108 protein-coding genes, 1 tRNA gene and 1 riboswitch are annotated in these 112267 nt (G+C 70.0%); of the genes, 61 read left to right on the top strand and 48 right to left on the bottom strand.

Going from position 1 to position 112267, the window contains the following annotated elements; genetic code table 11:
* Positions 1-17 precede the first annotated feature (17 nt).
* Positions 18-701, top strand: coding sequence for a 2-C-methyl-D-erythritol 4-phosphate cytidylyltransferase (ispD, locus tag ASG73_RS15705; RefSeq protein WP_082567308.1), 684 nt, complete (start codon positions 18-20; stop codon positions 699-701).
* Here ispD and ASG73_RS15700 read toward each other — a convergent pair.
* On the bottom strand, positions 698-1801 hold the full coding sequence (locus ASG73_RS15700) for an NAD(P)-binding domain-containing protein (RefSeq protein WP_055997347.1): 1104 nt from the start codon (positions 1799-1801) through the stop codon (positions 698-700). The genes ispD and ASG73_RS15700 overlap by 4 nt on opposite strands.
* Positions 1802-1822: 21 nt before the next feature.
* Between ASG73_RS15700 and ispF the strand changes: the two genes are divergently transcribed.
* The 3 genes from ispF to ASG73_RS15685 all read left to right on the top strand — a co-directional run bounded on the left by ispF (position 1823) and on the right by ASG73_RS15685 (position 4141).
* Positions 1823-2332, top strand: a complete 510-nt coding sequence (ispF, locus tag ASG73_RS15695) for a 2-C-methyl-D-erythritol 2,4-cyclodiphosphate synthase (protein ID WP_055997344.1) — start codon at positions 1823-1825, stop codon at positions 2330-2332.
* Between the two features lie 75 nt (positions 2333-2407).
* The gene (locus ASG73_RS15690) at positions 2408-3445 is read left to right on the top strand and encodes a hypothetical protein (protein WP_055997343.1); all 1038 of its coding nucleotides are present in this window, start codon (positions 2408-2410) and stop codon (positions 3443-3445) included.
* Positions 3446-3463: 18 nt separating this feature from the next.
* Complete coding sequence (locus tag ASG73_RS15685; protein ID WP_055997340.1) at positions 3464-4141, top strand: hypothetical protein; 678 nt, start codon at positions 3464-3466, stop codon at positions 4139-4141.
* Positions 4142-4170: 29 nt separating this feature from the next.
* Here ASG73_RS15685 and ASG73_RS15680 read toward each other — a convergent pair whose 3' ends face one another.
* Complete coding sequence (locus ASG73_RS15680) at positions 4171-4869, bottom strand: type 1 glutamine amidotransferase (protein ID WP_055997337.1); 699 nt, start codon at positions 4867-4869, stop codon at positions 4171-4173.
* Positions 4866-5192, bottom strand: a complete 327-nt coding sequence (locus tag ASG73_RS15675; protein ID WP_055997334.1) for a hypothetical protein — start codon at positions 5190-5192, stop codon at positions 4866-4868. Before ASG73_RS15675 ends, ASG73_RS15680 begins: the two co-directional genes overlap by 4 nt.
* 153 nt (positions 5193-5345) lie before the next feature.
* On the opposite strand from ASG73_RS15675, the gene ASG73_RS15670 reads away from it, so the two are divergent.
* Positions 5346-6434 (top strand): S-(hydroxymethyl)mycothiol dehydrogenase, encoded by a 1089-nt coding sequence (locus tag ASG73_RS15670; RefSeq protein ID WP_055997679.1) that lies wholly within the window; start codon positions 5346-5348, stop codon positions 6432-6434.
* Positions 6431-7060, top strand: a complete 630-nt coding sequence (locus tag ASG73_RS15665) for an MBL fold metallo-hydrolase (protein WP_055997331.1) — start codon at positions 6431-6433, stop codon at positions 7058-7060. Before ASG73_RS15670 ends, ASG73_RS15665 begins: the two co-directional genes overlap by 4 nt.
* A gap of 6 nt (positions 7061-7066) precedes the next feature.
* On the opposite strand, the gene ASG73_RS15660 is transcribed toward ASG73_RS15665, so the two are convergent.
* On the bottom strand, positions 7067-7528 hold the full coding sequence (locus ASG73_RS15660; protein WP_156466334.1) for a hypothetical protein: 462 nt from the start codon (positions 7526-7528) through the stop codon (positions 7067-7069).
* Positions 7529-7568: 40 nt separating this feature from the next.
* Between ASG73_RS15660 and cysS the strand changes: the two genes are divergently transcribed.
* Together cysS and rlmB are read left to right on the top strand one after the other, a co-directional pair.
* Positions 7569-9002 carry a cysteine--tRNA ligase gene (gene cysS, locus ASG73_RS15655; RefSeq protein WP_055997325.1) on the top strand — a complete coding sequence of 478 codons (1434 nt, stop codon included), beginning with the start codon at positions 7569-7571 and terminating at the stop codon, positions 9000-9002.
* Positions 9002-9952 carry a 23S rRNA (guanosine(2251)-2'-O)-methyltransferase RlmB gene (gene rlmB / locus ASG73_RS15650; protein ID WP_055997322.1) on the top strand — a complete coding sequence of 317 codons (951 nt, stop codon included), beginning with the start codon at positions 9002-9004 and terminating at the stop codon, positions 9950-9952. Before cysS ends, rlmB begins: the two co-directional genes overlap by 1 nt.
* 116 nt (positions 9953-10068) lie before the next feature.
* Here the strand turns inward: rlmB and ASG73_RS15645 are convergent, their stop codons facing one another.
* The 4 genes from ASG73_RS15645 to ASG73_RS15630 are packed head-to-tail and all read right to left on the bottom strand — an operon-like array spanning position 10069 to position 14166.
* A complete protein-coding gene (locus tag ASG73_RS15645) occupies positions 10069-10680 on the bottom strand; it encodes an RDD family protein (protein WP_055997319.1) in 612 nt (203 codons plus the stop codon).
* Positions 10677-11924 carry a DUF4032 domain-containing protein gene (locus ASG73_RS15640; protein WP_055997316.1) on the bottom strand — a complete coding sequence of 416 codons (1248 nt, stop codon included), beginning with the start codon at positions 11922-11924 and terminating at the stop codon, positions 10677-10679. The genes ASG73_RS15645 and ASG73_RS15640 overlap by 4 nt, the downstream gene beginning before the upstream one ends.
* A 50-nt stretch (positions 11925-11974) precedes the next feature.
* Positions 11975-12733 (bottom strand): trehalose-phosphatase, encoded by a 759-nt coding sequence (otsB, locus tag ASG73_RS15635; protein WP_055997312.1) that lies wholly within the window; start codon positions 12731-12733, stop codon positions 11975-11977.
* The gene (locus tag ASG73_RS15630) at positions 12730-14166 is read right to left on the bottom strand and encodes an alpha,alpha-trehalose-phosphate synthase (UDP-forming) (protein ID WP_055997309.1); all 1437 of its coding nucleotides are present in this window, start codon (positions 14164-14166) and stop codon (positions 12730-12732) included. The genes otsB and ASG73_RS15630 overlap by 4 nt, the downstream gene beginning before the upstream one ends.
* Positions 14167-14252: 86 nt before the next feature.
* On the opposite strand from ASG73_RS15630, the gene ASG73_RS15625 reads away from it, so the two are divergent.
* The 6 genes from ASG73_RS15625 to ASG73_RS15600 all read left to right on the top strand — a co-directional run bounded on the left by ASG73_RS15625 (position 14253) and on the right by ASG73_RS15600 (position 20205).
* Positions 14253-14681 carry a CBS domain-containing protein gene (locus tag ASG73_RS15625; RefSeq protein ID WP_055997306.1) on the top strand — a complete coding sequence of 143 codons (429 nt, stop codon included), beginning with the start codon at positions 14253-14255 and terminating at the stop codon, positions 14679-14681.
* 70 nt (positions 14682-14751) lie between these two features.
* Positions 14752-16473: a serine/threonine-protein kinase gene (locus ASG73_RS15620; protein ID WP_082567307.1), complete on the top strand. Its 1722-nt coding sequence runs from the start codon at positions 14752-14754 to the stop codon at positions 16471-16473.
* Entirely contained in the window at positions 16470-18155 is a 1686-nt protein-coding gene (locus ASG73_RS15615; RefSeq protein ID WP_156466333.1) for a threonine/serine ThrE exporter family protein, read from the top strand. Before ASG73_RS15620 ends, ASG73_RS15615 begins: the two co-directional genes overlap by 4 nt.
* 142 nt (positions 18156-18297) lie before the next feature.
* A complete protein-coding gene (locus ASG73_RS15610) occupies positions 18298-19080 on the top strand; it encodes a transglycosylase family protein (protein ID WP_055997298.1) in 783 nt (260 codons plus the stop codon).
* Positions 19081-19335: 255 nt separating this feature from the next.
* Positions 19336-20058, top strand: a complete 723-nt coding sequence (locus ASG73_RS15605; RefSeq protein WP_055997296.1) for a transglycosylase family protein — start codon at positions 19336-19338, stop codon at positions 20056-20058.
* A gap of 74 nt (positions 20059-20132) precedes the next feature.
* A tRNA-Thr gene (locus tag ASG73_RS15600) sits at positions 20133-20205 on the top strand.
* Between the two features lie 20 nt (positions 20206-20225).
* Here ASG73_RS15600 and ASG73_RS15595 read toward each other — a convergent pair.
* Together ASG73_RS15595 and ASG73_RS17660 are read right to left on the bottom strand one after the other, a co-directional pair.
* Complete coding sequence (locus ASG73_RS15595; protein ID WP_268766369.1) at positions 20226-20705, bottom strand: site-specific integrase; 480 nt, start codon at positions 20703-20705, stop codon at positions 20226-20228.
* Positions 20706-21260: 555 nt separating this feature from the next.
* On the bottom strand, positions 21261-23915 hold the full coding sequence (locus ASG73_RS17660; RefSeq protein ID WP_082567328.1) for an AAA family ATPase: 2655 nt from the start codon (positions 23913-23915) through the stop codon (positions 21261-21263).
* Between the two features lie 380 nt (positions 23916-24295).
* Here ASG73_RS17660 and pyrE point away from each other — a divergent pair, with 380 nt between their 5' ends.
* On the top strand, positions 24296-24829 hold the full coding sequence (pyrE, locus tag ASG73_RS18455; protein WP_055997288.1) for an orotate phosphoribosyltransferase: 534 nt from the start codon (positions 24296-24298) through the stop codon (positions 24827-24829).
* A gap of 231 nt (positions 24830-25060) precedes the next feature.
* The gene (locus tag ASG73_RS17995; protein WP_156466331.1) at positions 25061-25321 is read left to right on the top strand and encodes a hypothetical protein; all 261 of its coding nucleotides are present in this window, start codon (positions 25061-25063) and stop codon (positions 25319-25321) included.
* A gap of 305 nt (positions 25322-25626) precedes the next feature.
* On the opposite strand, the gene ASG73_RS15580 is transcribed toward ASG73_RS17995, so the two are convergent.
* The 3 genes from ASG73_RS15580 to ASG73_RS15570 form a co-directional block, all read right to left on the bottom strand.
* Positions 25627-26082: a hypothetical protein gene (locus tag ASG73_RS15580; RefSeq protein ID WP_055997285.1), complete on the bottom strand. Its 456-nt coding sequence runs from the start codon at positions 26080-26082 to the stop codon at positions 25627-25629.
* 396 nt (positions 26083-26478) lie between these two features.
* Positions 26479-27369, bottom strand: coding sequence for a hypothetical protein (locus ASG73_RS17990; protein WP_156466330.1), 891 nt, complete (start codon positions 27367-27369; stop codon positions 26479-26481).
* 345 nt (positions 27370-27714) lie between these two features.
* Positions 27715-28131 carry a transporter substrate-binding domain-containing protein gene (locus ASG73_RS15570; protein WP_055997279.1) on the bottom strand — a complete coding sequence of 139 codons (417 nt, stop codon included), beginning with the start codon at positions 28129-28131 and terminating at the stop codon, positions 27715-27717.
* 70 nt (positions 28132-28201) lie between these two features.
* Between ASG73_RS15570 and ASG73_RS15565 the strand changes: the two genes are divergently transcribed.
* The 3 genes from ASG73_RS15565 to ASG73_RS15555 all read left to right on the top strand — a co-directional run bounded on the left by ASG73_RS15565 (position 28202) and on the right by ASG73_RS15555 (position 30752).
* Positions 28202-29158, top strand: a complete 957-nt coding sequence (locus ASG73_RS15565) for a glucosyl-3-phosphoglycerate synthase (protein WP_055997276.1) — start codon at positions 28202-28204, stop codon at positions 29156-29158.
* Positions 29155-30015 (top strand): dihydropteroate synthase, encoded by an 861-nt coding sequence (gene folP / locus ASG73_RS15560; RefSeq protein ID WP_055997273.1) that lies wholly within the window; start codon positions 29155-29157, stop codon positions 30013-30015. The genes ASG73_RS15565 and folP overlap by 4 nt, the downstream gene beginning before the upstream one ends.
* A gap of 74 nt (positions 30016-30089) precedes the next feature.
* The gene (locus tag ASG73_RS15555) at positions 30090-30752 is read left to right on the top strand and encodes a hypothetical protein (protein ID WP_156466328.1); all 663 of its coding nucleotides are present in this window, start codon (positions 30090-30092) and stop codon (positions 30750-30752) included.
* Between the two features lie 6 nt (positions 30753-30758).
* Here the strand turns inward: ASG73_RS15555 and ASG73_RS15550 are convergent, their stop codons facing one another.
* The 3 genes from ASG73_RS15550 to ASG73_RS15540 all read right to left on the bottom strand — a co-directional run bounded on the left by ASG73_RS15550 (position 30759) and on the right by ASG73_RS15540 (position 32619).
* A complete protein-coding gene (locus ASG73_RS15550) occupies positions 30759-31136 on the bottom strand; it encodes a GntR family transcriptional regulator (protein ID WP_055997267.1) in 378 nt (125 codons plus the stop codon).
* Positions 31133-32059 carry a hypothetical protein gene (locus ASG73_RS15545; RefSeq protein WP_055997264.1) on the bottom strand — a complete coding sequence of 309 codons (927 nt, stop codon included), beginning with the start codon at positions 32057-32059 and terminating at the stop codon, positions 31133-31135. Before ASG73_RS15545 ends, ASG73_RS15550 begins: the two co-directional genes overlap by 4 nt.
* An 83-nt stretch (positions 32060-32142) precedes the next feature.
* Complete coding sequence (locus ASG73_RS15540; protein ID WP_055997262.1) at positions 32143-32619, bottom strand: GNAT family N-acetyltransferase; 477 nt, start codon at positions 32617-32619, stop codon at positions 32143-32145.
* 70 nt (positions 32620-32689) lie between these two features.
* On the opposite strand from ASG73_RS15540, the gene ASG73_RS15535 reads away from it, so the two are divergent.
* The 4 genes from ASG73_RS15535 (at position 32690) to ASG73_RS15520 (ending at position 37274) form a co-directional block, all read left to right on the top strand.
* Positions 32690-34030: an MFS transporter gene (locus ASG73_RS15535; RefSeq protein ID WP_055997259.1), complete on the top strand. Its 1341-nt coding sequence runs from the start codon at positions 32690-32692 to the stop codon at positions 34028-34030.
* A gap of 72 nt (positions 34031-34102) precedes the next feature.
* Positions 34103-34936, top strand: a complete 834-nt coding sequence (locus ASG73_RS15530; RefSeq protein WP_200946881.1) for an esterase/lipase family protein — start codon at positions 34103-34105, stop codon at positions 34934-34936.
* Positions 34926-35858 (top strand): alpha/beta fold hydrolase, encoded by a 933-nt coding sequence (locus ASG73_RS15525; RefSeq protein WP_082567306.1) that lies wholly within the window; start codon positions 34926-34928, stop codon positions 35856-35858. The genes ASG73_RS15530 and ASG73_RS15525 overlap by 11 nt, the downstream gene beginning before the upstream one ends.
* 3 nt (positions 35859-35861) lie before the next feature.
* Entirely contained in the window at positions 35862-37274 is a 1413-nt protein-coding gene (locus ASG73_RS15520; protein WP_055997252.1) for a WS/DGAT/MGAT family O-acyltransferase, read from the top strand.
* Here ASG73_RS15520 and ASG73_RS15515 read toward each other — a convergent pair.
* Positions 37258-38430 carry an acyl-CoA dehydrogenase family protein gene (locus tag ASG73_RS15515; RefSeq protein WP_055997671.1) on the bottom strand — a complete coding sequence of 391 codons (1173 nt, stop codon included), beginning with the start codon at positions 38428-38430 and terminating at the stop codon, positions 37258-37260. The genes ASG73_RS15520 and ASG73_RS15515 overlap by 17 nt on opposite strands.
* A 148-nt stretch (positions 38431-38578) precedes the next feature.
* Here ASG73_RS15515 and ASG73_RS15510 point away from each other — a divergent pair, with 148 nt between their 5' ends.
* Together ASG73_RS15510 and ASG73_RS15505 are read left to right on the top strand one after the other, a co-directional pair.
* Entirely contained in the window at positions 38579-39208 is a 630-nt protein-coding gene (locus tag ASG73_RS15510) for a PepSY domain-containing protein (protein ID WP_055997249.1), read from the top strand.
* 20 nt (positions 39209-39228) lie between these two features.
* On the top strand, positions 39229-40362 hold the full coding sequence (locus tag ASG73_RS15505) for an LCP family protein (protein WP_055997246.1): 1134 nt from the start codon (positions 39229-39231) through the stop codon (positions 40360-40362).
* Here the strand turns inward: ASG73_RS15505 and ASG73_RS15500 are convergent.
* From ASG73_RS15500 to ASG73_RS15470, 7 genes are all read right to left on the bottom strand, one after another.
* Positions 40355-41401: a sulfate/molybdate ABC transporter ATP-binding protein gene (locus ASG73_RS15500; RefSeq protein WP_055997242.1), complete on the bottom strand. Its 1047-nt coding sequence runs from the start codon at positions 41399-41401 to the stop codon at positions 40355-40357. The genes ASG73_RS15505 and ASG73_RS15500 overlap by 8 nt on opposite strands.
* Complete coding sequence (locus tag ASG73_RS15495) at positions 41398-42174, bottom strand: ABC transporter permease (protein ID WP_055997239.1); 777 nt, start codon at positions 42172-42174, stop codon at positions 41398-41400. The genes ASG73_RS15500 and ASG73_RS15495 overlap by 4 nt, the downstream gene beginning before the upstream one ends.
* Positions 42171-42926 carry a molybdate ABC transporter substrate-binding protein gene (gene modA, locus ASG73_RS18195; RefSeq protein ID WP_055997236.1) on the bottom strand — a complete coding sequence of 252 codons (756 nt, stop codon included), beginning with the start codon at positions 42924-42926 and terminating at the stop codon, positions 42171-42173. Before modA ends, ASG73_RS15495 begins: the two co-directional genes overlap by 4 nt.
* The gene (locus tag ASG73_RS18190) at positions 42923-43324 is read right to left on the bottom strand and encodes a TOBE domain-containing protein (RefSeq protein ID WP_055997233.1); all 402 of its coding nucleotides are present in this window, start codon (positions 43322-43324) and stop codon (positions 42923-42925) included. Before ASG73_RS18190 ends, modA begins: the two co-directional genes overlap by 4 nt.
* A 107-nt stretch (positions 43325-43431) precedes the next feature.
* Positions 43432-44241, bottom strand: a complete 810-nt coding sequence (locus ASG73_RS15480) for an SGNH/GDSL hydrolase family protein (RefSeq protein WP_268766366.1) — start codon at positions 44239-44241, stop codon at positions 43432-43434.
* Positions 44238-44915, bottom strand: coding sequence for a uracil-DNA glycosylase (locus ASG73_RS15475; RefSeq protein ID WP_082567305.1), 678 nt, complete (start codon positions 44913-44915; stop codon positions 44238-44240). The genes ASG73_RS15480 and ASG73_RS15475 overlap by 4 nt, the downstream gene beginning before the upstream one ends.
* Positions 44916-44991: 76 nt before the next feature.
* Positions 44992-45225 carry a three-helix bundle dimerization domain-containing protein gene (locus ASG73_RS15470; RefSeq protein WP_055997227.1) on the bottom strand — a complete coding sequence of 78 codons (234 nt, stop codon included), beginning with the start codon at positions 45223-45225 and terminating at the stop codon, positions 44992-44994.
* A 178-nt stretch (positions 45226-45403) separates the two neighbouring features.
* On the opposite strand from ASG73_RS15470, the gene ASG73_RS15465 reads away from it, so the two are divergent.
* Positions 45404-46063: an arsenate-mycothiol transferase ArsC gene (locus tag ASG73_RS15465; RefSeq protein WP_156466325.1), complete on the top strand. Its 660-nt coding sequence runs from the start codon at positions 45404-45406 to the stop codon at positions 46061-46063.
* A 35-nt stretch (positions 46064-46098) separates the two neighbouring features.
* The gene (locus tag ASG73_RS15460; RefSeq protein WP_055997665.1) at positions 46099-47457 is read left to right on the top strand and encodes a pyridoxal phosphate-dependent decarboxylase family protein; all 1359 of its coding nucleotides are present in this window, start codon (positions 46099-46101) and stop codon (positions 47455-47457) included.
* Between the two features lie 74 nt (positions 47458-47531).
* Here the strand turns inward: ASG73_RS15460 and ASG73_RS15455 are convergent, their stop codons facing one another.
* Entirely contained in the window at positions 47532-47846 is a 315-nt protein-coding gene (locus tag ASG73_RS15455) for a hypothetical protein (RefSeq protein ID WP_055997221.1), read from the bottom strand.
* A 234-nt stretch (positions 47847-48080) separates the two neighbouring features.
* On the opposite strand from ASG73_RS15455, the gene ASG73_RS15450 reads away from it, so the two are divergent.
* The 15 genes from ASG73_RS15450 (at position 48081) to ASG73_RS15385 (ending at position 64166) form a co-directional block, all read left to right on the top strand.
* Positions 48081-48371, top strand: coding sequence for a DUF3263 domain-containing protein (locus tag ASG73_RS15450; protein ID WP_055997217.1), 291 nt, complete (start codon positions 48081-48083; stop codon positions 48369-48371).
* 17 nt (positions 48372-48388) lie between these two features.
* The gene (locus tag ASG73_RS18450) at positions 48389-48592 is read left to right on the top strand and encodes a hypothetical protein (RefSeq protein ID WP_055997214.1); all 204 of its coding nucleotides are present in this window, start codon (positions 48389-48391) and stop codon (positions 48590-48592) included.
* A complete protein-coding gene (locus ASG73_RS18445) occupies positions 48544-48687 on the top strand; it encodes a hypothetical protein (protein WP_235499489.1) in 144 nt (47 codons plus the stop codon). The genes ASG73_RS18450 and ASG73_RS18445 overlap by 49 nt, the downstream gene beginning before the upstream one ends.
* A 141-nt stretch (positions 48688-48828) precedes the next feature.
* Complete coding sequence (locus tag ASG73_RS15440; protein ID WP_055997210.1) at positions 48829-49293, top strand: hypothetical protein; 465 nt, start codon at positions 48829-48831, stop codon at positions 49291-49293.
* 184 nt (positions 49294-49477) lie between these two features.
* Complete coding sequence (groL, locus tag ASG73_RS15435; RefSeq protein WP_055997207.1) at positions 49478-51112, top strand: chaperonin GroEL; 1635 nt, start codon at positions 49478-49480, stop codon at positions 51110-51112.
* A gap of 78 nt (positions 51113-51190) precedes the next feature.
* Complete coding sequence (locus tag ASG73_RS15430) at positions 51191-52063, top strand: AAA family ATPase (protein ID WP_055997204.1); 873 nt, start codon at positions 51191-51193, stop codon at positions 52061-52063.
* Positions 52060-53214 (top strand): vWA domain-containing protein, encoded by a 1155-nt coding sequence (locus ASG73_RS15425; protein WP_055997202.1) that lies wholly within the window; start codon positions 52060-52062, stop codon positions 53212-53214. The genes ASG73_RS15430 and ASG73_RS15425 overlap by 4 nt, the downstream gene beginning before the upstream one ends.
* Positions 53207-54337, top strand: coding sequence for an XdhC family protein (locus ASG73_RS15420; RefSeq protein WP_055997199.1), 1131 nt, complete (start codon positions 53207-53209; stop codon positions 54335-54337). The genes ASG73_RS15425 and ASG73_RS15420 overlap by 8 nt, the downstream gene beginning before the upstream one ends.
* A gap of 80 nt (positions 54338-54417) precedes the next feature.
* Complete coding sequence (locus ASG73_RS15415) at positions 54418-54927, top strand: (2Fe-2S)-binding protein (protein ID WP_055997196.1); 510 nt, start codon at positions 54418-54420, stop codon at positions 54925-54927.
* Complete coding sequence (locus tag ASG73_RS15410; protein ID WP_055997193.1) at positions 54924-57458, top strand: xanthine dehydrogenase family protein molybdopterin-binding subunit; 2535 nt, start codon at positions 54924-54926, stop codon at positions 57456-57458. The genes ASG73_RS15415 and ASG73_RS15410 overlap by 4 nt, the downstream gene beginning before the upstream one ends.
* Positions 57455-58315, top strand: a complete 861-nt coding sequence (locus ASG73_RS15405; protein ID WP_055997190.1) for an FAD binding domain-containing protein — start codon at positions 57455-57457, stop codon at positions 58313-58315. The genes ASG73_RS15410 and ASG73_RS15405 overlap by 4 nt, the downstream gene beginning before the upstream one ends.
* A 1-nt stretch (position 58316) precedes the next feature.
* The gene (locus ASG73_RS15400; protein ID WP_055997187.1) at positions 58317-59021 is read left to right on the top strand and encodes an SRPBCC family protein; all 705 of its coding nucleotides are present in this window, start codon (positions 58317-58319) and stop codon (positions 59019-59021) included.
* An 87-nt stretch (positions 59022-59108) separates the two neighbouring features.
* Positions 59109-60764 carry an alkaline phosphatase D family protein gene (locus ASG73_RS15395; RefSeq protein ID WP_055997185.1) on the top strand — a complete coding sequence of 552 codons (1656 nt, stop codon included), beginning with the start codon at positions 59109-59111 and terminating at the stop codon, positions 60762-60764.
* A 127-nt stretch (positions 60765-60891) separates the two neighbouring features.
* On the top strand, positions 60892-61632 hold the full coding sequence (locus ASG73_RS15390; protein WP_055997182.1) for an ABC transporter ATP-binding protein: 741 nt from the start codon (positions 60892-60894) through the stop codon (positions 61630-61632).
* Positions 61632-64166, top strand: a complete 2535-nt coding sequence (locus ASG73_RS15385; RefSeq protein WP_055997179.1) for an ABC transporter permease — start codon at positions 61632-61634, stop codon at positions 64164-64166. Before ASG73_RS15390 ends, ASG73_RS15385 begins: the two co-directional genes overlap by 1 nt.
* 63 nt (positions 64167-64229) lie before the next feature.
* On the opposite strand, the gene ASG73_RS15380 is transcribed toward ASG73_RS15385, so the two are convergent.
* The 5 genes from ASG73_RS15380 to ASG73_RS15360 all read right to left on the bottom strand — a co-directional run bounded on the left by ASG73_RS15380 (position 64230) and on the right by ASG73_RS15360 (position 70372).
* The gene (locus ASG73_RS15380) at positions 64230-64526 is read right to left on the bottom strand and encodes a WXG100 family type VII secretion target (RefSeq protein ID WP_055997176.1); all 297 of its coding nucleotides are present in this window, start codon (positions 64524-64526) and stop codon (positions 64230-64232) included.
* 51 nt (positions 64527-64577) lie between these two features.
* Positions 64578-66527 (bottom strand): DUF2339 domain-containing protein, encoded by a 1950-nt coding sequence (locus tag ASG73_RS15375; protein ID WP_156466324.1) that lies wholly within the window; start codon positions 66525-66527, stop codon positions 64578-64580.
* A gap of 250 nt (positions 66528-66777) precedes the next feature.
* Entirely contained in the window at positions 66778-68061 is a 1284-nt protein-coding gene (locus ASG73_RS15370) for a S1C family serine protease (protein WP_235499480.1), read from the bottom strand.
* 102 nt (positions 68062-68163) lie between these two features.
* Complete coding sequence (locus ASG73_RS15365) at positions 68164-69648, bottom strand: sensor histidine kinase (protein ID WP_055997171.1); 1485 nt, start codon at positions 69646-69648, stop codon at positions 68164-68166.
* Positions 69649-69655: 7 nt separating this feature from the next.
* On the bottom strand, positions 69656-70372 hold the full coding sequence (locus tag ASG73_RS15360) for a response regulator transcription factor (RefSeq protein ID WP_055997168.1): 717 nt from the start codon (positions 70370-70372) through the stop codon (positions 69656-69658).
* A gap of 200 nt (positions 70373-70572) precedes the next feature.
* Here ASG73_RS15360 and ehuB point away from each other — a divergent pair, with 200 nt between their 5' ends.
* The 4 genes from ehuB to ehuA are packed head-to-tail and all read left to right on the top strand — an operon-like array spanning position 70573 to position 73613.
* Positions 70573-71457: an ectoine/hydroxyectoine ABC transporter substrate-binding protein EhuB gene (gene ehuB / locus ASG73_RS15355; RefSeq protein ID WP_200946877.1), complete on the top strand. Its 885-nt coding sequence runs from the start codon at positions 70573-70575 to the stop codon at positions 71455-71457.
* Positions 71454-72152, top strand: coding sequence for an ectoine/hydroxyectoine ABC transporter permease subunit EhuC (gene ehuC, locus ASG73_RS15350; protein WP_055997162.1), 699 nt, complete (start codon positions 71454-71456; stop codon positions 72150-72152). Before ehuB ends, ehuC begins: the two co-directional genes overlap by 4 nt.
* Positions 72152-72817: an amino acid ABC transporter permease gene (locus tag ASG73_RS15345; RefSeq protein ID WP_200946874.1), complete on the top strand. Its 666-nt coding sequence runs from the start codon at positions 72152-72154 to the stop codon at positions 72815-72817. The genes ehuC and ASG73_RS15345 overlap by 1 nt, the downstream gene beginning before the upstream one ends.
* Positions 72807-73613 (top strand): ectoine/hydroxyectoine ABC transporter ATP-binding protein EhuA, encoded by an 807-nt coding sequence (ehuA, locus tag ASG73_RS15340; RefSeq protein WP_235499479.1) that lies wholly within the window; start codon positions 72807-72809, stop codon positions 73611-73613. The genes ASG73_RS15345 and ehuA overlap by 11 nt, the downstream gene beginning before the upstream one ends.
* Positions 73614-73752: 139 nt before the next feature.
* On the opposite strand, the gene ASG73_RS15335 is transcribed toward ehuA, so the two are convergent.
* Together ASG73_RS15335 and ASG73_RS15330 are read right to left on the bottom strand one after the other, a co-directional pair.
* Positions 73753-75387 carry a DNA repair helicase XPB gene (locus tag ASG73_RS15335; protein WP_055997156.1) on the bottom strand — a complete coding sequence of 545 codons (1635 nt, stop codon included), beginning with the start codon at positions 75385-75387 and terminating at the stop codon, positions 73753-73755.
* A gap of 1 nt (position 75388) precedes the next feature.
* Complete coding sequence (locus ASG73_RS15330; RefSeq protein ID WP_055997153.1) at positions 75389-75862, bottom strand: hypothetical protein; 474 nt, start codon at positions 75860-75862, stop codon at positions 75389-75391.
* Between the two features lie 70 nt (positions 75863-75932).
* On the opposite strand from ASG73_RS15330, the gene ASG73_RS15325 reads away from it, so the two are divergent.
* Positions 75933-76871: a hydroxymethylglutaryl-CoA lyase gene (locus ASG73_RS15325; RefSeq protein ID WP_055997150.1), complete on the top strand. Its 939-nt coding sequence runs from the start codon at positions 75933-75935 to the stop codon at positions 76869-76871.
* A 27-nt stretch (positions 76872-76898) separates the two neighbouring features.
* Here the strand turns inward: ASG73_RS15325 and ASG73_RS15320 are convergent, their stop codons facing one another.
* Positions 76899-79100 (bottom strand): helicase-associated domain-containing protein, encoded by a 2202-nt coding sequence (locus ASG73_RS15320; protein ID WP_055997656.1) that lies wholly within the window; start codon positions 79098-79100, stop codon positions 76899-76901.
* 44 nt (positions 79101-79144) lie between these two features.
* Entirely contained in the window at positions 79145-80461 is a 1317-nt protein-coding gene (locus tag ASG73_RS15315; RefSeq protein WP_055997147.1) for an MFS transporter, read from the bottom strand.
* Positions 80462-80525: 64 nt separating this feature from the next.
* On the opposite strand from ASG73_RS15315, the gene ASG73_RS15310 reads away from it, so the two are divergent.
* From ASG73_RS15310 to ASG73_RS15285, 6 genes are all read left to right on the top strand, one after another.
* Positions 80526-81458 carry an aldose 1-epimerase family protein gene (locus ASG73_RS15310; protein WP_055997144.1) on the top strand — a complete coding sequence of 311 codons (933 nt, stop codon included), beginning with the start codon at positions 80526-80528 and terminating at the stop codon, positions 81456-81458.
* 80 nt (positions 81459-81538) lie between these two features.
* Positions 81539-81934, top strand: a complete 396-nt coding sequence (locus ASG73_RS15305) for a cold-shock protein (RefSeq protein ID WP_055997141.1) — start codon at positions 81539-81541, stop codon at positions 81932-81934.
* Position 81935: 1 nt separating this feature from the next.
* Positions 81936-82706, top strand: a complete 771-nt coding sequence (locus tag ASG73_RS15300; RefSeq protein WP_055997138.1) for a DUF3027 domain-containing protein — start codon at positions 81936-81938, stop codon at positions 82704-82706.
* 87 nt (positions 82707-82793) lie between these two features.
* On the top strand, positions 82794-84281 hold the full coding sequence (locus tag ASG73_RS15295; RefSeq protein WP_055997135.1) for an NCS2 family permease: 1488 nt from the start codon (positions 82794-82796) through the stop codon (positions 84279-84281).
* A 164-nt stretch (positions 84282-84445) separates the two neighbouring features.
* Positions 84446-84889 (top strand): MarR family winged helix-turn-helix transcriptional regulator, encoded by a 444-nt coding sequence (locus tag ASG73_RS15290; RefSeq protein WP_235499478.1) that lies wholly within the window; start codon positions 84446-84448, stop codon positions 84887-84889.
* A complete protein-coding gene (locus tag ASG73_RS15285) occupies positions 84886-86169 on the top strand; it encodes an MFS transporter (protein ID WP_055997133.1) in 1284 nt (427 codons plus the stop codon). The genes ASG73_RS15290 and ASG73_RS15285 overlap by 4 nt, the downstream gene beginning before the upstream one ends.
* A 93-nt stretch (positions 86170-86262) precedes the next feature.
* Here ASG73_RS15285 and serC read toward each other — a convergent pair whose 3' ends face one another.
* The 3 genes from serC to ASG73_RS15270 are packed head-to-tail and all read right to left on the bottom strand — an operon-like array spanning position 86263 to position 89350.
* A complete protein-coding gene (serC, locus tag ASG73_RS15280; RefSeq protein ID WP_055997130.1) occupies positions 86263-87381 on the bottom strand; it encodes a phosphoserine transaminase in 1119 nt (372 codons plus the stop codon).
* Complete coding sequence (locus ASG73_RS15275; protein WP_055997127.1) at positions 87381-88217, bottom strand: LppX_LprAFG lipoprotein; 837 nt, start codon at positions 88215-88217, stop codon at positions 87381-87383. Before ASG73_RS15275 ends, serC begins: the two co-directional genes overlap by 1 nt.
* 26 nt (positions 88218-88243) lie before the next feature.
* Positions 88244-89350 (bottom strand): citrate synthase 2, encoded by a 1107-nt coding sequence (locus ASG73_RS15270; RefSeq protein WP_055997124.1) that lies wholly within the window; start codon positions 89348-89350, stop codon positions 88244-88246.
* A 131-nt stretch (positions 89351-89481) separates the two neighbouring features.
* Between ASG73_RS15270 and ASG73_RS15265 the strand changes: the two genes are divergently transcribed.
* Genes ASG73_RS15265 through pdxH form a run of 3 tightly spaced genes read left to right on the top strand, consistent with a single transcriptional unit; the run spans position 89482 to position 94252 of the window.
* Positions 89482-91458 (top strand): acyltransferase family protein, encoded by a 1977-nt coding sequence (locus tag ASG73_RS15265; protein WP_055997121.1) that lies wholly within the window; start codon positions 89482-89484, stop codon positions 91456-91458.
* The gene (locus ASG73_RS15260; protein ID WP_055997118.1) at positions 91455-93500 is read left to right on the top strand and encodes an acyltransferase family protein; all 2046 of its coding nucleotides are present in this window, start codon (positions 91455-91457) and stop codon (positions 93498-93500) included. Before ASG73_RS15265 ends, ASG73_RS15260 begins: the two co-directional genes overlap by 4 nt.
* A 47-nt stretch (positions 93501-93547) precedes the next feature.
* Positions 93548-94252 carry a pyridoxamine 5'-phosphate oxidase gene (pdxH, locus tag ASG73_RS15255; RefSeq protein ID WP_055997115.1) on the top strand — a complete coding sequence of 235 codons (705 nt, stop codon included), beginning with the start codon at positions 93548-93550 and terminating at the stop codon, positions 94250-94252.
* A 31-nt stretch (positions 94253-94283) separates the two neighbouring features.
* Here the strand turns inward: pdxH and ASG73_RS15250 are convergent, their stop codons facing one another.
* From ASG73_RS15250 to ASG73_RS15240, 3 genes are read right to left on the bottom strand one after another with little or no spacing between them, the layout of a single operon-like run.
* Positions 94284-95579, bottom strand: a complete 1296-nt coding sequence (locus ASG73_RS15250) for a hydroxyacid-oxoacid transhydrogenase (RefSeq protein WP_055997112.1) — start codon at positions 95577-95579, stop codon at positions 94284-94286.
* Positions 95579-96319 (bottom strand): SDR family NAD(P)-dependent oxidoreductase, encoded by a 741-nt coding sequence (locus ASG73_RS15245; RefSeq protein WP_055997109.1) that lies wholly within the window; start codon positions 96317-96319, stop codon positions 95579-95581. The genes ASG73_RS15250 and ASG73_RS15245 overlap by 1 nt, the downstream gene beginning before the upstream one ends.
* Entirely contained in the window at positions 96316-97098 is a 783-nt protein-coding gene (locus tag ASG73_RS15240; RefSeq protein ID WP_082567301.1) for a hypothetical protein, read from the bottom strand. The genes ASG73_RS15245 and ASG73_RS15240 overlap by 4 nt, the downstream gene beginning before the upstream one ends.
* Positions 97099-97139: 41 nt before the next feature.
* Between ASG73_RS15240 and ASG73_RS15235 the strand changes: the two genes are divergently transcribed.
* The 3 genes from ASG73_RS15235 (at position 97140) to ASG73_RS15225 (ending at position 100282) form a co-directional block, all read left to right on the top strand.
* Complete coding sequence (locus ASG73_RS15235; protein WP_055997104.1) at positions 97140-98336, top strand: MFS transporter; 1197 nt, start codon at positions 97140-97142, stop codon at positions 98334-98336.
* Positions 98337-98380: 44 nt separating this feature from the next.
* Positions 98381-99094: a metal-dependent transcriptional regulator gene (locus tag ASG73_RS15230; RefSeq protein ID WP_055997102.1), complete on the top strand. Its 714-nt coding sequence runs from the start codon at positions 98381-98383 to the stop codon at positions 99092-99094.
* A gap of 122 nt (positions 99095-99216) precedes the next feature.
* Positions 99217-99386: riboswitch (cyclic di-AMP (ydaO/yuaA leader) on the top strand.
* A gap of 2 nt (positions 99387-99388) precedes the next feature.
* Positions 99389-100282: a C40 family peptidase gene (locus tag ASG73_RS15225; RefSeq protein WP_055997099.1), complete on the top strand. Its 894-nt coding sequence runs from the start codon at positions 99389-99391 to the stop codon at positions 100280-100282.
* Between the two features lie 92 nt (positions 100283-100374).
* Here ASG73_RS15225 and mnhG read toward each other — a convergent pair whose 3' ends face one another.
* The 8 genes from mnhG to ASG73_RS17975 all read right to left on the bottom strand — a co-directional run bounded on the left by mnhG (position 100375) and on the right by ASG73_RS17975 (position 110552).
* Positions 100375-100746, bottom strand: coding sequence for a monovalent cation/H(+) antiporter subunit G (gene mnhG, locus ASG73_RS15220; protein ID WP_055997096.1), 372 nt, complete (start codon positions 100744-100746; stop codon positions 100375-100377).
* Positions 100743-101009, bottom strand: a complete 267-nt coding sequence (locus tag ASG73_RS15215; RefSeq protein WP_055997093.1) for a monovalent cation/H+ antiporter complex subunit F — start codon at positions 101007-101009, stop codon at positions 100743-100745. The genes mnhG and ASG73_RS15215 overlap by 4 nt, the downstream gene beginning before the upstream one ends.
* Positions 101006-101614: a Na+/H+ antiporter subunit E gene (locus tag ASG73_RS15210; protein WP_055997091.1), complete on the bottom strand. Its 609-nt coding sequence runs from the start codon at positions 101612-101614 to the stop codon at positions 101006-101008. Before ASG73_RS15210 ends, ASG73_RS15215 begins: the two co-directional genes overlap by 4 nt.
* The gene (locus ASG73_RS15205) at positions 101614-103245 is read right to left on the bottom strand and encodes a Na+/H+ antiporter subunit D (protein WP_200946872.1); all 1632 of its coding nucleotides are present in this window, start codon (positions 103243-103245) and stop codon (positions 101614-101616) included. Before ASG73_RS15205 ends, ASG73_RS15210 begins: the two co-directional genes overlap by 1 nt.
* On the bottom strand, positions 103242-103685 hold the full coding sequence (locus ASG73_RS15200; protein ID WP_055997087.1) for a Na(+)/H(+) antiporter subunit C: 444 nt from the start codon (positions 103683-103685) through the stop codon (positions 103242-103244). Before ASG73_RS15200 ends, ASG73_RS15205 begins: the two co-directional genes overlap by 4 nt.
* A complete protein-coding gene (locus ASG73_RS15195) occupies positions 103682-106501 on the bottom strand; it encodes a Na+/H+ antiporter subunit A (RefSeq protein ID WP_055997084.1) in 2820 nt (939 codons plus the stop codon). The genes ASG73_RS15200 and ASG73_RS15195 overlap by 4 nt, the downstream gene beginning before the upstream one ends.
* A gap of 2520 nt (positions 106502-109021) precedes the next feature.
* The gene (locus ASG73_RS17980; protein WP_156466322.1) at positions 109022-109438 is read right to left on the bottom strand and encodes a hypothetical protein; all 417 of its coding nucleotides are present in this window, start codon (positions 109436-109438) and stop codon (positions 109022-109024) included.
* On the bottom strand, positions 109425-110552 hold the full coding sequence (locus ASG73_RS17975; protein ID WP_156466321.1) for a hypothetical protein: 1128 nt from the start codon (positions 110550-110552) through the stop codon (positions 109425-109427). Before ASG73_RS17975 ends, ASG73_RS17980 begins: the two co-directional genes overlap by 14 nt.
* Positions 110553-110960: 408 nt before the next feature.
* On the opposite strand from ASG73_RS17975, the gene ASG73_RS15175 reads away from it, so the two are divergent.
* Together ASG73_RS15175 and ASG73_RS15170 are read left to right on the top strand one after the other, a co-directional pair.
* Positions 110961-111236: a hypothetical protein gene (locus ASG73_RS15175; RefSeq protein ID WP_055997075.1), complete on the top strand. Its 276-nt coding sequence runs from the start codon at positions 110961-110963 to the stop codon at positions 111234-111236.
* Between the two features lie 11 nt (positions 111237-111247).
* Positions 111248-111586: a hypothetical protein gene (locus ASG73_RS15170; protein WP_055997072.1), complete on the top strand. Its 339-nt coding sequence runs from the start codon at positions 111248-111250 to the stop codon at positions 111584-111586.
* Positions 111587-112267: the final 681 nt, after the last annotated feature.

The raw sequence follows: 112267 nt of genomic DNA, 5'->3' as shown, positions 1-112267 counted from the left end.
CCCACACCGATCACGGTGTGGGCGTCGTCGTCGTCGCTGCCGGGTCAGGCACGCGACTGGGAGCGGACCGCCCCAAGGCCTTCGTCGAGCTGGCGGGCGTGACGATCCTCGAGCACGCGCTGCGCGGGGTGCTCGCCTCTCGCCCCGGTGAGGTGGTCGTGGTCGTCCCGCAGGCATTCGTCGACGAGGCGCGCTCGATCGTGGCGTGCCTCGACCTGGCGGATGCCCGCGCCGAGGTCGTGCCGGGAGGCGCCGAGCGCTCTGAGTCGGTCTCGGCAGGTCTGGCCGTGCTGTCCGACCACGTCGACCGGGTCCTCGTCCACGACGCGGCCCGGTGCCTGACACCGGTCGGGGTCTTCGAGCGGGTGCTCGCGGCACTGGCTGCCGGAGCGGTCGGAGCCGTCCCCGGGGTCGCGGTCATCGACACCGTCAAGGTCATCGATGCGGGTGGGCTCATCGTCGACACCCCGCTTCGGGAGTCGCTGCGTGCCGTGCAGACCCCGCAGGGCTTTGTCCGGGGCATCCTCACGGCTGCGCACGCGGCCGGCGCCGCGGCCACCGACGACGCAGCGCTCGTCGAGGCCCTCGGGCACGACGTGCTCGTCGTCGAGGGCGATCACCGGGCGCTCAAGGTGACGACGCCGGACGACCTGGCCCGCGCCGAGCGTCTCCTGACTGACCGCTGGTCTGCATTGCCCTAGGGCAATGCAGGTTCAGGGGTCCGTGCGGCCAGGTGGTGGCGCACGGCGAGGGCCGCAGCGCGGCCGGCCCGGTTGCCGCCGATCGTGCTCGCCGAGGGGCCGTAGCCCACGAGCTGCACCCGAGGGTCGACGGCGCTGGTGACGGAGGTCTGCACATCGCGAGTGCCGGGCAGGAGCGCGATCCCGCCCTCGGGGCTGCGCAGCCCCAGCGGCGCGAGATGCCGCACGGCCGGACGAAACCCGGTCGCCCAGAGGATCGCGTCGGCCCGCTCGATGCTGCCGTCGGCCCAGCGCACGCCGTCTGCCTCGATCCGCTCGAACATCGGGCGCCGCCGGCCGTAGACGCCGGTGCGCGCGGCGGCCATCTCCTGCGGTCGCAGGTGCAGGCCGGTGACCGAGACGACGCTGGCGGGGGGCCTCCCTTCGCGCACCCGACGCTCGACGAGCTCGATGGCCTCCCGGCCGGAGAAGTCCTTGTTCCACACCGGTGGTCGGCGTGTGACCCAGGTGACCTCGGCGATGGGCGCGATCTCCCCGATGAGCTGGACGGCGGACGCGCCGCCGCCGACGACCACGACGCGCTTGCCACGGAAATGCTCTGCTCCCGGGTAGGCGACCGTGTGCCACTGCTCCCCGGCGAAGTCGCGCTGGCCGCGGTAGGTCGGGACGAAGGGGTGGGTCCACGTGCCCGTGGCGTTGACCAGCGTGCGGGTGGTCCAGCGGCGATCACCCGAGCGCACGACGAGCAGCCCGCCCTCGTCGCGCACCGAGTCCACGCGCACCGGACGCAGGACCGGCAGGTCGTGGGTCTCCTCGTAGTCGTCGAACCAGCGAGCGATGACCTGGCTGGCACGATCGCCCGACCCACCGGGCGCTGGAGCATCGGGCAGGTCAGCGACACCGTGGACGTCGGCCATCGTCAGCGAGTCCCACCGGTGCTGCCACGCCCCGCCAGCGCGCTCGTTGGCGTCCAGCACGAGGTGCCCGATCCCGAGGCGCCGCAGGTGGAAGGACGCAGAGAGCCCTGCCTGCCCGGCGCCGATGACGATCGAGTCGAGGGGGTCCACGGTGGGTGCAACGCCAGCGTGCTCGGAGTCCATCCCGGCTGGGAGACTGTCGCCATGACTGCGAACCACACCGACAGGCTGCCGCGGACCGGGATCGGTGTCGACGTCCACGCCTTCGCTGCGGCCGACTCGGGGCGTGAGCTCTGGGTCGGCGGTCTGCTGTGGCCCGGCGAGGTCGGGCTCGAGGGGCACTCGGACGCCGACGTCGCCTGCCACGCGGCCTGCGACGCGCTCTTCGCCGCGGCGGGGATCGGCGACCTCGGACAGCACTTCGGGACCGGCCGGCCGGAGCTCGCCGGCGCCTCGGGGGTCACCCTGCTCACCGAGGCGGCCCGCCTGGTGCGCGAGGCCGGCTTCGAGATCGGCAACATCGCGGTGCAGGTGGTCGGCAACCGGCCCAAGATCGGTGCCCGACGTGATGAGGCCCAGCAGGCGATGTCCCGTGCCTGCGGTGCCCCGGTGAGCGTCAGCGGGACGACGACGGACGGGCTGGGGCTCACCGGTCGGGGTGAGGGCACGGCCGCGATCGCCACCGCGCTCGTGGTCCCTGTCCCTGCGGCCTGACGCGGGGGAGCCCTCCCCATCGCGGTCCTCGTAGATGGTCCTTAGGTTGGAGCGCAACAGACGAAGGGGGAGGACATGAGCGTCACCCATGGGGGCGACCCAGGACGACTGCGCGAGATCGCGCGTCAGCTCGGGGGCTCGGCGGACGGGCTCTCCGGGTGCCAGCAGCAGGTGCAGGACTCCCGCTTGGTCCTCGAGGGCAGCTGGAACGGACCCGACGCAGAGCATCTCCTGATGGCCGTCCAACGTTCGCAGATCCAGCTGACCTCGGCGGCCGACCGGTTGGTCGACTTCGCCCGACGGCTCACCGAGCAGGCCGACCAGCAGGAGCAGGGCTCTGCAGGTGGCGACGGTGCCCCCTCCGGCCCGCCCCGCAGCGCTCCACCGGGGAATGTCGTCGCGGACAACAACGACGCCCGGGACAACCGCTGGTGGTGGGACCGCAAGGAGGCTGAGGACTACGAGACCGACGGTGACCCGGGGTCGGACATCGAGATGCCCGAGGGGCTGGACAGCGATTCGCAGCTGGCGCGCGACCTGATGGCCACTCCTGAGGGACGCGAGACCCTGGAGTGGTTGCGCCTCAACGACATCGAGATCAAGTACGACGACTCGACGACCGGCGCCTTCTACCAGGCGGGGGACAACAGCATCACCTTCGGTGTTGACGACCCGAGCTTGCCGGAGGGCGAGCGTCAGTACAACGACTCGCCCGGCACACTGATCCACGAGGCCAACCACGCGCAGTGGGATGCGCGCGACCAGGTCGTCGAGACCGGCGACACGACTCGCCAGGAGTACATCGACGGCAAGCTCGACGAGGAGATCGAGGGCCAGTCGGACAAGTGGGCGTGGAACGAGCAGGCGAGGTCCGAGGGCATCGAGGTGCCCATGGGCGGCGACGAGCAGGCCTACCACGAGGCGGTCGACCAGGCCTTGGCCGACGGAGCCACTCCCGCCGAGGCAGAGACCGCAGGCCGTGAGGAGGTGCGGCAGATGTTCGAGGGCACGCACCCGACCGTCTCGTACGAGCAGTCCACCGATGGGCAGAACTACGCCGACCGGCACGGAGACGACTGGGACTCCGCGCACGACTGGTGGCCGCTGTGGTGATCGATGAGGATGGATGGCATGGGACGCAAGCGGACGATGGTGGCGGCGGTCGTCGTCGGCGCGACGATGGGCCTGGTCGGGTGCGGCCAGGGCACCGACGGCGAGCAGGAGGGTGACGGCATGATGCGCGAACGCACGATCGAGGCCTTCGAGGACAAGGACCCGGACCTCGCGACCTTCGCGGGGGACAAGGGCACCCGGCCGGAGCCGATCGACGCTCCCTTCGTCGATGACTGGTACGTCTTCCAGCTGAGCGGGCAGCACCGGGTGACCGTCGTGGCGGTGACCAAGGACGGCGAGCCGCGAGGCGTGGAGCTGTCCGGATCGCCGCAGGCCTGGGACGAGGTCGTCGAGGGTGTCTCGGTGACCGATGCCCAGACGGCGGGTGAGGTCGGGGACGCCTGGGTGCGAGCACTACGACCGACGGTCGGGGCCGCCCGCGTCATCGACTCGGTGGATGACATCAAGCTCACCGGGTCCCGGGCCGAGGAGACGCGCGAGGAGCTCCGCCGGGATCACGGTGACGCGATCGGTGACCGCGAGGTGACCGCCAGCGGCGACGACTGGACCCTCGCGCGGTGGATGGTCCACGACAACGACCTGGTCCGGCTCGACCTCACCGTCCACCCGGACGCCACGGTCGACTCCCGGCGTACCGTCGTGCAGCAGGACCTCCCGGGTCCGATCGCGCTCTGACGGCGCACCGACAGATCGCAGGAGCAGCGTCAGAGCAGCGCGGCGAAGGCCTGCGCCACCGGGCGCCAGGTGGCGTCCACCTGCGGCTGCGCGTCCTTGACCGCGCCGAGAACCGCCGGCAGGTCGATCCCGACGACGGCGGGGGAGCCCGAGTCCTTGACCGCCCAGCCGGTGACGACGTGCAGGTCGGCCTCGGGGTGGCCCTGGACGCCCCAGACGGCCGGGGCGAGGCGCGCCAGCAGCAGGTCGCCGCGCTCGTTGTCGGCCAGGCGCACTGCGCCGTCCGGCAGGCGCGTCACGACATCGTTGTTCCACTGGGCGACGGGGCCGCCCTGTGCCGTGGCGAAGAGTGCGTCCTGTGCCAGCTCTGGCGTGGGAGAGACGGTGAGGACACCAAGGGTCCGGCCCGCAGGGTTGACCGCGACCTCGCCGCCGAGGGCGACCGATGCGAGCTGGTGACCCAGGCAGATGCCCAAGGTGGGGGTCGCCCCCTTCGCCGCGGTGCGGATGAGCTCGCGCACGGCGGGCAGCCACGGCGCCGCCTCGTCGTCGCCGCAGCTCATCTCGCCGCCGAGGACGAGCAGGCCGTCGTGGCCGCTGAGATCGTCGGGGAGCGCGTCGCCGGCGTAGGGGCGGCGGACGTCGAGCTCGACGCCGGCCTCGGTCAACCACTGGCCGACCCGGCCGGGCGGGCAGGAGTCCTGGTGCTGGACGACGAGGAGGCTCATCGGGCCGCCACCTGACCGCGACGGCCGACGATCGCGCCGGCAGCGAGCAGGCCGAGGCCAGCGAGATTGAGCACGAGGGCCGGGACGCTCGCCACCCAGGAGTAGCGGTACCCGCCGTCCAGGCCGGAGACCGCGAAGAACCCGAAGGTGCCGACGAGCTGGCCGGCGGTGATCGCGACGAGGCCGACCAGCGCGAGCTTCCACCACAGCCCCCCGTCACGGCGCAGCACGACGAGCACTCCGGCGACGACGGTGATGAGGATCACCGGCAGGTCCCAGGCGAGCTGTTGGAGGAGGAAGGAGAGTCGGTGGTCCAGGCCCATGGCAGCGAAGCCTATGTGCCGCGGGCTCAGGAGAAGCGCACCCGCGGCCGCGGGACACGAGGAGGCCGGGCTGTCCTCCCTTCGCCTCGTGGGCCACGATGGACACAGACAGTGCACCGGGCCGGTCGGCCCACCACCGAAGGGAGTCGCGTCGTGTCGCAGACCGTCAAGGCAGTCATCGCTCGCTCGAAGGGGGCCGATGTCGAGCTCGTCGACATCGTCGTCCCCGCACCTGGGCCGGGGGAGGCCGTGGTGCAGGTGCACTCCTGCGGGGTCTGCCACACCGACCTGCACTACCGCGAAGGGGGGATCAACGACGAGTTCCCCTTCCTCCTCGGGCACGAGGCGGCCGGTGTCGTCGAGTCCGTCGGTGAGGGCGTCACGGACGTCGAGCCGGGCGACTTCGTCATCCTCAACTGGCGGGCCGTGTGCGGCCAGTGCCGCGCGTGCCTGAAGGGCAAGCCGCAGTACTGCTTCGACACGCACAACGCCACGCAGAAGATGACCCTCGCCGACACCGGCGAGGAGCTCACCCCGGCCCTGGGCATCGGTGCCTTCGCGGAGAAGACGCTCGTCGCTGCCGGTCAGTGCACCAAGGTCGACGGCGAGGCTGACGCGGCCGCCGTGGGCCTGCTGGGCTGTGGCGTCATGGCCGGCTTCGGTGCCGCGGTCAACACCGGTGAGATCACGCGTGGCGAGTCGATCGCCGTCATCGGGTGCGGCGGCGTCGGCAACGCCGCCATCGCCGGCGCCAAGGTCGCCGGGGCGACGACGATCATCGCCGTCGACCGGGACCCTCGCAAGCTCGAGATCGCCAAGGGGTTCGGCGCAACTGACACCGTCGACGCGAGCAGCGAGGACACCGTCGAGCGCATCCGTGAGCTCACCGGGGGCTTCGGCGCGGACGTCGTCGTCGAGGCGGTCGGTCTGCCCGAGACCTACGAGCAGGCCTTCTACGCAAGGGATCTCGCCGGTCGGGTCGTCCTCGTGGGCGTGCCCACGCCGGACAAGGAGGTCACCCTGCCGATGATCGAGATCTTCGGGCGCGGCGGTGCGCTCAAGTCCAGCTGGTACGGCGACTGCCTCCCCAGCCGCGACTTCCCGATGCTCGTCGACCTCTACCGCCAGGGGCGCTTCGACCTCGACGCCTTCGTCACCGAGCGGATCGGCCTGGGCGACATCGAGTCGGCCTTCGACAAGATGCACGCCGGTGACGTGCTGCGGTCGGTCGTGGTCCTGTGACTGCGCGCATCGACAAGGTCATCACGTCCGGCACCTTCGAGCTCGACGGCGGCTCGTGGGAGGTCGACAACAACGTCTGGATCGTCGGTGACGACAGCGAGTGCATCGTCATCGACGCGGGCCACGAGGCCGCCCCGATCCTCGAGGCGATCGGCGGGCGCACCCTGCTCGCGGTCGTGAGCACCCACGCGCACAACGACCACGTCAACGCCGCCGCCGAGGTCGCCGACGCCACCCAGGCCCCGATCTGGCTGCACCCCGACGACGCCCCGCTGTGGCAGATGACCTACCCGGACCGCGCCCCCGACGGCGCGCTCGCCCACGGTCAGGTCATCACCGTCGCCGGCACCGGCCTGCACGTGCTGCACACCCCTGGCCACGCGCCGGGCGCCTGCTGCCTGCACGCTCCCGAGCTCGGCGTCGTCTTCTCCGGGGACACCCTCTTCAACGGTGGACCGGGCGCGACCGGGCGGTCGTACTCCGACTACCCGACGATCGTGGAGTCGATCCGCGAAAAGTTGCTGACCCTCCCTTCGTCCACCGTCGTCCACACCGGCCACGGTGACGACACGACGATCGCCGCGGAGGCCCCGCACCTGCAGGAGTGGCTCGACCGGGGCGAGTGAGCCGCCTCAGACCAGCAGCGCCATCACCACGGCGGCGACGAGGAGCGTCATCTCGGCCGCGGCGAAGGGCATGGACGTCCACCTGATCGCCCGGGCGGTGCCGGTAGAGGCTCCCGCGTCGCTGAGGTCCTCGTGCGCCGGTCCCATGTCGAACCGGTTCGGGAAGAAGGGGAAGGCGAGCGGGGCGACGGTGGCCACCAGCCCGACGGCCAGCAGACCCGAGCCCCAGCTGCCCGCCGCGAGCGGGTCGGTCCGGGCGAGCGTCGACATCAGGACCGCGGCGGACCACAGCGTGAGTCCGCCGTGGAGCAGGGCGGTGACGCCCACGGTCCGTCCGGTGCTCCCCGCCGACCGGGCCACCCACCACGCGAGCATGCGGGCCTCGATGGCTGCGGAGGCGACCACCGTCCAGACAGCGAGGGCCACCAGGAGGGTGATCACCGCCCACCCCGGCATCTGTTGCATCACGGGGCACAGGGTATGTCGCCCGCCCGTTAGCCTTGACCCCGTGACCCTGCAGCTCTTCGACACCGCCACACGCGCCCAGCGCGACTTCGTCCCCGTCACCCCCGGCCGGGTGGGGATGTACATCTGTGGGCTCACGACGCAGGGCGCGCCGCACATCGGGCACCTGCGCTTCGCCGTCTCCTTCGACGTCCTGCGGCGTTGGCTCACGCGTGGCCACGGCTACGACGTGACCCTCGTGCGCAATGTCACCGACATCGACGACAAGATCCTGCGCAAGGCCGACGAGAGCGACGAGGAGTGGTGGGCGCTCAGCTACCGCAACGAGCGCTACACGACCGAGGCGCTGCACCTGCTCGGCGTGCTGCCCCCCACCTACGAACCGCGCGCGACCGGCCACATCACCGAGATGATCGACCTCGTCGAGACGCTCGTGGAGCGTGGCCACGCCTATGCGGCGGCCGACGGCAGCGGCGATGTCTACTTCGACGTCAAGAGCTGGGCCGACTACGGCGAGCTCTCCAACCAGGGCCTGGACGACATGGTCGCGGCCGACGACGCGGACCCGCGCGGCAAGCGCGACCCCCGCGACTTCGCCCTGTGGAAGGGCCGCAAGAGCGACGAGCCGGCCACGGCCAACTGGCCCACGCCCTATGGCTCCGGACGTCCCGGCTGGCACCTCGAGTGCTCCGCGATGGCCCGCAAGTACCTCGGCGACACCTTCGACATCCACGGCGGCGGGATCGACCTACGCTTCCCCCACCACGAGAACGAGCAGGCCCAGTCCCGCGCGGCCGGCCTCGGCTTCGCCGGGTACTGGCTGCACAACGGCTGGGTGACCGTCAAGGGCGAGAAGATGGGCAAGTCCCTCGGCAACGCCCTCGAGGTCCAGCACCTCGTGCAGGAGCACGACCCGCTGACCGTCCGCTACTTCCTCACCGCGGCCCACTACCGCTCGATGATCGAGTACCACCCGGGCTCCCTCGAGGAGGCCGGCGCCGCGATCGAGCGGATCGAGGGCTTCCTGCGCCGGGCACTGCCGGGCCAGGGCGCCGTCGAGGCCGACCCGAGCGTCGAGCTGCCGGCCGCCTTCGCGGCGTCGATGGACGACGACCTCGGTGTCGCAGGCGCGCTCGCCGTCATCCACGACACCGTCCGTGAGGGCAACACCGCACTGGACGAAGGGGGCCGGGACGAGGCTGCCGAGATCGCTGCCACGGTCATCGCCATGACGGATGTCCTCGGCATCAACCCGCTGTCCGCGACGTGGGGTGGGGCCGGTGGCAGTCGTGAGGACGAGCTCACCCAGGCCCTCGACGCCCTCGTGCAGCTCCAGGTCGAGTCCCGCGCCAAGGCCCGTGCCGCGCGCGACTTCGAGACCGCAGACCAGATCCGCGACGCGCTCGTCGCCGCGGGAATCACCATCGAGGACACTCCGCGCGGTGCGCGGTGGAGCCTCACCAGGAAGGACCACTGATGGCTGGCAACAGCTCACGCCGCGGAGCGGTGCGCAACTCCGGATCGAAGAAGGGCCCGCAGACCGGCTCCGGCGGCCAGCGACGCCGCGGGCTCGAGGGCAAGGGCCCGACGCCCAAGGCGGCCGAGCGCCCCAACCACAAGGCATACGACAAGTCTGCCGGCAACAAGCGGCCGACCAACCGTGCGACCACTGGCCGCAAGAAGGCCTCGACCGAGATGATCGCCGGTCGTAACTCCGTCGTCGAGGCGCTGCGCACCGAGGTGCCCATCACGACGATGTTCATCGCCAACCGCATCGACAGCGATGACCGCGTCCGTGAGTCGCTGACCATCGCGGCCGAGGCCGGCATCCCGATCATGGAGACCCCCCGCAGCGAGCTCGACCGGCTGACCGACGGGGCGGTGCACCAGGGGCTGGCAGCGCAGGTCCCGGCGTACCAGTACGCCCACCCCGCCGACCTCATGGACTCCGAGATCCCGGGCGTACCGCTGATCGTCGCGCTCGACGGCATCACCGACCCGCGCAACCTCGGCGCCATCGTGCGCTCGGTGGGTGCCTTCGGTGGTCACGGAGTCGTGGTGCCGCAGCGCCGCAGCGCCGGGATGACCGCGTCGGCGTGGAAGACCTCTGCCGGCGCCGCGGCACGCATCCCCGTCGCTCAGGCGGCCAACCTCGTGCGCGCGCTGGAGGACTACCGCAAGGCCGGGTTCTTCGTCATCGGTCTGGACATGGAGGGCGATGTGGAGCTGCCCGGTCTCGACCTGGCGACCTCGGCGCTCGTCGTCGTCATCGGGTCCGAGGGCAAGGGCCTCTCGCGCCTCGTCCGCGAGACCTGCGACCAGATCGTCTCGATCCCGATGAGCAGCGCCACCGAGTCCCTCAACGCCGGCATCGCCGCAGGCGTCACGCTCTACGAGATCGCCCGCCTGCGGGGCGCGCAGCGCTGACGCCCGGGCCCCGGCCGCTCGACAAGAGAAACCTCGCCTGTGCAGGAGTTCGATACTCGTGCGAAGGCGAGGTTCATCGGGTGGCCCGAGAATCCTGAGACGGGTGGGGCGAGCCCTCAGGACTTGTCGACCTGGATGACGTGCGTCTTGCCCACGATGTCGGCGAGGGTGCGGTCGTCGTCGTCGATGAGCATCCAGATCCAGCTGATGATGCCGGCGAACTGGTGGACGAGCTCGCGCAGCGCGGCCGGGCCGAGCTTCGGGTTGGCGCCCGACTCGGCATCGATGACCTTGAGTCCGGTGAGCTTCTTGCCGATGCTCTGACCGGTCCTGGTCACGCGCCACACGCGGTTCCACGCGATGAAGGCCAAGCTGACCAGGATGGTCAGGAAGAGCAGCAGGATGCCCAGACCGATGAGTGCGCCGGAGCCGGAGCCGGGCACCTCGCAGGTGGAGTAGCCGAAGGCGCAGTCATAGGTGTCGGGCGAGCCGGCGATGAGGCAGATGATGCCGAGGACGAGCGGGACGAAGGCCGCGGCGGACCCGAGGAGTGCGTCGATGATCCCGGGGAAGATCCGGTCGGAGAAGTGGGCCGTACGGCCGTAGCGCTGCTCCACCCAGGCTCGCGAGCCGGGGCGGTTGGGGTCGCTGGCGCTGGACGCGAAGGGCACTCTCGGCGGGACGGGGGCGCTCGGCGGGACGTGCGCACCCGGCGTCGGTTCGGTCATCTCGTCTCCTTGTCGACGACGGGCAGCATCTGGGTGTCGACACCCATGACCGCCTGCTCGTCGGGCTTGCTCGGCAGGACCTCACGCAGGTAGTCCCTGATCGCGTCCCTGATGTGGACATCGTGCCCGACGCGCTCGGCCATGTACCAACGGTGCTCGAGGATCTCGTGGAAGAGCTCGGCCGGCTCGAGCTTGGCCCGCAGCTCCTCGGGGACGGCAGCGGCCGTCGGCTGGTAGACCCGGGTGAGCCAGTCGTGGGCCACGAGGGACTCGTCGTCGCCCTGCCGGTCGGTGGCCGCACGGTAGGAGTCGAGGTCGTTGAGCAGGCGGCGGGCCTGGTTCTCCTCCACGTCGAGGCCGGTGAGGCGCAGCAGGCGGCGACTGTGGTGCCCGGCGTCGACGACCTTGGGCTCGATCCGCAGGTGGGTGCCGTCCAGGTCGGTGGTGATGGCCAGCTCGTCGACGTCGAAGCCGAGCAGGTTGAGCCGCCGGATCCGCTCGTCGACCCGCCAGCGCTCGCCGGAGTCGAACCACTCGTCGCCGGTGAGCTCCTGCCACAGGCCCCGGTAGCGGTCGATGAGGTCGGCGGAGACGTCGATCGGGTCGAGTCCCTCGGGCAGGTAGCCGCCGGCGGCGAGGTCCATCAGCTCGCCCGCGATGTTGGTCTGGGCCAGGTCGAGGTCGTGCTCGCGCTGCCCGTCGCTCAGGCTGTCGTGCAGCTCGCCCGTCTCGGCGTCGACGAGATAGGCGGAGAAGGCGCCTGCATCGCGGCGGAAGAGCGTGTTGGACAAGGAGACATCGCCCCAGAAGAAGCCGGTCATGTGCAGTCGGACGAGAAGCACGGCGAGAGCATCCGCGAGCCGTATCGCGGTGTCCTCGCGCAGGTGCTGACCGAAGACGACGCGGTAGGGGAGGGAGAACTGCAGGTGCCGGGTGACCAGGCAGGCGTCCAGGGGCTGCCCGTCGGCGTCGACGCGGCCCGTCACGACGGCGAGCGGGATGACGCACGGCAGGTCGAGGCGGCGCAGCTGACGCAGCAGGCGGTACTCGTTGCGCGCGATGTCGGCCTTGATCTCCTTGACCGCGACGATCCCGCCGGAGAGGTGCGCGAAGCGCACGACGTGCCGGGAGATGCCGCGAGGCAGGGCCGCCAGCAGGTCGCCGGGCCAGTCCTCCAGCGGGGTCGACCACGGCAGGTCGAGCAGGGCCGGGTCGGGCTGGGCAGCGGAGATGTCCAGGGGCATGGCTCCTCCCTCCGGGCCCGGAGGGCCCATTCGCCCAGTGTGGCCCAACCTCAGGAGCGAAGGGAGGACAGCGCGGCCAGCACCTCGGGCACGTGCGTGCAGTCGTCCACGCGCAGCCGGGCGGCGCTCTCGCCGGGCCCGACCTTGATCCCCACGTCGTCGGGGCCCAGCACGGTGAAGACGTGCTCGTCGGTCACGTCGTCGCCGAGGTAGACGGTGGCGTCGACCTCGAGGGTGGCGGCCAGGGCGCGCAGCGCGGTGCCCTTGTCGGCGCGCACCACGCTCAGCTCGTGGACGCCCTTGCCCGCGAGGTGGGTGACGCCCTCGGCCGCGGCTGCCTCGGTCGCGATCGCCTCCGCGACCGGCAGGACCTCGGGGGGCAGGCCCCGGGTGTGCAGCACGACGGCCGTCGGCTTGTGCTCGAGACGGATCCGCGGGTCGCGGTCGGCGACCGCCCGCTCGACGCGCTCGCGCAGCGCGGCGACGGCCTCGCTGGTGCCCTCCGGCAGGACCGTGCCGGCGCTGGACTCGCCGCCGTGGCTGCCGATGCGGGCGACAGCCGTGCCGGCCAGACCGGTGAGCCGCTCGAGGGTGGCCAGGTCGCGGCCGGACACCACCGCAGCCCAGGTGCCTTGCGCCGCAGCGAGATCGGTGAGCGTCTCGATGGTGCCCGGCTGGGCCCGGGAGTCCATGGGGTCGAGGACGAAGGGAGCGAGCACCCCGTCGAAGTCGGTCGCCACGAGCAGTCGCGGCACGGCCGCGACCGCGGCCAGAGCCGTGGTGACCTCCTGGGGGAGGGGCACCGTCATGCCCCCTTCGCCGGGGGACGCTCGGGTGCCATCTCGAGGTTGGTGAGGAAGCGGTCGGCCCAGCGCTGCACGTCGTGCTCGGCCACGCGACGGCGGGAGGCGCGCATGAGGCGACGCTTGTCCTTGGGGTCGGTGCTGATGGCGCGCAGCATCGTCTGCTTCAGCCCCTCGATGTCGTGCGGGTTGCACACGAAGGACTGCTGCAGCTCGTGCCAGGCCCCGGTGAACTCGCTGAGCACCAGCGCCCCGCCCAGGTCGTGCCGGCAGGTGACGTACTCCTTGGCGACGAGGTTCATGCCATCGCGCAGCGGGGTGACGAGCATGACGTCCGCCACCTGGAAGAGCGCGGCCATCTCGTCTCGCGGGTAGCTCTGGTGCAGGTAGTGCACGGCGGGCGAGCCGAGCGCGGAGTAGGTTCCGTTGATCCGCCCGACGGTCGCCTCCACCTCGGAGCGCAGGTCCTTGTAGGCCCCCACGCGCTCACGGCTCGGGGTCGCCACCTGCACGAAGGTCACCTCGGGCGGCCGGAAGGCGTCCTGCGCCAGCAGCTCCTCGTAGGCCTTGAGGCGGTGGCGGATCCCCTTGGTGTAGTCGAGGCGGTCGATCCCCAGCAGGACGACGTCGGGATCGCCCAGCGAGGTGCGGATCTGCGCGGCCCGCTTCTGGACCGCGTCGCTCTTGGCCAGCGCCTCCAGGCCCTCGTAGTCGATGCTGATCGGGACGGCCGAGGCACGGACCACCCGCTCGTCACCATTGGCGTCCTGCGTCGTCACGCACTCGCCGCGGGTCGCACGTCCGTCGAGCTGACGGGCGGCTCGGACGAAGTTCTGCGCATCGGTGGCCCGCTGGAAGCCGAGGTAGTCCGCGCCGAGCAGGCCGTCGAGGATCTGCGAGCGCCAGGGCAGCTGGGCGAAGAGCTCGACCGGAGGGAAGGGGATGTGGTTGAACCAGCCGATGCGCAGGTCGGGCCGCAGCCTGCGCACCATGGCCGGCACGAGCTGGAGCTGGTAGTCGTGGATCCAGACCTTGGCTCCCTTCGCCGCGACCTGGCACACGGCCTCGGCGAAGCGCTCGTTGACGCGCTGGTAGTCCTGCCACCACTCACGGTGGAAGTGGGCCGGCACGATGACGTCGTGGTAGATCGGCCACAGGGTCTCGTTGCTGAAGCCCTCGTAGAAGGTCGTCAGCTCCTCCTCCGACAGGGGCACGGGGTGCAGCCACATCCCCGACTCCTCGAAGGGAGCGGGAGCCTCACCGGGCTCGCCCGCCCACCCGACCCAGGCGCCCTCGCGGCCGCGCATCACCGAGTCCATGGCGGTGACGAGGCCTCCGGGGGAGCGGTGCCACTCGTGGCCTCCGTCGGGGGTCGCGACGCGGTCGACGGGCAGTCGGTTGGCGGCGATGACGAGGTCGAATGTGTGCTGACGTGGCACGGTGCTGTACCTCCAGGAGTGGGTGGGTCCACCATATGTACCCGCGTGCCCTTCCCCCGACGCTCCCGGACCAGTAACGTCGATACATGAAGATCTCGGATGTGCTGCGCAACAAGGGCACCGACGTCGTGACCGTGACGCCGGACTCCACCGTCGGTCAGCTCCTCGCCCTCTTGGCGGAGCACCGCATCGGTGCCGTGGTGGTCTCCTCCGGGGAGGGCAGTGTCGACGGCATCGTCTCCGAGCGCGATGTGGTGCGCGGCATCCATCGTGACGGCGTCGCGGTCCTCGAGGGCCCGGTGAGCGCGATCATGACGGCTGAGGTCCACACCTGCGGCGAGCACGACGAGGTGAGGGACCTCGCGACCCAGATGACCGAGCGGCGCGTCCGACACGTCCCGGTGGTGCGGGAGGGCAAGCTCGTGGCCATCGTCAGCATCGGTGACGTCGTCGCACACCGCATCCGCGACCTGTCGGCCGAGCGCGACCAGCTCGAGGCCTACATCACCCAGTAGCACCGACCCTCAGGAGGCACACAGGCGATGCTCCGACACCTCCCATGCCAAGCCTTCTACTCTTGGGGGCATGACGACACAGCTCCTCGGGGACGACCCCGCCCCTGACGGGCGCGGGGATGTGGGTGTGGGCGACTTCGACACCATCGGTCCCTACCGGGTGCTCCAGCAGCTGGGGCAGGGCGGGATGGGCATCGTCCACCTCGCTCTCGACGCCCGTGGCCGAGCGGTGGCGATCAAGGTCCTGCGCGCCCATGTGGCCCACGACGAGGACGCCCGGGCCCGACTGGCCCGCGAGGTCGACACCTTGGCGCGGGTGCGCTCCCAGCGGATTGCGCCCGTCTTCGACGCGGACCTGGAGGCCGACCAGCCCTACATCGTCACCCGCTACGTCCCCGGGCCGAGCCTCGAGCAGCGTGTTCGCGAGGACGGGCCGCTCGGTGCGGAGAGCCTGCTGACCTTGGCGCGCGGCCTGACCGAGGCCCTGCGCGCCATCCATGACGTCGGTGTCATCCACCGTGACCTCAAGCCCGGCAACGTACTCCTGCTCGACGACGACCCGGTCGTCATCGACTTCGGCATCGCCCACGTGGCCGAGACCTCGCGGATGACGATGACCGGCCTCGTGATGGGCACTCCCGGGTACCTCTCGCCCGAGCTGGTCGAAGGGGGTGACGTCACCCCTGCCACGGACTGGTGGGGCTGGGCAGCCACCCTCGTCTTCGCCGCCACCGGCCGCTCCCCCTTCGGCCGTGGGGGGATGGAGGCCGTCCTCGCCCGGGTCTGCCGTGGCGACGCCGATCTGCGCGATGTCGACCCTCAGCTGGCGCCGCTGCTCCACGCCGCCCTCGCTCCGGACCCGAGCCGACGACCCGACGCCGACGAGGTCCTCATGGCCCTCGAGGCGTGGGCGCGCGGCAGGCCCGTGACCGAGGTGCTCCCGCAGCGCACCCGGGTCCTGCGTCCCGACGCGACTCGAGCCCTGCCGCCCGTCGCGCCTGCACCACGCGCCGAGCCGCCCGCCCCGTGGGGGCAGGGCGACTGGACCGACCCCGCTCCTGCCCCGACGCCCCCCGGGCCGGCGCCGGCGCCGGGCGGACGTGCACCGTGGCCCGGTACGCAACCGAGCCCGAGTCCGAGTCCCGGTGCCCAAGCCGGGATGCTCGAACGCCCCGGCGACCCGCGCATCGGCAAGGCCCGACGCAGTGATGTCCTGGCCGCGCTCCTCGTGGGGGGTGTGGCGCTGGTGACCGCGCTCCCGTGGGTCGGGCTCGCAGTGGCCGTCTGCTGGTCCTGGTCGGCCCGCACCATCGACCGCTCGATGACCGCGACCGTGCGTCGCCGTCACCGCTTCGGCCGCCGTCGCAGTGACGGCGTGGCCGCGGTCGCCTCGGCGCCGCTGCAGCTCGTCGGCGCAGCTGTGACGACTGTCGTGGCCGCGCTGCTACCGCTCGCCGTGGGCGCTGCCGGTGTTCTCGCGACCGCGCTCGCGCAGAGCACGGTCGACGGGCGTGGCGTGCGTCTGGACTCTCCGGTGCCGCTGGCCGTGGGCGCCCTCCTCGCGCTGCTCATCGGCTGGTGGGGGCCCGGCGGCCCCAGCCTGCGCCGGGGGAGTCGCAGCATGGCTCGGAGCGTCACGGGTCCGCCCGCGTTGCGCCTGGTGGTCGTGGCCGCACTCCTCGTCCTTGCCGTCGGAGTGCTCGGTGCGCTCGCCGTCGGGGCCATCGACGTCTCGTGGTGGCCCTCGCTCGGGTCGCCGCTGCCCAGCCCGGACCAGCTCCCCGGCCGATGACCACGCCCCCTCCGCCCCCGCCCTACGGCTCGAGGCCGAGCCGCTGGTCGACTCCGCGTGGCGAGAACGACGCCGGCGCGCTGCCCCAGCGCAGCGGCGGGAGCGACGCCGGCGCGTTGCCCCAGCGCCCACAGCCGAGGCCACGTCGCCGTCCGGAGCGGCGCAGCGAGCCGCAGACCGGTGCGATCCCCCAGCACCCGCAACCCAAGCCCAGGCGGCGTCCGACCCTGCGCGGCGATCAGCCGACCGAGACGATCCCGCTGCGTGGCTCCTTGCGGGGCACTCCCTACCGCGACCCGCGTGTCACCCGAGCGGTCGCCGAGGAGAGGGCCGCCGCCCACGCGATGGAGCTGGCGCTGCGGGTGGCCGAGCTGATGCTGCGCTCCGGGTCCAGCGCGGCCGGCGTGGAGTCCGCGACCATCGCGGTCTGCGTGGCCGCCGGTCTGGAGGACCTCGACGTCGACCTGACGATGCAGTCGATGCACCTGCAGTGCCGCACTGCCTCGGGCCAGACGATCTCGCGGCTGCGGGTCGTGCGCCAGCCACGACTGGACTATGCGCGGCTGGCCATGACGCACGCCCTCGTCGATGACCTCGTCTCCGGCGAGATCGACGTCGAGCAGGCCGACGCCCAGCTGCGCGAGATCTCCCGGGCCCCCCGCATGTGGTCGCACTGGTTCGTCACCCTCGCCGAGGGTGGCGTCGCCAGCGGTGTCGCGCTGATCCTCGGAGCGAGCCTGCCGGGTGTCGTCGTGGCCGCGGTCGCGGCCTGCGTGACGATCCTGCTGGCCGGGCTCGTCCACCGGCTCAACCTGCCCGACTTCTACCTCGGGGCGCTCGGTGGGGCCACGGCCACGCTGATCGCCTTCAGCTCCTACATCCTGGGCACCTACGGCCTGATACCGATCTCACCCGCGGACTTCGCCTTCATCGTCGCCGGTGGGATCGTCGCCCTGCTGCCATCGCGCACCCTGATCTCCGCGATGGAGGACGTGCTGTCGGGCTTCCCCGTCACGGGCACGGCGCGGCTCTTCGCCGTCCTGCTGCACACCTTCGGCCTCATCGTCGGTGTCGCGGGTGGGCTGGGTCTGTCGCTCCAGCTCGGTGAGCTGCTCGACCTGGGGCTCATCCCGCCGCCGCTGGACAAGCTCGCCTGGGCCTCGGCCAGCCTGCCGCTGGTCCTCGGTGGGTCGGCGCTCATCGGGCTCGCAGGCTCGATCACCCTGCAGGGGAGCCGTCGCATGATGCTCCCCTCGGCGGTCCTGTGCACGGTCGGTGTCGCGACCGCGGCCGGTCTCGTCCATCTGGGTATCGGCCGGGTCACCGCGACCGGTGTCGCAGCCGTGGCCATCGGCTTCCTCGCGCGCTACATCGCGCTGCGCATGGACGCACCTGCCCTGACCCTGTCGGTGCCGGCATCATTCGGTCTCTACCCCGGTCTGGCGATCTTCATCGGGCTGTACCACATGAGCAGTCAGTCGACCGTCGCCGACGGAGCCAACTCGACGGCTGGCCTCTTCAGCGTGCTGGGCGCCTTCGGCGTGATCATGGCTGTCGCCACGGGTAACACCCTGGGCGACCGCCTCGCCGCCCCGCTGGATGCCCCTGTGGCACAACGGCGCCGGGCCACGGTGGCGCAGGATGGCGCAGGCCGGGACGAAGACGGCTGGGACATCGTCTGACTCCGCGCCGGGGGCTCGTTGACGCTTGTTTGACTCATTAGGTCACGGGAAGGTAACGTTCCCGCCGTCCGCGAATGACGCCAGACCTTCTGGCAGCTTCACCACGAAGCCCCCTGAACCTCGTGGAAGGAATAACCACCGAATGTTCTACTCCCCCAAGCACTCCCTGGTCGAGAAGTCGTCGCCCGCCCGCCGCCGTATCGCCGGTGTCGCCGTGGCCGGCGCGTCTGTCGCCCTCGGCTCGATGGCGACCGCGCAGAGCGCGTCCGCCTCCACGAACTCCAACGTCTGGGACGCTGTCGCAGCGTGCGAGAGCGGCGGCAACTGGTCGATCAACACCGGCAACGGCTTCTACGGCGGCCTGCAGTTCACCTCCCAGACCTGGCAGGGTTTCGGCGGTGGCCAGTACGCGGCCAACGCCCACCAGGCCAGCAAGGCCCAGCAGATCGAGATCGCGCAGAAGGTCCTGCAGACGCAGGGTCCCGGCGCGTGGCCCGTCTGCTCGCAGAAGGCCGGCCTGACCAAGGCCAACGGCATGACCGGTGGCGGCTCGACCGCGCCGGCCCCGGCCCCCGAGCCCGCCCCGGCCCCCAAGACCGAGGCTCCCGCCCCGCAGGCCGCTCCGGCCCCGCAGGCGCCCTCGCGCTCTGAGGTCCGCACCCCGGCCGCTGGCTCCCTCATCGTCGACGGCATCCGTGGTCCCAAGACCAACGCCGCCATCGAGAGCTGGGTCGGCACCGCCCAGGACGGCGCCCTGAGCGCCACTGACGTCAAGGCCCTCCAGGCCAAGGTCGGCACCATCCAGGACGGCATCATCGGCCCGAAGACCACCACTGCGCTGCAGTCGGTCGTCGGCGCCCACCAGGACGGCATCTGGGGCCCGCAGACCACCAAGGCCCTCCAGAACCACCTCAACGCTCGCTGAGCGACTCTGGGCTGACGAGCTGGTCCACCAGCTCATCACCTCCTCGAAGGGGGGTTCGCACCACACGGTGCGGACCCCCCTTCGTCATGCCTGAACCCGCCTGTGGAGCCGATGTCACAGGTGACGAAGGGTCGTGAGTTACAGGTATGTATTTACGTGGCAGATGTTGTCTGTGTGACTGCTGAGTCCTTAGCGTCGCTCTCGGACCTGCACGGGGGACCCCCTGCCCGTGCTTCGCCGACACGAGGACTCTTCATGTTCAGCACCAATGACTTCCCGGACCAGCCCGTCTCCCGACGTGGCCGCCGCCTGCGCATCGCCGGCGGCGCCGTCGCTGCCGGCTCCCTGGTGGCCGGTGGCTTCGTGGTCGCCTCCACCGCAGGCGCGGCCGACACGGTCTGGGACCGCGTCGCCGCCTGCGAGTCCACGAACAACTGGTCGATCAACACCGGCAACGGTTACTACGGCGGCCTGCAGTTCTCCTTCCAGACGTGGAAGGGCTTCGGCGGGCAGAAGTACGCCTACACGGCCGACCGGGCCTCTCGTGCGCAGCAGATCGAGATCGCCCAGGAGGTGCTCAAGGTGCAGGGCCCCGGTGCCTGGCCGGTCTGCTCCGTGCGCGCCGGGCTGACCGTCGCCAACGGCCTGGCCGTCGACCCGTACACCGGCGGAGAGCGCCCCTCGCGGGACACGACGCGTCCGCCCGTCACCGCCGACGGTGACCTTGTCGTCGACGGGGTCATGGGCCCCAAGACCAACGCCGGTATCGAGAAGTGGGGCGGTCGCCCGATGGACGGCTACCTCGACTCGGCGGACAAGCAGGCGCTGCAGCGCAAGGTCGGGTCCTCGCCCGACGGCGTGATCGGCCCGATGACGACCAAGGCCCTGCAGCGCAAGGTCGGCGCGGACGTCGACGGCGCCTGGGGGCCGCAGACCACCACCCGCCTGCAGACCTACCTCAACAACAACGTGCTCTGAGTCGACCACCGACTCGATGAAGACCGGGACCGCGGGCTACGATGCCGCGGTCCCGGTCTTCGTGTCCGTGGCTTGCTGGCGTGGCGCAATTGGTAGCGCACCTGTCTTGTAAACAGGGGGTTGAGGGTTCAAGTCCCTTCGCCAGCTCTCTGAGCAGGGAAAGCGCATCATTCATGGCCCTGCTCCTGCCCGAAGCCTCCACTTATGCCTCCACTTTCGACCTCGGCAGCGGTGTGCGGGTCGACCGCTTCGAGGGCCGCGAGCACCCGTGGGTCGGTCTCGCCACGGCCCAGGTAGACGTCCTGCGTCATCGACACCCGCGAGTGGCCGAGCTGGTCAGCGATGGTCCGAGCAGTCACGCCCGACCCGTCGAGGATGCTCGCAGTCGTCTTGCGCCAGGCGTGCGACGTCACCCACTCCAGATCACTGTTGACGCGGACCTCGTAGAGCCACCGGCTCACCGTGCGTGGCTCGCGGAAGCCGCCGTCGATGGTGCCGAAGACCGGCTCGTCCGGACCCACCCCGACCTCAGCCCGTCGCCGCAGCATCGCCACGCACCACTGAGGAAGGGGGAGACGGCGTTGCCCAGCCGCGGAGGGGCCTCGAGAGCGGCCCCGTAAGTCACTGCAAGAGGTCCTATCAGATATGGCAGCCGTGGGGGCATCACCGGTCGGCGAGTGTCCGAACTTCTCATCCGTGATGGGCCGGAAGAGGTTGCGATCGATGGGCGCCAGTTGCCGACCGGAGATTGGTCGAATGAGGACCTCGATCGCCTCGTCGGATCAGCTGGAGAGTAGTCGTATCTGGCGCATGACAGATGAGCGTGCAGTTAGTAGCGCGTACGACGTACCGAGCTTGCACGGTCAGCCCCACTACAGCGTCTCCTGTAATAACCTCGTACGTCAGGGATTCTCGAACGTACGCGATTTCTCAAGCTGGCCGGCTATGCGCCATGATCAAATCAGGAGAGCCGATCAACGTCGTGGTTAGGGCCTTCCCGAAGGACAGTGGAGAACTTCCATTCACGAAAGGCCTTGGCCTCTGCCCCGTCGCCAACGGGCTCAACCAATTGCACCCTCTACCGCGAAGAACGTGTTGATTCCCCGCTAGGGAATTTTCCATAGCGGGGAATTGCAAGTCAGCGGCACCGGGCCAACACGTCGACGCCCAATCGGCCGCAGTGGTATCGGTCAGTCAACACATTAAATCGGCTCCGAGACAACATTCACTGCTCTTGGCCCGCGCTCTTCCTCTTGCCGGTCGAATGACACCAATGCTCCTGTATGAAGGTCGTCAAACGTTTGCCCGATACCCAAGTCATCCTTGTGGAAGAATATGTTCTCAGGCAAGGAGGGGTGACGAATGAAGCCATAAACACTTTGAAGGGAAACGATCTCACCTGAGTAGCGCCTGGAACTCGGTTCATCGAAACTAGTTCCAGAACCCAATTCTGTGATCTCTCTCATTAGCCGTTGGGACGCTGCGGATCGTGATCGTAGCGTTAACCGTTGAGCTGCGATTCCTAGGCGATCCCAAGAAGGTGTACGAGTTAAGCGCACTTGACTCTTGGTTAAACGGTCGAGCGTCTCGCTCAAGTCTGGAAGTGTGATGCCGTCAGACAAGGCCGCGGTCGCTCCATGCAAAGTGGTTATGGCGCACTCAGTGGCGATGTTGCGGATTCTTTCGTCTGCGACACCAGTTTCTAAAGAGGCAAGAGCAATCGATAGGCCCTGTAGGCCACGCCTATATTCGAGAACAGGGTTTCGTTCGTCTTTTCCTGCGCTCTCTCCCCATCGCCGATAAGCTCCGGCGAGACTGCTCACCGCAATCAGTTGCGCCTTCCCTTGTGCGGCGACGGTGGCGGGCTGGATCAAGTTGACTCCTTCCTCGAAGTCTCCGTACCAGACAAGGTAGTTCCCCAGCGCGACAGCCGTATCATGAGTGCCCAGGACATCGTTGGCCTCGCGGGCGTACACTATGGCCGCTTGCAAATCCCGAACGTTGCGCGCCAAATGCCCAGCCAAGAAGTGCGCCACGACGCCTCGGCCTTCTCCGTGCGCTTTTCGGTACGCTCGCTCATAACACAGGAGAGCTCGACTTGCGTCGCCTGCGGACGCAACGATAAAACCTTCCACGCGGTCGACTTCCCACAGTTCTGGGTTGAGTCGTTGTGCGGTCTCGACATCTTCGAGTGCTGATTCGATATTGCCATTCTGAGACGCTAAAAGAGCACGACGTAAGATTTGAGCGGTGGGTATATCTTGAGGTCCACTAGTCCGCACAACAATGGGAGCAAGTGATCTCGATTTGGCATCAGCGACGCGCCGCTCTTCATTGGCGCGGTACTTGGACTCGCGATCTCCAACAAGCCTAGCGTAATCACGATCGACTATGACACGTTTGCTCAAGAATAGACTTGCGGTTTCGGTCAGTCGAACCCGTAGTGCTAGGTCTTCGTTACCGCCTCCGGCATCTCGACGTACCAACGAACCCCGAATGAGCTCTTGTAGGCCCACGTTGACTCCATCTGTCCCAATGTCAAGCAAAACGACCAGCTCATCAGCGGTAACAGGCCGCGCAAGGACCGAAAGTGCAGATAACACTTCCTTGGCAGGCGCGCTGAGGGCGTCGTACACCGACCGAACGCAAAACTCCAAGAGTTCAGATTGATCGCGGATCAAACTGAGTGGATCTCTGCCAGATTCAACAGCGAGGACAAACCAGCGGATCCCCAGAGGGCTATTGCGAAGTCTAGTGACTATCTCAATACGTGTTTGTCCGGAAAGCCGTTGCAGACTTGCCAGTCGCCTCGCGCGAATAAAGTCATTCAAGAGCCGTAGGCTGTCCTTTTGGTCAAGCGGTTCCAACGGGAATCGTCGTTCGTATTGCCCAACGCCGATTCTGCTCGTGACAAGATACCTGACAGAGTCCGGTAGCGTTTCATAAAGTTGAGTGAACTCAAGGCCGCCAATTGTTTCGAAGTTGTCAAGTACGACGAGAGTTTTTAGACCTATCAACCCTTGCGACAAGTCTTCTAGGCCGCCTTGGAAGCTTGCATCGAAAGTTGCCCCTAGCGGCCTTATCGCATTCGTGAGATCGCGCGCGGAATTGGCTATCTCCTCGACCCCTTGCGCCGTCAATCGCTCATACTTGAGGGACGTCCAAAGGACCGCGTCAAAGGGTTCGTCTGAATCATCGATCAAATTGTAGGCAACCTCCAAGGCCAATGCCGTCTTGCCAATGCCGCCCTCGCCAATAATCGTTATAACTGACTCTCGACCACGTTTCACGGTTTCGACGAGGTGTGCTACCTCCTTCGACCGGCCGATCAAGCCAGTTTCGTCATAGTCTGGCAAGGGGAGGTTGTGGAGAGTGGTGGTATCGCTTTGACTTAGGGTTACAAGAGGTTCCCAGGACGGGTCGGTATCCAGTTGAGATAAAACGCGCCGCGTCTCGCTCCAAAAACGAGTCGAAAACTGATTGAGGATCATTGGCGCGGCTTCCCCGTCATCGGCTAACAGCGGCCTCGGGTGCATGACTCTGCGTCGAATGCCGACCAGACGGTCCATGCTCGCAGTGCACTCTCGGATTTCGCGGGCCAATTCTTCGGGAAGGAACTTTCGATGTCTATTAAGCAAGTCGTACGCTTCCCTTAGGTCAAGATACTCGACTAAGGGAGTGTCCAGCGATCCGGAAGCGTCGTCCCGTTGTCGCGTCAACGCCTTATCGTACAGATTCTCCAGAAGTTCTTCCTCGGTCAATTCTGGATGCATAAAGCGACCTAAAAGTGTCCGCATGTCTCGCTCAAAAGCATCAATAAGCACATACAGACGTGCACGCGTCATGGGAATAGCCATTCCATTCACCGGGTCTCCTCATGTTCGCCCATTTTGATGAGTGGGATCCTACAGGGAGTAGTCGACAAACACCGGTCCAGCCTCGTACGGACAGCGCAGCTATTTTTGTCGAGGCGACACGGGCGTTCCTAGCTTTCAAGACTATTGCTGCCGGCGGGACGGTCGTAGCAGGCGTGAGGACTTTCTCTACTGACTCAAGCGCGCCTCCGGCGCGACCCGGCGCGACCCGGCGGGCCTTCGGCCCGCCGCCGTGCCGGGCGTGCGGCCTGCGGCCGTTCCGGGCGCGGCGTCGGGCCGAGCCCCGCACGGCACAGAAAGGGCGCCCGACCCGGAAGTCAGACGCCAGCTCTGCCGAACAACCCCTATGGGACGATGCCCTCGTGGCCGACCTCCTCAGCGAACTTGCCCGCGATATCGACCAGACCTGCCGCCTGACCGGCACCTTCACGCTCCGTTCCGGCCAGGTCGCCACCGAGTACTTCGACAAGTACCTCTTCGAGTCCGACCCGCAGCTCCTTCGCCGAGTCGCCGAGAGCATGGTCCCGCTCATCCCCGAAGACACCGACCTCCTGGGCGGACTGGAGCTCGGCGGCATCCCGCTCGCCACCATGCTCAGCAGCCTGACCGGTACGCCCGCCCTGTTCGTCCGGAAGAAGGCCAAGGAGTACGGCACCAAACGACTGGCCGAGGGCGCCGAGGTCGACGGGCGGCGCGTGACCATCGTCGAGGACATCATCACCACTGGTGGCGCGGTCCGAGACGCCACCCTGGCCCTGCGCGAGGCAGGCGCCACGGTCGAGACCGTCATCTGCGCGATCGACCGCGGACCCAACCCCGGCAACGCACTGTCGGACGTCGACCTGACCACGCGCTACCTGCTGACCCGAGCCGACCTGGACCGAGCACACCAGTAGAGCGAGCACGTCACCTTCACGCCTCCGACCCTCCGCTCCACTCTCCGCCCACCTCCGGACCGCATCAAGGGCGCTCCGTGTCACTACGTAATGGACTCCGTCCACCCTTGACACGGCCACTGCGGCAGGGCTCCTCTGCTCCGCTACAGGGTCGGCGGCGCGGTTTGATCGGTCTGTCTTGTCCGACACGGTGCTGCTGCCTGCCAGACTTTGCTGCCAAGGAGGTACGCAATGCCATACGACAAGTGCTGGAAGGCGCGCATCAGGAACAAGATGGCGCCACTGCGGGCCAAAGAACGCCGCGGCACCATCTCGCCGGAAGAGGCTGAGCTGCTGGCAAACCTGCGTGGCCAAGTCGAGAGAAGCGGGAAGCGCAATCCGGGACTTCCTCGAATGGTCAAGAGCCAGGGCGAGATCGAGAGCTTCGACGCCGCTCCTGGTGTGCGTTCCGTGGTGTCGGGCGGCCTCCCCGGTCAGCGGCGGAAGCGTTAGCGACAGCTCCTGCGTGCTGAGAGGCAGCCGTCCGGCCAGCCCTCCACTTTCGCCTCCACTTTGGTCCCTAGATCCCCCCGGCCAGCCCGAGCCGACGCACCGAACGCACGCCGAGAGGCCCGGAAAACCGGGGGGGAAGCAGCCCAAGAGCACTAGGCCGAAAAGCGCCAGAGGGAAACAGGGGTTGAGGGTCCAAGCCCTTTCGCCAGCTCTTAGGCCCGCAGGCGGGCGGCCTACGGGACGCTCTTAGGCCCCGTCCCTGCACTCCGCAACCCCATAGCCCCGCCGGCGTAGGGGCCGCCACGTTAGGTCTGGTGTGAGGAGAGGTCGTGCTCAGCCAAGAGTTGCGCGAGTTCGTCCGTAATGGGCAACTTGAAGTTCACCGAGATGGCGGCCACTTGCCTCGCAACGACCTCTCGGTACGCCACTAGCGTCATCTTGAAGTACCGATGGTCCGATTTGAACAACTTGGAGTCCTGCCCGGCTGCGTCTACAAAGGCCCTACTCGCCGTCCGGATCGCCTTGAGGGCGCGTTCTAGCTCGCCGCCAGCCTTGACGTTCATGATCTCGAGCGTCAGGAACTTGCGAATCTGGTCGGCCGACTCGCGAGTGCTGTCGAAGTCCTCACGGTCGGGGTGGTCAGTGATGACACGGCGATCTTCAAGGAACACGAGCACTCGCCGTGCCAAATCCTTGTTGGACGCTACGTACTCCCAGTCCAACCCCCACATGCTGACGCCGGTGACCTTCGGCTTCGACATCGCACCTCCTCGCTAGACGAGTTCGCGCGCCTTACACATTCATGGCTCTCGCGAGCTGGTAGATGCTGTCGAGACTGAGGCTACACTCGCCGCGAAGATTTCCAGTTTCCTCAGGCGCGTGTAGCGAGACTTCGAGGGATCGTCGGGGCCCGATATGGCTGAGCTGCAGCGGAGTTCGAGCGGAACAGGGCCCCGTCACTGCTCATGGGACGGCGTCGGCACTTGTTCTCCCTCTTGCGTACGCAACCACACGAGGCCGACATCGCGAGATGGCTCGCTCAGCCTATCCGTGGCCCTGCGATTGTGGTCCCGGGCATAACAAAACGCCTCAGGGTGTGCTGCAGCCTGGAGGGCATATCCCCACCCTCTTCAGCGGTCGGACGACGCAATGATTCGCTAGGCACCTGTCTGGTCATACAACTGCACATCGGGAGAGTCTTCGCCTTCGTTGGGCTCATCCTCGGCAGACCTCGGATTCCAATAGTCGGCGGCGAGATCGGTCAGATCGTCCGGATCCACCGGGCCGTCGGCGTCGCCGGGGTCGTTGGGTGGACCTGCGGCCAAGCGTTCGAGCTCTCGTAGCGTGCTGACGAGCATGATCGTGCTTTGGGCTGCTGCAAGGGCTTCCAAACGCGTGACGCTCCCGCTGTGAGTGACGTGATGAGCGAGTTGCAGGGTCTTCTGGAGGACAGCACGCAGTTTCTCGTGAGTCGGTCCTCGGAGGAGAGCAGCGCAGATCTGGTTCATGCGCTCCTTGGCATCGCCTTGCTTTGGAGCCTCTTGGCCCTCCGGCACCATCCCACGATCATGAACCAGGTCCGTCGCAGCGATGATGATTTCGCGGCAGCGACGGCCGACATCTTGGTAGTCGTCCAAATCGACCGATCGTTTGAACTCTGACTTCATGCTGTCGAGACGAGCGAGGGTTTTTGTCCATGTCGCGGGGAGCTCGTCGTCAGGAGACCACTCGTCGACGTCTGGGGGCGTGATCCGGGAACCAGCGGTTAGACAGAAGGATTCCAGCGAAGCAACCCGGGCGTTGAGACTGGAACGCCTGGCGGCGTGCGTCGCCAAAGGCTTCGCTTCGTCGTTCCAATAGGCCCAGAGATCCCGCCAAGGGAACGGGTCGTCTTGCCCCAAGGAAGTCAGCAGGGGAACGAGGAGGTCTCTTCGCTCCCTGTAGGTGTCGTTCTCTTCGGAAATGGACGTACCCGTCGCGACGCGCTCCAAGAGGTCGTGCTGTTCCCGGAGCTCATGTAGGAGCTGGCCGGCCTCGGAAGACGTCATATGCCGATGGTAGGGCGCTGACGCGACAACATTGAGTACGTGCCCCGCCCTCCATAGCCCCTCTGCGTAGTGTCCCCGACAATCTCCCACCCCGCCCCGAGAGCGACCCGGACAGTCGGATTCACGTAGGCGTTTCACCTGCACGTATCCGGGTTCAGCCTGTGCGGGTGGCGTCGGGGTAGGTCCGATCACGCAGCCCCCCTTGTAGTAAGGGTTTAAGGGTTCAATTCCCTTCGCCAACTCTCACGGTCCATCCCCGGGACTCGGGCTATGTCGCCTATTCGCCGCGGATAGCCATCACAGCCCGAGTCTCGGCGGGTTGGGGGAGTTGCTTTCGGCGGTGGGCTAGCCGCGCTGGGCGAGCCAGTCGTTGATCGAGTCCTTCAGCGGCTTCTCCTGCTCACCCACGAGCACGACGCCACCGGTCGCGGACGACGAGGTGGCGGTGACCCCCTTCGTGGGGCCGTCGGCACCGATGATCACGTCCACCTCGCCGCGGTCCACGGCAGACGCCAACGCGTCGAGCTCACCGACCTGCCAGCTCGGGTGGGCGCCGATCGAGTCGGCGTACCCGGTGATCATGTCCGCGGCCGGCCCGCTGACGTCGCCGCCACCGTCCGGCACGGTCAGTGGCGGGTTGTCGACGACGCCGACGTTCAGGATCCCCGTGCTCTCGGCGCGCGACAGCGCCGAGCCGGGATCCGAGCAGCCCGTCGCCACGAGCAGGAGCGGCAGCAGGGCCATCGCGAGGAGTCGGCGCATGGGCCCCATGATGCCTGCCTACGATGGGCTGGGGCCGCCACGGCCCCGTCCCGTCGAGAGGTTGTCCTGCATGCGCGCTCCGACTCGCGAATGGCTCGCCAGGCACAGCCATGTCCATGGGGACTTCGCCGCAGCCGACCTCGTCGCACACCTCGAGGCGAAGGGGGAGCGGGTCACCGTCGTCATCCCGGCCCGCAACGAGGCCGCCACCGTCGGGGAGGTCGTCACCGGCCTGCGTCGCGAGCTCGTCGAGCGCGTGCCGCTCGTCAGCGAGCTCGTCGTCATCGACTCCGACTCCGACGACGACACGTCGGCCGTCGCCGCCGACGCGGGTGCCACCGTCCACCGGTCCGACGAGATCGCCGCCCACCTGGGCAGCCACCCCGGCAAGGGTGAGGCTCTGTGGAAGTCGCTCTTCGTCACCTCGGGCGAGCTGCTCGTCTTCGTCGACGCAGACCTCACCGAGTGGGGGCCGCACTTCGTCACCGGCCTGGTCGGCGCGCTGACCGCGGACCCGGCGACGATGCTCGTCAAGGGCTGGTACGACCGCGTGCTCGACGTGCCGGGACAGTCCCCGAGCACCGAAGGGGGCCGGGTCACCGAGCTCGTCGCCCGCCCGGTCCTCGACCTGTGGTGGCCCGACCTGGCCGGTGTCGTCCAGCCGCTCGCCGGCGAGTGGGCGGCCCGCCGCGCCCTCATGGAGTCGCTCACCGTGCCCACCGGCTACGGCGTCGAGATCGCCTCGCTCATCGACACCCACCGACGACTGGGACTCGGCGCGATCGCCCAGGTCGACCTCGGCGCTCGCGCCCACCGCCACCAGAAGGACCACGACCTCGCGGTCATGGCCGCCGAGCTGCTCGCGGTCGTCCACGCCCGCCGCGACGGCGAGCCGCGCGACGTCGAGGTCGTCGCGGACGAGCTGCAGCAGTTCACCCGGGAGGGCGGGTGGCGCACCCGGCCGGTCCCGCTCGTCCAGCGGCCGCCGGCCGTGACCCAGAGCGGCTACTCCGAGGGACTCGCATGAGGCTTGGCCGACACACCTTCGCCGACGACGCGATGCTCGTGATGGCGATCGTCAACCGCACGCCCGACTCCTTCTACGACAAGGGCGCGACCTTCGCCGAGGACAAGGCGATGGAGCGCGTCGACCTCGTCGTGGAGCAGGGCGCCGACATCGTCGACATCGGTGGGGTCAAGGCCGCGCCCGGTGGTGAGGTCGACGTCGCCGAGGAGGTCGACCGCGTCGTCGGTCTCGTCGCGCGCGTCCACGAAGCACACCCACAGCTGGTCATCTCGGTCGACACCTGGCGGGCAGAGGTCGGCGAAGCCGTCTGTGCCGCAGGGGCCGACGTGCTCAACGACGCCTGGGGTGGCGCCGACCCGGCGCTCGTCGACGTCGCGGCCCGGCACGACGCGGCCATCATCTGCACGCACACCGGTGGCGTGGAGCCGCGGACCCGCCCCTTCCGCACCGGATTCGACCGGGACATCATGGCCGAGGTCCTCGACGGGGTCCTCGGGTACGCCGAGCGGGCGCTCGCAGCCGGCGTCGCACGAGAGTCGATCGTCATCGACCCGGCCCACGACTTCGGCAAGAACACCCACCACACCCTCGAGGTCACCCGCCGCCTCGACGAGATGGTCGACACCGGCTGGCCGGTGCTGGTCTCGTTGTCCAACAAGGACTTCGTCGGCGAGACCCTCGACAAGCCGGTCGACCAGCGGCTCATCGGCACGCTCGCGACGACCGCCGTCTCCGCATGGCTTGGGGCGCGGATCTACCGCGTGCACGAGGTGGCCGAGACGCGGCAGGTCCTCGACATGGTGGCTACGCTGCGCGGCGAACGCCCGCCGGCCCGCACGATCCGAGGTCTGGCATGAGCGGGGTGCGGAGTGAGGGCGCGAGCGAGGAACGAGCCGTGCCCTCAAGGACGGACCCTTCGCGGTCAACAAGCATGAGTGTTGTCGCTGCAGTGGTCGTCCCGGCCGCCCCGGCCCTGCTGCCCGGGATCGGGGGCGCTGCCGATCCGCTCGCCGACCTGCGTGAGCGGGCCCGCCAACTCGTCCTCGAGACTGCCGTGACGAAGGGGGTCACCCGCGTCGTCGTGATCGGTGCGGGGGAGTCCACCCGGACCTGGCCGACCGACGCGCCGTCCGGCGCCGCCCGCTTCACCACCGGCCGCGTCCCCGACGGCGCCCTGCCCACGGACGTCGAGATCGGTCGGATGTTCGCCCCCTCTGGAGGGGGCGAGCTGGTCCTGCACTCGATCGCGAGTGACGCGACTCCCCAGGAGTGCGCGCAGCTGGGGCGCGAGCTGGCCGACGGGCCGTCGACGCTCCTCGTCTGCGTGGCCGACGGCCCGGCGACGCTCACCGACAAGGCGCCGGGGCACCTCCAGCTGGACGCTGCTCCCTTCGCGCTGGAGCTGGCCGATGCGCTGGCCGCAGGGGACACGCCCGCGCTTGCTGCGCTCGACCCCGCGACCTGCGAACGACTGTGGATGCGCGGCCGACCGGCGCTGCAGGTGCTCGCGGCCGCGGCACCCGGCCTACGGGGCGAGCTCGTGTCCGAGGAAGCCCCCTTCGGCGTGCAGTACCTGCTCGCCCGCTGGGTCTGACCCGGCTCAGCGCCGGCGAGTCACCCGCTCCAGCGCGAGGGCCGCCTGCTCGGGTGTCGCGCCGAGGACGGCTGCGCGCGCGAGGTAGGACGTGGCGGCGTCCTCCAGGAGAGTGACCGCGGCCGGGCTCGCGGACTCCGGGCGCGACGCCACCCGGGTCCCGGCGCCGCGGCGGGTCGTGACGAGACCGGACCCCTCGAGCTCCTTGTACGCCCGGGCGACGGTGCCGGTCGCCAGGCCGAGGTCGCCCGCGAGCTGACGGACCGAGGGCAGCCGCTCGTCCGTGACCAGCTGACCCGTCTCGATGAGCAGGGTCAGCTGTCGGCGCACCTGCTCGAAGGGAGGTGTCGGGTCGACGAGGTCGATCGTGACGGCGACGCTCACAGCGGCACCCCCACCGGTGCCGTGTCGCCGCGCTGAGGGGGCGGGACATCGTCCACGCGCACGCCCGGTCCGGTGCACAGGCCCGCGAGGGCGACGGTCCCGAGCACCGCGGCCATGCCAGCGCCGATGAGCGAGACGGTCGCGAGCAGCCCGTACCCGCCGGGCGCGCAATCGGCCGATCGGGCGCCCATCGCCATGATGAGCAGCACGGGCACGAGGGTCAGGCAGGCCCCGAGGGTCAGTGACTGCAGCACCGCCGCGATCGACCACCGGCGCAGTCCGGTGTCGAGCGCAGCGCTCTCGGCCGCGGGGCTGGGCCGACGGGCGATGACGACGCAGGTCGCCACAGCGAGGGCCACGCTGACCGCGGTGGCGAGCGCGATCGGGGCGCCGTAGTAGCTGCCGGGCCACGGGGTGCGCGTGTGCGTCACGCCGTCGCAGACGACCGTGAGGGCTCGCCCGGCCCTGCCGAGATCGTCGGGGCTGCCGTAGAGCGTGCCGATGCCGAGGGTCGCGGCGAGGCCGGCGAGCGCCGCCGCGGTGGTCATGAGCCACCCCCGCGGGACGAGGTCGCCGAGGCGTCGCGGGTGCAGGGCGGCGCTACGGGTGAGGGTCATCGGCCGGCGGAAGGTGGCCTCACCCAGGCAGATCACCGCGACGACCAGGGTCCCCGCGAAGGCCGGCGCGATGGCCGACGCCGTGTCGCCCCCGCCGAGCCCGAGCAGCGGCACGGCGAGGCACACGAGCACGGCCACGGCCAGCGCCGCGAGCAGCCAGATGCGCGCACGGCGAGCCAGTCGGACGAGATCGACGTGCTCGTTGATGCCGACGACCGAGGTGCGATGGCCGGTGAGCAGGGTGGCGACGACGGTGACGAGCATCGCGAGGATGAGGACGAAGGGGAGGAGGAGGACCATGCTCATGGCTGCACCTTTGTGTCAGGCGGCTGGGACAAGAGGAAGCGTCCTCCCTCGACCTCGATTGTGTCAAGTGGGTGACACAAGGATCAGAGGTCGAGCTTGAATCCCTCGTGCGTCGCCACGTAGCCCAGCCGCTCGTAGAACCGGTGCGCGTCGGCCCGCCGCTTGTCGCTCGTCAGCTGCACCAGCGTCGCTCCGCGCGAGCGGCCCTGCTCCTGCGCCCACTCCATGAGCGCCGCACCCAGGCCGCTCCCACGAGTGCTCGATTGGACGCGCACCCCCTCGACGATCAGGCGCTTCGCGCCCCCGCGAGACAGGCCGGGGACGAAGGTGAGCTGCAGGGTGCCGGCGGCAGCACCCCCTTCGCCCCGCACGATCGCCAGGAGCTGCTGAGGGTCGACGTCCACCTCGTCGAAGGCGGCGAGGTACGGCGCGAGGTCGACGCCTTCGCGGCCCGCACCGATCTCGTCGTCGCGCAGCAGATCCACGATGTCCGGCACGTCCTCGCGGGTGGCGCGGGCGACCGTGAAGTCCCCGTCGGCGTCGGTGGTGATCGTGTCCATGGGCGTCTCCCGGTCCGGTGCGTGGAACGACGATTGTCTGTTCCCTGCAGCGATTCGTATCATCTATCCAGTGACCGGGACCGTCCAGCTGCACAACATCGGACGCCGCCGCGCCTACGCCATCTGGGGCATGGGGCTGGCGGTCTATGTCCTCGCCGTCTTCCACCGCACCTCGCTCGGCGTCGCGGGCCTGCTCGCCGCCGACCGGTTCGGGATCAACGCCAGCCAGCTGGCCACCTTCACCGTGCTGCAGCTGGCCGTCTACGCGGGCATGCAGGTCCCCGTCGGGGTGCTCCTCGACCGCTTCGGCTCCAAAGTACTCATCGCCAGCGGCCTGGTCTGCATGACGGCCGGCCAGCTGTGGTTCTCCTACGCCGAGAGCTTCCAGAGTGGCCTCGCGGCACGGGCCCTCATCGGTGCCGGCGACGCGATGGTCTTCACCTCGCTGCTGCGGCTGGTCGCCCTGTGGTTCCTCGTGCGGCAGGCTCCGGTCGTCACCCAGGTCACCGGGATGATCGGGCAGATGGGTGCGGTCGCCGCAGCGGTCCCGCTGAGCGCCGCGCTGCACAGCTGGGGCTGGACCCGCACCTACACGATCGCCGCCTCGCTGGGCCTCTTCCTGCTCATCGGCGTGGTCCTCTTCATCAAGGACTCGCCCTACGAGAAGGGCGCCGTCGAGCGGATCAAGATCCGCGCCCTGCGCGAGAGCCTCACCGAGGTCTGGCGCGACCCGGGGACCCGGCTGGGCCTCTCGGTGCACTTCACCGCCCAGTTCGCCCCGACCGTCTTCGCGCTCCTGTGGGGCTACCCCTTCCTCGTGTCGGGGCAGGGGCTGAGCCCCACGCAGGCGTCCACGCTGCTCACCCTGATGACCTTCGTCGCGCTCATCGCCGGACCCACCATCGGCCGGTGGACCGGCCGCCACCCGTACTACCGCTCTGTCATGGCACTGGGTGTCGTCGGGGCGATCGCCCTCGTCTGGGCGATCGTCCTGGCCATGCCGGGCCCCTCCCCGCTGTGGCTGCTCGTCATCCTCGTCGCGGTCACCGCGGTCGGTGGCCCGGGGTCGATGATCGCCTTCGACCTCGCCCGCAGCTTCCACCGCAGCGAGCGCTACGGGCGCGCGTCCGGGGTGGTCAACATGGGCGGCTTCGTCGCGTCACTGGTGACGATGGCCCTCATCGGCCTCGTCCTCGACCGCCTGGCACCTGACGGTCCTGAGACCTACACGCTCGACGACTTCCGGATCGCGATGAGCGTGCAGTTCCTCATGTGGGGCTTCGGTGCGTGGATGATCCTGCGCTACCGCCAGCGCAGCCTCGCGCAGGTGTCCCGCCACCCCGGCGCCATGGAGGCCCTGCGGGACGGCGACGCGCTGCTGCCCGGGATCTCCCGGGACCATGACGACTGACGCGTGATCACAATCCGACGGCGATACGCGTCGGTAACCCCGCGGAGAGGATCCGTGGACTAGACACTCCTCATGACTGCGCTCACCGAGGAGATGCGGCCGTCGGGCCCCGACGGTGCCGGCGCCAAGCCGAGCCTCGTGCTCACCGCGGCAGAGGCTGCCCGGGTGGTCGTGGCGGTGGACGCGTGGTTGCTCGCCTATCCCTGGTTGCGTCGCGCGCCGCGAGGAGACGGCCACCCGGTCCTGATCCTGCCGGGTCTCATGGCCGGCGACGCCTCGACCCTCGCGATGCGGCACGTCCTGCGCCGTCTGGGCTATCGCCCGTACAGATGGCACCTGGGGCGCAATGTCGGGCCGACCCCCGCGGTGGGTGCCGAGCTGCCGGCTGCCGTTGAACGCATCGCCAGGCGCAACCGCTCCACGGTCTCGATCGTCGGGTGGAGCCTGGGCGGGCTCTACGCGCGCGAGCTCGCCCACCGCCACCCCGACAGCGTGCGCCAGGTCGTCACCCTGGCCAGCCCCTACCGGATTCGCCACCCGGGGGAGTCCCGTGCAGACCGGGCCTTCGCGCGCTACTCCCACCTGCACGTGTGGGACGGTGGGCGTGAGCACGTCGTCGAGGCGATCCGCCGCCCGCTCAGCGTCCCCTCGACCTCGATCTACTCCCGGCTCGACGGCATCGTCCCCTGGCGTCACTGCATCGAGCCGCAGGGTGCCTCGGCGGAGAACATCAGGGTCCGCTCCAGCCACCTCGGGATCGGCTTCGACCCGCACGTCCTGTGGGCCATCGTCGATCGGCTCTCCCAGGCCGAGGGCGAGTGGGCCCCCTTCGTCCCGCCGCGCCTGCTCGCCCCCTTCTTCCCACCGCCCGATCACCCACAAGAACAGGTCATCCATGCCCGTTGAACCGCAGGTGTCCATCCCGCAGATCGCCGCTCCGTGGGGAGGCCGCAGCCGCACCGTCGACCTGGGCGGGACGGTGCACTACGTCGACTTCGACGGCCCGGACCGGGCCCCGGCCATCGTGCTGGTGCACGGACTTGGGGGCAGCCACCTGAACTGGCTACCCCTGGCAGACCGACTCCGCTCACGCCACCGGGTCTACGCGCTGGACCTCGCCGGCTTCGGCTTCACCCGCGGCACCCAGCTGTCGGCCGCCGTCGGGGACAACGCCGAGCTGGTGCGGCGCTTCATCGCCGAGGTCGTCGGTCAACCGGTCATCCTGGTCGGCAACTCCATGGGTGGCCTGATCACCACCTTGGTCGCGGCACGCGCAGACACCCCGGTGCGCGGCGTCGTCCTCATCGACCCGGCACTGCCGGCACCACGTGGCCGGCCGGACGCCCAGCTGGCCAGCCTCGGCACGTTGGTGGCGGCGTCAGCGCGTCGTTCTGCCCGAGCACGCCGAGGTCGCTCCCTCCCGGTCGCCGGTGAGGTCGCGGCCGTCCTGCGGTTGTGCATCGCCCAGTGGGACCGGCTCGACCAGGACGTCTTCGAGGCGCACGTGGACCTGGCCGCGGCGCAGAAGGGCTTCGCCGAGCTCAACGACTCCTTCAAGCTGGCAGCGAGGACGATGATCGCCGCGCTCGCGCGACGCAGCACCGTCCGTCGCCGGCTGGCCGACATCACCGTGCCGGTGCTGCTCATCCAGGGTGACCGTGACCGGCTGGTGCATGTCTCGTCCGCCCGCTGGGCCGCCCGGATGAACCCCGGCTGGCAGTACGTCGAGATGCCCGGGGTCGGGCACGTGCCGATGCTCGAGGTGCCTCAGGAGACCGAGCGCGCCATCAGCGCCTGGCTCGCCAGCACCCAGATCGTGGGGGGCTGAACCGTGGAGCGTCTGGGAGGTCTGGACACCGCATTCCTAAGTCTGGAGGCGCCGCGCCAGACAGGTCACGTCGGCAGCATCGTCGTCCTCGACCCGGACGGCCTCGGTGTGCCCTTCGACCGAGCCCACCTGCGGGCCCTTCTCGCGGAGCGCGTCGGTCGTCTCTCGCTCTTCCGCAAACGTCTGCAGATGGTCCCCTTCGGTCTGGACCGGCCCTACTGGGTCGACGACCCAGACTTCGACCTCGACGACCACGTGCGTGCCTCCGCCCTCCCGGCACCCGGTGGTCGCCAGGACCTGGTCGACCTCGTCGCCAGGCTCCACGAGCGACCCCTCGACATGACGCAGCCCCTGTGGGAGACGTACCTGATCACCGGACTCGAAGGGGGTCGCTGCGCCGTCTACATGAAGGTGCACCACGCGATGCTCGACGGGCTCTCCGGGGTGGAGCTGCTCACCGCCCTGGTCGACCTCGAGCCCGGCATCATGCCCGGTGAGCCCGCCGTCCACGAGCCGTCGAGGCGACCGAGTGGGCTCAACCTCCTCGGCAGGGCGGCATCGAGCATCACCGAGCGGCCCAAGGATGCCAAGCGGTTGGCCAGCGGGCTCGTGCGCTATGCGCCGGCCCTGGCGATCAACGGCGCCTCCCGGGTGCGTCGACTGGTCGCCAAGGGCTCGACGGGTGAGGCAGTGACCAGTCCCTTGAGGGCCCCGACCACGCCCTTCAACGGAGCCATCTCCGCGCAGCGGCGGATCGGCCTGACCCAGCTGCCGCTGGCCGACCTGAAGACCATCAAGAACGCCTTCGGGGTCTCGGTCAACGACGTCGTCCTGGCTGCCTCGGCAGCCGCCGTACGCCAGTGGTTGATCGCTCACGACGCGTCGGTCGGCAAGCCACTCGTGACCATGATCCCGGTGGCGCTGCCCGGCGACCGTACCGGTGCCGCCGGCAACTCCGTGACGGCGATGTTCACCCCGTTGCCCGTCCACCTCGAGGACCCGGTCCGGCGCCTCACGGCAGCGCACGCGGCCACCGTCGCGGCCAAGTCCAGCGGAGCGGCCGTGCCCGCCGACATCTACGAAGGAGGGTTGGCCTTCGCCCCACCCATCATCATGGCGCCGTTGATGCGCAACTTCTTCCAGCTCGGGCTCTTCCAGCAGGTCCGGACCTGCAACCTCGTCGTGTCCAACATCCCCGGACCGGACGTGACGCTCTACCTCGGCGGAGCAGTCGTCGAGGCGCTGTACCCGGTCTCGATCATCACCGACGGCCTGGGCCTGAACATCACCCTGCAGGGGCTTGGCGAGAACCTCAACGTCGGGGTCCTCGCCTGCCGGGACGTCATGCCCGACGTGCAGGAGCTCGCTGACGCGATGCGTGCGGAGGTCGAGGTCCTGCTCAACGCCGCCCGGTGAGGTCGGCGAGCAGGTGGCGCGAGATCACCAGCCGCTGGATCTGGTTGGTCCCTTCGAAGATCTGGGTCACCTTGGCCTCGCGGAAGTAGCGCTCCACCGGGAAGTCCTGCGTGTACCCCGCGCCGCCGAGCACCTGGATCGCGTCGGTCGTCACCCGCATCGACGCATCGGTGGCGATGAGCTTGGCGACCGCTGCCTCCTTGCCGTAGGGGCGCCCCGCGTCCCGCATCCGGGCGGCGTGGAGATAGGTCGCCCGGGCGCTCGTCACCGCGGCCTCCATGTCGGCCAGGAGGAAGGCCAGACCCTGGTTGCTGGCGATGGGGCGACCGAACTGCTCGCGCTCGTTGGCGTACTTCGCGGCGACGTCGAGGGCGGCCTGGGCGAGCCCGGTGGCGACGGCGGCGATGCCGAGACGGCCGGCGTCCAGACCGGCGAGGGCCATCGGCACGCCGCGACCCAGGTCGCCGATCTGCCGGTCGTCGGAGACGGCCACGTCGTCGTAGATCACCTCGCGCACCGTGTCGCCGTGCAGGCCCATCTTCTTCTCCGGGGCCCCGTAGGACAGGCCCGCGGCGTCGCCCGGCACGACGAAGCAGCTCACCCCGCGGCCGCCGTCGTCGCTGGTGCGGGCGAAGGTCGTGTAGTAGTCGGCGTGGCCGGCGTGCGAGATCCACGCCTTGCGACCGCGGATGCGCCAGTCCTCGCCGTCCTGCGCGGCGCGGGTGGTCATCGCGCCGATGTCCGAGCCGGCGAGCGGCTCGGAGAGGGCATAGGCACCGAGGGTCTCCCCGGACAGCATGTCCGGCAGCAGCGCCTCCTGCTGCGCGCGGGTGCCGAAGGTGTGCACGGCGTAGGCGGTGAGGGAGTGCACCGAGACACCGACCCCGACGGCTCCCCATGCGGAGGCGATCTCCTCGACGACCTGCAGGTAGATCTCGTAGGGCTGGCACCCGCCGCCGAGCTCCTCGGGGTAGGGCAGCGACAGCAGGCCGGCGCGCCCCAGGGTGCGGAAGACCTCGCGGGGGAAGACCTCCTCCGTTGCGGCGCGCGCCTCGACCTCGTCGACCTGCGGCCGCAGCGACTTGTCGCAGATCGATCGGGTGAGCTCGATGAGGTCGTCGCCGATCTCGGTGGGCATGAGCCTGGTTGCTGGCATGTCGAGCACTCTACGAGCCCGAGGGGGCACCCGTCATGACCCCCGGGAGGGGCCCACCGGGTGAAGCACTGGTGAGGACTGCGTGAGGGTTCCTTCACGACGGCCGATCCTGGTGGTGATCCGCGCGAGAAGTGGGTAGACCAGAGGCATGAAGACCACACGCAGCGCACTCCTCGCCCTCACGACCGCAGCCCTGCTGGGCCTGAGCGCCTGCGGCAACGGGGACGCCCCGGCCGGCCCCGCAGAGTCCCGCACGCAGCGGCCCGGCGACACGCCGTCCGCGTCGTCGAGCGTCACCTCCAGCTCCACCAGCACGTCCAGCTCCGCCAGCACGTCCGCCTCCGCGTCCCGGACGTCGACGACGTCCTCCGCCACGTCCACCGACCCGGTCCTGGCTGCCATCGCCGCCGCGGAGAAGGAGGCCGGGGGCACCGCCTACGAGGTCGACGACCAGGACGGCGACGGCACCTGGGAGATCGACGTCGCGAAGGGGGCGACGAGCGTCGAGGTCGACGTCGCCAAGGGCGGCACGGCGAGCGCCGGCAAGGAAGGGGACCTCGACAGCGACGACCGGGCGGGGCTGAAGGCGGCGACGCTCGACCTGCCCGAGGCGATCGCGGCGGCCTTGAAGGAGGTCGACGGCACCTTCGACGAGGCCGAGCTCGAGGAGGAGGGCGGCAGGCACTCCTGGAAGATCAGCATCGACGTCGCCGGTGACGACAAGGACGTCCTCGTCGACGTCAGGACCGGCAAGGCCACCGTCGAGCAGGACGGCTGAGCCGCACCTACGGTGGAGGGGTGAGATCTCCCTTCGCCATCCGCACCGCCGCGACCACCACCGCGATCACGCTGGCGCTCGCCGCCTGCACCGCGACCCCGGACGAAGGGGAGGACTCGAGCACGTCGTCGTCCTCCCCGTCGTCGTCGACCGGCTCGTCGTCGACCACGACCACGACCACCACCCGGGCCGAGGTCTCCGGTGCACCCGCGGCTCTGACCAAGGTCGTGGCGAAGAAGTACGGCGACCACGAGCTGGACGGCACGGCGAAGCTCGGCACCTGGCGCGGGGCCAAGGTCGCCGTGGTCACCGCCGATGACGACGTCACCCTCGCCGTGCGACCAAAGGGCCGCACGGCCTGGAAGGTCGTCGGCGGCTGGTGGCCCAGCCTCGGCAGCGAGGGCAAGGCCGACCTCGGTGGCAGCCGCCATGTCCTCGTCCTCGGCTCCGACGCCCGTCCCGGTCAGGACGTCGAGCGCTCCCGTGCCGACGCGATCCAGCTGCTCGGTGTCGACGGCTCGGGCGGCGCCGGGCTGATGGGGTTCGCCCGCGACCTGTGGGTTCCGATCCCCGGCCACGGCCACGGCAAGCTCAACTCCTCGATGGTCTTCGCTGGTCCGCACGGGCAGGCGACGTCGGTCGAGAGCATCAGCGGCATCGACGTCGACGGCTACGTCGTGACGAGCATGAAGGGCTTCGCCGCGATGGTCGACGAGCTCGGCGGGCTGGACTTCGTCGCGCCCAAGGCGCTCGACTCACACCTGCCCGGAGGCCGGATCGCCAAGGGCCGTCACCATCTCTCCGGGGACAGCGCCCTGGCCTGGGCCCGCGAGCGCAAGACCCTGCCCGACGGGGACTTCGGCCGTTCCCGCAACCAGGGCCTGCTGCTCGCGGCGGCCGCGCTGCAGGCCAAGGTCAAGGGACCCGGCGTGGTGCCCAGGGCGCTCACCGTCATCGACGAGCACGCGAGCAGCGACCTGTCGGCGCAGGAGATGCTCCTCTTCAGTGCGTCCTTCTACCGGGTCAGTCCGACCAAGGTCGGCCACGCCGTGGCCAAGGGCCCGACCGCCATGCAGTCGGGCCAGTCCATCGTGCGCCTCGACGCGGAGTCCAAGGCCGCCTTCCGCGACTTCCGGGACGGTCGGCTCAGCTGACGGCGGCCGGGTGGACGCGCACCTGGCTCGCCTTGACCGAGACCCACACGGTGTCGCCGGGCCGCAGGGGGAGCGCGGCCAGCGCCGCGGGCGTCACCTCCGCGCTCATGGCGAAGGGGGTCTCCAGCCACACGCGGACCCGTCCGGCGTGCGCCTCCACCCGGGAGACGCGACCCTGCCAGACATTGCGTGGCGACCCCTCCGGGTGGTCGTGGTGCAGCGAGACCGCGTCGGGGGTGAAGGTCACCCAGCAGGGCCCGGCCACCTCGTGCGGGCCGGTCGCGATGTCGAGATCGCCGGCGATCGCACCTCCCCCCGGCGTGGCCTCTGCGCGCAGCAGGTTGAGCCCCGCGAGCCCGGCGGTGAAGTCGCTGCGGGGGTGCTCCAGGACCTGGCGGACCGGTCCGTGCTCGACCTGCTGGCCGAGGACGGTGAGGGTGTCGGTCGGGCCGTCGGCGACGGTGAGCACGTCGAGGACGTCGTGGGTGACGAGCACGACGACGAGGTCCTCCCGCTCGTGGGTCACTCGCGAGAGGACCGCCCGCATCGCCGGTGTCGCCTCGACGTCCAGGGCCGCCAGCGGCTCGTCGAGCAGCAGTGCGTCGGGCTCGGCCGCCAGGGCCCGAGCCAGGGCGACTCGCGCGGCCTGCCCGCCGGAGAGCCGGGAGGGGCGACGGTCGGCGAAGTCGCTCATGCCGACGACGTCGAGCCAGTGCTCCGCGGCGGCGCGTGACTCCCTTCGGCCCCTGCCGTGGCTGCGCGGCCCGAAGGCGACGTTGTCGCGCACGTCCAGGTGGGGGAAGAGCTGCCCGGCCTGCGACATGAGCACCACGCGTCGGCGGTGCGGGGGCAGGTCGTCGAGCGGGCGACCGTCGAGCACGACCCGGCTGTCGTCGGCCCGGGCCAGGCCGGCGAGGATCGCGAGCAACGAGGACTTGCCGGCGCCGTTGGGGCCGGTGACCGCGTGCCGGCCGGGTGGCAGGTCGAGGTCGACGTCGAGGCCGCGCTCGGCCCATCGGGCGCGTACCTGCAGGCTCATGCGGCGGCCCTCGTCGTGCGCGCGTAGACCGACCCGACGATCACCGTGGCCAGCACGACGAGCACGAGGGACAGCGCGATCGCGGCGTCCGGGTCGACCTCGCGCTGCAGGTAGATCTCCAGCGGGAGCGTCCGGGTGCGACCCTGCGCGGACCCGGCGAAGGTGAGCGTCGCGCCGAACTCACCGAGGGCCCGCGCGAAGGCGAGCACCGAGCCCGACAGCAGACCGGGCGCCACCAACGGCAGGGTGACCCGGGTCAGGCGCCGCCACGGACTGGCACCGAGGGTGGCCGCCGCTTCTTCCTGGCGTCGGTCGAGACCGCGCACCGCGCCCTCCAGCGACAGGACGAGGAAGGGGAGCGCGACGAAGGTCTGCGCGAGGACGACCGCGGTGGTCGAGTAGGAGATCGACAGGCCCGCGGCGACGAGGTGCTCACCGATCAGGCCGCGCCGACCGAAGGTCGTGAGGAGTGCGAGGCCGCCGACGACCGGAGGCAGCACGAGGGGCACCAGCACCAGCGCCCGCAGGGTCGACTGCCCGCGCCAGCTGCCGCGAGCGAGCAGGAGGGCGAGCGGGGCGCCGAGGACGATGCACAGCGCCGTCGCCGCGAGCGAGGTGCGCAGCGACAGCAGGAGCGCCGTCACGGATGCCTCGGAGGTGAGCAGCGGCCAAAGGCTGCCGACGTCGACGGAGGAGAGGAGCCCGAGCAGCGGGAGCACGACCACGAGGATCGCCCCGGACGCGGGGATCCACAGCCAGACGGGGGGCTTCACGGTGCGCCGAAACCCTTGGCCTTCAGGACCTTCTGCCCTTCGGGGCCGGTGACGTGGTCGACGAAGGCCTGCGCCTCGTCGGGCGAGGCATTGCCGGCGATGGGCGCGATCGGGTAGGTGTTGACGACCTGGTCGGCCCCCTTCGTCGCGACGGTGTCCACCGCGTCGCCGGCCCCGGTGGCGTCGGTGACGTAGACGAGCCCGGCGTCGGCCTCGCCCGTGGTCACCTTGGTGAGGACGTCGGTGACCTGGGCTTCTTCGCTGGCCGCGTCGATGGTGACGTGCTGCCGCTTCATCAGCATCTGGGTCGCCGTGCCGCAGGGGACCTGCGGGGCGCAGACGACGACGGCCAGGTCGGACCTCTCGAGGTCCTTCAGCCCGGTGATCTTCTTCGGGTTGCCCGGCTCGGTGATGATCGTCAGGGTGTTGGTGGCGAAGATCGCCGGGTCGCCCGTGATCGCGTCGCCCACCTTGTCCATGTTGGCCGTGTCGGCGGAGGCGAAGACATCGATCTGGGCGCCGTTGACGACCTGCGTGGCCAGGTCGGAGGACCCGGCGAACTGCAGCTCGACCTGCACGCCGCGATGCTGCTTCTCGTAGGCCGTGGCGATCTGCTCGAAGGGCCGGGTGAGGGAGGCCGCCGCGGCGACGTGCAGGGTGGTCGAGCCGTCGCCGGAGTCGTTGCCCGACCCGCAGGCGGCCAGCGCCAGAGCGAGGGCGGTGACCGTGGTCGTGGCGAGGACGCGTCTCACGACGCGCCGCCGGGGGTCCCGATGACGACATTGGTCGACTTGATCGAGGCGACGGCGACGACGCCCGGCTCGAGGCCGAGCTCGTCGGCGGCCTCGCGAGACATCAGGGAGACGACGCGGAAGGGCCCCGCCTGCAGGCTCACCTGGGCCATGACCCCGTCGCGCAGGACCTCGGTGACGATGCCGCGCATCCGGTTGCGGGCGGACTCGTCGGTGACCGGCCCGACCGGCGCGGGGTGGGCGATCTCCTGGGCGAGGCGCGCGAGATCGGCGCCGTCGACGAGGACGGGACCCGCCCCCTTCGTCGCGGTGAGGCGACCACCATCGATCCACCGTCGGACCGTGTCCGGGGAGACCGCGAGCAGCTCGGCCGCGTCTGATACTCGCATCTGCGCCATTTTGCGAGACTAGCAGCAGCATCTGCGCCAGTGAGCGCGCATTGCCCTATGGCAATGCAGGTTTGGACGCGCATTGCCCTATGGCAATGCGCGGGGGAGGTGTGGGCTCAGGCGCCGGGCAGGTCCGCGGGGCCGAAGGGAGCGGGCTCGGCGATCTTGGCCGTCACCGAGTCGCCCGACGAGCGTCCGGTGAGCCGGCGGTGCACCCATGGTGCGGCGTAGGAGCGGGCCCAGCGAGCGGTCTCGGCGACCTGCTCGCGGCGCGCGACAGCGGGCGCGGGGGCCAGCGGCGAGCGCCAGTCGGGGTCGCTCACCGGCTGGGCGAGGGCGGCGAGCGCCTCCTGCGCCACGCGTCGGTGACCCTCGGTGCTCAGGTGGATGCGGTCGGTGGACCACAGCCGCAAGTCGCGCAGCGCGCGCAGGCCCCACAGGTTGAGCACGTGCGCGCCCTGGCGCTGGGCGATGGAGAAGACATTGGCGCTGTGCACCGCGTGCCGGGAGCGAAGGGAGGCCAGCAGCCCCGCGTCCGCCGGGTCAGCGGGAGTGGCCATGAGGACATCGGCGCCGGTGGCGCGGATGCGTACGACGGCCTGCTCGAGGCGGTCGGCGATCTCGTCGAGGTCGACGCGCGGGCGCAGGATGTCGTTGCCGCCACCGACGATCGAGACGAGGTCGGGTCCCGCGGCGAGGGCGGCGTCGAGCTGGGGCCCGATGACGTCGTCGAGCTTGCGACCGCGGACGGCGAGGTTGGCGTAGGCGAACTCGCCGTCGGGGACCTGGGTCGACAGCGCGGCCGCCAGTCGGTCGGCCCAGCCGACGTAGCGGCCCTGGATGAGCGGGTCCGCGTCGGACATGCCCTCGGTGAAGGAGTCACCGATCGCGATGTAGCGGCGCCAGGGGTGGACGGTCTCGGTCACGGGAGTCTCCAGTCGATCGGGTCGGCGCCCTGCCGGGCGAGCAGGTCGTTGGTGCGGCTGAAGGGCCGCGAGCCGAAGAAGCCGTGGCGCGCGGACAGCGGTGAGGGGTGGGCGCTCTCGATGCGCGGCACGTCGCCGAGAGCGGGCGCGAGGTTGCGGGCCTTGCGGCCCCAGAGGATCGCCACGAGCGGACCGCCGCGCGCGGCGAGCACCTCGATCGCGCGGTCGGTCACGGACTCCCAGCCCTTGCCCCGGTGGCTGTCGGGTGCGCCGGGTCGCACGGTCAGGCAGCGGTTGAGCAGCATCACGCCCTGCTGCGCCCACGGGGTGAGGTCGCCGGTGCTCGGCGCCGGGACCGCGAGGTCGTCGACGAGCTCGCGGTGGATGTTGACCAGCGACCGGGGGAGGGGGCGCACGTCAGGGGCCACGGCGAAGGACAGGCCGATCGCGTGCCCGGGCGTGGGGTAGGGGTCCTGCCCGACGACGAGGACGCGGACCTCGTCGAGGGTGATGGTGAAGGCGCGCAGCACGTGCTCGCGCGCGGGCAGGTGGCCGCGTCCCTCGGCGGCCTCGTGCCGCAGGAAGTCGTCCATCGCGGCGATCGTGGGCGCCACCGGCTGCAAGGCCTGCGCCCACGAGGGGTGGATGAGATCGGTCAACGGCTGCGTGGGCACCGGTCAAACCTACGACGTGCCGATCCCTCCGGCGCAGGGGTGCCGGAGGGATCGGTGCGAGGGGAACGAAGGGGCGTCAGCAGGTCGCGCTGGTGGGCGGCACCGGGGCGCCAGCCAGGTCGTGCAGCTCGATGCGCACGGCGTGCTCGATGAGCGGCGCGAGGAACTCGGGGTGCTCGTTGGTCGGCTCGATGCGCTCGCGGGCGCTGGCGACCATCGCCTCGATCCGCTCGCAGGCCACGGTGGGGTAGCGCACGCAGAGGTCGGCGGCAATGCTGGCGGCGACGTGATCGACGTTGATCAGGAACATGTGGGCCTCCCGGTCCGGAATCGCTGCTTCAGTAGATGAACACAAGGTTAACAACTGGTTGGTCTCTTGTTCAACTCTCAACCCCGGGAAGTTCACCGGAGGTTCGCCCGCAGGCCTCTCCCGCCGGGCGACTCCCTTCGCTGGGATGGAGGTCCTGACCATCTGCCAGGAGGCTCCCGTGACCGACGACCGCGCCCACGAGTACCGCCGTATCACCGATGACCTCGCCGACCGCTTCGAGGGGCTGTTCACCCGCGACGAGGTCGACGAGATCGTCGCCGACTCCCGCGCCCAGCTGGAGCGCACGGCGACGATCGACACCTACCTGCCCGTCTTCGTCGCCCGCTTCGCCAAGGAGCGTCTCGGCGCGGCGGCTCGTGACAGGGGCGGGTCGGCGAAGGGGGTCCACCGCATCCTCTTCGTCTGCAACGGCAACGCCGGACGCTCCCAGATGGCCGCCGCCTTCGCCGAGGCGGTGGGAGGCCAGGCGGTCATCGCCGCCTCCGCGGGCATCAACCCGATGGCCTCGCTGCTGCCCGAGGTCCGCACGGCGATGACGGAGAAGGGCATCGAGCTGCCCGAGGCCTTCCCCAAGCCGGTGACGCGCGAGGTCACCTCGGCGATGGAGGTCGTCGTCGGCATCGGTCTGACCGAGCAGGAGCTGCCCGAGGCCCAGCAGGTCGTCACCTGGGACATCTCGGCCGTCGTCGGTCGCAGCCCGCAGGAGGTGCGCGTCGCCCGTGACGACATCGAGGCCCGGGTCCGTGACCTGATCGGCGACCTCGTCGACGACGGCGAGCTCAACCACAGCTCCGGGGACGCCCACCGCTCGCGCTGACCCTGCGGGGTCGGCGCGGCCCTAGAGTGCACGTCGTGCATGGATTCGCTGATGACAACACCTCCCTGGCCGAGCTGGCGCAGATCGTCCTCGACTACTCCAAGGAGCGGCTCGAGCTCGACCCGGTGCCGCTCGACCGTCCCCTGACGCCGACCCAGCTGCAGGAGCAGGCCGGGCAGACGATCACCGCCGAGGGGATGGGCGGGCACCAGGCGATGGACCTCTTCGCCGAGGTCCTCGCCCCCGCCTGCCTGTCCGTCGATCACCCGCGCTACCTCTCCTTCATCCCGTGCGCGCCCACCGAGGCGGCCGCGATGTTCGACCTCGTCGTCGGGGCGAGCTCCATCTATGCCGGGTCCTGGCTCGAGGGCTCGGGCGCTGTCTACGCCGAGAACCAGGCGCTGCGCTGGATCGCCGACCTCGTCGGTCTCCCCGAGTCGGCGGGCGGGGTCTTCGTCCCCGGCGGGACGATCGGCAATCTCTCGGCCCTCGTTGCCGCGCGGACCGAGGCCCGTCGCACCGCCGCACCCGGGCAGCGTCCCTTCCGCGTGGCGACCACCCGCGGCGCGCACTCGTCGATCCAGTCCGCCTGCGACGTCATGGACGCCGAGCTGACGACGGTCGAGCCCGACGAGAGGGGTCGGCTCACCGGTGAGCGCCTGCGCGAGGTCCTCCTCGCCAACGGCCCCGAGACCTACTTCGCCGTCGTCGCCACCGCCGGCACGACCAACTTCGGCATCATCGACGACCTGACCTCCGTCGCCGAGGTCTGCCGCGAGCTCGGCGTCTGGTTCCACGTCGACGGCGCCTACGGCGGCGCCGGCCTGGCCGCACCGTCGGTCCGTGAGCTGTATGCGGGCATCGAGCAGTGCGACTCCTTCATCGTCGACCCGCACAAGTGGCTCTTCGCTCCCTTCGACTGCTGCGCGCTCCTGTACCGCGACCCTGCGGCGGCCCGCAATGCGCACACCCAGCGCGCCGGCTACCTCGACGTGCTCACCGACGCGACCGACTGGAACCCCACCGACTACTCCGTGGGGCTGACCCGTCGGGCGCGCGGGTTGCCCTTCTGGTTCTCCCTGGCCACCCACGGCACGCAGGCGTACACGAAGTCGGTCGAGATGACCCTCGAGGTGGCGGCCTTCGCCGAGGCGGAGATCCACCGGCGCGATGACCTCGAGCTCGTCGGCGAGCGCTTCCTGTCCGTGGTCGTCTTCCGACGCAAGGGCTGGAGCGCCGCCGACTACAGCACGTGGTCCGACCGGATCCTCGACGAGGAGTTCGCCTTCATCGTGCCCACCACGCACGAGGGGGAGACGCTGGCCCGCTTCGCCATCGTCAACCCGCAGACGACCACCCAGGACATCAGCGACATCCTCGACTCGATGGGCTGACCTCCATGGCACGCGGCGGCCCCGGGCGGGCTGCCCGGGGCCGCTGTGGGTGAGTCACTCGTCGACGAGGGCGCTCACTCCCCTGCGAAGACGAGGTTGCCGCGGCACGAGTTGCCCGGACTCTCGTCGCCGAGCATCGCCTTGAGTCCGTAGGCGACGAACTGGCCGTAGCTCTGCGTGCCGTGGCCGAGGAAGTCGTCGTCGAACCCGGGCGGGTTGTTCTCGATGGCGTCGGGTGTGTCGAGCCCTGAGAAGGCGCAGATCGACTTCGCGTGCATCGGGGCCTGGGTGGTCTTGCCGTTGCCGGTGACCTCGCCGGCCGATGCCGATCCTGCGCCGACCAGCAGCAGGCCTGCCGCCATGACGCAGGTGATGAGTGTCCTCTTCATGATGCTTCGTCCTTCCGAGACGAGGGTCCCGGCCCTGCCCCCCGGGCAGCGGCGCCGTTGCCGCCAAACACCGAATTTACTCTTTGCTGACCATTGCGGTCCGGGCGTGCGCCCAGCGGTCGTCGCTGTGACGGATGGGACGAAGGGGGCGTGAGTGACCCCCTTCGTCCCACCTGTCCAGCCGACACGCCGAGGTAATGACAAGCATGTGATTACCTCGGTACAGTGCGTCGCGTGAACCTCGCCGACCAGTCCGCCCAGCCGACCCCCTCGGTCCCGCTCACGGACCGCGACCGGGAGATCCTCGCCTTCGAGCGTCAGTGGTGGAAGTACGCCGGCTCCAAGGAGCAGGCGATCAAGGAGCTCTTCGACATGAGCTCCACCCGCTACTACCAGGTGCTCAACGGCCTGATCAACAACCCGGCCGCCCTGTCCGAGGACCCGATGCTCATCAAGCGGCTGCGCCGCCTGCGCGACCAGCGCCAGCGCACCCGCAGCGCCCGCCGCCTCGGCATCGAGGTCTGAGCCCTCCGGGAGCGGTCGTGCGCATCGTCAAGGCCGGTCCCGACGACGCATACGTCCTCGCGGCGCTCTCGCTGCAGCTCGCGATCGCGATCGACGGCGCCCGCGAGGTGGGCTACCTCGACCGTGCCGCTACGTCGCGCCCGACCACCGTCGCTGCGGCGTCGGCCGCTCCCTGCTCGCGGCCTGCCGGGCCTGGGCGCGCGACGCCGGCATCGGTGTGATCCGGCTGCGCTGCGAGCCCGGTGCCGAGGAGTTCTACGACGCAGCGGGCTTCGTGCCCGCCACCGATGTCCGCGAGAAGCGGTTGCGTGGCTGACCTGATCACGGGTTGATCACAGATCCGGTCGACACCGAACCGCTCCGTGCCCGAGCGCGTCTCCTCGAGGGAAGGGTCCCGTGGGGCGGCTCCGGTGCGCAGGGGGTACCGGAGCCGCCCCCGCCTTGGCATGGTGGACACATGGCTGAGATGGACTGGAGCACCCCCGCCGGGCTCGCGGCGATCAAGGAGCACCTGACGCGGCGGATCGACGGCTGGCGGCAGCCGGTCGCCTGGGCGGTCGGCATCACCTCGGCGAGCAGCGACCCGAGTTGGCAGCTGCCGCACGTCAACGTCCCCGGAGGCAGCCACGGGCTGGCCGCCGTCGTCCTCGCCTCCGTGCTGCGGCACGACGGGTCGACCGCGACGCTCGACGTCTCGCCCGAGCAGCTGGCCGCTGCCGCAGAGGGACTGTCCCCGGCGCAGGCGTGCACGCAGGTGGAGCACCCCAACCTTGCTGCGTGGCACGGGCTGCTCGCCGAGATCGAGGGCAACCCGGTTCGCGAGCTGGTCGCGATCTTCGTCGCCGACCTCGACGACCCGGCCTCCTCGGACGCCGATGGCGAGATGCGCGCCACCTTCGAGGACCTCCACCCGCGGACGTGACGCGTTTGCACTCGACCACCGAGAGTGCCAATAATGGCGTTAGCACTCTCCCCGTGAGAGTGATAATCCTTGACCGGTCAGGTGAGGGGTGCGGTCGCCCGGTGACGTGAGCCGGACGGTCGCTCTCCGTCCGTCGCGGGCGCCCCCGGTCATGACCCTTCGATTCGCGTGGAGGACCACCCGAATGGCAAAGCTCATTGCTTTTGACGAGGAGGCCCGTCGCGGCCTCGAGCGGGGAATGAACACCCTCGCCGACGCCGTCAAGGTCACCCTTGGCCCCAAGGGCCGCAATGTCGTCCTGGAGAAGAAGTGGGGCGCACCCACGATCACCAATGACGGCGTGTCCATCGCCAAGGAGATCGAGCTCGACGACCCGTACGAGAAGATCGGGGCCGAGCTCGTCAAGGAAGTTGCGAAGAAGACCGACGACGTCGCCGGTGACGGCACGACGACGGCCACCGTGCTCGCCCAGGCGCTCGTGCGCGAGGGCCTGCGCAATGTCGCCGCCGGCGCCAACCCGATGGCCCTCAAGCGCGGCATCGAGAAGGCCGTCAACGCGGTCTCCGACGAGCTGCTCTCGATGGCCGTGGAGATCGAGACCAAGGAGCAGATCGCTGCCACGGCCTCCATCTCTGCTGCTGACCCCGAGATCGGCGCCAAGATCGCCGAGGCGATGGACAAGGTCGGCAAGGAAGGTGTCATCACTGTCGAGGAGAGCAACACCTTCGGTCTCGAGCTCGAGCTCACCGAGGGCATGCGCTTCGACAAGGGCTACATCTCCGGCTACTTCGTGACCGACACCGAGCGCATGGAGACCGTGCTCGAGGACCCCTACGTCCTCATCGCGAACTCCAAGATCGGCTCGATCAAGGACCTGCTCCCCGTCCTCGAGAAGGTCATGCAGGCCGGCAAGCCGCTGCTGATCATCGCCGAGGACCTCGAGGGCGAGGCACTGTCGACGCTGGTCGTCAACAAGCTCAAGGGCACCTTCAAGTCCGTCGCCGTCAAGGCTCCGGGCTTCGGTGACCGCCGCAAGGCCATGCTCGCCGACATCGCCATCCTCACCGGTGGCCAGGTCATCTCCGAGGAGGTCGGCCTCTCGCTCGAGACCGCCGAGCTCGACCTGCTGGGTCGCGCCCGCAAGGTGGTCGTCACCAAGGACGAGACGACCATCGTCGAGGGTGCAGGCGACCAGGACCAGATCGCCGGTCGCGTCAACCAGATCAAGGCCGAGATCGAGAACAGCGACTCGGACTACGACCGCGAGAAGCTCCAGGAGCGCCTCGCCAAGCTCGCCGGCGGCGTCGCCGTCATCCGCGCGGGTGCGGCCACCGAGGTCGAGCTCAAGGAGCGCAAGCACCGCATCGAGGACGCTGTCCGCAATGCGAAGGCTGCTGTCGAGGAGGGCATCGTCGCCGGTGGTGGCGTCGCGCTGCTGCAGGCGACCAAGGTGGCCTTCGAGAAGCTCTCGCTCGAGGGTGACGAGGCCACCGGTGCGAACATCGTTCGCGTCGCGGCCTCCGCTCCGCTGAAGCAGATCGCGACCAACGCCGGCCTCAACGGCGGCGTCGTGACCGAGAAGGTCGAGAACCTCCCCGCAGGCGAGGGTCTCAACGCGGCCACCGGCGAGTACGTCGACATGATCGCCGAGGGCATCATCGACCCCGCCAAGGTGACCCGCAGCGCGCTGCAGAACGCCGCCTCCATCGCGGCGCTCTTCCTCACCACCGAGGCCGTCATCGCCGACAAGCCGGAAAAGGCCGGCGCGGCCATGCCCGGTGGCGACGAGATGGGTGGCATGGGCGGCATGGGCTTCTGAGCCCCACCGCTGCACGCAGCACCTGACGAAGGGCGGTTCCCCCGATGGGGGAGCCGCCCTTCGGCGTAGCCTCCGTGCATGACGTCACCGCAGGAGCTGGCGGATCGGCTGGGTGCCACGGGCTACCTCGCCGACGAGGATCTGGCCACCGTCACCTTCCTTTCCCGGGAGATGCAGCGCCCGCTGCTGCTCGAGGGCGCCCCGGGCACGGGCAAGACGGCGTTGGCCGAGGCGCTCGCCGAGCTGGAGGGGGTCCCGCTCATCCGCCTGCAGTGCTACGAGGGGATCGACGCCTCGCAGGCCCTCTACGACTGGGACTTCCCGCGGCAGATCCTGCACCTGCGCACCCTGGAGACGCTGACGACGAAGGGGGAGATCCTCCCCGACGAGGCCGAGCGCTCCCTCTTCGACGAGCGCTTCCTCCTCGAGCGTCCCGTGCTGCGCGCGTTGCGGCACAGCCCGGCCGTGCTGCTCATCGACGAGATCGACCGCGCCGACGACGAGTTCGAGGCCTTCCTGCTCGAGGTCCTCTCGTCGTGGACGGTGAGCATCCCCGAGCTCGGGACGATCAGCGCCCGGGTGCCCCCCACGGTCGTCCTCACCTCCAACCGGACCCGCGAGCTGCACGACGCCCTCAAGCGGCGCTGCCTCTACCACTGGATCGACCACCCGGGTCTGGAGCGTGAGGTGGCGATCGTCCGCAGCCGGATCCCCGACGTGACGCAGGCCCTGGTCGCTCAGGTGGTGGGCGCCGTGCAGCATCTGCGGGCCCTGGACCTCGTCAAGCCACCGGGCGTCGCGGAGACCCTCGACTGGGTGGCGGCGCTGCAACGTCTGGGTGCCCAGGAGCTCGACCTGCAGGTCGCGGCCCGCACCCTGGGCGCGGTCATCAAGTACCGCGAGGACGCCGACCGGGTGCGCGACGCCCTGGACCGGGTGCTCGCGAGATGACCGCGACCTCGTCCTGCGCGCCCCGCGCACCCCGCGAGGTCGACGAAGTTCTCGTGGGGCTGGCCCACGCGGCGCGGGCCGCAGGCGTGGGGGTGACGCACGACCGGTCGACGGCCTTCCTCGAGGCCGCGGCGATCGTGGGGGCGGCCGACCGCGAGGGCGTGCGCAGGGCCGGCCGGGCGACCCTGTGCGCCAGCCCGGAGGACCTGGTGCGCTTCGACCAGGTCTTCGCGGAGTGGTTCGGGCAGACCGCGGTCCGTGCACGGCCCCACGCCCGCGAGCAGGACCGCACGACGACGTCGCCCTTGCCCCTGGACGACGTCGATCCCGCCCCCGGCGAAGGGAGGAGCGAGTCCGTCCACGTCGCGGCCAGCGACCTGGAGATCCTGCGCCACCGGGACGTGGCCGCCCTCGAGGCCGCGGACAAGGCCCTGCTGGACACGCTCATCGCCGGGTTGCGGGCCAGGCTGCCCGTACGGCGCAGTACCCGACGCACCCCGTGGCGACGCGGCGAGATCGATGTGCGCTCGACCCTGCGCTCGATGCTGCGCCAGATGGGCGAGCCGAGCCGGATCGACCACCGGCGCCGCGGGCTGCGAGGTCGCCGGGTCGTGCTGCTCGTCGACGTCTCGGGATCGATGCGCCCCTACGCGGACGCGCTGCTGCGGCTGGCCCACGTGGTGGTGCACGCCCGCGGTCCCGCCGGTGGTGGGCCGACCACTGCGGTGGAGGTCTTCACCCTCGGCACCCGGCTGACCCGGGTCACCGAGGCCCTGCGCACCCGTGATCCCGAGCGGGCGCTGGTGCGAGCGGGCGAGCAGGTGCCGGACTGGTCGGGCGGGACCCGGCTCGGCGAGGTGCTGCGGGTCTTCCTCTCCGGTGTCGGCACCCGGCACCTGACGCGCGGGGCCGTCGTCGTCGTCATCAGCGACGGCTGGGAGCGCGGTGACGGCGGCGAGCTGGGCACGCAGCTCGGCCGGATCCACCGGCTGGCTCACCGCGTCATCTGGGCCAACCCGCACCGGGGCAAGGCGGGGTATCGTCCTGTCCAGACCGGCATAGTGGCTGCGCTGCCACATGTCGACGCCTTCGTCGCCGGTCACTCGTTGAGGGCGTTCGAGGAGCTCCTGGAGGAGATCGCCGATGCGTGAGGTGCTGCCGGAGCTGCTGCAGTGGTGGGAGCAGGGCCACTCCATCGGCGTCGGGACCGTCGTCGCGACCTTCCGATCCGCTCCTCGTCCCCCCGGTGCCTCGATGCTCGTCGGACCCGACGGCACCGCCGTCGGCTCGGTCTCCGGTGGGTGCGTCGAGGGTGCGGTCTACGAGCTGGCCCAGGAGGTGCTGGAGTCCGGCGACCCCGCCTTCCAGAGGTACGGCATCTCCGACGACGACGCGATGTCGGTCGGCCTGACCTGCGGCGGGATCCTCGACGTGTGGGTCGAGCAAATGAGTCGCGAGACCTTCCCAGAGCTCGGCGAGGTCGCGGCCGACATCGACGCCGGGCGGGCGGTGGCCGTCGCGACGATCATCGAGCATCCCGACGCTCAGTGGTTGGGGCGACGGATGATCATCCGACCCGACGAGGAGCCGCGCGGGTCCCTCGGGTCCTCCCGCGCCGACGCGGCGGTGCGCGACGACGCCCTCGGACAGCTTTCGGCCGGGCACAACGCCACGCTCGGTTATGGCCCTGACGGCGAGCGTCGTGGCGAGGGCATGCGGGTCTTCATCTGGGCCTTCGCGCCCCCGCCCCGGATGCTCGTCTTCGGTGCCATCGACTTCGCGGCGGCGGTGGCCAAGGTGGGCGCCTTCCTCGGGTACCGCGTCACCGTCTGCGACGCGCGCCCCGTCTTCGCGACCCACAGCCGCTTCCCCGCGGCGGACGAGGTCGTCGTCGACTGGCCGCACCGGTACCTGGCCGCCGAGCAGGACGCGGGCCGGATCGACGGGCGCACGGTGATCACGGTGCTGACCCACGACCCCAAGTTCGACGTGCCGCTCCTCGAGGTGGCCCTGCGCCTGCCCGAGGTCGGCTACATCGGAGCGATGGGCTCGCGGCGCACGCACGAGGACCGCGAGGAGCGGTTGCGCGAGGTCGGCGTGACCTCGACGGAGCTGGCGCGGCTGCGCAGCCCGATCGGCCTCGACCTGGGTGCGCGGACGCCGGAGGAGACCGCGATCAGCATCGCGGCCGAGTTCGTCGCCGACCGCTGGGGCGGCACGGGCGAGCGGCTGGCCGCCCGCGACGGCCGGATCCATCACACCCTCGAGGGCTGATGTCAAGGGGGTGACCCGGTCGAGGGGGCTCGCTAGCATGAGCCAGATCACACTGTCGTGATCGACCTCAGGAGAGCCCCATGGCCAGGATCGAGCTCGTCGTCGACGGCGCAAGAGTCGCCGATGACGTTGAACCCCGCATGCTTCTCGTGCACTACCTGCGAGAGAGCCTCGGCAAGACCGGCACGGTGATCGGTTGTGACACCTCCAACTGCGGAGCGTGCACCGTCCACCTCGACGGCCGGAGCGTGAAGTCCTGCAACATGCTGGCCGTCCAGGCCGACGGGTGCGAGGTGACCACCATCGAGGGGCTGGCCACCAATGGTCAGCTGCACCCGGTGCAGGAGGCCTTCCACGAGTGCCACGCCCTGCAGTGCGGCTACTGCACCCCGGGCATGATCATGCAGTCGGTCGACCTGCTGCGGGACAACCCCGACCCGAGCGAGGAGGAGATCCGCCTCGGTCTCGAGGGCAACCTCTGTCGCTGCACCGGCTACCACAACATCGTGCGAGCCGTGCAGACCGCGGCCGGGTCCTCCGGGGCGACAGCCGTTGCCGGCGCCTCCGACAGTGCGGGCGGCACCCGATGAGCGTCGAGGCCGCAGAGCAGACCACCGAGCAGCCCGTCCGCGAGATCGGTCGTGACCGTCGCCGCAAGGAGGACCAGCGCCTGATCACCGGTCGCACCCGCTGGACCGACAACATCGTCCTGCCGGGCATGCTGCACATGGCCATGGTGCGCAGCCCCTTCGCCCACGCGAGGATCACCGCCGTCGACACGAGCGAGGCCAAGGCCTCGACCAATGTCGTGGCCGTGTACTCGGGGGCGGACCTCGACGAGTCGGTCGGCGTCCTGATCAACGCCTGGCCGCTGAGCCCGGACCAGGTGACCCCCGTGCACCCGCCGATGCCGACCGACCGGGTGACCTTCGCCGGCGAGATCGTCGCCGTCATCGTCGCTCGCAGCGCGGCCGAGGCACGAGACGCGGCCGAGCTGGTCGACGTCGACTACGAGGAGCTGCCCGCCGCGCTGGACCTCAAGGAGGCGGCGCAGGACACGGTCCTGGCGCACCCGGACCTGGGCACCAACAAGTCGGCGTTGTGGGTCTTCGACTCCGCCGCAGCAGGGACCGGGACCGACGTCGAGGAGGCCATCGCGACGGCTCGTGAGGGCGGCATCCTCATCGAGCGCGAGTACCGGCAGCAGCGGCTGATCCCCGCCTTCATGGAGCCGCGCTCCGTCGTCGTCGACCCGACCGGCGAGCAGCTGACCATGTGGACGGCGACGCAGATCCCGCACATCGTGCGCTTCGCCCTCGCGGCGACGACCGGTGTGCCCGAGTCCAAGATCCGGGTCATCGCCCCCGACGTCGGCGGCGGCTTCGGCGGCAAGCTGCAGGTGACGCCGGAGGAGTGGCTCGCCTGGTGGGTCGCCCGGCAGCTGGGCAAGCCGGTCAAGTACACCGAGACCCGCTCCGAGTCGCTCATGGCCGCCCACCACGGGCGCGACCAGTGGCAGCGGCTCACGCTCGCGGCCGACAAGGAGGGGCACGTCACCGGGCTCAAGGTCGACCTGCTCGCCGACCTCGGCTCCTACGTGGCCCTCATCGGCGGAGGGGTGCCCGTCCTGGGCGCCTTCATGTTCAACGCCATCTACAAGTTCCCCGCCTACCACTTCTCGATGCAGTCGGTCCTGACCAACAAGGCCTGGACCGACGCCTACCGCGGCGCCGGGCGACCCGAGGCGACCTTCGGCATCGAGCGGATGATGGACGAGCTGGCCCACGAGCTCGGGGAGGACCCACTGGTCGTCCGCGAGCGCAACTGGATCACGCACGAGGAGTTCCCCTTCACCTCCATCGCCGGTCTCGAGTACGACTCCGGCAACTACGAGGCCGCGACCGCGATGGCCAAGGAGATGTTCGGCTACGACGAGCTGCGCGAGGAGCAGCGGCGTCGCCGCGAGAGCAATGACCCCGTGCAGCTCGGCATCGGGATCTCGACCTTCACCGAGATGTGCGGCCTGGCACCCAGCCGGGTGCTCGGCAGCCTGGACTACGGCGCCGGCGGGTGGGAGCACGCGAGCGTGCGGATGCTCGCCACCGGCACGGTCGAGGTCGTCGTCGGCGTGAGCGCCCACGGCCAGGGCCACGAGACGGCCTTCAGCCAGATCGTCGCCGATCGGCTCGGCGTCCCCTTCGAGAGCGTCGAGATCCTGCACGGCGACACGCAGATCTCGCACAAGGGCCTCGACACCTACGGCTCGCGGTCGTTGGTCGTCGGCGGAGAGGCCGTGATCAAGGCGGCCGACAAGGTCATCGACAAGGCGCGTCGCTACGCGGCACACATGCTCGAGGCCAACCCCGACGACCTGGAGTTCACCGACGGTCGCTTCGCGGTCGCAGGCACGGACCAGTCGGTGGGCATCTCCGAGATCGCGGGGGCGGCCTTCGCCTCGCACGACTACCCGGACGACATCGAGCCGGGCATCGACGCCGACGCCACCTACGACCCGGTCAACTTCAACTACCCGCACGGAACCCACCTGTGCGCGGTGGAGGTCGACACCGAGACGGGGCAGGTGACCCTGCGCAAGTACACCTGCGTCGACGACGTCGGCCAGGTGGTCAACCCGCTGATCGTCGACGGCCAGATCCACGGCGGGCTCGTCCAGGGCATCGCCCAGGCGCTGTGGGAGGAGGCGGTCTACGACGACTCCGGCACGCTCGTCAGCGGTAGCTTCGTCGACTACCTCGTGCCGACGGCGGCCGACACCATCAGCTTCGACACCGCCACGACCACGACCCTCGCGACGACAAACACGCTGGGGACCAAGGGCGTGGGTGAGGCGGGCACGATCGCCTCGACGCCATGCATCGTCAACGGCGTGGTCGACGCGCTGCGGTCCTTCGGTGTCGACGACGTCCAGATGCCCTGCACCCCGGAGCGGGTCTGGCTGGCGATCCGGTCCGGCTCCGAGGGCCAAGGCACGATGGCCGCGGCCGCCCCGCACTTCGACGAGGCGACCGGCATGCAGGGACAGACGGATCGCACGGCGGGTGCGGACGGGCCCACCGGCGGGTCAGCCGGTACTGACGACGCAGAAGGAGCAGGGCGATGATCCCGGCGAAGTTCGACTATGCGGCACCGACCACGGTCGAAGAGGCCCTCGGGCTCCTCGCCGAGCACGGTGACGAGGCCAAGGTCCTCGCAGGCGGGCAGTCCCTGCTGCCGGTGCTGCGGATGCGGCTCAACGCTCCGGAGATGGTCATCGACATCGGCCGGATCGCGTCGCTGCGCGGCATCAGCGATGACGGAGCGAGCATCACCATCGGCGCGATGACCCCGTACCACGAGATCCTTGCCGACGATCGTGTGCGCACTCGGTGCACGCTCCTGCACCAGGCGATCAGCGAGGTCGCCGACCCGCAGATCCGCCACCGCGGGACCTTGGGCGGTGCCCTCGTGCACGCCGATCCCGCAGGTGACTGCGGGGCTCCGGTCCTGGCCATGGACGCCGAGCTGGTCATCACGGGTTCCTCGGGGGAGCGGGTCGTCGCTGCGGCCGACTTCTTCGAGGGGCTCTTCGACACGGCCGTCGGTGAGGACGAGCTGTTGACCGCCATCCGGGTCCCCACCTACGACGGGTGGGGATCGCACTACGAGAAGTTCGTCCGGGTGGCCCACCAGTGGCCCATCGTCGCGGTGGCCGCCCAGGTCAAGGTCGAGGGCGGGTCGATCGCTCAGGCGCGCATCGGTCTGACCAACATGGGGTCGACATCGCTGCGGGCCGGCGCTGTGGAGGCCGCGCTCGTCGGGGCGGCACCCACGGCAGAGGGCGTGCGCGCCGCGTGCGACCTGGCCGGCGAGGGGACCGACCCCCCGTCCGACCTCAACGGGGACGCCGACTACCGCAGGCACCTGGCCACGGTGCTGACGAGACGAGCCGTCGTCGCGGCCGCCGGACGAGAGGGCTGACGTGCAGCTGACCCACACCTTCAGCGTGCCGGCCGGGATCGAGCAGACCTGGGCGGCGCTCGGTGACATCGAGTCGGTGGCCGGGTGCTTCCCCGGCGCCCAGGTCACCAGCGCCGACGAGAGCTCCTTCGAGGGGACGGTCAAGGTCAAGCTCGGCCCGATCGCGCTCGTGTACAAGGGCAGCGGTGAGTTCGTCGACAAGGACGGCTCGGCCCACCGCATGGCGATCAAGGCCCTGGGCAAGGACAAGCGGGGCAACGGCACCGCCGGCGCCGATGTCGTGGCCACCATGACCGAGCTCGGACCCTCGAGCACCCAGGTCGAGGTGGTCACCGACCTCAATGTCACCGGCAAGCCGGCGCAGTTCGGTCGCGGCGTCATGCAGGACGTCTCCGACAAGCTCCTCGGTCAGTTCGTCGACTGCCTCGCGGGTCGGCTCGGGGCGTCGGACGAGCCGGCGGCGGCCTCGCAGACATCCGCGCCGGAGCCGGCGACCACGTCGGTGCCCGCACCGACTGCTGCGCCGACACCGACACCGACACCGGCACCGGCTCGGTCGGCGTCGAGCAGCGCGGGATCCGCCGACGCGATCGACCTCGGGGCCACCGCGCTCCCGGTGCTGCTCAAGGCCTACGGTCCCCAGCTCGCCGCCGCGCTGGGCGGGCTGGCGCTCCTGGTGTGCCTCCTGCGACGCCGACGCGACTGACCTCGAGCGGCCTCGTCGCTGGTCGGGTCCCGGGCGTCCGCGGGACCCGACCAGACGACTCCCAGACACGAGGGTGAGGATGGGGAGATGACTGCTTCATCCCCGCTCGTCCTCGGCCCTCTGCTGCGCTTCGTGGGCGAGCACGATGCCTCGATCTGGGTGGAGACCGCGGGGCCCGCGAGGGTCACGGTCGCATCCGACGGGCGCGAGTGGCACGCAGCGAGCTTCGTCGTCGAGGACCACCACTACGCCCTCGTCCTGCTCGACGGGCTGACCCCCGGACGCACCTACGACTACTCCGTGGACATCGACGGTGAGCCGGTGTGGCCACTCGAGGGGTCCCCCTTCCCCCGCTCGAGCATCGCGACGCTGAACCACGACCGTCCTCCGCTGCTGGCCTTCGGCTCCTGCCGCACGAGTGTCCCGCACGACGCCGAGCACCATGAGAGCCATGGCGTCGACGCGCTGCGGACCGTCGCCCTGGCCCTGGCCGACGGACAGTTCCGCCGCCCCGATGTCCTCGCCATGCTCGGCGACCAGGTGTACGCCGACGAGACCAGCCCGCAGATGCGCGAGTTCATCGCCTCCCGCCGCAGCCTCGACGAGCCGCCGGGTGAGGAGATCAAGGACTACGCGGAGTACGCCCACCTCTACGAGCTGGCGTGGAGCGACCCGGCGATCCGCTGGGTGCTCTCGGTCGTCCCGAGCGCGATGATCTTCGACGACCACGACATCCGCGATGACTGGAACACCTCGTGGAGCTGGCACCAGGAGATCAACCAGACCCCGTGGTGGCACGAGCGCCTCATCGCCGGGCTGACGAGCTACTGGGTTCACCAGCACATCGGCAACCTCGCACCCGAGGAGCTCGCCCAGGACGAGATCTGGCAGCTCCTCGACGGCGGCGCCCCCGGCGAGATCGATCTCACCCAGCCGCTGCGGAGCCTGTCCGGGCGGGTCGACCGCCATCCCGAGACCTACCGGTGGAGCTACACCCGCGCCCTCGGAGGATCGCGACTGATCATGCTGGACTCGCGTGCCGCGCGGGTGCTCGAGCCCGGCCGGCGCTCCATGCTCGACGATGACGAGCTCGCCTGGCTCGCCGAGCAGATGACCGGCGACCTCGACCACCTCTTCATCGGGACCTCCGTCCCCTTCCTCCTCCCGCCGGGCCTCCACGACGCCGAGGCGATCAGTGAGTCCCTCGCCAGCCCGCACCGGTCCGGGCTGGTGCGTCGCGGTACCGAGACGCTGCGCCAGACCGTCGACCTCGAGCACTGGGGCGCCTTCCAGTCCGGCTTCGTCGAGGTCTTCGAGCTGGTGATGTCCGTCGCCCGCGGAGAGCGTGGCCACCCGCCGGCCACCGTCACCTTCCTCTCCGGCGATGTGCACCACTCCTACGTCGCGGAGGTGAGCGACCCGGCGTCGCACGGTGCGCGCAGCCGGATCGTGCAGGCCGTGTGCAGCCCGATCCGCAACCCGATGCCGAGGGGGATCCGCGTGCTCATGTCGCAGATGGCCAGGGGACTGGTCCGGCCGATGCGTCGCCTCGCCGTGAGGACGAAGGGGGTCCCGCACCTGCGGTACCCGTGGCAGCTGACCCAGGGACCATGGTTCGACAACAACCTCGCGGTCGCCGAGGTGCACGACGGGCACCTCACCCTGAGGTGGGTCACCGGTGACGTGGTGGACGGTGACGACGCCCACCCGCGGCTGCGGGTCGTCTCCACCGTCGAGATCTGAGGGGAGCCCCCCTTCGCCCTGCTCCGGCGCGCCGCCGTCGGCTCCGGGGGGATACCCCAGTGACCGGAGCGGACTCCCGCACCTAGATTTGTCGCGGACACTTCGTTCGACGACGGGAGCAGGGGACATGAGTACGCAGGTTGCCGCCAGCACGCACGAGCTGCGCAAGGTCTACGGCAAGGGTGAGGCCAGCGTCGCTGCACTCGACGGCATCGATCTCGACATCGGTGCAGGGCAGTTCACGGCGATCATGGGCCCGTCCGGCTCGGGCAAGTCGACCCTGATGCACTGCCTCGCAGGTCTGGACAGCGTGACCGGGGGGCGCGCCTTCATCGGGGACACCGACATCACCACGCTGAAGGAGAAGGACCTCACGCGGCTGCGCCGCGACCGGATCGGCTTCGTCTTCCAGGCCTTCAACCTCATCCCCACGCTCACTGCGGAGGAAAACATCCTCCTGCCGCTGGCCATCGCCGGCCGCACGCCGGACCCGGCATGGTTCGACCTCGTCATCGACACCGTCGGGCTGCGCGACCGCCTGCGACACCGGCCCAATGAGCTGTCCGGTGGGCAGCAGCAGCGCGTCGCCTGCGCGCGGGCGCTGGTGTCCAAGCCGTCGATCATCTTCGCCGACGAGCCGACCGGCAACCTCGACTCGACCTCGGGTGCCGAGGTGCTGGGCTTCCTGCGACGCAGCGTCGACGAGTTCGACCAGACCATCGTCATGGTCACCCACGACCCCGTGGCCGCGAGCCACACCGACCGGGTGCTCTTCCTCGCCGACGGCCGCATCGTCGACGAGCTGTGGGAGCCCGAGCGCGAGAGCGTGCTCGAGCGGATGGTCGCCCTGAGCAACGAGGCGCACTGATGCTCAAGGCCACCCTCAAGAGTCTGCTGGCGCGCAAGGCGCGCCTGCTCATGAGCGCCATGGCGATCGTCCTCGGGACGGCCTTCGTCGCTGGTTCGCTCATCTTCACCGACACCCTCGGCCGCACCTTCGACGGGATCATGGACGGCACCGTCGGCGACGTCGTCGTCCAGGCCGAGCAGACCGACGACTACGGCGGCTCCGGCGGCGCGCGCATCTCGGCGGCCGAGGTCGACGAGCTGGCCGCGCTGCCGGGCGCTGCCCGGGCCGACGGGAACGTCGATGCCTTCGGGGTCTTCGTCGTCGGCACCAACGGCAAGGTCGTCGGCGGCCAGGGTGCGCCCGCGATGGCCTTCAACTACACCGACGCCCCCAACCAGCTGGGCGAGTCACCGCTCGCCATCGTCGAGGGTCGGGCGCCGGAGCGCACCGGTGAGGTCGTCGTCGACACCAAGACTGCTGAGCGGGCCGGCTACACGGTCGGGGACGAGGTCCCCCTTGTCACGACGGGCAAGGTCCCGCGCATCACGGCCAAGCTCGTCGGCACCATGACCTTCGGCGAAGGGGGGATGGCCGGCGCCTCGATCGCCGTCTTCGACACCGCGACGATGCAGAAGTACTTCATGGACGGCAAGGACGAGTACTCGTCCGTGTGGGTCACCGCCAAGGACGGCGTGAGCCAGGGCGAGCTGCGCAGCCAGGCCGAGGCCCTCGTGCCCAAGGGCTTCGAGGCCTGGACCGGCAAGAGCCTCGCCGACGCCAACCAGAACGACGTGCAGCAGGCGCTGGGCTTCATCACCACCTTCCTGCTGGTCTTCGCCGGCATCGCCCTCTTCGTCGGCTCCTTCCTCATCATCAACACCTTCAGCATCCTCGTGGCCCAGCGCGGCCGGGAGCTGGCGCTGCTGCGGGCGATCGGCGCGTCCAGGCGCCAGGTCGTGCGCTCGGTGCTCGTCGAGGCCTTCGTCGTCGGTGTCGTGGGGGCGACGCTCGGTCTGCTGCTCGGGGTGCTGCTGGCCCTGGGGATCCAGGCGCTCTTCGCCACCTTCGGTCTCGACCTGTCGGGCAGCGGGCTGGTCTTCACGCCGCGGACCGTCATCGCCGCGTACGCGGTCGGCATCGTCGTCACCATGGTCGCGGCATGGGTGCCCGCTCGCCGGGCCGGCTCGGTGCCACCGGTGGCCGCGATGCGCGACTCGATCGACACCGGCATCGGGCACCACCCGGTCCGGCGCGGCCTCGAGGTCGCCGTCCTGGCGCTGGGTGCCGTGGCCTTCCTCGTCGGTCTCTTCGTGGCCGACACCCGCCAGCTGTGGTGGATCGGGGCGGGCATCGTCGGGCTCGTCCTCGGCACGGCCTTCCTCGCTCCCTTCGTCGGTCGTCCGCTGATCGCCGGGCTCGGCTGGGTCTACCGCACGGCCTTCGGCAGCGTCGGTCGGATGGCGGAGCAGAACTCCGTGCGCAACCCGGGCCGCACCGCGGCGACGGCCTCGGCACTGATGATCGGCATGACGCTCGTGGCCCTCATGGGCGTCATCGCGTCGAGCGCGACCGCCAGCATCGACAAGCAGATCGAGGAGACCTTCCGCGCCGACTACATCCTCAGCAATGCCGTCGGGCAGCCCTTCTCGTCCACGGTGGCCCAGCAGGTCGCGGCAGTCGACGGGGTGCGCGAGGTCTCGCCGGTGCGGTTCGTCAGCGCCGAGGTCGACGGGGGCCGGCTCTTCGCCACGGCCATCGACCCGAGCACCTTTGCCGACGTCGAGCAGATCGAGCCGACCTCCGGTACCGCGGACATCGGCGCCGACTCGGTGATGCTCTCGACCAAGCACGAGGGCGGCCGTCACGTGGGCAGCACTGTCAAGGTCTCGATGGGTGCCTCGACCAAGCAGCTGAAGGTCGTCGGCTTCTACGACGAGATCCAGGCGATCGGGTCGCCAGACATCCTGCTGTCCGTCGACACCGTCGAGGAGATGGGTGGTGCGGCCGCCGACAACTGGGCCTTCATCTTCCTCGACCAGGGCGTCGACAAGGCCGGCGTGCGGGCCGGGATCGAGAAGATCACCGACCAGCAACCACTCGTCACCCTCAAGGACCAGAAGGGCTACGCCGCCGAGCAGCGGGCCAGCATCAACCAGATCCTCTACCTCATCTACGCACTGCTCGGCCTCGCGATCGTCATCGCCGTGCTCGGCATCGTCAACACCCTCGGGCTGTCGGTCATGGAGCGCACCCGAGAGGTCGGGCTGCTGCGGGCGGTGGGACTCTCACGCGCCCAGCTGCGCAGGATGATCACCCTCGAGTCGGTGACGATCGCCCTCCTCGGTGCAGTGCTCGGCATCGTCCTCGGGGTCGTGGCAGGCGTCGCGATCCAGCGCTCGCTGGTCGACGACGGGATCACCGAGCTGGCGATCCCCTGGGTGCAGATGGTCGTCTTCGTGGTCCTCGCCGGGATCATCGGGGTGCTGGCGGCGCTGCTCCCTGCCCGACGCGCGGCACGCATGGACGTCCTGCAGGCGATCTCGACGGAGTGAACCCGAAGGTCTTGACGAGGGGCGAGGACCGGCAGCCGGTCCTCGCCCCTCGTCATGTCGGTGTCAGCGGCCGGAGCGCATCGAGCTCTTGACCGAGGTCTCCGAGGTGTCATAGGTCTGGCTCGCGTCGCTGAGCGCCCGACCGATCTCGTCCAGGCTCTCCTTGACGGTGCGCTGGGTGACGCGCCAGTCGTTGATGAGGTCCTGGAAGCTGGTCGAGGCATCGCCCTGCCAGTCGTTCTGCAGCGAGATCAGGCGGCTCATCATGCTCGCCACGGTGGTCTCGACGTCCTCGGAGATCCGGGAGACATCCGATGCGCTGCTGGCGACCTGCGCGGTGTCGACGGTGAAAGTGGCCATGGTGGGTTCCCCTTCGTGCTCGTGGTCCGGACGCCTGTGGCCCGGCTCCCCTCAGACGCTAGGAGGAAGCGGACCGGCGGGCGCCGGGTTTTCCACAGGACCGGCCCCGGGGTGGGGCTGGGAGGTGCGGCGGGTGCGCTCCAGGGCCTGGGCGAAGCCGGCGCCCATGCCGAGCAGCAGCAGACCCGCGACGATGAAGCTGAGCACCCTGGCCAGGCCGCCCAGGAAGGACAGGTCGAAGAGCAGCAGCTTGCCCACGCTCACCGCAGCCAGCGCAAGACCGGCAGGGATGGCGAAGGTGGAGCCGCGCAGGCCCCGCAGCAGGAGGAGGGCCGCGATGGCCATCCAGACGACGGTCGCGCCGGCCTGCCCCGCCGTGAACCCTCCGCGCGGGTCGTCGACGAGCTGGCCGACGAGCGTGATGAGCAGGACGACGCTGCCACCCACCCACAGCGCCGACAGGGCGAGGAGAGCCCGGGGCAGGACGGGTGCCAGCGCGGGCAGGACGCTCGTGACGGCGCGGGCGAGGACCAGGTAGAGGACGGCGACCCCGGTCGCGGCGAGGAGGTGTCGCACGGCGACCTCGTCGGAGAGGCTGCGCAGGACGATGTGCGGCAGCAGCGACATCGCCCCGATCGTGGCGAGCGCGCCGAGGGCGAGCGCCACGACGAGAGTGACGCGGTGTCGCAGGACCAGCGCGGTCACGGCCCACACGAGGCAGAGCGCGACACCGATGACAGGGGTCCAGTCCTGCCCGTCGCTGACCCGCAGCGCGGCGCACAGCGAGGTCAGACCGGCGCTGGCGAGGGCGAACTCGGGCAGCCGGTGCTGTGCCGGGGTGCCCACCGGGTGGTCGGCCAGACCGGCGACGAAGACGAGCAGGCAGGTCGCGACGACGAAGAGCCCGGCACCGCTCCAGCGGTCGTCGACGGCGAGGGCCGCGGCGCCGAGCGGCAGGACACCGACCGGGACCAGGGCACCGAGCTGCTGGGGCAGGCGGGGGATCCGAGCGCCCGCCAGGCTGGTGCCGAGGACCAGGACCGCGAAGAGGACGCCGAGCAGGCCGGCGATGCCGCTCCGCTCGTGGACGGCCGCCAGGGCGGTGAGGAAGAGGGCCGTCGGCAGGATGCGCGCCAGCTCCAGCACCCACCAGTCCCGCCCGATCTGCGCCGGCCACGAGGCGGCGGCGAGGACGAGGAGGAAGGCGCCGGTGAGCAGTCCGTGCTCGAGGCCGACGAAGGGGGCCATGAGCGCGACCCCGAGGACGGCGACGACGGCGAGCAGCTGGCTGTCCCAGGAGCGGGCGAGCAGGACGCCGCCGAGGGCGATGAGGCCGGCGATGATCATGCCGACGGCCAACGGCACCCATTCGTAGATGCGGGTCACGGCCAGGACGTCGAGGTAGGCGGTCGCGATGCCGGTGGCGGCCAGACCCAGGGCGCCGATGGTGCCCGAGGGGCGGCGCCGCACGACGACGGCGGCACCGATGAGGGCGATGGCCAGGAGCCCGCCGCTCAGGACCCGGGCGAGAGGGCCGAAGAAGCCCATCTGGATGGCCAGCGCGAGCAGGAAGGCGACCCCGATGAGGGTGATCGCTGTCCCGACGACGGCCAGCACCTTGGCGACGAGTCCGTCACGCTGCCACCAGGGCTCGGCAGGAGGGAGCGCTGCCGTCGGTGGCACGAAGGGAGGAGTGGTGACCGGCGCGGGAGGCGGCATGACATGCCCCGGAGCGATCGGGGGAGGAGACGGCTGTGCCGGCGAAGGGCGGGGGGCGCTCGCCACGGGCTCCGCGACCGGGGTCCAGTGCTCGGGGTCGGCCTCCACGGCCTCGGCGGCTGCGGCGGCTGCGGCGGTCGAGGCGACGTCGGTGGCCTCCGCGCTCAGCCGTGCCCGCACGCGAGCCAGGTCGTTGCCCACGCTGTACATGCGCGACATCGCCTCGGCGAAGTCGTCCTCGATCGCGCGCATCGACTCGAGGATCGGTTCTGACATGCTCATGCCCCCAGTGTGCTGTGATCAGCACGCTGGGGGCATGAGTTCGGCTACTCAGCGCCGCCTTCAGACGCCACACCCGAAGGCGGGGGTAGCACCCCTGTGGGAGCCGGAGAAGGACGGTGCCAGCGTCGGGGAGGAGACGATCGAGCGACCGTTGACTCCTTCTCCTGTGCTCCTGAGACCGATCCTGCACCACCAGACTTGGACGCTGCTGGCATCGACCTGTGAGTCTCCTGAGCCTCTCGCGGCCCGGTCATCCCTGGTCAGTCGGCTTGGCGCCGAGCGTGGCCTTGATCGTCTGCTCCTCACCGCCGCGGATGATGCTCAGCGAGACGGTCGAGCCGATGCGCTTGGCGTGGATGAGCCCCACGAGGGACTCGGCGGAGCGGACATCGGTGCCGTCGACCCCCACGATGAGGTCACCCTCGAGCAGGCCGGCCTTGTCGGCGGCGCTGCCGCTCGAGACCTTGCGGACCTGCGCGCCCGAGCGGGTGGCCGCGCCCAGCGTGGCCGAGCCGTCGCTGGGGGTCACCCCGAGGAGGGCATGCTGTGCGCGGCCGTCCCTGATGAGCTGGTCGGCGATCCACTGGGCCTCGTCGATGGGGATGGCGAAGCCGATCCCGATGCTGCCGGACTGCCCGCCGGCGCCGCCGAGCGTCGCGATCGAGGAGTTGATCCCCACGAGGCGGCCTGCGGCGTCGACGAGCGCGCCGCCGGAGTTGCCCGGGTTGATCGCGGCCGAGGTCTGGATGGCGGAGGTGACGACCGGGGTGGCCTGCTGCTGGGCGAAGGGGTCCTGGCTCTGCCCCTCGCTGCGGCTCGTCGTGACGGGGCGGTTCAGCGCGCTGACGATGCCGGTCGTGACCGTGCCCGCGAGACCGAGCGGGTTGCCGACCGCCATCACCGGGTCGCCCACGTCGAGCCCGCCGGACGTGCCCATCGTGATGGGGCGCAGGTCCTTCGGCGGGTCGGTGATCGTGACGACGGCCAGGTCGGTCGACGCGTCATCGCCTGCGACCGTCGCGGCGTAGGTGGCGCCACCGGCGAGCGTGACGGTGATCTTGGCGTTGTCGCCCGCCCCGCTCACGACGTGGTGGTTGGTGAGGACGTGCCCCTTGTCGTCAATGATGACGCCGGAGCCCTCGCCCCCGGAACTGCCGCTCTTGACGGTGATCGCCACGACGCTCGGGGCGACGGCATCGGTGACGGCGTTCCAGTCCGGGTTGGCCTTGGCGGCGGTGCTCACCGGGACGACGCTGGCGGCGTCCCCGCCGCCGCTCTGCGCGGCGGTCGCTGCCGGTGAGGTGGCGCCCGGCCCTTGATCGGTCAGGGAGAGGACTCCCCACGTGCCGCCGGTGGCGAGAGCCGCGGACAGGATGCCGACCGCGGTCAGCTCGCCGATGCGGCGTCCGCGGCGCCGTCGCAGGCGCGGCGCGGGCGGTGCAGTGAGGGCCGACGTGTAGGTGGTCGTCGGTGTCGGCCCGGCATCCGGGCGGGGAGAGTGCGACGGGATCGGTGCAGTCGGGTCGTGGTCCATCAGGGGCTCCTTGTCGAGGCTGTCCCTCCACAGTGCCTCGGCAACTTCGGCCCCGGCTTGGTGTTGCCTGTGGGCTTGCTGTGCGCGGGCCGCCCGGGTCTCTCAGACCCGGTCGGGGCGGACCGGGTCTGAGCCGGGCAGCTCCACGCGGAAGGTCGCCCCGCCGCCCGGGGTCTCGAGCACCCGGACCGTGCCGTGGTGCTGGCCGACGATGGCCGCGACGATCGCCAGACCCAGCCCGCTCCCGCCACGAGCGCGTGAGCGTGCCTTGTCCACGCGGTAGAAGCGCTCGAAGACCCGTGCGGCGGCCTCGGGGGAGATGCCTGCCCCGTGGTCGCGGACCTCGAGGACGGCGACGTCGCCGACCTGCCCGATCCGCACCTCGACGAGGACGTCGTCGGCAGTGTGCATGAGGGCATTGCCGATGAGGTTGCTGAGGACCTGTCGCAGACGGCTCTCGTCGCCCCGCAGCACCACGGGGACGAGCTCCGCGTCGAGCCCGACGAGCTGGACGTGCCGGTGCGGCGCGCGGGCACGAGCGTCGTGCACGGTCTCGGCGGCGATCACCACCAGGTCGATCTCGGCGAGCTCGAGCGGCCGCTGATCATCGAGGCGCGCCAGCATCAGCAGGTCGTCGACGAGGCCGGTCATGCGTGAGGCCTCACCCTCGATCCGGTCCATCGCCTGCGCGGTCTGGTCGGTTCCCTGCACGGCTCCCTGCCGGTAGAGCTCGGCGTAGCCACGCACCGTCGCCAGCGGGGTGCGCAGCTCGTGGCTGGCGTCGGCCACGAACTGGCGCATCTTGGTCTCGGACGCCTCCTGGAGGGCGAAGCTGCGCTCGACCTGGCCGAGCATGCCGTTGAGCGAGTCGCTGAGGCTGGCCACCTCGTCCCGGCTGTAGCGGACCGGGACGCGACGGCTGAGGTCTCCTGCCGCGATACCGGCGGCGGTGTCCTCGATGCGGCGAAGGGGGCGGAAGGCGCGGCGGGTCGCGAACCAGCCGAGAACTCCACAGGTGAGCAGGGCCGCCAGCCCCACCACGATGGTGACGATGGCGAAGCGTCTGACGATCCGGTTGACCCCCGTCATGGGCATGCCCACGGCGAAGGTGGAGTTGTCCGGGGCCGTGTAGTGGCCGGCGATGAAGCGCCAGCGCGTGTGACCGTCGACGGAGGGCACGGTGAAGGGCTGGCCGTCGAGCACCCGTGGGTCATCGAGCCGGAGGACCGGGACGTCGGGACGGCTGGTCTCACCCGTGGGGAAGCGGTACTGCCAGGCGGAGCCGTCGGAGGGCTGGCGCACGAAGAAGTAGTTGGTCGGGTCCGTGGGTGTCGTGTGGTTGTAGATGTCGCCGCTGTCCCCACCGACCGTCACGGCCGCGTCGTCCTCGGCGATCGGGATGGCCACGGCTCGCAGCTGGTCGTCGACATTGGCCTTGAGGTCACGCTGGACGAGCCAGGCCGTCGTCAGGGAGGTCGCCATGAGGGCGGCGAGCAGGAGGGTGAGCAGGATGACGACGAGCCGCCAGGTGAGCGGCATCGCCTCGAGCTTGCGGACGACGGGCGCAGTGATCCGCTCCAGGCTCATCTGCGGCTCATTCCGGGGGCAGGCGCAGCACGTACCCGAAGCCACGCTTGGTGTGGATCAGCGTGGGGAGGTCCTCGGTGTCGATCTTGCGCCGCAGGTAGGAGATGTAGGACTCGACGATCCCCATCTCCCCGCGGAAGTCGTAGTCCCACACGTGGTCGAGGATCTGCGCCTTGGACAGCACCCGGTTGGGGTTGAGCATGAGGTAGCGCAGGAGCTTGAACTCCGTGGGGGAGACGTCGATCGAGCGTCCGGCCCGACGGACCTCGTGCCCCTCGTCGTCGAGCTCGAGATCGGCGAAGCGCAGGACCGACTCCGCAGAGGGGACGTCCTGCGTGCGACGCAGGATGACGCGGATGCGGGCGATGACCTCCTCGAGGGAGAAGGGCTTGGTCACGTAGTCGTCGCCGCCGACGGTCAGACCCTTGATCTTGTCGTCGAGCGAGTCCCGGGCGGTGAGGAAGAGGATCGGCTGGTGCCGCTCGGCCGCGCGCAGCTTGGAGGCGACCTCGAAGCCGTCGATGTCGGGAAGCATGACGTCCAGCACGATGAGATCGGGTTCGAGGCGGTGGACGATGTCGAGCGCCGTGGCGCCGTCGCCGGCCACCTCGACCTGGAACCCGGCGAAGCGAAGGGAGGTCGCCAGGAGTTCGCGGATGTTGGGCTCGTCCTCGACGACGAGCAGGTGCGGGCTCGTCTCGGCAGGGGTCGCATGGGTACTCACCTCATCGAGTGTGCGCCCGTTGTCTGGATGTCTGCTGAACGTGGGCGGCAGACCCCGGGCCGTTTCGTTGGGTTACGGACTGACAACGAAGGGAGGTCTGTCGCGGTCTAGCGCCCCCTTCGGCCCTCGTATTTGGTCGGGTGAGGTGAATCGGAGGACTGGGACCGACCCGGGGAAGACCCTCCGTGGGGAGGAAGCTCGTGCGACACACGCGAACTCTGGCCGGGACCGCCGCACTGACGATGGCCCTCACCCTGGCGGCATGCGGGGACTCTGGATCGGACAGCGCGTCCGGGGACAAGCTGACCCAGCTCAAGGACAAGGGCGTGGTCACCGTCGGTTTCGCCGGCGAGGACCCGTACTCCTTCGAGAAGGATGGCGAGCTGACCGGCGCGACGATCGCGCTGCACAAGAAGATCTTCAAGGACATGGGGATCGACGAGGTCAAGGGCGTCAAGACCGAGTGGGGATCCCTCATCCCCGGTCTGAAGGCCGGCCGCTTCGATGTCATCTCCGCGGGGATGTCGATCCTGCCCGAGCGCTGCAAGGAGGCCTCCTTCGGTGACCCGGAGATCCTCTACACGACCGCCTTGATGGTTCCCGAGGGCAACCCCAAGAACCTGAAGAACCTCGAGGACGTCAAGAAGTCCGGCGCCAAGTTCTCGACCATGAGTGGTGCCATCGAGTCGGGCTACGCGAAGTCGCTCGGCATCAAGGCCACCGAGGTCAAGAGCCCGCAGGACGGCATGGACGCCGTCGTCCGAGGTCGCAGCGATGTCTTCGCGCTCACGGGGATCTCGTTGCGGACGATGGCCGAGAAGAACCCCGACGTCAAGGTCGACGTGACCGACTCCTTCGTCGCCGTCGTCGACGGCAAGCAGCAGGTCGGTGCCGGCGCGACGGTCTTCAAGAAGGGTGACGACACCCTGCGCGACGCCTACAACAAGGAACTGGCCAAGATCACCGGTGACAAGAAGGCCTACACGGACGTCATCGGCGAGTTCGGCTTCACCGACGCCGAGCGTCCCAAGGGCGACCTGACCACCGAGCAGCTCTGCAAGGGTGAGCTCCCGGACGCCAAGTGACCGAGAACCTCGAGGCGCTCCGTGATGCCCTGCCGAGGCTGGGCGAGGGCGTGTCCATCACGCTCCAGCTCACCCTCGGCGGGGCACTCGTGGCCTTCCTCGTCTCGGTGGTCTTCGGGCTGCTGAGCATCAGCCCGGCAGCGCCCCTGCGCTGGCTGTCGACCATCGTCGTCGAGTTCTTCCGCGGCACCTCGCTCGTCGTCCAGCTCTTCTGGCTGTACTACGTCATGCCCCTGTTCGGGGTGAGCATGGACGCCGTGCTCACCGGCGTCATCGCCCTCGGCCTCAACTACGGCGCCTACGGTGCCGAGGTGGTCCGCGGCTCGATCAACGCGGTCGACAAGGGCCAGTGGGAGGGTGCGACCGCACTCAACATGTCCCGGGTCACCCGGATGCGACGGATCATCTGGCCGCAGGCCTGGGTCCTCATGCTCTCGGGGTACAACAACCTGCTCGTCATGCTCATCAAGGGCACGGCGGTCGCCCTCTTCATCGGGTTGCAGGACCTCGGCTACCAGATCGACGAGCTGCGGATCGACACCACGACGATCTTCGCGTACAGCATCGGTCTGCTCCTCTACTACCTCATCGCCCTGGTCTTCTCCTTCGGCCTGCGGGTCCTGGAGAAGCGGGCCAGACGACGTCTGGGGCTGCCCGCCGGCAGCGCCCACGCGAGTGCGGGGGCGGCACTGTGATGCCTGCGATCACCTTCGACCAGTTCTGGAGCTGGCAGGCAGCCGCGGACCTGCTGCCCGAGCTGCTCACCGCCTTCGTCAAGGTCACCCTCCTCGTCACGGTCGTGGGCACGATCGTCGCAGTCGTGCTCGGACTCTCGCTGGCCCTGATCACCCAGGTGACCCCCTCCGTCATCGCCCGGCCGGTCCGGTGGGTCATGGACGTCATCAGGATGACTCCGCTCATCGTCCAGCTGGTCTTCGCGAGCTTCCTCGTCCCGGTCGACTGGAACCTGCTGTGGGTCGGCACCGTCGTCATCGGGGTGCACTACTCGACCTACATGGCCGAGTCCTTCATCGCCGGCATCGGGTCGGTCGACCGCGGTCAGTGGGAGGCCTCGCGGGCTCTCAGCCTGCCGCAGGCTCGGACCTGGCGGGCGATCGTGCTGCCCCAGGCCATGCGGGCGACCCTCCCGTCGCTGGGCAACTGGACGATCTCGATGTTCAAGGACACCCCGTACCTCTTTGCGATCTCGGTCCTGGAGATGGTCACCGTCGCCCAGCAGGCCGGCAACAACACCTTCCGCTACAACGAGGCCTTCACGATCGCCGGCCTGATCTTCCTCGTGGCCAGTCTCGTCACCGCCCTCGCCGTTCGCAGATTGGAAAAAGCCCTTGTCTACTGACCCGACCGGGGGGACACCCCCTTCGTCCGCAGTGCCGCCCGTCATCCGCTTCGAGGGGGTCCAGAAGAAGTTCGGCGACCACACGGTCCTGTCGGGCCTCAACTTCGACGTCGCGCCGGGCGAGCGGGTCACGCTCATCGGGCCGAGCGGGTCCGGCAAGACGACGATCCTGCGCCTGGTGATGACCCTCGAGGAGCTCACCGACGGCTACATCTGGATCGACGGCAAGCCGCTCACCCACGATCGTCGCGACGGCAAGCGGATCCGCCTGAGGGAGAAGCAGGTCGCCGCGACGCGCAAGCAGATCGGCATGGTCTTCCAGCACTTCAACCTCTTCCCCAACATGTCGGTCATCGACAACGTGACCGAGGCCCAGGTGCACGTGCTGGGTCGGGGCAAGGAGGAGGCGCGCGATCGCGGTCTTGCACTGCTCGACCAGGTGGGGCTGAAGGACCGGGCCGAGGAGCACCCGAGCCGGCTGTCAGGTGGTCAGAAGCAGCGCGTCGCGATCGCCCGGGCGCTCGCGATGGACCCCAAGATCCTGCTGCTCGACGAGGTCACGTCGGCGCTCGACCCCGAGCTCGTCGGTGACGTGCTCGCGGTGCTGCGCGATGTCGCGGACACCACGGACATCTCGATGCTCATCGTCACCCACGAGATGCAGTTCGCCCGCGACGTCTCGCACAAGGTGATGATGTTCGACGGTGGTCAGATCGTCGAGCAGGGTGCGCCCACCGACATCCTCGCCAACCCGACCCACGAGCGCACCCGCAAGTTCCTCGACTCGATCCTCTGACCCCGCCGAACGTGCATTGCCATAGGGGAATGCACGTTCGGGTTGCATTGCCATAGGGGAATGCACGTTCGGGTTGCATTGCCATAGGGGAATGCACGTTCGGTGCGAAGGGGGGTGCGCGCGGCGCGCCGTGCGTGGTCTACAGGTCGTCGGCGTCGAGGATCCGGTAGGCGTAGCCCTGCTCGGCGAGGAAGCGCTGCCGGTGCGAGGCGAACTCCGCGTCGACGGTGTCGCGTGTAACGACGGTGTAGAAGTGCGCGGTGCGGCCGTCCTCCTTGGGTCGCAGCACCCGGCCCAGACGCTGGGCCTCCTCCTGGCGTGAGCCGAAGGTGCCGCTGACCTGGACCGCCACGCTCGCCTCGGGCAGGTCGACGGAGAAGTTGGCCACCTTGGACACGACGAGGAGGTTGGACCTCCCTTCGCGGAAGTCGGCGAAGAGCTCCTGACGCTGCTTGACGGGGGTCTCACCCGTGATGAGGTCGGCGTCGAGCTGCTCGGCGAGCTCGTGGAGCTGGTCGAGGTACTGCCCGATGACGAGCGTGGGCTCACCCCGGTGCTGGTCGACGATGGTGCGCACGACGCCGAGCTTGACCGGCGAGCACGACGCGAGCCGGTAGCGGTCCTCTGCCTCGGCCGTCGCGTAGGCCATCCGCTCGGCGTCGGTGAGGGTCACCCGCACCTCGACGCAGTCCGCGGGTGCGATGTAGCCCTGCGCCTCGATGTCCTTCCACGGCGCGTCGAAGCGCTTGGGCCCGATGAGCGAGAAGACATCGGCCTCGCGGCCGTCCTCACGCACGAGCGTCGCGGTCAGGCCGAGGCGACGACGGGCCTGCAGGTCCGCGGTCATCCGGAAGATCGGGGCCGGCAGCAGGTGGACCTCGTCGTAGACGACCAGGCCCCAGTCCCGGGCATCGAGCAGGTCGAGGTGGGGGTAGATCCCCTTCCTCTTGAGCGTGAGGACCTGGTAGGTCGCGATGGTGACCGGTCGGATCTCCTTGCGGGCACCGGAGTACTCGCCGATCTCCTCCTCGGTCAGCGTGGTGCGCTGGAGCAGCTCCTGCTTCCACTGCCGCGCGCTCACCGTGTTGGTCACGAGGATGAGGGTGGTCGCCTTGGCGGCAGCCATCGCCGCCGCGCCGACGAGCGTCTTGCCGGCGCCGCAGGGCAGCACGACGACGCCGGAGCCGCCGTCCCAGAACCCGTCGACCGCCTGCTGCTGGTAGGGCCGCAGGGACCAGCCGTCCTCGAGCAGGTCGATGGGGTGCGCCTCGCCGTCGACATAGCCGGCGCGGTCCTCCGCGGGCCAGCCCACCTTGAGCAGCTCCTGCTTGAGGGTGCCTCGCTCCGAGGGGTGGACGACGACCTCGTCGGGGGAGAGCATCTCGCCGAGGAGCGGCGTGATCTTCTTGTGCCGCATGACCTCGGTGAGCACCGCGCGGTCGGTGGTGCGCAGGATGAGCTGCTCACCATCCTTCTCCAGCACGAGCCGGCCGTAGCGGTCCATGGTCTCGGCGATGTCGACGAGCAGGGCCTGCGGCACCGGGTAGCGCGAGTGGGTGATCAGGGCGTTGACGACCTGCTCGGCGTCGTGGCCCGCAGCGCGGGCGTTCCACAGACCCAGCGGGGTCACGCGGTAGGTGTGGATGTGCTCCGGGGCCCGCTCCAGCTCGGCGAAGGGGGCGATGGCCCGGCGCGCGTCGGCCGAGCGCTCGTGGTCCACCTCGAGCAGGAGGGTCTTGTCGCTCTGGACGATGAGCGCGCCGTCGAGTGCCATGTCACGCCTCCGAGAGGACGGCGAGGAGGATGGCGCCGCCGACGACCAGGACGGTGAGGCCGATCAGCGCCCCGAAGCTGATCCAGCCGATCTTGGTCAGCTTGGCCGCGCCCTCAGGGTCGGTCGCCTGCTTGGTCACGCCGAGGATGCCCAGCACGAGGCCGGGGATGCCGATGTAGCAGCAGTACCCGGTGAGGATCGACAGCGACGACAAGACGATCAGCACGATCGCGGAGGTGTTGGTCGGGGTCTGCTGGACCGCCGGGTAGAGGTAGGGCGGCGGCATCGGTTGGCCCGGCGGCGGGGGGAGGGGCGCGGAGCGGCCGGGCTCGTACGCGGGCAGCTGCGGCTGGCCCGAGGCGCCGCCCCGGACATAGGGATCCGACGAGTACGGGTCTGACGAGTACGGGTCCGACGAGTACGGGTCATCGCCTCGCGGGTCAGGCCGCTCGTTGGGGTACGGGTCGTTGCTCATGCTGCGGTGTCCTCCCTGGCCCGCTGCGGCAGGCCCGTGCCAACGGTACGTGATGCGCCATAGTGGACTCATGAGCCGTGCACTGCCGCAGACCGAGCCGATGACCGACCTGCCCTCCCGGGTGACGATCTACGAGGTCGGCGCGCGTGATGGTCTGCAGAACGAGAAGGGCGTCGTGCCCACCGAGGTCAAGGCGCAGTTCGTGCGCCGGCTGGTCGCCGCCGGCCTGGAGACCGTCGAGACGACCTCCTTCGTCTCACCGAAGTGGGTGCCGCAGCTGGCGGATGCCACCGAGCTCCTGGCCGAGCTGGGCGAGGTGGGGCGCGGCCCCCTTCGTCCCGTGCTCGTGCCCAACGAGCGCGGACTGGACCGGGCCCTCGAGGCGGGTGTCGGGGCAGTCGCGATCTTCGGCAGCGCGACCGAGACCTTCGCGCAGAAGAACCTCGGTCGCTCCCGGGAGGAGTCGGTCGAGATGTTCAAGCCCGTGGTCAAGCGGGCGCAGGACTCGGGCCTGTGGGTGCGCGCCTATGTGTCGATGTGCTTCGGCGACCCGTGGGAGGGGCCGGTGCCCGTGGGCCAGGTCGCCGATGCGTGCGCCGAGCTGATGGACCTCGGCTGCGACCAGCTGTCGATCGGCGACACCATCGGTACGGGCACCGCGGGGCACGTCGAGGCGCTGCTGGCCGAGCTGGGCAAGCGCGGCATCGGCGTGGACCGGGTCGGCGTGCACTTCCACGACACCTACGGCCAGGCGCTGGCCAACACCCTGACCGCGCTGCGCGCCGGGGTGAGTGTCGTCGACGCCTCCACCGGAGGCCTGGGCGGCTGCCCCTACGCCAAGTCGGCGACCGGCAACCTCGCGACCGAGGACCTCGTCTGGATGCTCGACGGTGCCGGCGTGGAGACCGGCGTCGACCTCGACGCCCTGGTCGAGACGAGCGTGTGGATGGCGCAGCAGCTCGGCAAGCCGTCGCCCTCGCGCGTGGTCAAGGCGCTCGCCGGAGCCTGACGAGGCCGGACGACGAAGGGGGCTGGCTCAGCCCTCGATGACGACACCGGTGATGCGGTGGAGGCTGAAGACCTGCGGCTGGCCGTCGACCTCGCCGATGATGCGACCGCCGTCGACCGTGGTGGGGTGGAAGACGAAGCGGCGGGTCGACCCGACCGCGTCGGTGACCCCGAGCCAGACCGGGAGCCGGTCGGCAGCGGCCTCGCGCAGGAGTGCGGAGCTGCTCGCAGGGTCGAGCGCCGGGATCGTCGGTGCACCGTCGTGCGGGGTGTTGCGCTGCTTGTCTGCCCGGGCCTCGCCCTCGCGCAGACGGGCGAGCACCTCGGTGGACGGCTCCGGGGCGACCTCGGTGACCGGGCGCTCGCGGCGGGGCGTGATGCGTGGTGCGGCGGGCTTGCTCGCGACCACACCGCCAGAGCCTTCGAGCGCCGGGACGGCGCCGACCTCGCGCAGCGACTCCAGCAGCACGGTCGGCCCCACGGGTGAGACGAGCACGGTCGGTGCGAGCTGGCGCAGCTGCAGGTGGCTCAGGTCGCGGTGGGTGAGCAGTGCCTCGAGGTGGGTGGAGTCGTCGCTGCGCAGGTAGCTGCCGGCGCTGCCGACCCGCAGCTGGCCGTGGCGTCGTGCGACATCGCGCACGAGGTAGTCGAGCGGCTGCGGGACGGGGCTGGGGCTGAAGCGGGCGAGCGTCTCGAGCAGCTCGTCGGCGGTCCAGCCGGAGTCCAGGGCGGACCGCAGGGAGGTCTCGGTGAAGCGGTGCACGCTGGCGCCACCGCGCGACTCGAGCGTGGCGCTGCGTCGCAGCAGCGCCGCGAGCTCGGGCACGGGAGTCCCGGGGACGACAGCCGTCAGGTCGGCCTGCAGGAGCAGCCGGTCGACGGGCTCGGGTACCAGGGTCTCGAGCAGGTGGCCGGCGGCCACCTCGTCGCTGAGCAGCAGCCGACCGAAGGAGCCGAGCGCTCCCCGGCCGGTGACACCGAGCTGCTCGCCCTCACGCAGGAGAGCGGCGACGGCCTCGTCGGCGCCGTGCGGCATCCGTCGGGGACGGCCGTGCCGCAGTCGCTCCATCATCTCCGCGCCGTCGGGCGAGCTGCCCGGCGGTAGGTCGGCAAGGATCTCGAGCAGCTCGCGGCGCAGGGCCCGCACCGGCGGCCACACCAGGCCCTCGGACAGGGCGTTGACCCGGCCGCCGTCCTCGGGGGCCGGCACCACGCTGGCACGCAGGGACCGCAGCCAGGGTCCGGACAGCCCGACCCACCGGCTGGCCGGCGGCAGGGCCCGCCACTCGTCGACCGTCGTCGTGAGGCGCCAGGTCGGTTCGAGCGCGTGGTCGTCGCCGAGGAGTCCGGCGCCGAGTGCCAGCTCCAGGAGGAAGGTGGCGCTCGCCTCGTCGAGGTCGACGCGACCGGCGAGGTTGCGCAGGTCGCGGACGGCCAGGCCGCCGCTGCGCAGGACCCTCGGGCGCAGGTCGTCGACCCGGTCGAGCAGCTCGTCGACGAGTGCGACGACCTCGGTGGCGCTGGCGGTCGCTGCGCTGTCGGCGTCGTCGGGGTCGAGTGCTCGGGCGCTCGCGGCGTCGGTGCCGGGCGCGGGGTCGAGGATGCGACCCCCGCGCACGAGCAGGCCGACCTCGCGGGGGAGCAGGACGTGCTGAGCGTCGGGGGCGACGACCAGGCCTGCATCGATGAGGCCGGTGACGGCCTGGCCGGCGCGTCCCTCGGGATCGGCCGGCACTGCCGCGCTCGGGCCGTGGCGGGCGATCCGCTCGAGGATCTGCCGCTCCTGCGCAGTCAGCCGCTCGAGCGCTCCCGGGAGGTCGCGGGGGAGGGAGTGCCCGACCGTCTCGGCCGTCGGCCCCAGCCCCGCGGGGTGCGGTCCGAGGACATCGCTGACCGTCCGGGACAAGAGCGTCCCCTCGCTCGAGCGCCAGAGCAGCGCCGCTGTGGTGAGGTCCTGGAGGAGGGCTGCGGTGCTCCCTTCGTCCATGCCGAGCAGGGGCGCGATCGCCATGGCGTCGGTGGTCCCGGTGATGGCGCAGGCCTGGAGGGCAGCCAGGTGCGGCAGGTCGAGGTGATCGACGGCGCGGGCCGTGGAGGCGCGGGTACTGGCACGAGCAGCGAGGGCGGTGAGGTCAGCGGGCTGCGGCCGGGCCAGATCCGGTCGTAGCTCCAGCAGGGCCACCAGCTCCTCGTCGGTGCGGTGGCGGATGTCCTCGGCGAGGGAGCGCACCGACTCACGGTAGTCGACCGTGGCCGGCGCCTTGGACCGGGCGGCTATCCCGCGCTCGCGCTCACGGTGCTCGCCGCGGCGGTCGGCACGCCGTTGACCTCGGGGCTGATGATCCGCTCGAGCCGCAGCAGCAGCCATCCGGTGACGACGAGCCCGCCGATGATCAGGCCGATGAAGAGGCCGCCCAGGCCACGGTCGAGCAGGACGCCGGCCACGAGCGGGCCGAGGACCCCGCCGGACATGAAGGCGGTCGACTGGGCGGCGTTGACCCGGCCACGCAGGTGGTCGGGTGCCATGTCGTTGGTGATCGCCGGCAGGGTCGGCTGCAGGAGAGTCTCCCCGAGACCGAAGAGCGCACCGAAGAGCACGACGAGCATGGCCGCGGTCAGGGTCGCGGGGAGCAGCCCGCTCAGGCCCATCGCACCCCAGGCGCCGAACCAGAGGACGAGCATGACCAGCCCCACCCGGGTGCGGCGGTGGCCGTCGATGCGCTGCAGGACCCAGAACTGCAGGAGCACGATGACCACGGTGTTGGCCGCGAAGAGCACGCCGATCGTCTCGGTGCTCACCTGCGAGATGGAGCGGGCGAAGGCGGGGACGCCGGCCTCGAACTGGCCGTAGCCGACGAAGCTCGACACGACCGCCAGGAGCAGCACCCAGCGCATGCCCGGCAGACGCAGCACCGTGGCGTAGCTGGGCATGGGGCCGTCGTCCTCGGGCGCCGTGGCCCGGGCGTGCACATGACGAAGGGGGCCCAGCAGCCAGATCCCGGGGATGAGCACGAGGACGGCGTCGACGAGGAAGATCAGCTCGAAGGTGATCGGCGCGTGGACGTCGACGAAGGCCCCGGCGATGAGCCCGCCTGCCCCGATGCCGAGGTTGAGCAGGGCGAAGTTGACGCCGAAGTAGCGCTGGCGCAGGGGGCCGCGCACGAGCGCGGAGATGAAGGTGTTGGCCGCGGACCAGCCGATGCTCGCCGACAGGCCCATGAAGACGGCGCCGGTGATGGCGAGGGGGAGCCCGGTGGCGAAGCCCATCGCCACGGCGCCCAGGCTCTGGCAGACCCCGGAGGCGATGAGCATCCACCGGGCGCCGAACCGGTCGGTGAGGCTGCCCATCGGGCCGGCCATGACGGCGGCCACGAGGGCGAGCAGGGCCATGATCATGCCCGCGGTGTCGAGGGAGAGGTGACGCACCTCGTGCAGGTAGATGACGGTGAAGGGCAGGGTCATGCCCCGGCCGAGGTGCTGGAGGGCGACCGTGGAGAGGAGGAATCTCCCTTCGCGCGGCAGTGCCTGCCAGAACCCTCGCAGGCCGGGCCCGATCTCGTGGGCAGGCAGGTCCTTGGGCAGGGTGGTCACGACGGACCATCGTGCCGTACGCCACCGACAACCGACCACCGGGTTTTCGCCGTACGTTGGAGGCATGGCGAACCCACCCAGTGGCACGCAGTGGCAGCTGACCAGCGGTGACGTCGAGGCGGTGGTCGTCGAGACGGGCGGTGGGCGGCGCAGCCTCGCTGTCGGCGGTGTCGACCTGGTGGCCGGGTACCCGGTGGCAGAGATGGCCTCCTCCGGCCGCGGGCAGCTGCTCGTGCCGTGGCCCAACCGGGTCCGGGACGGGCGGTACACCTTTGCCGGGCAGGAGCACGAGCTGCCGATCACCGAGCGGTCGACCGGCACGGCCACCCACGGGCTCGTGCGGTGGGAGGCCTTCCGCCCGACCGAGCGCGACGACGACCGGGTCGTCCTCCTCCACACGGTGCACCCTCGGCCGGGCTACCCCTTCGCCCTCGAGGTCAGGGTCGCCTGGCAGGTCGACCCTCGCGGCCTGACCTGCAGCACCTCTGTCGTCAACGTCGGGGCCACGGCCGCGCCCGTCGGCTACGGGGCCCACCCCTACCTGGCCCTCGGGGCCACCCCGGCTGCGCGCGCCCGGGTGACCGTGCCCGCAGACCGCGTCGTCCACGTCGACCCGGATCGTCTGCTGCCGATCGGGACCGAGCCGGTGGGCGGGAGCACCCTCGACCTGCGGGAGGGCCCTGAGCTCGGCGACCGCGACATCGACAACGCCTACACCGGCCTGGAGCGGGGCCCCGACGGCTGCTGGACCGTCACCGTCGAGACCGGCGAGCGGGCCGTGCACCTCTGGGGAGGCCCCGGCCTGGACTGGGTGCAGGTCTTCACCGGCCGCTCCGATCCGACGGCGCTGCCACACGGCCATCCCGCAGGCATCGCGGTCGAGCCGCTCTCGTGCCCGCCGGACGCCTTCAACTCCGGTGAGGGCATGGTCGCGCTCGAGCCGGGCGCCACGTGGGCCGGGCAGTGGGGGATCGAGGTCGGCCGCGTATTGGGGTGAGCGGGGCCGCTCGGGTTAGCCTTGACGGGGTGCACGATCCCGTGCGCCCACACACCCCAGGTACGAGCAAGAGGTGCACGGTGCCCACTGGCAAGGTCAAGTGGTACGACGCGGAGAAGGGCTTCGGCTTCATCTCCGGCGACGACGGCTCGGACATCTTCCTCCACGCCAACGCGCTGCCCGAGGGCACGACCACCCTCAAGGGCGGCACCCGCGTGGACTACGGCATCGTCGAGGGGCGCCGCGGCGCCCAGGCGCTGGCCGTCACGGTCCTGGACACCCCGCCGAGCGTCTCGGCCAACCTGCGCCAGCGTGACCGCAAGCCGGCCGAGGACATGGCCGCGATCGTCGAGGACGTCATCAAGCTCCTCGACGACCTGGGCAACGGCCTGCGCCGCGGGCGCTACCCCGACAAGGCCCATGGCGCCAAGGTCGCCCAGGTCCTGCGTCGCATCGCCGACGACATGGAGGGCTGAGATGACCGAGACCACCACCACGAGGAGCCGGGCCAAGGCCAAGCCGAAGGCGGACGCCGTCCTGGCGGCCGCGATCGAGCCCGCCCGCCGCGAGCTCATCGAGGCGACGAAGGGGGAGGGGGTCGGCGAGCACGTCGGCTTCACCCTCGAGGCGGAGCGCCTCGGCACCCACTGGTTCGCCGCCACCCTGCCCGGCTACGGCGGATGGGCCTGGGCCGTCACCGTCACCCGGGCCCCGCGGTCCAAGACCGCGACGGTCTGCGAGTCGCAGCTCCTGCCCGGCGACGGTGCGATCCTCTCCCCGGAGTGGCTCCCGTGGGCGCAGCGGCTCGCCCCCGGTGACGTCGGCCCCGGCGATGTCACCCCCAAGATCGATGACGACCCCAACCTCGTGGGTGGCTTCGAGGCCACCGGCGAGGAGGACGTCGACGCCGTCGCCCTGTGGGAGCTGGGCCTGGGCCGTCCGCGCGTGCTGTCCGCAGAGGGCCGCGACCAGGCCGCCCAGCGGTGGTACGACGGCTCGCACGGACCCACCGCCGACGTGGCGGTCAAGGCCCCCGCGCGCTGCGACGGATGCGGCTACTTCATGCCCGTGACCGGAGCGCTGCGCAGTGTCTTCGGCATCTGCGCCAACGAGTGGAGCCCGAGCGACGGCGGGGTCGTCAGTCGCGACCACGGCTGCGGCGCACACTCCGAGATCGACATGGCCGACCCGGAGCCGGAGAAGGTCGGGACCCCGATCCTCGACGACGAGGTCCTCGAGACTCTCTGAGCTCGTCGGGGGACCATCCGGGCTCGTCGCGAGGATCACGCGAGCCCGGTTTCAGCGGCGGCCCGTGACGACCTTACGATTCGCTGCATGAGCACCCCTGCTGCAGCACCTCCGTCGACGGAGGGTTCCGCGATCGAGCGGTACTTCAAGATCTCCGAGCGTGGTTCGACCGTCGGCCGTGAGGTCCGCGGTGGTTTCGCCACCTTCTTCACGATGGCGTACATCGTCGTCCTGAACCCCCTGATCATCGGCACCCAGGCCGACTCCACCGGGGGATTCCTCGGTGGCGGCGACGGACCCAACCTGCCCATGGTGGCTGCGTGCACGGCGCTCGTCGCCGGCGTCATGACGCTGCTCATGGGCGTGGTCGCCAACTACCCGCTGGCGCTGGCCGCCGGACTGGGGCTCAACGCCTTCGTCGCCTTCGGCATCGCGAAGCTGCCGGAGATGACCTGGGCCGACGCCATGGGCCTGGTCGTCATGGAGGGTCTGATCATCCTCCTGCTCGTCCTGACCGGGTTCCGCAAGGCCGTCCTGCATGCCGTCCCCGCCCAGCTGAAGACGGCGATCAGCGTCGGCATCGGTCTCTTCATCACCGTCGTCGGCCTCGTCGACGCCGGCTTCGTGCGCAAGGCCGCGGGCGGTCCCCTCGGCGAGCTCGGTGTCGGTGGCTTCCTCGCCGGCTGGCCGCTGCTCGTCTTCGTCATCGGCCTCTTCATCATCATCACCCTCTACGTGCGCGGGGTGAAGGGCGCGATCCTCTACGGCATCCTCGGCACGACGATCCTCGCGATGGTCGTCGAGGCCGTCTTCAGCATCGGGTCGCAGACCAACGAGAAGGGCGAGATGGTCAACCCGACCGGGTGGGGCCTGAATGTCCCGAGCCTCCCGGACGCCGTCGTGGCGACCCCCGACTTCGGTCTGCTGGGTGACTTCAACCTGCTGGGCTCCTTCGACAAGATCGGCATCGTCTCCGCGTCGCTGCTCGTCTTCACGATCCTGCTCGCCGACTTCTTCGACACCATGGGCACGATGGTCGCCGTCGGCGCCGAGGGTGACCTGCTGGACGAGGAGGGCAACCCGCCCGGCAGCCAGCGGATCCTCATCGTCGACTCCATCGCCGCCGTCGCCGGTGGCGCCGCATCGGTCAGCTCCAACACCAGCTACATCGAGTCCGCCTCCGGTGTGGGCGAGGGCGCCCGCACCGGTCTGGCCTCGGTGGTCACCGGGGTGCTCTTCCTCCTGGCGACCTTCCTGTCGCCGCTCGTCGCCGTCGTGCCCTACGAGGCCGCGACCCCGGCCCTGGTGCTCGTCGGGTTCCTGATGATGCAGCAGGTCAAGGAGATCGAGTGGGACGACCTGGAGATCGCCATCCCGGCCTTCCTCACGATCATCCTCATGCCCTTCACCTACTCGATCACCGCGGGCATCGGTGCCGGCTTCGTCACCTACGTCTTCATCAAGGTGGTGCGCGGCAAGATCGGCGCCATCCACCCGCTGATGTGGCTCGTCGCCCTGCTCTTCGTCCTGTACTTCGCGATCGACCCGATCAAGGGAGTCCTCGGCGTCAGCTGAGCCCACCCCCTTCGCCCCGCTCGCTCGACCTGAACCCGCATTGCCCTATGGCAATGCGGGTTCAGGCGTGCATTCCCCTATGGCAATGCACGGTCGGGCCGGGTGGGATAGTTAGCAAGAGTAATGAGTTGTGCTAACTTGTTGTACCTGACGAAGGGAGATCCGTGACCGAGACCGCGGCGAGACTGGGACCCAAGGCGATCAGCTCTGTGAGCGAGGACCTGCGACTGGCGTGCATGCGGATCAGCCGCAGGGTGCGCTTCGAGAGCACGGACGAGATCGCCCCGCACCAGTTCTCGGTGCTCTCCCGACTCGAGGACGGACCCCTCACCCCACGGGCGCTCGCCGACATCGAAAAGGTGTCGGCGCCGAGCATGACCCGCACCGTCGGCTGCCTGGTCGACGACGGTCTCGTCGAGCGCCATGACGACCCGGATGACGGGCGGCGCATCCTCGTCGAGCTGACCGCTGCGGGCCGCGACTTCCTCATGACGGTCCGTCGCCAGCGCGGCCGCTGGATGTCCGAACGCGTCAGCGAGCTGACGAGCGAGGAGCAGGCGGTCCTCGTGGCCGCGAGCGAGATCCTGGGCAGGATCGCCGCCCGATGAGCTCGACCTTCGCCTCCCTCTCGATCCGCAACTACCGCATCTACGCGATGGGTGCGATCGTCTCCAATGTCGGCACCTGGATGGGTCGCGTCGCGCAGGACTGGGTCGTCCTCACCGAGCTCACCGACCACTCGGCCTCAGCGCTCGGCATCGTCACCGGCCTGCAGTTCCTGCCGATGCTCCTGCTCGCCCCCTGGACCGGTGCTGTCGCCGATCGTTTCCCCAAGCGGCTCCTGCTGCTCGTCACCCAGGCCACGCTCGGGCTCACCGCTCTCGTCGGCGGTGTCCTCGTCCTGACCGGCACGGCCCAGCTGTGGCACTTCTACGTGCTGGCGCTCATCACCGGTATCGCGGCGGCCTTCGACAACCCGGCCCGCCAGACCTTCGTGTCCGAGATGGTGCCGCGCCACCGGTTGAGCAATGCGGTCGCGCTCAACAGCGCCTCCTTCAACCTCGGCCGTCTCATCGGACCGGGTGTGGCCGGCCTGGTCATCGCCGGTATCGGCTCCGGCCAGGCGCTGGTCGTCAACTCGCTGACCTTCGTCTCGGTGATCATCGCGCTGCTGTGCCTGCGGACGAGCGAGATGACTCCGGCGCCCAGGGTGACCGGTCGCGGGACGGCTCTGGAGGGCCTGCGCTATGTGCGAGGGAGGCCGGACATCGTGCTCGTCCTCATCCTGATCTTCGTCCTCGGCACCTTCGGGATGAACTTCCAGCTGACGATCGCACTGATGGCGACCCAGACCTTCCACAAGGGCGCGGAGGAGTACGGCCTGCTCGGGTCGATCATGGCCATCGGGTCACTGGCTGCGGCGCTCATGGCTGCCCGCCGCAACGAGCCCCGGCTGCGCGTGCTGCTGATGGCGCTCGTCGGCTTCACCCTCGCCACCACGGCCGCGTCGCTGGCGCCGACCTACACGACCTTCGCCATCGCGCTCATCGCGTGCGGCATGACCTCGCTCACCGCGATGACCACCGCCAATGCCATGGTCCAGATGCGCACCGAGCCGATGATGCGCGGGCGGGTCATGGCCCTGTACATGGCGATCTTCTTCGGCGGGACGCCCCTCGGTGCGCCGGTCATCGGCTGGATCGGCGACGTGCTGGGTGCTCGTTGGACGCTCGGTGTCGGGGCGATCGCGGTAGGGATCACGCTCGTCGTGGTGTCCTTCTGGCTCGGACGGCACGAGAATGTCGAGGTGACCTACTCGAGCCAGCGCCGCCCCCGCGTGCGCGTCCTGTCAACGCCCACCCAAGACATGCCCGAGGCCGCCCGGTGACCCCGCGCTTCCGCCGGATCATGACCTGGCTGGTCCTCGCCTCACTCGTCCTCGTGGCGATCGCCGCGGCCTTCTAGGTCAGACCCTCCCGGGTCAGGCGCGCTCGAGCACGAAGTCGATGCAGGCCAGCAGCGCCGAGACGTCGTCGGGGTCGACCGCCGGGAAGGTCGCGATCCGCAGCTGGTTGCGACCCAGCTTGCGATAGGGCTCCACGTCGACGATCCCGTTGCGCCGCAACGTCGCCGCGATGGCGGCGGCATCCACCTCGTCGGCGAAGTCGACGGTCGTGACGACCTGCGAGCGGGCTGCCGGGTCGGCCACGAAGAGGCTCGTGTGCTCCCCCTTCGTCGCCCAGTCGTGGATCCGCGAGGAGGAGTCCGCAGTGCGACCCGCGGCGAAGGGGAGGCCTCCCGACGCGTTCATCCACCGCACCTGCTCGTCCATGAGGGCGAGCGTGGCGACGGCGGGGGTGTTGAGGGTCTGGTCCTTGCGTGAGTTGTCGATCGCCGCGGTCAGGGAGAGGAAGTCGGGGATCCACCGGTCGGTGGCGGCGATCTCCTCGGCGCGAGCGATCGCCGCGGGGCTCATGACGGCGAACCAGATGCCGCCGTCGGAGGCGAAGGACTTCTGCGGGGCGAAGTAGTAGGTGTCCGTCTGCGTGATGTCGACGGGCAGCCCGCCTGCGCCGGACGTGGCGTCGACGAGGACGAGGGCGCCGTCATCGATGCCCTCGGGGCGCTGCACGGGGGCCATGACGCCCGTGGAGGTCTCGTTGTGCGGCCAGGCATAGGCGTCGACGCCCGCGACGGCCCCGGGGGAGGCCAGCCCGCCCGGCTCCGCCGAGCGCACATCGGGGTCGGCGAGGAAGGGGGCCTTGCGCGTGACCGCGGCGAACTTGCTCGAGAACTCGCCGAAGACGAGGTGCTGGGCGCGCTCACGGACCAGGCCCAGCGCCGCGATGTCCCAGAAGGCCGTCGACCCGCCGTTGCCGAGGACGACCTCGTAGCCGTCCGGCAGCGAGAAGAGGTCGCCGAGGCCCTCGCGGAGGCTGCCGACGATCGAGCGGACCGGCGCCTGCCGGTGGGAGGTGCCGAGCACCGTGCCCGCGATCGAGGTGAGGTGGGCGACCTGCTCCGGGCGGACCCGCGAGGGGCCGGACCCGAAGCGTCCGTCCCTGGGACGCAGGTGATCGGGGATGGTGATGTCGGTCATCACTGGACCTTGGCCAGCTCGGAGTCCTTGGGCTTGACGATCGACACCGGGTCGCCCCAGTTCTTCGTCGTGAGGGTGGCCGTGACCCCGCCCTGGGTGAAGGTCATCTGGCGGATGAGGTCGTCCTTGTCGAGCCACACGTCGTAGATCAACGAGTCCGGGGCGCCGGGGTCCTTGGACATGCCGAGCTGTTTGCGGGCCTTGGCGGTGTCGACAGTCGCCGTGTAGTGGCGGGTGGGCACCCCGTCGATCTCCTCGGGGCCCTTGTCGCCGGCCGTCTCGACGCCCGCGACGAAGGCGTCCAGCTGCTTGCGCATGCTGAGCAGCTGGACCTGCTCGAGGGTCTCCTTGATCAGCGGGTTGGTCGAGCCCTGCGTGACCGGGACCCACTTGGGCGGCTGGGCCAGGTAGTACTGGCCGTCGACGAGTCGGTAGCCGAGCTTCTGACCGCCCATGTCCACCTGCATGTCCAGGGCGTCATTGGCCAGGTCCTGCACCCCCGTGGCCTTGACGCCCTGCTTGCCGTTGAGCGTGGCCGTGACGTCGATGGCCACCGTGGGGTTGTTGTCCACGGCCCGGGTGAGCTTGCCGGTGAACTCCTTGGCGTCGAAGGGCGTGCCCGTGTCGGTGGGCTTCGACGAGCTCGCCGAGCTCGACGAGGACGACGTCTTCTTCGCCGTCTTCGACGTGGTGCTCGGGGCACTGCTCGACGTCGTGGTCGGCGCCTGCGTGGAGGTGCTGCCGGTGCCCGCGGTCGGGCCCGGACCACCGTCCCCCCCGCACGCGGCGAGGGCCAGAACCGCCGAGGCGGCAAGCGTCATCGAGATCCTGCGCATGGTGTCCCCTCGTCCCCGGAAGCCGATCAGGCGGGGAGCGTGTCGTAGCCGGCCACGTCGCTGATCGGGCGCGGTCCCGGGCCGGTGTAGTTGCTGCTCGGGCGGATGAGGCGACCGGTGCGCTTCTGCTCGAGCACGTGGGCCGACCAACCGGCCGTGCGGGCACAGACGAAGAGCGGGGTCATCATCTCGCCGGGGACATCGGCGAAGTCGAGCAGGACCGCGGCCCAGTAGTCGACATTGGTCTCCATCTTGCGGTCCGGGTAGCGGTCCGCGAGCTCGGCGATGGCGGCCTTCTCCAGCTCGAGGGCCACCTCGTAGCGGGGGGCGCCCAGGCGCTGGCAGGTCTCGCGCAGGACGGCCGCGCGCGGGTCGTAGGCCCGGTAGACGCGGTGACCGAAGCCCATGAGGCGCTCCTTGTTGTCGAGCGCGTCCTTGACGTACTTGGTCGCGTCGCCGGTGCGCTCGACACCCTCGATCATGTGCTGGGCGCGGGACGGGGCGCCACCGTGCAGCGGTCCGGACATCGCACCGACGGCCCCGGAGAGGCAGGCGGCCGCGTCGGCGCCGGTGGAGGCGATGACCCGTGCGGTGAAGGTCGAGGCGTTCATCCCGTGCTCGGCAGCGGAGATGAAGTAGGCGTTGATGGCCTCGACGTGCTTGGGGTCGGGCTCGCCGCGCCAGCGGATCATGAAGCGCTCGACGATGCTCTTGCCCTCGTCGACGCGCGCCTGGGGGACCATCGCGGTGTTCTGGCCGTGCGCGGACTGGGCGATGAAGGACAGCGCCATGACCGACGAGCGGGCGAGGTCCTCACGGACCTGGGTGTCATCGATGTCGAGCAGCGGCTTGAAGCCCCACAGCGGTGCCAGCTGGGCCAGCGCGGACTGCACGTCGACGCGGATGTCGCCGCTGTGCACGGGGAGGGGGAAGGGCTCGGCCGGCGGGAGACCCGGGTCGAAGGAGTCGTCGACGAGCAGGCCCCACACGTCACCGAAGGTGACCTTGCCGACGAGGTCGTTGATGTCGACCCCTCGGTACCGCAGGTTGCCACCAGCCTTGTCGGGCTCGGCGATCTGGGACTCGAAGGCGACGACGCCCTCGAGGCCGTGCTTGACATCCGTGTCGGACATATCTGGTGTGCCTTCCTGCTCTGCCGTCTGTTGCTCTGTGCACATTCTGCACTCTTCGCTTCAAGGACTGGCCGGTAGCATGCCCGAAGCCGCTCCGGCGGCAGACGACCCACGACACACGAGGAGCAGCGGTGGCACGTTCACGCCTCGGGTACAGCCCTGCGCTCGACGGGGTCCGGGGCCTTTTCATGCTCTGCTTCATGGCCTTCCACTTCGGGGTCACGTGGCTCACCGGAGCCTGGGTCGGCATCAACCTCTTCTTCGTCCTGTCCGCCTTCCTCATCACCCGGTTGCTCGTGGAGGAGAAGATCACCAGCGGCGGCATCGACGCCATCGCCTTCTACACGCGCCGCGCGCGGCGACTCCTGCCCGCCCTCTTCCTCGTCCTGGGTTTCGTCATCGTCTACGCCGTGCTGTGGGCCGACGACACGGTCCGTCGCAAGATCGGCGGGGACGTCATGGCCACCTTGGGCTATGTCATGAACTGGCGGCTGATCTCGGAGGGCGACCAGTACTTCGGCACCCTGGGTGGGGCCACCCCCCTTCGTCATGCGTGGACGCTCGCGATCGAGGAGCAGTTCTACGTCCTCGTCCCCTTCGTCATCCTCGGCCTGATGGCCCTGGTCCGCTCCCGCCGGGCCATCACCCTCGTGCTCGTGATCGGCGCCGTGCTCAGCGCGGTGTGGACCGCGGTGCTCGGATTCCACGACGCGAGCGACTACCCGCGGGTGTACTACGGCACGGACGCCCGCGCTCAGGCGCTCTTCGTCGGCGCGGCCCTCGGGGTCTGGCTCGCGCCGGGCCGCAGCGGCGCGGTCCCGACCTTCCCCCGGCCCGTCGTCCTGGGTGCCGGTGTCGTCGGGGTCGTCACCAGCATCGGTGCCTTCTTCGTCGTCGGCCCCTACTCGGCATGGATGTTCAACCTCGGCGGGATGCTCTTCTTCGCGTTGGGAGCGGCCCTGCTCGTCCTCGCCTGCGCCGATGAGCGCCCGAGCTGGGTGCAGACGATCTTCGGGTGGCGGCCGCTGGCCTACGCAGGACGGCTGTCCTACGGGCTCTACCTGTGGCACTGGCCGATCTGGTTGGCCTTCGGCAACGGGCGCCTCGTCGACAACGGGATCGTCGACTTCGTCATCTGCTCCGCGCTGACGGTGGGCATCGCGCACCTGTCGTACCAGTACATCGAGCGCCCGGTGATCAAGAAGGGGGTCCGCGGCCTCTTCCCGACGCTGCGCACCCGCGCGGTCGCGGTCGTCGTGCCCGTCGTGCTCCTCGCCGGCTGCGGCCTGGCCGTCGCGCGCAGCGCGCCCACCGCTCCGGCGCCCAGCGACACGGCGGCCGCCGAGCCCGCCGGCCCGCCACCCACGATCGTCCCGGGGCAGGAGAAGTATGTCTCGGGTGAGCCGGCGCGGGTGGGGGTCTACGGCGACTCCGTCCCCTTCTTCCTCGTCGACCGCTTCCAGTCGGCTCCCTTCCCCGGCGTGACGCTGCAGAACTACTCCCGCGAGGGCTGCGACCTGCTCTCCGAGCCGATGAGCTGGGCCCCCGGGTTCCAGATGGGCAACGAGCCGCTGTGCACGCAGATGAAGAAGGACTGGCCGGCGAAGTTCACGCAGAACGACGACCAGGTGCTCCTCGTGTGGGCCTCCCCGCTGCTCGCCGTGCCGCACGTCGTCGATGGCGAGCGGCTGTGGCTGGACGACCCCGAGTACGTCGACCTCATCGACGAGCGCCTCGACACGGTGCGCAAGGAGGCGATCGACGCCGGCGCGCAGCAGGTCCAGATCGTCAACGTGCCCTGCCGCAAGCCGGTCGAGTCCTCCATCCCCGAGGAGTTCCGGGTCGTCTTCGACTCCAGCCCCGAGATCGTCAAGGAGTACAAGGACCCGACGAAGATCAACGCCATCGTCGACGACTGGGCTGCGTCCCACGACGACGTCGCGGTCGTCGACCTCCACGGTGCCCTCTGCTCCGATGGCTACCGGGAGAAGATCGACGGCATCCAGGTCTTCAACGACTACCTGCACTTCTCGCCCGAGGCGACCCCGATGATCTGGAGCTACGTCCTGGGTGAGGTCAGCAAGAACTACGAGAAGGCTGGCTCGTGAGCGCCCGCCGGGCGCCCACGCAGGAGCTGACCACCTCGACCGGGGCGCAGCGCCTCGCGGCCCTCGACGGCTACCGCGGGCTCTTCGTCGTCCTCGTCCTGCTCTACCACTTCGGGGTCACCGCGCTCGTCGGTGGATGGGTGGGCATCAACCACTTCTTCGCCTTCAGCGGGTACCTCATCACCCGGCTGCTCATCTCCGAGCGGGCGAGGACCGGCACGATCGACGTGCTGCGCTTCTACCGGCGGCGGGCCGAGCGGCTCGTCCCCGCGCTCGTCGTGCTCTGCACGGCGATCCTCGTCTCGGGGCTCTTCGCGGGATCGGCGAACCGGCACCGCGACGCCGGTGATGTCCTCGCCTCGTTGTTCTTCGTGCAGAACTGGCGCCTCATCAGCCAGGACGACGCCTACTTCGAGCAGGTCGGCAACCCGTCACCCCTCCGGCACGCGTGGACGCTCGGGGTGGAGGAGCAGTTCTACCTGCTCGTGCCGCTGCTCGTCGTCATCCTCTTCGTCCTCTTCCGGCGCAGCCGAGCCGGACGCTTCGTGGTCATCGCGACCCTGGCCGTCGCCTCTGCCGCGTGGACGGCGCACCTCGCCCGCTCCGGGGTGGACTTCTCCCGGCTCTACTACGGCACCGACACGCGGGCGCAGGCGTTGCTCGTCGGTGCGGGCATGGCGGTGCTCTTCGGACGCGACCATCGCGGACGGCTGGGGCGGCGCCCTTCGGTCCCGGTGACCCAGGCGATCGGCGTCGTGGGCTTCCTCATCTCGATCTCCGCCTTCTTCGTCGTCGGGCCCCGCAGCGAGTGGCTCTTCACCAGCGGCGGGATGCTGCTCTTCGCCGTCGGTGCGGCGATGATGGGCCTGACCGCGACCGACCCTCGGCCGATGCTGATCAATCGGCTGGCCGGGTGGGGCCCCGCGGTCCTCATGGGGCAGATGACCTACGGCCTCTACCTCTACCACTGGCCGATCCACCTGTGGCTCTCGCCGCTGCTCGACGCCCTGCCGCTCCTCGTCTCGGTCCTCGTCAAGCTCGCGGTGACGACGGCGGTCGCCTTCGTCTCCTTCCGGTGGCTCGAGGTGCCGGTGCTGGTGCACGGCTTCGGGGTGCTGCTGCCGACGGCCGTGACCGAGCGTCTCGAGCGGGCCCGTCGTGGCCCTCGTGCCCGCCGTCGCGCGCTCCCGGTCTGGTGGGTGCCGGTGGCCGCGGCCGGGGTGCTCGCCCTCGTCGCCGCGACGGTCTTCACCCGTCCCGTGAGTCGCGAGGACCTCGACGTCCCACCGCTCGTCGCCTCCGACGGGACCTTCACGGCGGCCAGCCCGCCGGTCTCCTTCGCGCTGCTGGGCGACTCGGTCGGCGTCTCCCTCGCCGAGGGGTGGCAGGCCTCCGCCTATCCCGGTGTCGAGATGTCCAACCAGTCGCGGATCGGGTGCGACCTCATCGATGCGCCGATGATCGCGGACGGCTCGCCGATGGCGCAGGACTCCTCGTGCGCGACCTGGCGCAAGGAGTGGCCGGCCAAGGTCAAGGAGGCCGGGGCCGACGACCTGCTCGTGCTGACCGGTGCTCAGTTCATCGGTGAGCACGAGGTGGACGGTCAGGTGGTCGGGGGCCGCAGCGAGGCCCATGCCGCGCTGATCCGCCGCACGCTCACCGACATCGAGCAGCAGGCGAAGGGAGCCGGGATCACCCACCTGCAGGTCGCCACGATGCCGTGCCGTGAGGTCGACCCGGACAAGCTCGACCCCTCCCTGCGGCAGTTCGCCGGACCGATCTCGGACCCCGCCAACGTGGCCTGGGTCAACGACACCGTCACCCAGTGGGCGAAGGGGGAGGGGGACGGCGCCGCCCCCACCCCGGGCGTCTCTCGTGACCTCCTCGACCTGTGGGAGCCGTTGTGCTCCGACGGCTTCACCCCGCAGGTCAACGGCGTGCCGCTCTACAGCGACACCGTGCACTTCTCGCCCGCCGGCGCCGCCTCCGTCTGGACCTGGTTGACGCCGCGGGTGGTCGAGGCGTCGCGCACCGGTCCCTGAGGAGGTCGCCCAGCGACCGTCTCGAAGGGCGGCCGTAGTCTGGCCGCATGAGCGCTTCGCCGGACGGGATCATCCCCCGCACCCCCCCGCGACCGGACCACGTGGACTACGCCGGGGAGGGGTTGGACGAAGGGGAGGTGCCGGGCGCTCCCTTCGGCCTGATCTCGTCGTGGGTCGACACCGCACGAGCCCGCCAGGTCGAGCGTGGCGACGTGCCCGAGCCGCTGTCCTTCGCGGTCGCGACGGTCGACCAGCAGGGCCGGCCCGACGTCCGCACGGTGCTCATGCGCTTCCTGGACCCGGTGGGGCCGGGCTTCGTCACCAGTCTCGAGTCGGCCAAGAGCCAGCAGCTGGAGGCCACTCCCTTCGTCGCGGCGACCCTGACCTGGCCGGCGATGTTCCGCGCGATCCGCTTCCGCGGTCGGGCCGAGCGGATCGACCCCGCCCAGCTCGACACCTACTTCGCCGACCGTCCGCGAGGCTCACAGCTGAGCGCGTGGGTCTCCCACCAGTCGCAGCCCGTCGAGGGCCGTGCGCCGCTGGAGCAGGCGTGGGCGGACGTCGAGGCCCGCTACGAGGGCCAGGACGTGCCCCGCCCCGCCGACTGGGGTGGCTGGCGCATCGCGTGCGACGAGCTCGAGGCCTGGGCCGGGCGCAGCAACCGTCTGCACGACCGCTTCCGCTGGACGCGCGTCGCCGACGGTGGCCTGGACACCCCGAGCGCCTGGAAGGTCGAGCGCCTCCAGCCCTGACGCGTCCACCCGGCAGAGCTGGCGCCGCCCGTCACCAGTGGTGCATGGACGCCCGGACGACCCCGGCGATGTCCTCCTCGGTGACCTCGCGCGGTGCCGTGGCGAGCAGTCGCTGCTGCTGCATGGTGCCCGAGACGATCCCGTCGACGTCAGCGTCGGTGTAGCCGATCTCGGCCAGGCCTGACGGCTGGCCGATGTCGCGCATGAGCCGGCGCAGGACGGCCGACAGCCGCTCCGGCTCGGGCACGCCGGCGTCCAGGCCCTGCGGGTCGAGCCAGGCCGCGGCGGTCAGGTGGCGCTGCGGGTCGGCCTCGAAGGTCATCGCGAAGGCTGCAGGCGCGGTCGAGGCGACGGCCATGCCGTGGGGCACCATCGCCTCGCTCGCGTCGTAGCCGTCGGGGCGGAAGTCGGAACCGAGGTCGTGCACGCGGCCCGCGACGGGGTAGGCGTTGGCGTGCGGGACGTGGACCCCGGCGTTGCCGAAGCCCATCCCGGCGAAGGTCGCCGCCAGCGCCATGTCGGTGCGGGCGGCCTCGTCGCCCGCGACGGCGCGACGGAAGGCCCCGGCCAGCAGGCGCATCGCGCGCTCGGCGTACATGTCGGCGATCGGGTTGGCGCCGCAGTAGGGGACCCGCTGCTCCGGCGTCTTGTGCTCGTAGGTCGTGTAGGTCCGCGCGGTCCAGGACTCGAGGGCGTGGCAGAGGATGTCCATGCCCGCCGAGGCGGTGACGCCGGGAGGCTGGGTCGCGGTGAGCTCGGGGTCGACGACGGCGAGCACGGGGCGCAGCCGCTCGTGGCTGATGCCGGTCTTGACCTTGGCCTCGAGCACGTCGAGGACGCAGATGGTCGTCGACTCGCTGCCGGTGCCGGTGGTCGTCGGCACGGCGATGACCGGCAGGACCGGGTGCTGCGGCGCGCGTCCGCCACCTACCGGGGCGTTGACGTAGTCCATCAGCTCGCCGGGGTTGCTGAGCAGCAGGGAGACGGCCTTGGCGGTGTCGATGCTCGACCCACCACCCACGGCGACGACCGCGTCGACGGAGGCCACCCCCTTCGCCCGCTCCACGGCCGCGGCCAGCGAGGCGTCACTGGGCTCGACCGCGGCGGAGTCGTGGACCTCGACGCGCAGCCCTGCCGACCGGAGTGCCTCGGCGACCCGCTCGGGGTGCCCGGTCGCCATGAGGCGGGGGTCGGTGATGACGAGGGCGCTGCGGGCACCGAGCCCCGCGACGTCGTGGCCGATCTCGCGGATGGCGCCGGGGCCGAACTTCAGCTTCGGCGCCGCGTAGGTGAAGACGGACTCGGGCGTGCTCGGGGTGGGCAGCATCAGGACTCCCTGTGGACCTTGTGGGCGGCGGCTTGGGCGCGTGGCTTGATGACGAGCAGGTCGACGTTGACGTGCGGTGGCCGGGTGGCCATCCAGGTGATGGCGTCGGCGACGTCGTCGGCGACGAGAGGCTCGGCGACGCCGGCGTAGACCTTGTCCGCGCGCTCGGTGTCGCCCTTGAAGCGGGTGAGCGAGAAGCCCTCGGTGTGCACCATCCCGGGCGCGATCTCGGTGATCCGCACCGGCTGGTCGACGAGCTCCAGGCGCATCGTCTCGGTCATCGTCGCCAGCGCGTGCTTGGCGGCCGTGTAGCCGGCGCCGCCCTCGTAGGAGGTGCGTCCCGCCGTGGAGCCGACGTTGACGATGATCCCCTCACCCGCAACGAGCGAAGGGAGCAGTGCCTGCGTCACGCGCAGGGTCCCGATGACGTTGACCTCGTACATGGTGCGCCAGTCCTCGATGTCGCCGGTGGCGACGGGGTCGAGACCGTAGGCGCCGCCGGCGTTGTTGACGAGCACCGCGAGCCGGTCGCCGACCTCGGCCGCGAGCGCGGCCACCGAGTCGGCGTCGGTGACATCGCAGGTGACCGCCCGGCCGTCGATCTCGGTGGCGAGGTCGGCGATGCGGTCGGTGCGCCGAGCGGCGCAGATGACCTCGTGGCCGGCGGCCGCGAGGGCGCGGGCGGTGGCGGCGCCGATGCCGGAGCTGGCGCCGGTGACGAGGGCGAGGGGGCGGGTCATGCGGTCTCCTGTGGCTGGGCTGCGGGGACGGAGGGTGCGGTGCCGGGGATGGTGTCGCGGCCGACGGCGATCCAGGTCGCGGCGGCGCTGGCGAGCAGGCGCTCGCCGTCGAGGAGGGCAGTGCCGGACCATCGCTTGCGGCCCTCGCGCCCGGCCGCCCAGGCCAGGACGACGAGCTCGCGCCCGACCGGGACGGGGCCGTGGACGGTGGAGGTGAAGGTGCCGAGCAGCAGCGGGTCCTCGTCGAAGCCGACGGTGAAGGCCCCAGGGCAGTCCAGCGCCGCGAGGACCGAGGGCAGGCCCTCCTCGGTGAGGGTCACGGGTGCGGCCAGGACGTCGTCGCGTCCGGTGACGGGGCTGGCGTAGACGTGCAGGCCGGCGTCGTTGTCGGGGCCGCAGACGAAGCACCCGGGAAAAGGGTGGTTGCTCGCGTCGAACCCCGCTGCTGCCGCACGGGCGTCCTCGAGGGTGACGGGCGCAGGGATCGTCAGCTCGGGCGCGGGGACCCGACGGGCCGTCCCGATCAGCGTCTCGCCGTCGAGCAGGTGGAGCGACAGGTCGGGACCGTCGGCGACCGAGCCGTCGACCTCCCACTGCAGCGGACGGCCGAGCGGCGTCGGGGCGCTGAGGCGTACCGTCGCCGAGGTCAGGTCCCCCTCCGCGGGGACGAGGTCGTCGAGACGCTCGGTGAGCAGCCCGCTGACCCAGCCGCCGTTGCCGCAGCCCGGAGGTCCGGCATGGCGTGGGGAGACGGTCGTCGTCTCGGATGTGGTGTGCACCACCCCAACCTAGCGATGCGCTCGAAGGAGAGGACACGGGGATGAGCTCGGGCGAGGACTTCGGCTGGAGACGCATCGTCGTCCCCGCCTACGGCCCGACCCTGCTCTCGGCGTCCGCCACCGGAGCCGTGGTGCCGATCGCCGCGTTGCGTGCCGACGAGCTGGGCGCGAGCCTGGGCATGGCCGCCTTCGTCGTCGCACTGACGGGCGTCGGGCAGCTCATCGGGGTCCTGCCCGCTGGGGCACTCGTGTCGCGGATCGGGGAGCGGGCCACCCTCATCCGCGCGGGCCTCCTCGACGTCGTCGCGCTCGCCGTGGCCGGCTGGGCCCCCTCCTTGTGGATCATGGGGTCGGCGCTGCTCGTGAGCGGCCTGGCCTCCTCCGCCTTCTTCCTCGCCCGGCAGGGCTTCATGATCGACGTCCTGCCCCAGCACCTGCTCGCACGCGGCATGTCCCTGCTGGGTGGCGCCATGCGCGCGGGCCTGCTGCTCGGGCCGGTCGTCGGCGCGCTGGCGATCGCTCCCTTCGGCCTGCAGGGTGCCTACGGCGTGGCCGTGGTGCTCGCTCTCGGGTCGGTCCTCACCGTCGTCATGGCTCCGGACCTGACCGCAGATCACGAGCGGGCCCGCGCGGGCAAGCCGCAAGCGGGGGTCTTCCGGGTCATCCGTCGCCACGCGCGCCTCCTGCTCACCCAGGGGCTGGGCGTCACGGTGATCTCCGCGCTGCGGACCGCACGTCTGGCGATCCTGCCGCTGTGGGCGCTGCACATCGGCCTCGACGGCATCGACTCCTCCCAGATCTTCGCGGCCGCCGGCGTCGCCGAGCTCGTGCTGGTCTATCCCGGCGGCGCCATGATGGACCGGCTCGGGCGCGTGTGGGTCGTGGCGGCCCTGCTGCTCGTCGTCTCGGGCTCCTTCCTCGTGCTGCCTCTCGCCGACTCGAAGGGGGAGCTGCTCGCCGTCGCCCTGTGCATGGCCCTGGGCAACGGACTGGGTTCGGGCATCGTCATGACGCTCGGGGCCGATGCGGCGCCCACCGTGGACCGGGCGCAGTTCCTCGGGGCCTGGCGGCTCACGGGAGAGGTCGGCAATGCCTCCGGTTCCTTGGGCCTGAGCGCCGTCACGGCGGTGGCATCGCTGCCCGTGGCCGCCGTGGCGCTCGGCGTCCTCGGGTTGGGCGGGTTGGCGTGGACGAGCGTGTGGATGGCCCGCGCCGACAGGGAGCGCCTCGCGCGCTGACGGCGGGCTGCCCGGTGGGCGCCGGGCAAGGCATGATGGGGCCCGTGAAGGATCTCATCGACACCACCGAGATGTACCTCCGCACGATCTTCGAGCTCGAGGAGGAGGACATCCCTCCGATGCGCGCTCGGATCGCGGAGCGCCTGGGCCACTCGGGGCCCACCGTCTCGCAGACGATCGCGCGCATGGAGCGTGATGGACTCGTCAGCCTCGGTGGGGACCGGCACCTCGTCCTCTCCGACCAGGGGCGGCTGCTCGCCACCCGCGTCATGCGCAAGCACCGGCTCGCCGAGCGGCTGCTCGCCGACGTCATCGGCCTGGAGTGGGAGCACGTCCACGAGGAGGCCTGCCGGTGGGAGCACGTGATGAGCGAGCGCGTCGAGCGCAAGATCCTGGCGATGCTCCCCGAGCACCGCGAGTCGCCCTACGGCACCCCGATCCCCGGCCTCGACGAGCTGCTCTCCGGCGAGGAGGCCACCGCGGACTACCTCGAGGGGCTGCAGAGCCTGACCGAGATCGTGGCTGCGGGCGTGCCGGAGGGGCAGTTTCGGGTGCGGCGCATCGGTGAGACCGCGCAGGTCGACCACGAGGCGCTGGCCCTGCTGACCGAGGCGCGGCTGCGCCCCGGCGAGGTGGTCACCATCTCGGCCGAGAACGACCGGGTCGTCGTCGCGAGGGTCGGCGCCCAGCCGGGTGACGCCGTGTCACTGCCCGGCGACGTGGCCGAGCACGTCTTCGTCGAGGTCCTCCCTTCCTGACCCGCCGTGACCTGAACGTGACATTGCGGTGATCTGCAGGTACGGTCTGGTGGTCCGCCTCCCCTGGGTGGACCCGTCTCGCGGACGCTGAGTCCTGCCACCGCACCTGACGGATCTGCACGAACACCGCATGGCAGGAGCGGGGGACCCACTCATGGGGCATCGCGGATGCTCCTCGGGGTTAAGTCCTTCAGGCGCAACGGACCGCTAGGTCGATCCGGCGCCGCAGGACCGGGCCACACCTCTGGCCCGAACCCGACAGCTCACCCCGCAAGCCGGATAGAGGTCAACACCTTGTCTCACAACGTCGGGCGCCACCGCGCCGCTGGTCGCTACAACCCCGTGACCGAGATCGGTCAGATCGTCGGCCACGCCGGCACTCCGATCGCGAAGGGCACCGCAGTGCTCGCCGCCTCGGGTGGCCTGATCGCCGCGATCGCCGTCCCCGCCCAGGCCGCTGACTCCGCCACCGTGCTCGACTCGGCGCCTGCCCAGGCCACGTCGTCGGCCCCGGCGGCTGCGATCACCGCACCGAGCGCCACCTCCTCGTCGACCAAGGCCGTCACCGCCTTCGGCAAGCTCGAGGTCGAACCGGTCGCCAAGCCGACCGGTCCGACCCCCGCACAGCTGCGTGCCCGCGCCGAGCGCGCCCAGGCCCGTCAGGACGCCGCCGCCGAGCGTCAGCGCGAGCAGGAGGCCGCTCAGCAGGAGCAGCAGGAGCAGGCACAGGAGCAGGCCGCTCCGGTGCGCGAGCAGAGCAACACCGCGAGCCGCTCGCAGGAGCGTCAGGCCCCCGCACCGGCTCCGGCCCCCGCCCCGAAGAAGCAGGTCGAGTCGGCTCCGGCTCCCTCCTCCAACGCGAGCGGCGTCATCGGGATCGCCAAGCAGTACATCGGCACCCCCTACGTCTACGGCGGGTCCACGCCGGCCGGCTTCGACTGCTCGGGCTTCACCCAGTACGTCTTCGCCAAGGCGGGCAAGTCGCTCCCGCGCGTGACGACCGCCCAGCAGGCTGCGGCCACCCCCGTCTCCGACCCGCAGCCCGGTGACCTCGTGTTCTTCGGCTCCCCGAGCTACCACGTGGGCATCTACCTCGGCGACGGCATGATGATCGACGCGCCGAGCAGCGGCCGGAGCGTCAGCATCCGCCCCGTCTTCGACGGCGTCTCCGGTTACGGCCGCGTCTGAGCGCAGCTCGACCCCATGACGAAGGGGGCGAAGGGAGATCGACTCCCTTCGCCCCCTTCGTCATGTCGTGGGTCGTCGTGCGGTGAGCGCGGCTACGGCTGGGTGCCCTCGTCCTGCTCCATCCGCCGGTAGGCGTCGCCGAGCTCGTCGAGGTGCAGCAGGTCGTCCTGCGAGATGCCGGTGCGATACCCGGCGCGGCCGAGGATGTGCGCCGTCACGGGCGCGGTGAGGGCCTGGGCGCCCACGACGATGAGCAGGGTTGCGACCGAGGCCCAGGTGCGCACGTTGAGGGCCAGCCCGAGGAGGATCAGCAGCAGACCGAGCGTCTGCGGCTTGGTGGCCGCGTGCATGCGGGCGAAGATGTCGGGCAGTCGCACCAGGCCGATCGCGCCCACGAGGGCGAGGACCGCCCCGAGGAAGATGCTGATCGCGCCGGCCAGGTCACAGGCCTCCTGCCAGGTCATGACTCGTCCTCCTTGCGCGCCATGAAGCGGGCGACGGACACGGAGCCGACGAAGCCGGTGAGGCTGAAGACGACCATGATCGGGAGTGCGCCCACGTCGTCCGTACGCAGGATCTGGGTGGCGATGATGCCGGTGATGATGACGACGAGCACATCGAGACTCAGGGCGCGGTCGAGGTTGGTGGGGCCGCGGTGCACGCGCACGAGCACCAGGGCGGCCGCGGCGAAGAGCAGGCCCAGAGCGACGGCCAGGATGATGCTCATGCTTCTTCCGCCTGCCGTGTGGTCGGGTCGGGTGTCGTCGGGCCGGGTGTCGTCGGGCCCTGTGTGCACACGGCGATCTCCTCGTCGGTGCCGATGGCCCGCACGACGCGGGTCTCGACGTCGAGGACGTCCTGGCGCAGCTCCTCCAGGCCCTCCGGTGAGGTCACGTGGAAGCCGTGGACGTAGAGGATGCCGGCCCGGCGCCGTGCCTCGACGACGATCGATCCCGGGACGAGCGAGACGAGGGCCGACACGATGGTCATGTAGAACTCCGAGCGGGTCCGCAGCTGCACCTCGACGATCGACCCGCCGAGCGAAGGGCGGGGGCTGAGCGTCGCGATGACGATCTGCACGGCCGCGACCACGAGGTCGAGGAGGAATCGGGCGATGAGCACGACGAGCCGCCACGGGTGGATGCGACCGAAGTACTCGATGGACGGCAGCGGGAAGATCTGGGTGACCACGGCGCCGATGATGAGCCCGTTGACGACATTGCCGAGCGAGATCTTGTCCCACAGGAGGACCCACACGACCGCCAGGGCGATGATCGCGCGCGGTTGCCAGCCGCCGCGACGGCCGGTGACGGGTGCGTGCTCGGCGTCCATCACGGCACCTCCTGCGGCAGCACGGCCTTGACGTAGGCGTCACGGGTGATCATCTGCTGGGCCGCGGCGTCGGTGTAGCTGAAGAGCGGCCCCGCGAAGACGGACAGCCCGATGCTGAAGACGACCACGGCGCTGGCGGCGCCGAGCATGAGTGGCGGCATGGGCCGGTCGACCTGCTGCGAGGCGGCCGGAGGGGAGATGGGCGTCGCCGGCCTCTCGTGGGCGACGACCGCGCCGATGGCATCGCTCAGCCGACCGAAGTTGGGGGTGAGCATCGGGATCTCGAAGGTCTGGTCCGAGCCCTCCTCCGCGCGCGGCCGCCAGAAGGCGTAGCTCCAGGTCTTGGCCACGGCGTAGAGGGTGAGGAGCGAGGTGACGACGGAGCCGACGACGAGCGTCCAGGCCACCGCGCCCCCGTCCGTGACGCCTGCCTGGACCAGCCCCACCTTGCCGATGAAGCCGGAGAAGGGGGGGATGCCTGCGAGGTTCATGGCGGGCACGAAGAAGAGGATCGCCAGGATCGGTGAGGTGGCTGCCAGTCCGCCGAGGCGGTTGATGACCGTCGACCCGCCGACCCGCTCGATGAGTCCGGAGATGAGGAAGAGCGCGGTCTGCACGATGATGTGGTGCGCGATGTAGAAGATCGCCGCGGACAACCCCAGCTCGCTGGCCACCCCGATGCCGAAGAGCATGTAGCCGATGTGGCTGACGAGGGTGAAGGAGAGCATCCGCTTGATGCCCGGCTGGGCGACTGCGCCGAGGATGCCGATGAGCATCGTCAGCAGGCCGGCGACCATGAGCAGCGTGTGCAGCGGGGACTCGGGGAAGAGCAGGAACTGGGTGCGCACGATCGCGTAGACGCCCACCTTGGTGAGCAGCCCGGCGAAGACCGCCGACACCGGGACAGGGGCCGAGGGATAGCTGTCAGGCAGCCACGCGGACATGGGGAAGACGGCGGCCTTGATACCGAAGACCGTGAGGAGCATCAGCTGCAGGGCCAGGCTCACCGTCGGGTCGATGTCCGGCAGGCGCAGCGACAGCTGCGCCATGTTGACCGTGCCGGTTGCTGCGTAGATCCCGGCGATGGCGACGAGGAAGAGGAACGAGGAGACCATCGAGACGATCACATAGGTCGTCCCGGCGCGGATCCGGGAGCCGCTGCCACCGAGGGTGAGCAGCACGAAGGATGCGAAGAGCAGCATCTCGAAGCTGACGAAGAGGTTGAAGAGGTCGCCGGCGAGGAAGGCATTGGACACGCCCGCGGACAGCACGAGGTAGGTCGGGAAGTAGATCGACAGCGGTGAGTCCTCGTCGCCGTCGGCGACGCCCTGGCCGATGGCGAAGACGAGCACGACGAGGATGACGAAGCTGCTGATGAGCAGCATGAGCGCGGACAGCCGGTCGGCGACGAGGGCGATGCCCAGCGGCTCGGTCCACGCGCCGAGCCACAGGACGATCGGTCCCTGGTCGTGGGTGCCCCACATCAGGGCGATCGCGACGCCGAGGCTCGCGGCGAGCACCGTGAGGCTGATGGCGACCTGGGTGCGCGGCTTGTGGCGGGCGACGAGGGTGAGCGCCGCCCCGAGCAGCGGCAGGAGGACGGGAAGGGGGAGGAGGTTGGCCATCGTCATGCGGTCGCGTCCTCCTCGTCTGCGGTGGTGGTGGACTGGGTGTCCGGGTCGTAGGTGCTCGAGACCTCGTCGCGTTCCGCGAGGCGCTTGATCAGGTCGTCCTCGGCGTCGTCCGGGACGTCGTCGCTGCCGGTGATGCGCCACTGGCGGTAGGCGAGCGAGAGCACGAAGGCCACGGAGGCCAGCGCGATGACGATGGCGGTGAGCACCATCGCCTGGGGGAGCGGGTCGCTCATCTCCTCGGTGGGTCGCGCTCCGACGAAGGGCGCTCCCTTCGCCGGTCCGGAGACGACGAGGTAGAGGGTGGCGACGCCATTGCTGGCGAGGACGATCCCGAGGAGCAGGCGAGTCAGGGCGCGCTCGAGCAGGAGGTAGACGCCGGCCGCGATGAGGAAGCCCGCGACGACGACGAGGGTGAGGCTGGGGGCGATGGCATTCATGCGGTGACCTCGTCCTCCTCGGCCTGCTTGTCGATGCCGGAGCCGAGGGAGCGCACGACGTCCAGGGCGAGCCCGGTGACGATGAGGTAGACGCCGATGTCGAAGAGCAGCGCCGTGACGATCTTGACGTGGCCCCAGATCGGCAGGTCGAGCTCGACGACCGCGGACTGCAGGACGGTGCCGCCGAAGGCGAGTGGGGCGAGTGCGGAGACTGCCGAGACCGCGAGTCCGGCGCCGAGGACGAAACCGGCGCTGACGGGCGCGGCGAAGTCGAGCTCCGCGCGGCCCCCGGCCAGATACCGCACGAGGAGCGCCAGCCCGAGGACGAGCCCGCCCGCGAAGCCACCGCCCACCTGGTTGTGCCCGGCGAGGAGCAGGTAGAGCGAGAGCAGGATCATCACGTGGAAGACGAGGCGGGTGGCGGTCTCGAGGATGACCGAGCGGCGTTCGCGGGCCACGGAGGAGATGACCTCGACGTGGCTGCGTCGGCGGGTCCACGAGTGCTCCACGTCCTGAGTGCGCACGAAGACCAGGCTGGCGATGCCGGTCGCTGCTGCGACGAGGACGGAGATCTCGCCGAGGGTGTCCCAGGCGCGGATGTCGACGAGGGTCACGTTGACGATGTTCTTGCCGTGCCCGAAGGCGTAGGCAGCCTCGGGGAAGGCCTTGGAGATCGGTTCGTGGACGCGGGCATTGGCGGCGACGACCGTGATCGTCGAGATGGCCAGACCCATGGATCCGGCGAGGGCCAGCCGCCAGGAGCGCCGCCACGAGCGGCGTTCTGCGAGCGGGCGCCGGCGGAAGCGCTCGGGCAGCTTGCGCAGCACGAGGACGAAGAGGACGAGGCTGAAGGTCTCGACCAAGACCTGGGTGAGGGCGAGGTCGGGGGCGCCGTGGAGCAGGAAGAGCAGCGCGAGTCCGTAGCCGGTGGCCCCGACGAACATCACCGACTGCAGCCTGTTGCGCGACCGGACCGCGAGGACCGCCCCCACGATGATGAAGAGTCCGACGACGGCCTGCGCGACGGAGTCCCACAGTCGCACCTGCGTGCCGGGCAGGGCGGTGGCCGCCACGGCGCCGGGCAGGACGAGCACGATGATGAAGATCGTGGAGAGGTAGGTCGGCAGCGAGCCGCCCTGCGACAGTGCCGTCACCTCGACGGCGAAGCGGTCGAGGGCGCGCATGAAGCGCTGGTAGACCCGCTCGGCGTCGACGACCTGCGGCAGCCGGTCCTGCAGCGTGGCGAAGGGGCCGCGCAGCGCGAAGAGGGCCAGGCCGGTAGTGATGGCCAGCACGGTGAGGCCGAGGGCCGGCGTCAGGCCGTGCCACAGCGCCAGGTGCTCGGGCTCCTCGCCCGGGAGGGTGACGGCGTAGGGGTGGAAGAGCTCGGTGAGCGGGGCGCCGAAGAACCCGGAGCCGAGCGTGGTGAGGGACAGCAGGACCGGCGCGATCAGCAGCGCCTTGGGTGCGTCGAAGGGGGTCGGCCTCGGGGAGGTGCCGGTCGCTCCCTTCGTCATGAAGGCACCCCAGACGAAGCGCGCGGAGTAGGCGACGGTGAGCACGGACCCGACGACCAGGCCGGCGACGGTGAGCCAGCCGGTCGTCGCCGTGAGCGGGCCGTGGGCGGACTCGATGGCCGCGGTGAGCGCGGACTCCTTGGCGACGAAGCCGACGAGCGGCGGCAGGCCGGCCATGGAGGCCGCGGACAGGATCGCGACGACGGCCAGGAGGGGGGCGCTGCGGGCGACGCCGTGCAGCTGCTTCAGGTCGCGGGTACCGGTCCCTTTGTCGATGATCCCGACGGTGAAGAAGAGCACCGACTTGAAGAGCGCGTGCGAGAGCACGAGGGCCAGGGCCGCCAGACCCGCGGCCTTGGACCCGATGCCCGCGAGCACGGTCATGAAGCCGAGCTGGCTCACGGTGCCGTAGGCGAGGAGCAGCTTGATGTCGTCCTGCCGCAGCGCCCGCCAGCCGCCGAGGATCATCGTCCACAGCCCCAGGACGAGCAGGACCGGGCGCCACCCGGGGACGTCGGCGAAGATCGGCTCGAGCAGCAGGATGAGGTAGATGCCGGCCTTGACCATGGACGCCGCGTGCAGGTAGGCGCTCACGGGGGTGGGTGCGGCCATCGCGCCCGGCAGCCAGAAGTGGAAGGGGACCTGCGCGGACTTGGTCAGGGCCCCGACGAGCACGAGCAGGACGGCGATGGTCGTCAGGGTCCCGGCGGGCGGCGGGTCGGCGAGCATCTCGCTGATCGTGTAGCTCGAGGTCTCGCCGAGGACGATCGTGCCGACGAGCATCGCCAGCCCGCCGAAGGTGGTGACGAGCAGGGCCTGGGTCGCCGAGCGACGGTTGGCCGAGCGCACCGGGTTGTGCCCGATGAGCGTGTAGGAGAAGACGGTCGTCAGCTCCCAGAAGACATACAGCGCCATGAGGTTGTCGGCGACGACGAGGCCGAACATCGCGCCGGCGAAGGCGGTGAAGACGCCCGTGAAGCGCCACAGGCTGGGGTCGTCGGGCTTGAAGTACCAGGCGCAGTAGACGAGCGCGAGCGCGCCGACGCCGCTGACGAGCAGACCGAGGAGCCACTGGAGGGTGCCCAGGCGAAGGTCGAAGTCCATGCCGAGCTGCGGCACCCAGCTGATCTGCTCGACGACGGCGTGGCCGTCGGTGACGCGGCTGGTCTGCGCGAGGAGCCAGGCGAAGGTGACGGCTGGTACGAGTGCGAGGACGAGGAAGGAACGCCGGTGGAGGATCCGGGCGAGGGCGGGCGCGACTGCTGCTGCCACGAAGTGGGCGAGCAGCAGCAGGGTCACGAGGGCCTCTCGAGGGGTCCGGGGACGGGTTGTCAGTTTAACGGCTGGGTGCGGCCCGGTTGTCGGCGGTCGCTGGCAGGCTCGTCTTCCCACGTTCCCCGAGGAGGCCGCCCCGCGGCCGTCTCGAGGGGAGACAGGCTCCCAGATTCTCCACATTCTCAGCCTCACCCTCTTCCACTGTTCGAACAGATGTACTAGTCTGGATGGAACGAAGGGGGGCGCGATGACCGATCAGGGGACGACCAGCACAGCGGGTGAGCCGTTGGTCGGGGACGCGCTGCCTGATCGTCTTGCTGCTGCCCTGGAGGCATTGAGCGGGGCTCGTGCGGAGGGGTTGTCGGAGGCCGAGCTGTTGCAGGTCGTGTCCTTGTTGGAGGCGACGAAGGGGGCGGCTGCGGCGTTGCAGGCTCGCGCGACCGCTCGGTTTGTCGAGGGTCGTGACGAGCAGGTCGCTCGTGATCGCGTGGATGGGGTGGTCTCGGCGCGTGAGGCGTCGTGTCGTCGTCGGGCTGCGCGGGCGGAGCTGGCTCTTGCTCGGCGGTGCGCGCCGGGTCAGGCGGATCGGCACGTGGGCCTGGCCAAGAGCTTGGTGCATGACCTGCCGTCCACGTTGGCGGCGTTGACCAGCGGTGAGTTGAGTGAGTGGCGGGCGACGATCGTGGCCCGCGAGACTGCGTGCTTGTCGCACGAGGACCGGGTCGAGGCCGACCGCAGGTTGGCGGGGTGCTTGACGTCGGTGGGGGATCGGGAGCTGGCTGCGGCGGCGCATCGGGCGAGTGCGGATCTGGATGCGGAGGCGTTGNGGGGTGCTTGACGTCGGTGGGGGATCGGGAGCTGGCTGCGGCGGCGCATCGGGCGAGTGCGGATCTGGATGCGGAGGCGTTGGTGCGTCGGCGTCGTAGGGCGGTGGCGTCCAGGAACGTGTCGGTGCGGCCGGCGGCGGATGGGATGGCGTGGTTGAGCGTGCTGGGTCCGTTGCAGGATGTGGTCGGTGCGTTTGCTGCGTTGAAGCGCGCGGAGCAGTCTCGGTATGTCGCCACTGGCGACGCGGTCGTGGATGCGGCGCGGGCGGCGGACGAGAGGGGTCGTGGCGCGTGGATGGCGGACACGGCGTTGGAGCTGTTGTCGGGGCGGTCGGAAGGTCAGGTGCAGCCGGTCGAGGTGGCTCTGGTGATGCGTGAGGAAGCGATCGTGCGCACCGGTGAAGGCCCCGACGACGATGGTGGCTCGGTGTTCTTCCGCCGCGGCGCTACCGGCGCTGGTGATCGTGATGAGGTTGAGGTCCCGGGCTGGGGTGCGATGCCCGGCGCGATGGTCCGTGAGCATCTGCTGCGTCTGTGTGACGCCGGGACCGCGACGTGGTTGCGGCGGTTGTGGACTGCACCTGGTGGGAGCGACCTGGTCGCGATGGACTCGAAGCGGCGGCTGTTCAGCGGGGTGCTGCGGCAGCTGGTGCAGCTGCGTGACGCGACGTGTCGGGTGCCGTTCTGCGACGCACCGATCCGCGACATCGACCACGTCAGCCCGCACGCGCGCGGGGGTGAGACCTCCGCGGCGAACGCGTTGGGTGGGTGTCAGGGACACAACCTGGTCAAGGAGGCGCCGGGCTGGCGGGCCGAGGTCACCTCCAGCGGCCTGGATCCCGGCGGCGGCCCACACGAGGTCACTCTCACGACACCGACCGGCAGCGAGTACACCTGCACCGCACCGCCACTGCTGGGCCACGGCCGACCACATCCGCCACCGCGGCGATCGGTTCCGACTCAGGTACCCGACGTGACGTGGTCTCCGTTGGAGACCCACCTCGCGAGTCTGTTCCACGCCGCGTAGGGGTGCGGCGGATCATCGCGGACTCCTTGCCCGACACCCGTCAAACGACGAGTGCCCCCGGCTGGATTCGAACCAGCGACACCTTCTTTAGGAGAGCGCTCTGGGTGCTGGCCGGCTGGCCGGTCTCCCGGGTCTATAGGGGAAACCGTGACAACCGGGAGCGGTCGGAGAGGTCGTTCTCGACCGGTGTGTGCCCATTTGGTGCCCACGGCAACGATGTGGCCAGGAAGAGGCGCCGACCCGATAGCGGAGCTGTTGAGGGCGCAGCGGCCGTGCGTCAAGCGGACGTCGTTGGAGATCTGGTGCAACGCATGTGCGGGAGCACGTACCTGAAGAACTCAAGATCTGACCGCTTGATGCTCGGCCGTGGAGGCCGGACTGTGTAGCGGCGGGTCGTCGACTCGTAGGTGAGGGCACTGACCATGGTGGTCGGGTGCCTTTCGTCGTGTCCGTCGGCCGACGGAGGGCGCGCAGGTGGGGGTGCGCGAAGGGCGAGGAACGAGCCCGGAGCGCGGGGGTCCCTACCGGAGCGTCCGCAGGCGGGCCGGCGGACGCGGGCCGAAGGCCCGCCTTGAGTCAGTAGGGAAAGTCATCACAGGGTGGGGCCGTCGTCTGCAGGGTGGGGGCGTCCGCCGGGAGTGCGTTGCAGGGACCCGCTCGTGCAGTCGCCTGTGGTCTGGTTGTTGGCCCTCAGGGGTGTTGTTGCCCGCGTGCCAGCGCGTGGTCCTTCAAGGCGCGCGCGGCTCTCTGGATTACCCCACCTGAAGAACACTGGCGAAAATCGACAAAGCAATGTCCCGTGAGGGGGGAGAAGCCCGCTTTCGAGTCGTCCACCGCTCGAAGCTGTGCGCTTTGAAGTTCGTCTACGGAGACTGCCCAGATCCCAGTTGACTGGGATCCGGTTGCACAAAACTCAGTGAAGTGCTGGTCGGCGTTTACAACCGAACTTCGAGCGGTTGAAAGTTGTTTGTTGTCCTTTTTGGTCGGTAGGAATAGTTGCTTCGAGGGAACACCGTCGTCGACCCAACTCTCGGCGCAGTTGCGCCAGAGCAACTCGCTCGGTTCGTCGACCTCAATTTCGTCCTCCTGAAGGTCATCCCAGGTCATTGAGTTCCCCCATTGCTTCGATTAGTGAATCGATGTCCAACCAGTCAATAACTTTGTCCCACTCTTCTTCGCTAGTCAGACTTACGAATTGGATGTGCGCTCGGCCGTCATTGAATTCAACGTCTAGGTCGAAGTCATCTTGGGGCCACTCCAGAATGACTCCCCCCTGGGGGGTTGGATAAATCCTCGGCCTCGGGAACCCCTCGTCGAGGCACGCGAAGAGGAACTGTTCGGCGCTGTCGATGGCCTGCTCAGAGATGCTGGGCGTGTCAGGTTCTAGCCATCCGCGCCCCAGGCCACCGAGTACCTTCAGCCGTTCTGCCCAGGCAGGTGGTAGCGCAGGCTCGATTCCCAGTACATCTGTGACCTTTTGCAGTGAGCCCTGTAGGGATACAACTGCGACGACGGAGAGCGAAGCGAGTGGTGCGCGGTCGCTTCGCCCTTGGAAGGTTTGCAGCTCGTCATATGTCTCAGAATCGGTGAAGGAGCCTGTGACCTTTGTTCCGTCAGCCAGTGCGAGGTCGAATTGGCGCGGTGACTCCCTGAGGCCGGTGACCTGGCCGATCAGAAGGCGTTCGACTTCGAATTCTCCGAGATTGGCTATCGCATGTAGCCGCTTGCGCGTTTCTTGGCTGACGATTGCGGGAGTCGGCTCTTGGTCGGAAGAGAACTCAATCCTCTCGACGGGTCCGAGGCTTCTGCCGAGTTGGGCAAGGTCCCTCAAGAGTTCCGGCGGGTAGCCTCTCGGCACCGACGAGGCGGGGGCAGCGACACCTCGGAAGGCGTCGTTTATGAGAGCACGGGCACGGTCGAGGTAGTCAGGCACATCCGTCAAGGTTGCGCTGGACGACCTGGCTGTGACGGGACGTTCAAGAACGGGCACAACGCTGCCGGAATTAACGGCGGTAATCCTCAGCTCGCCCAGGGAGTCAAATCCGCGGGGGGCCCTTTTTCTCCGCGGATGATCGGTGAGGAAAAGATTCTTTGCGACCTTGATGACCAACGCTTCGTAACGGCGCAATTCATCGGCGCCGGCCAACGGGAGTCCTGGCGTGTCGTAGCGTCCTCCAGCCATGCGTACGTGGCCGAACTCGCGGCGCTCCGTGTCGGTCATGTCGCCCACCGTACTGTCATGGTCTCCACTTTGGTGTCTCTCCTCGGTCCGTGAGAGTCATCCAGTTCTAGTCGAAGGGACCGACATCGCTGCAGCTGCGTGTCGCGATCGCCGATCGCCGGGCTGTGTGAGGCCGTGCACTCCGCTCCATGTCGTCCACGGACTACGGCGCTTGAGCCCCTCGAGGTGCTTGGCCAGGTAGATGGCTTCCGGCTCTTCCCCGGTCGGTGGTTGGGGCTGTGGATAGTCCCCTGCGGGTATCTGCTGCCTGTGGTCTTCTGAGTTGGCGGGCAAGGCTCGCCAGATCGACTGCGAGTCCTGCAGTGAAAGATGCGTAGTGCGCTGTGCGCTGCGTACCGTTGGTGTGGGCAGGTAGTCCGCGACCGATCTCGATGAGGAGTGGTTTTGATGTTGGGTTTCAACGTTTCGTCTCTGACAACTGCGGTGTCGGCGGACATCGTCAACACGGATGGCTTGAAGGGGGAGCTCTTCGGCTTGCTCGGTATCGGGATCATCGCTGTGGGGCTTGTGGCCCTGTTCGCCTTCGGCACAAAGAAGTCCGGCGTCCGGGATCTGCTGTCGACCCTTGGCGGGGTTCTGATCGTCTTCCTCATTGTCGGCCTCGCCGGGCTCGTGGGCACCCAGACCGGCCGGGAGATGGTCTCGGCCATCTTCAACTTCTGAGGTGGGCTGCCGTGCGACTGACGACGGACGACCGCGTCTGGAGATTTCAGGGACGGCTCGTCGAGGTGGACGGGATCGAGATTCCTATGCACCCGCGCTACGTGGCCGTGTTCACCTGGCTGGTTCTCGCTCCGGTCCTGGCGCTGGTCTTCTCGCCTCTGGGGTGGTTCCTCGCGGCCGTCTCTGGAGCGGTCTTCGGCGGAATTAGTTCGTGGGTCCTCGCCGACTTCGTCACTGGTGACGTCCCGTTCGGCGCATGGGTCCGGATCATCCGATCCGAGATGACGACGCGGCGACGGTACCGCCGTGACCGGCTCGACCAAGACGCGAAGGTGGGTGACCTGCGATGAAGTTTGCAAAGTCGAAGGAAGTGAAGGGACAAGGTCTCGATGTGTCGCTGCCGAAGTCGTACGACTGGCAGCTGACCGGAGTCTCGGGACACGTGACGACGGCACGCGGCGAGGTACGCGCCTGGTATGTCCTGCGCGAAGTCGACTGGGAGTTCCTGTCCACCGACCAGCGTGAAGCGCACATTCACAACGCCGCCCGGGTGCTTACGGGCCTCGGTGGCCGCACCGTTCATGAGCGGGTGTCCTCGATGCCTTTCGCGGCGTCGATGTGGGCTGCGGCCCTGGATGCCGGTACGCCGAGCCCGGTCGACGAGGCGGCATGGCGCGACTACTTGGCTGGCGGCCAAAAGGTCCTGGCCTCGCGGTCGCTCTCGGCGACTCCGGTCCTTTGGGGCGTCTCGGTCGGCAATGAGTCGACGGTGGCGCAGATGCTCTCTGGTCTTCGTGGCGGCGACCGGGCAGGTCGTGCGGCGTCCCGGTTGAGCACGGACATCGAGAACCTTGATGCGCATATGGAGTCGCTGGGCCGGCCTGCCACGCAGCGCGAGGTGGAATGGCTGGTCGCCAGGTCACGCGGCCTCGGACTGCCCAACCCCTCGCCGTCATGGGCCGCTGGAGCCGAGCCGGTAGACGTCTTCGACCTGGCCGGCGTCATGGATCAGGTAGAGGTCCACCCCGGTC

It is taken from the genome of Janibacter sp. Soil728, assembly GCF_001428305.1.
Classification (GTDB): domain Bacteria; phylum Actinomycetota; class Actinomycetes; order Actinomycetales; family Dermatophilaceae; genus Janibacter.
Note: the sequence above shows the minus strand (reverse complement) of the source record. Positions and strands in the feature narration are given on the sequence as shown.

Bases quoted from the DNA above. Each gene is read 5' to 3' on its own strand.
- ASG73_RS15700 (WP_055997347.1), bottom strand. From the start codon at position 1,801: ATGGACTCCGAGCACGCTGGCGTTGCACCCACCGTGGACCCCCTCGAC.
- ispF (WP_055997344.1), top strand. From the start codon at position 1,823: ATGACTGCGAACCACACCGACAGGCTGCCGCGGACCGGGATCGGTGTC.
- ASG73_RS15690 (WP_055997343.1), top strand. From the start codon at position 2,408: ATGAGCGTCACCCATGGGGGCGACCCAGGACGACTGCGCGAGATCGCG.
- ASG73_RS15685 (WP_055997340.1), top strand. From the start codon at position 3,464: ATGGGACGCAAGCGGACGATGGTGGCGGCGGTCGTCGTCGGCGCGACG.
- ASG73_RS15680 (WP_055997337.1), bottom strand. From the start codon at position 4,869: ATGAGCCTCCTCGTCGTCCAGCACCAGGACTCCTGCCCGCCCGGCCGG.
- ASG73_RS15675 (WP_055997334.1), bottom strand. From the start codon at position 5,192: ATGGGCCTGGACCACCGACTCTCCTTCCTCCTCCAACAGCTCGCCTGG.
- rlmB (WP_055997322.1), top strand. From the start codon at position 9,002: ATGGCTGGCAACAGCTCACGCCGCGGAGCGGTGCGCAACTCCGGATCG.
- ASG73_RS15645 (WP_055997319.1), bottom strand. From the start codon at position 10,680: ATGACCGAACCGACGCCGGGTGCGCACGTCCCGCCGAGCGCCCCCGTC.
- ASG73_RS15640 (WP_055997316.1), bottom strand. From the start codon at position 11,924: ATGCCCCTGGACATCTCCGCTGCCCAGCCCGACCCGGCCCTGCTCGAC.
- otsB (WP_055997312.1), bottom strand. From the start codon at position 12,733: ATGACGGTGCCCCTCCCCCAGGAGGTCACCACGGCTCTGGCCGCGGTC.
- ASG73_RS15625 (WP_055997306.1), top strand. From the start codon at position 14,253: ATGAAGATCTCGGATGTGCTGCGCAACAAGGGCACCGACGTCGTGACC.
- ASG73_RS15620 (WP_082567307.1), top strand. From the start codon at position 14,752: ATGACGACACAGCTCCTCGGGGACGACCCCGCCCCTGACGGGCGCGGG.
- ASG73_RS15615 (WP_156466333.1), top strand. From the start codon at position 16,470: ATGACCACGCCCCCTCCGCCCCCGCCCTACGGCTCGAGGCCGAGCCGC.
- ASG73_RS15610 (WP_055997298.1), top strand. From the start codon at position 18,298: ATGTTCTACTCCCCCAAGCACTCCCTGGTCGAGAAGTCGTCGCCCGCC.
- ASG73_RS15605 (WP_055997296.1), top strand. From the start codon at position 19,336: ATGTTCAGCACCAATGACTTCCCGGACCAGCCCGTCTCCCGACGTGGC.
- ASG73_RS17660 (WP_082567328.1), bottom strand. From the start codon at position 23,915: ATGGCTATTCCCATGACGCGTGCACGTCTGTATGTGCTTATTGATGCT.
- ASG73_RS17995 (WP_156466331.1), top strand. From the start codon at position 25,061: ATGCCATACGACAAGTGCTGGAAGGCGCGCATCAGGAACAAGATGGCG.
- ASG73_RS15580 (WP_055997285.1), bottom strand. From the start codon at position 26,082: ATGTCGAAGCCGAAGGTCACCGGCGTCAGCATGTGGGGGTTGGACTGG.
- ASG73_RS17990 (WP_156466330.1), bottom strand. From the start codon at position 27,369: ATGACGTCTTCCGAGGCCGGCCAGCTCCTACATGAGCTCCGGGAACAG.
- ASG73_RS15570 (WP_055997279.1), bottom strand. From the start codon at position 28,131: ATGCGCCGACTCCTCGCGATGGCCCTGCTGCCGCTCCTGCTCGTGGCG.
- ASG73_RS15565 (WP_055997276.1), top strand. From the start codon at position 28,202: ATGCGCGCTCCGACTCGCGAATGGCTCGCCAGGCACAGCCATGTCCAT.
- folP (WP_055997273.1), top strand. From the start codon at position 29,155: ATGAGGCTTGGCCGACACACCTTCGCCGACGACGCGATGCTCGTGATG.
- ASG73_RS15555 (WP_156466328.1), top strand. From the start codon at position 30,090: ATGAGTGTTGTCGCTGCAGTGGTCGTCCCGGCCGCCCCGGCCCTGCTG.
- ASG73_RS15545 (WP_055997264.1), bottom strand. From the start codon at position 32,059: ATGAGCATGGTCCTCCTCCTCCCCTTCGTCCTCATCCTCGCGATGCTC.
- ASG73_RS15540 (WP_055997262.1), bottom strand. From the start codon at position 32,619: ATGGACACGATCACCACCGACGCCGACGGGGACTTCACGGTCGCCCGC.
- ASG73_RS15530 (WP_200946881.1), top strand. From the start codon at position 34,103: ATGACTGCGCTCACCGAGGAGATGCGGCCGTCGGGCCCCGACGGTGCC.
- ASG73_RS15525 (WP_082567306.1), top strand. From the start codon at position 34,926: ATGCCCGTTGAACCGCAGGTGTCCATCCCGCAGATCGCCGCTCCGTGG.
- ASG73_RS15515 (WP_055997671.1), bottom strand. From the start codon at position 38,430: ATGCCAGCAACCAGGCTCATGCCCACCGAGATCGGCGACGACCTCATC.
- ASG73_RS15510 (WP_055997249.1), top strand. From the start codon at position 38,579: ATGAAGACCACACGCAGCGCACTCCTCGCCCTCACGACCGCAGCCCTG.
- ASG73_RS15500 (WP_055997242.1), bottom strand. From the start codon at position 41,401: ATGAGCCTGCAGGTACGCGCCCGATGGGCCGAGCGCGGCCTCGACGTC.
- ASG73_RS18190 (WP_055997233.1), bottom strand. From the start codon at position 43,324: ATGGCGCAGATGCGAGTATCAGACGCGGCCGAGCTGCTCGCGGTCTCC.
- ASG73_RS15470 (WP_055997227.1), bottom strand. From the start codon at position 45,225: ATGTTCCTGATCAACGTCGATCACGTCGCCGCCAGCATTGCCGCCGAC.
- ASG73_RS15455 (WP_055997221.1), bottom strand. From the start codon at position 47,846: ATGAAGAGGACACTCATCACCTGCGTCATGGCGGCAGGCCTGCTGCTG.
- ASG73_RS15440 (WP_055997210.1), top strand. From the start codon at position 48,829: ATGGCTGAGATGGACTGGAGCACCCCCGCCGGGCTCGCGGCGATCAAG.
- groL (WP_055997207.1), top strand. From the start codon at position 49,478: ATGGCAAAGCTCATTGCTTTTGACGAGGAGGCCCGTCGCGGCCTCGAG.
- ASG73_RS15430 (WP_055997204.1), top strand. From the start codon at position 51,191: ATGACGTCACCGCAGGAGCTGGCGGATCGGCTGGGTGCCACGGGCTAC.
- ASG73_RS15425 (WP_055997202.1), top strand. From the start codon at position 52,060: ATGACCGCGACCTCGTCCTGCGCGCCCCGCGCACCCCGCGAGGTCGAC.
- ASG73_RS15420 (WP_055997199.1), top strand. From the start codon at position 53,207: ATGCGTGAGGTGCTGCCGGAGCTGCTGCAGTGGTGGGAGCAGGGCCAC.
- ASG73_RS15415 (WP_055997196.1), top strand. From the start codon at position 54,418: ATGGCCAGGATCGAGCTCGTCGTCGACGGCGCAAGAGTCGCCGATGAC.
- ASG73_RS15410 (WP_055997193.1), top strand. From the start codon at position 54,924: ATGAGCGTCGAGGCCGCAGAGCAGACCACCGAGCAGCCCGTCCGCGAG.
- ASG73_RS15405 (WP_055997190.1), top strand. From the start codon at position 57,455: ATGATCCCGGCGAAGTTCGACTATGCGGCACCGACCACGGTCGAAGAG.
- ASG73_RS15395 (WP_055997185.1), top strand. From the start codon at position 59,109: ATGACTGCTTCATCCCCGCTCGTCCTCGGCCCTCTGCTGCGCTTCGTG.
- ASG73_RS15390 (WP_055997182.1), top strand. From the start codon at position 60,892: ATGAGTACGCAGGTTGCCGCCAGCACGCACGAGCTGCGCAAGGTCTAC.
- ASG73_RS15385 (WP_055997179.1), top strand. From the start codon at position 61,632: ATGCTCAAGGCCACCCTCAAGAGTCTGCTGGCGCGCAAGGCGCGCCTG.
- ASG73_RS15380 (WP_055997176.1), bottom strand. From the start codon at position 64,526: ATGGCCACTTTCACCGTCGACACCGCGCAGGTCGCCAGCAGCGCATCG.
- ASG73_RS15375 (WP_156466324.1), bottom strand. From the start codon at position 66,527: ATGAGCATGTCAGAACCGATCCTCGAGTCGATGCGCGCGATCGAGGAC.
- ASG73_RS15370 (WP_235499480.1), bottom strand. From the start codon at position 68,061: ATGGACCACGACCCGACTGCACCGATCCCGTCGCACTCTCCCCGCCCG.
- ASG73_RS15365 (WP_055997171.1), bottom strand. From the start codon at position 69,648: ATGAGCCTGGAGCGGATCACTGCGCCCGTCGTCCGCAAGCTCGAGGCG.
- ASG73_RS15345 (WP_200946874.1), top strand. From the start codon at position 72,152: ATGCCTGCGATCACCTTCGACCAGTTCTGGAGCTGGCAGGCAGCCGCG.
- ASG73_RS15335 (WP_055997156.1), bottom strand. From the start codon at position 75,387: ATGGCACTCGACGGCGCGCTCATCGTCCAGAGCGACAAGACCCTCCTG.
- ASG73_RS15330 (WP_055997153.1), bottom strand. From the start codon at position 75,862: ATGAGCAACGACCCGTACCCCAACGAGCGGCCTGACCCGCGAGGCGAT.
- ASG73_RS15325 (WP_055997150.1), top strand. From the start codon at position 75,933: ATGAGCCGTGCACTGCCGCAGACCGAGCCGATGACCGACCTGCCCTCC.
- ASG73_RS15310 (WP_055997144.1), top strand. From the start codon at position 80,526: ATGGCGAACCCACCCAGTGGCACGCAGTGGCAGCTGACCAGCGGTGAC.
- ASG73_RS15300 (WP_055997138.1), top strand. From the start codon at position 81,936: ATGACCGAGACCACCACCACGAGGAGCCGGGCCAAGGCCAAGCCGAAG.
- ASG73_RS15295 (WP_055997135.1), top strand. From the start codon at position 82,794: ATGAGCACCCCTGCTGCAGCACCTCCGTCGACGGAGGGTTCCGCGATC.
- ASG73_RS15285 (WP_055997133.1), top strand. From the start codon at position 84,886: ATGAGCTCGACCTTCGCCTCCCTCTCGATCCGCAACTACCGCATCTAC.
- serC (WP_055997130.1), bottom strand. From the start codon at position 87,381: ATGACCGACATCACCATCCCCGATCACCTGCGTCCCAGGGACGGACGC.
- ASG73_RS15275 (WP_055997127.1), bottom strand. From the start codon at position 88,217: ATGCGCAGGATCTCGATGACGCTTGCCGCCTCGGCGGTTCTGGCCCTC.
- ASG73_RS15270 (WP_055997124.1), bottom strand. From the start codon at position 89,350: ATGTCCGACACGGATGTCAAGCACGGCCTCGAGGGCGTCGTCGCCTTC.
- pdxH (WP_055997115.1), top strand. From the start codon at position 93,548: ATGAGCGCTTCGCCGGACGGGATCATCCCCCGCACCCCCCCGCGACCG.
- ASG73_RS15250 (WP_055997112.1), bottom strand. From the start codon at position 95,579: ATGCTGCCCACCCCGAGCACGCCCGAGTCCGTCTTCACCTACGCGGCG.
- ASG73_RS15245 (WP_055997109.1), bottom strand. From the start codon at position 96,319: ATGACCCGCCCCCTCGCCCTCGTCACCGGCGCCAGCTCCGGCATCGGC.
- ASG73_RS15235 (WP_055997104.1), top strand. From the start codon at position 97,140: ATGAGCTCGGGCGAGGACTTCGGCTGGAGACGCATCGTCGTCCCCGCC.
- mnhG (WP_055997096.1), bottom strand. From the start codon at position 100,746: ATGACCTGGCAGGAGGCCTGTGACCTGGCCGGCGCGATCAGCATCTTC.
- ASG73_RS15215 (WP_055997093.1), bottom strand. From the start codon at position 101,009: ATGAGCATCATCCTGGCCGTCGCTCTGGGCCTGCTCTTCGCCGCGGCC.
- ASG73_RS15210 (WP_055997091.1), bottom strand. From the start codon at position 101,614: ATGGACGCCGAGCACGCACCCGTCACCGGCCGTCGCGGCGGCTGGCAA.
- ASG73_RS15205 (WP_200946872.1), bottom strand. From the start codon at position 103,245: ATGACGATGGCCAACCTCCTCCCCCTTCCCGTCCTCCTGCCGCTGCTC.
- ASG73_RS15200 (WP_055997087.1), bottom strand. From the start codon at position 103,685: ATGAATGCCATCGCCCCCAGCCTCACCCTCGTCGTCGTCGCGGGCTTC.
- ASG73_RS17980 (WP_156466322.1), bottom strand. From the start codon at position 109,438: ATGACCTGGGATGACCTTCAGGAGGACGAAATTGAGGTCGACGAACCG.
- ASG73_RS17975 (WP_156466321.1), bottom strand. From the start codon at position 110,552: ATGACCGACACGGAGCGCCGCGAGTTCGGCCACGTACGCATGGCTGGA.
- ASG73_RS15175 (WP_055997075.1), top strand. From the start codon at position 110,961: ATGTTGGGTTTCAACGTTTCGTCTCTGACAACTGCGGTGTCGGCGGAC.